This is a genomic window from Paractinoplanes lichenicola, assembly GCF_016785085.1.
Taxonomy (GTDB): Bacteria; Actinomycetota; Actinomycetes; order Mycobacteriales; family Micromonosporaceae; genus Actinoplanes; species Actinoplanes lichenicola.
Window position 1 is genome coordinate 54,169 of the sequence record NZ_JAENHO010000012.1, and the last position, 110,661, is coordinate 164,829.

The following is a 110,661-nucleotide window of genomic DNA, read 5'->3' on the forward strand; positions in this document are numbered from 1 at the left end:
GCCGGGTAAGGGCCGGATCCGGGCTCGATCAGTCCAGCACCGACCCGCAGCTGAGGTTGACCACCGTACGGGTCATCGCCCCGGCCCGGTCCGAGGCCACGAAGGCGGCGGTCTCCGCGACCTGGGCCAGGGTGGGCATCCGGCCCAAAGCCGTGCTCGCCTGCATCTGCGGGTCCGGTTCGGCGCCCGCGCCCCACGTCTCGGGCATCGCGTCGGGACGCAGACAGACCACCCGCACGCCGAGCGGGCCGACTTCCCCGGCCAGCGTCATCGTCATCGCCTCGATCGCGGCGCACGCCGTGCCGAAGCCACCCGTACGGTGCTGCCGCTGGTCGGGCGCGCTGAGCCGGGCCGCAGTGGTCGAGAACGTCAGGATCGTCCCGCTCCCGGCCACGGCCATCCGCCGCGCCGATGCCGTGGCCGTGACGAAGTGCGCCCGCAGCCCGTACGAGACCGGGGCCAAGAAGTCGGACACGTCCAGCTCGGTCAGCGGCGTGCCCATCACCGTGCCGTGCAGCGACACCGCGTTGACCGAGACGTCGACCGGCCCGACCGCGTCCAGGTGCGCCTCGACCTGGTCACGGTCGGTCGCATCCACGTACGCGGCGCCGGCCGCCCCGATCTCGGCCGCGTGCTTCTCGAGCTCGTCGAGCTTGCGCCCAGCCAGAAACACGCGGGCCCCCTCCCGCGCGAAGACCCTGGCCACCGCACCCCCGACGTGCCCCGACCCGCCGTACACGACAGCGGTCTTGTTCATCAGCATCATGCCCGTAGAACGTAGCCGCCGGCCGCATCCGGACAGCTGGACGCCAGAAATCCCGAAAACTGGCAAGCAACCAGAGAGCAACGCAGAGCTGTCAGGGACGGACCGTGGTCCGTCCCTGCGGATCAGGCCGCCTGGAAGGACCGTCGCGACAGGCCGACCGAGTAGCCCTCGAGCTTGGTGACGATCGGGGCGGTCGGGTCGGTGGCTGCGCCCAGGGTGACGAAGAGCGGCGTGAAGTGCTCGACGGTCGGGTGCGAGAACGGCATGCCGGGGGCCGCGCTGCGGAAGCGGGCCAGCTCGGCCACGTCGCCGCGGTCGAGGGCCTCGGCGGCCCACGCGTCGAAGTCGGCCGACCAGCCGGGCACCACGTTGCCGCTGAACATCTCGCGGGTCAGGAACGGCAGGCCGTGCGTCATGTGGCCGGAGCCGATGACCAGCACGCCCTGTTCGCGCAGCGGCCGCAGCCGGGCGCCGAGGGCGAGCAGCTGGTCGGGATCCTCGGTGGGCAGGCTGAGCTGCAGCACGGGGACGTCGGCCAGCGGATACATGATCTTCAGCGGGACCCAGGCGCCGTGGTCGAGGCCGCGGCTGTTGTGGCCGTGCACCTGCTCGCGGTCCGGCATCATCGCGGTGACCTGCTGGGTCAGCTCGCCGGCGTCCGGGGTGTCGTAGCGGAAGTTGTAGTAGATCGGGTTGAAGCCACCGAAGTCGTAGACCAGCTCGGACGGCCGGGCCGCGCTGACCGACAGCGGCGCCGACTCCCAGTGCGCGCTGACGACGAGGATCGCCTTGGGCTTGGGCAGCGAGCGGGCCCAGCGGCGCAGCGGGTTGAGCCACTCGGGGCTCTCGAACGGCATCGGCCCGCCGCCGTGGCTCACATAGAGGCTGGGCATCGCCCCGTCCTCGGGGGTCCACTCGCGGTGCGGGTCGGCCGCCTCGGCCGCGACCGCCCGTCGAACATGCGCCGCGAACGGGTGCGCGGCCGGAATCAGGGCGTCGGCCGCCGAGGTCGTGCTGGTCATCGTTACTCCCGGGCGATAGTTGAAGCCTAAAGCACCTACCAGGTTACGCCGGAAACTTGTTTCGTCAACTAAATCATGAACTGTGATCGCCCCCATATCCGTCTGGTATGACGTGCCCGTCGACGAACTCCGGGTGGGCCGCTTCGACGCCCCGTTCCGTTCATGCAGTGCGGTGTCCGCGAACGCTTACCGGTTGGACCCGGCAACGTTGGGGATCCTCGTTCACAGGGGTGAGCGAGCGACTCCCCGCTAAGCGCGGGGCGGGCCTCCGCCGGCCAAGGGACCCTGACGCAGCCGGCGGTCGGCGACGCGGGTCACGCCGCGCCGAGCTAACACCAGGGAGGTGCCGGCCGGCTCGACGGTGCGTGACCACCCCGGAACACAGTTGCGCTGGGGTGGTGGTGGCGCCGCCCGGGGTGCGCCGTCGTCGTGGGTAGCGAACCTCGGTGTGGCCGGCTTTGCGACGGGCGGCGGCGGAGAACCAGGCGTCGGAATAGCGTCGCAAAACCGACCGCGCCCCGACGGAGTTGAGTTCGCCGAAAGTTCCCGGCCCCGACGCCGACAACAACCCGCACAACTCCTGAAAACTGGCGACTGGCTTGTCCCCGCGGCGCCGATGCCAGGCGTTGATCTCCAAAACACAAGCCCACACGTCGCCAGCCGCGCGCAGCAATCCGAAACACCGTTGTTGCTGAGCGCGAGTCAGCCGCAGACCAACCCGGGCGGAGCGGTGAACGAACGACCCGATACCAACGTTACGACGTCTGGACATGAGGCCATCTTGTCACACGACCACTGAACGTGCGACGACCCTGAGTGCCAGTCTTGGTCGTTTTCGGACAAAGACGGTGAACAAAGGAGCCGACCGCCTCATCCTGACTAACTCAGACACTCCGCCGGCAGCAAGAACCAGCGCAGCTTCTCGAAATTCTCGGGAAGCTGCGCACCCCCGTCGACCGGGTCGGGACGCGACGCCATCAGCTCGCGGGCGTAGTCCAAATACCCAGCCAAGGCGTCTTCGCCGATCGGCGCCGGGCAGCCGGGCTGCGTGACCGTCCCGTCCCGCCCCAGCTGCAGGTCGGCCAGGGAGAGCTGGGCTTCCTTGGCCGCCAGATGCCGCCACTGCCCCGTCATCGGGTTGAACCGATAGTCCGTGAGCAGGCGCGCCCCGCCGGAGGCGATGAGGGACACCGCGGACGCCAGGTAGTCGGCGACCGCGTCGCTGAGGAAGTAGGCGAAGTTGAGCCGCGACCAGCCCGGCTTGATGCCCTCCCAGCCGGCCTCGATCTCGTTCTCGAACCGGCGCGAGAGCTCGGGCCCGATGCCGAGCAGGCGATGCCCGTACGGGCCGGCGCAGGAGCACCCGCCGCGCGCCTGGATGCCGAACAGGTCGTTGAGCAGCGCGACCACGTAGTTGTGATGCAGGTAGTGCTCGCCCGCGCGGATCTGGAACGACACGATCGGGAGGCGCGGCGCGGAAAGGTCGCCCAGGATCTCGATGCGCGGCTCGCCCGCCCAGCGGTCCCGGGCCCGCTGCCACAGCCGGTGCTCCTGGGCGGCGATCGTCTCGGCCCCGACCGTCTGTTTGACCTGGAACACCAGCCCGGCCCGGATCGATTCGACGATGGCCGGGGTGCCGCCCTCCTCGCGCGCGATCGGGTCGTCGAGGTAGCGGTGGCTGTCGGGATCGACGAAGGCCACCGTGCCGCCGCCGGGCACCGTCGGCACGCTGTTGGCCAGCAGGTGTTTGCCGACGACGAGCACGCCGGGGGTCTGCGGGCCGCCGGGGAACTTGTGCGGCGACAGGAAGATCGCGTCCTTGCCGGCCATGCTGATCGGCAGGTAGGGCCCGCCCGCCGCGTAGTCCCAGACGGACAGTGCGCCGTGTTCGCGCAGCAGGGCCGAGATCGCCTCGACGTCGGTGATCAGGCCGGTCACGTTGGAGGCCGCGCTGAAGCTCCCGATCAGCAAAGGCCTTTTCCCGTACGCCTCCAGGGCCCGCCGCAGGTCGGCGAGGTCGGGGTGGCCGCGCTCGTCGCTGCCGATCTCGACGACGTCGGCAATGGACTCGCGCCAGGGCAGCACGTTGGAGTGGTGCTCGTACGGGCCGACGAAGACGACCGGGCGCGCGCTCGCCGGGATGCGCTCGGTCAGCGCGTACCGCTCGTCGAGGTTCTCGGGGATGCGCAGGCCGAGCAGCGCGACCAGCTTGTTGACGGCCATGGTCGACCCGGAGCCGCAGAACAGCACCACGTCGTCGGGGCCGCCGCCGACCGCCCGGTGGATGATCTCGCGGGCCTGTTCGCGCAGCGCGCCGGTCTGGGCCCCGGTCGAGGACGCCTCGGTGTGCGTGTTGGCGTAACCGGTCAGGACCGTACGGCGGATGTAGTCCTCGACGAAGTCGAGCGCCTGCCCCGACGCGGTCTGATCAGCGTATGTCACCCGGCGCGGCCCGTACGGCCCGTCGAGCGGCGCGCCCGTGCCGATCGAGCCCTCGCGCAACCGCCGCAGCATCGGTGTGTCCATGTTTCCCTCGCAGCACTCGTGGCACCTCAGAAGGCCTTTTGGCACCCAGGTCACCTCCCGGCCGAACCCGGCGACCGGGGCGCCCCGGCGAGCCTAGCCTGGGCTCATGCCGTACGTCCCCGCCCGGGACGGCCGCCAGCAGCGCGGCCCCTCCGACCGGGCCCCCAGCGTCCCCGACAGCCTCGACGACCTGCACGGCCACAGTGTCGGCGTGCTCGAACTGCCACGTCACATGGCGGCCGGGCATCGCACGCGCCGCCTGCTCGACCTGGAGGATCCGGCCCAGCAGCGCCAGGCGTATCAGACCGTGCTCTGCCAGGCCGCCGACTGCTGCGAGATCAACGACCTGCTCAACCCTGGGGTGCTGCGCCGGATCTGGCGGCATCTGCACCTGCCGGCCAAGGTGCGCCAGGAGTGGGAGAAGCGGCATCCGGCGCTGGCCCGCCCGGCGCTCGGCGAGCAGCCGCCGAAGATCGACACGACCGAGCTGGCCGCGGCCCGGATGAAGTCCGACGGCTTCCGCCGAGCGCCCCGGCGCACGCCCGGCGGCAGCCTCACCGCCCGGCAGATGATCGTGGCCCGCACCGCCAGCGCCCGCTGATCCGGCTACCACAAGTCGGCGTAGTCGCTGCTCCCCAGGGGTGAGCCGGTCAGTGAGCCGTCGGGCAGGGGCACCTCGAGGGGCTGCCCGTCCCGGGTGAACCGCACCTCGGCCACATCCGGGCGGGCGGTCAGCGTGCAGACCATCTGCGCGAAGAGCAGGGACTCGTCGCTGCGGGCACCGCTCTCGCCGACGTCGGGAACCTCCACCGTGGCCACCGCGCCGGTGATGCCGCGCGCGGTCAGCACAAGCCCGGACAGCTTGGTGGTCAGCCCCGCGTTGCGCTCGGCGGGGGTGGGCCCGGAGACGAGGCTGCTCAGCTGGGTCTGCGGCGTCGGGTAGGTCTGCGTGCGGCGCACCTGCTGCACCAGCTTGTCGTCGCGGACGAGACAGATCACCTGGGCCACGTCGCCGACCGTTTCCGTCGTGCCCGGGCCGGGGCTGGTCAGTGCGTGCCGGGGCAGGCTGACCGGGTGCGGCTCGTCCTGGGCGCCGACCCCGCAGCCGCCCAGCACAAGAGCGGCGGCCGCCGTCGTGATCGTCCAGACCTTGCGCATAACCGAATGATGCCCCCGGGCCCGGCCCGCTCCGGCGTCCGTCACAGAACTGTCACATCGCCGGGGAGGTTCCGACAACTGCCGGGCGCAGTGTGGAGGGCGTTCCGGTCGAGCAACCCGTGTGAGGACGATCCGTATGACGGTCACCAGCCTGGTCACCGCCGTCGCCGTCGGCGCCGCCCTGGGCGTCGCGGGCTGGGCCGTCCGCCGCGCCGTGCCGTTCTGGCTGCCCCCGGCGGCCGGGGTGGGCGCGGCCGTGTTCGCCACGACGATCGCCCGGATCGCCGCCGACCTGCCCACCGGGTTCAGCCTCACCGAGCTCGGCCTGCAGGTCTTTTTCGCCGCGGCCGCGGTCACCGCAGTGGTGGCCACCGCCGACCGTCACTCCCCCGCGCACAAGGGAGGCCTGCGATGATTGCCGTCCGGAACGACGTCGCCGTCGTCACCCCGTCCCACGATCTCGACGCCGGCGCCGGCGACCTGCTTCGTGAGGTGCTGACCGAGGCGGTCCGCGAGCATTTGCACGTGATCGTCGACATGCACGCGGCGCCGACGATCGACTCGACCGGCCTGAGCCTGCTGGTGCGCGCCTACAACGAGGCCAAGGCCCGCGGCGGCACCCTGAGCCTGGCCGCCCCCTCTCGCTACGTGGTGACGGTGCTGCACACGATGAAGCTGCACCACGTCTTCACGCTCTATCCCGACGTCGACGCCGCGTTGAGGGCTGTTTCGTAACTGAGGCGGGGCTGCGGAGGGGCCCAGATCCCGCCTGGCGGCGTCCCGCGAAAGCCCGGTTCCAACCCCGGGAGCCGAGCTTCCGCGGGCCACCACCAGACGAAATCTGAACCACTCCTCGCACCCACCCCAGTTACGAAACAGCCCTCACTCGTCCGGCAGCTCGAGCCGGAACCGGGCGCCCCCGCCGGGACGGTCTAGCAGCACGATCCGGCCGTCGTGGGCGGCCGCGTGCTCGGCCACGATGGCCAGGCCGAGCCCGGTGCCGTCGCCGCCGCCGCGGGAGTTCGCGGCCGGTCCCCGCACGAAGCGGTCGAAGATCGTCGAGCGGGACTCGGCCGGCACTCCCGGCCCGGCGTCGTCGACTTCGAGAAACCCCGGGCCCACCCGTACGGCCACCGGCCCGCCCCCGTAGCGCACGGCGTTGTCGACCAGGTTGCCCAGCGCCTGCTCGACCCGGCGCCGGTCGACGTGCCAGTCGACCGGCGTGCCCGGCACGACCTCGAGCAGGTCGCCCGGCAGCCCCCGGTCGCGCAGGACCCGCCCGGCCAGCAGCCCGATGTCGGCCGGCTCGCGGTGCACCGGCTGGTCGCTTCGGGCCAGCTCGAGCAGGTCGTCGACGAGCGACTGGAAGCGGGCGACCTCGTCGGCGATCAGCCCGACGGCGGCCGCCGAGCGCTCGTCGAGGCTGTCGCGCCGCCGGTTGAGCACGCTGACCGCGGCGGCCAGGGTCTGCAGGGGCGAGCGCAGCTCGTGGCTGACGTCGGCGGCGAACCGGCGGTCGCGCTGCAGCCGGCGCGACAGCTCGTCGGCCATGTGGTTGAACGAGGCGGTGAGCCGGCCCAGCTCGGGTTCGGCGTCGGGGTCGAGCCGGGTGTCGAGGTCGCCGTCGGCGATGCCGCTGGCCGCCTCGGCCACCGCCGCCAGCGGGCGCAGGGCGTGCCGGGTGACGTACCAGCCGACCGCCGCGCCGCCGGCCGACACCATGATCGCCACGGCGGTGAGCACCAGCGCGAGCAGCTGCAGCGTGCGTTCCAGCTCGCCCAGCGAGACGATCTCGTAGAAGACCGCCTCGCCCTGCACCGGCACGGCCACGACCAGGGCGGCCTCCCCGTCGCGGCGGATCCGCTGCGCCCCGGCCTCGCCCGTCGCGGCCAGCTCCTGCAGCTTCCCGGGCACGGCGGACTCGGCGGGCGCTCCGGCGGTGCGCGAGAACCACTCGCCCCGCCAGGAGAGCAGCACGTAGCGGTCGGCGCCGATGTCGAGCGACTGCAGCAGGTCGCCCACCTTGGGCCGGCCGGTCAGGCCCGCGTTGATCACGGTGGCGTCGAAGTACGTGGCCCGTACGGCGGCCCGTTCGCGCTCCCGGAACAGCGTGTTGCTGATCAGCTCGTACGACACGAACGTCACGCACGCCGAGAGGGCCAGCGCGCCGATCGCGAACGCCGCGCTGACCCTGGTGCGCAGGCCGGCCCGTCTCACGGCTGCAGCTTGTAGCCCAGGCCGCGCACGGTCACCAGGTGCCGGGGCCGTCCGGTGTTGTCCTCGATCTTGTGCCGGAGCCGGCCCACGTGCACGTCGACCAGGCGCTCGTCGCCGATCTCGTACTCCCAGACCCGGCTCAGCAGCTGCTGGCGGGAGAGCACCTGGCCCGGGTGCTCGGCCAGCTCGCAGAGCAGCCGGAACTCCGTACGGGTGACCGCGACGGGCTCGCCGTGCAGCCGCACCTCCCCCGCCTCGGGCCGGATCTCCAGGTCGCCGAAGGTCAGCACGGTCATGGCCGGGGTGGCGGCCTGCGCGGCCCGGCCCCGGCGGCGCAGTGCCCGCAGCCGGGCCGCCAGCTCCTTCACGGCGACCGGCTTGACCACGTAGTCGTCGGCGCCGGCCTCGAGCCCGGCCACGATGTCGTGGGTGTCGTCGCGGGCGCTGACCACGATCACCGGCACGTCGTCGGTGCGGCGCAGCTGCCGGATGCACTCGAAGCCGTCCATGCCGGGCAGCATCAGGTCGACCAGCACGGCGTCCGCGGGCTGTTTACGCTGCAGCTCGAGGCCCTCCTCGGCGGTGGCCACGGCGTGGGTGACATAGCCCTCGTCCTCCAGGGCCATGGCCAGCGACAGCCGGATCCGGTCGTCATCCTCGATCAACAGCACGGCACTCATATCCGCATGATGCCGCGCCGAACCCCGCGCGACACGGTTGCGCGGGGAAACCAGGCTTTCGTCACGCAACCGTCACATCTCCGGAGGGCGATCGCCATCGGCCGCGACCAGCATGGATCGCGGGAACGAACCCTCCCCACAGGGTCCGCGCCCGGCCCGCCGGTTCGGCGGGCGGGGCGCGGGCTCCCCCGCACACCGGAGAGACCGTCGGCCGCCATCGAGGGCCTCTCCGGCCTGCGCTGCGTTCAGCGCAGCGCCCGCCAGAAGTCGCAGCGATGCTCTCTCTCGACGTCCACCGGCCCGATCGCCCCCGGCGCGAGGCCCATGGTCTGCCCGGCCGGCCACCCCGGGTCCCCGCTGCGAGCGAAGGCCGTCCAGTAGCCGATCATCTTGGCGGCCAGGTCACGCTGCGCGTCGGTGTAGTAGTCGGACGTGATCGGCTTGCGACCGGCCACCTCGAACAGCATCGGCAGCTCGGACCCGTGCGAGGCGCCCGCGTCGAAGTCCTTCGGCAGGTCGATCAGCGGCTGGGCGTCCGGGTCGGCGAACTCGTAGTCGAAGCCGGGCAGCGAGGTCCCCGTCTGGCACGCCATGCTGTCGGTGAACACGTCGCCCCAGGCCACCGCGCCGTCGCCGCCGTAACGCGCGGCCGGATACTCCCGCACGATCGCAGCTCCCGCCTCGGCCCCGAACGCCTTGGCGATCACCCCCGGATACTCCCGCGCCGACATGCGCCAGCCCGCCACCGCGAAGATGCCCGACGTCAGACGCTGCTCGTTGCGGGTCAGCCCGGCCAGCACCGGCACCTTGGCGTGGTCCGCGACGGCCGGGTCCTTCGGCAGCGAGGCCACGCCATAGGTGGCCGCGCCGTACTTCGCGTACTCCTTCTCGAACCTCGCCACCGGAAGCCCGCGCAGACAATCCAGGTCGGCACAGCCCAGCGCCGTCATCGTGCTCCGCACCAGGGCGTTCGTCTCGGCCACGGGCCGGAAGAAGTCGAACGGCGCGCTGCCCGTGGGCGTGAAGTCCTTCGGCAACCCGGCGTCACAATCGCCGCTCTGCAGAATCGCCCGATGGATCAGCCCGCGCGCACCCGGCGCCGTGAGCTGGGCGCACGCGCCGATCGCGCCACCCGACTGCCCCATCAGCGTCACATTGCCCGGGTCACCCCCGAACTCACCGATGTTGTCGCGCACCCAGCGGAGCGCGGCCTGCTGATCGAGGAAGCCGTAGTTGTCGCCCAGGAACCCGTACAGCCCGAGCCGGAACTCGACGGTCACCACCACCACGTCCCCCTGCGCGACCATCCTCTTCGGGTCGTAGTCGAAGCCCGCGCCCTCCGAGAAGCCACCGCCGTGCAGCCACACGATCACCGGCTTGCCCTCGGCATCCGCCGGCGCGGTCACGTCGAGATAGAGGCAGTCCTCGGCCGCGTCCTTGCGCTGCGGTCCCTGCGCACACGCCGGCCCAGACCCAGAGCTTTCCCGTACGCCGTTCCAGGCGGCCGGCTCCTGCGGCGCGCGCCAGCGCAGGTCGCCGACGGGCGGGGCCGCGTACGGGATGCCCCGGAAACGCGTGACCCCGTCGTCGCGCACCCCTTGGACGACGCCCGACCTGGTCTCGGCGGTCGGCTCCGCGGGCTCGCTCGCGCAGGCCGGCATGGTGAGCAGGGCCATGGTCAGTAACGATGCGATTCTCTTCATGGGTCCAGCCTCGGCTTGCGGCCGCGGGCGGGGCAGTAAGGCCCGGCGACGGGTAAGTAGCCGATCGGTTATTGACGGTCCACGAGCCGGCGTGAGGATTGAGGTCATGCAGACCTGGCCGCCACCCTTCGCGGGCCGCCCCGCGGCTGTCGTCGCCGCCACGATCCTCGCTGTCGTCGCGGCCGTCACCGTGTCGCCGTGGACGCTGCCCGCGGCCGGGTTGCTGCTGGTCGCGGCCTGGCGCTGGCCCCTGCGGGCAGCCGTCTACTACCCCGCACTGCTCGCGGCGACGGCCGTCGCGGTGTTCCTGGTGCCGTACGCGATGTTCGCCTCGTGGATCCTCGCCCTGCACGCGTTCGTGCTGTTCGGCCCGCGCGCGGCGTTCGCCTGGTCGGTCGCGGGCGCGCTGGTCATCACGTTCGCCCAGACCCGCGACCTCGAGGTGCCGGCCGTCATCAGCCTGCTGGCCCCGCTGATCGCCGCCGGCTGGTTCCTCAGCACGACGCTGCGGGAAAATCTGGCCCTGCGCGACCGCCTCGTCGAGCAGGCCAAACTGTCCGGCGTGCAGGAGGAACGCAACCGGATGGCCCGCGAGATCCACGACACGATCGCCCAGGACCTGAGCGCCGCCGTAGCCCTCTTGGAAGGCGCGATCCACGACGGCGTCCACGAACCGCGCGTCGGCCAGGCCCGCGACCTGGCCCGCAACGGCTTGGCCGAGGCCCGCCGGTCGGTGCTGGCGCTCGGCCCCCGGTCGCTCGACGGGAGCGGCCTGGCCGGTGCTCTGCGCAGACTGGTCGACGCCTGGGCCGCACGCACCGGCGTACGGGGGAACTTCGCCTCCGACCCCGACGCCCACGCACTGGACCCTGAAACCGAGGCCGCCCTGTTCCGCATCGGTCAGTCCGCGCTGGCCAACGTGGCATCCCACGCCTCGGCCACCCGCGTCGACGTCACGCTGTCCTACCTGGACCACGAGGTGGTGCTCGACATCCGCGACGACGGCGTCGGTTTCGTTTTTAAAAATGCGCGCGGCTTCGGGCTGGCCGGCATGCGACAACGCCTCGACGAACTGGACGGCAGCCTCGAAGTCGAATCGGAGCCCGGCGCCGGAACCGCCTTGCGAGCGGCGGTGCCCCTGCGATGATCCGCGTGCTGATAGTCGACGATCACCCGATGTTCCGCGACGGCCTGCGCCAGTTGCTCAACGACGACGATTTCGTGGTCGTGGGCGAGGCCGGCGACGGCGCCGAGGCCCTGGCCGTGCTCTCGTCGCACCCGGCCGACGTCGTCGTCATGGACCTGCACATGCCCCGCATGGACGGCATTACGGCCATCACCCGCATCCGCGCCGCCTTTCCCGCGACCCAGGTGCTGGTGCTGAGCACGTACGACACCGACGGCGACGTGATCCCCGCCATGTCCGCCGGCGCCATCGGCTACCTGCTCAAAGACGTCCCCCGCGACGACCTGCGCGACGCCGTCAGGGCTGCCGCCCGCGGCGAGACCACCCTTTCCCGTACGGCCGCGGGCCGCCTGGTCGATCACGTCCACTCGCCGGAGCTTCTCAAGCCCCGCGAGCACGAACTCCTCCGCCTGGTCGCCTCGGGCGCCACCAACAAGGAGGCCGCCGCCGCCCTCTTCGTCAGCGAGGCGACCGTCAAGGCCTACCTTCTACGCATTTACGACCGTCTTGGCGCGCGCGACCGGGCCTCGGCCGTTGCCGAGGGCTACAAGCGTGGCCTGCTTGGATAGGCGTCATGGATCTCTTCGCCCTGTCAGGTGTCGCCCGCATCGGCCTGGGTCTGGCCGCCGTGGGCCGTCCCGGCTACATCAACCTGGGCCGCGCCACCGACCTGCCCGCCGACCGCACCGTCGAAGCCATGCGCGCCCGCGCCCACACCCTGCTCTCCTCCGCGTGGGACGCCGGCGTCCGCTACTTCGACGTGGCCCGCTCCTACGGCCGCGCCGAGGAGTTCCTGGCCTCCTGGATTCCCGGCCATTCCGGCGCCTTGGTCGGCAGCAAATGGGGCTACACCTACACGGCCGACTGGACCGTCACCGCCGAGGTCCACGAGGTCAAAGACCACAGCGTCGCCACGTATGACCGCCAGATCCTGGAGACCCGAGCCCTGCTGGGCGACCACCTGAACCTCTACCAGATCCATTCGGTAACCCCCGACAGCCCCGCCCTCACCGACCGTGTGCTGCACCAACGCCTGGCGGCCCTCGACGTCCCGGTCGGCTTCTCCACCAGCGGCCCCCACCAGGCCGACACGATCCGAGCCGCATTGGCGATCGAAGTCGACGGCCGCCGCCTCTTCCAGAGCGTCCAATCCACGTGGAACCTGCTGGAACCCAGCGCCGGCCCCGCCCTCACCGAAGCCCACGCCGCGGGCTTGACCGTGATCGTCAAGGAGGCCCTGGCCAACGGCCGCCTCGCCGACCCGTCCCTCTCGGCCGAGCTGTCCCCCGCCCCCGACGTGGTGGCCCTGGCCGCCGCCCTCCAACAGCCGTTCTCCCCCATCGTCCTGTCCGGCGCCGCCACCTCGGCCCAGCTCACCTCCAACCTTCAAGCGGCCGACCTCCGCCTCGCGCCGGACCACCTAGCTCGGTTGACCGCCCTGGCCGAACCCGCCGACCAGTACTGGAAGACCCGCTCCGGCCTCGCCTGGTCCTGAGACCTACCGGCCCGGGCCATCCTCCGCTTCGAGCAGCGCTGTAGTTCGACACCGCGCCCGGACCCGGCGGCACCCGCGGTCTTGCGCTACAGCGGCGCCGGGAGCGGATGGCTGGCCGCTTCGACGTCTTGGTGCGCTTCATCCTCGCCGTAAAGCCGATCCCACAAGAGTTGCGAGATACCGGCGATCTCCATCGAAGTGAGGTTGTGTTGCAGGCAGAATTCCGTCACGGCGGTCGCCTCCGCCCCCAATTGGATAACCTGCCCGGTCAGGAGGTTGACGAGGCACGCTGGGGAATCGGGGTGCGGACGCACCAGGGAGAACATGCCCGACAGCGGCGTGTCGGCCGGCACACCGCCCGCACTGTCGCGAACCGCTTGGCCCGTCGTCAGAAGCTCATCGATTGTCATCTCGCTGAGCAGGCACAGGTGCAGTTCGCGAGGCACCCAGCCGACGGCGGTGTACTTGGGGACGTCGAGTGCGGCCTCGTTCAACCGCAAGCGCCACCGCTCCGCAGCCGCGCCATGCACCTCGTGGTCAGCGTCGAACTCGTAGTAGACATCGATGTCCCTGGCGGTTTGACCGCGGATGCGAATCCCGAAGTCCTCCACGTGATGGTAGATAGGGGCATTGTGCTCGAGCACGAATGTCGCCGACCCGAAGGAGCTGATGACGTCCGCGTTCTCGATGACGAAGTCGAAGGTTTCCTTCGCGTCGGACTCCGTCTCGCCCGGGAACCCGAAGAAGAGGAAGCAATGGAGCCAGATGTCGGCATCCTTGCAATACCTCAGATTGTTGAGCATCGTCTCCTTCGTATTGTTCTTCTTCATCAACGCCAGGACTCGTTCCGACGCGGATTCCAAGCCGACGTAGAGTGACCGGAAGCCGGCGGCCCGCAAGTTCTCGAAGTCCTCCCGTGTGTAGGACCGTTCAAATTTGATCAAGCCAGTGAACCGCCAGGACGACTCGGACGCAGCCGGGAAACGGTTCCCGATCTCGCGCAGGACGCGCGGCGGAATCGCTTCGTCATTGAAGGCGAAATGGCGGACCCCATACCGCTCGGCGAGCTCTCGCACCACCTCGAGCACACGGTCCGTCGAGTACGCCTGGAAACGTTCGCCATAAACCATCCCGTGATGGCAGAACTCGCACTTCCCCCAATAACACCCTCGCGAGGACAGCAGCGGGAGGGTGATTTCCGGCGAGAAGTAGCGCTCGAGGGGAAGATCCGTGAAGTCCGGCGTAGGAATTTCGGCCGTCTTGAGCGGGGCACACGGTGCGCTCGCCGTAATCTCACCGCCGGCCAGATGGACGATACCCGGCACACCGTCGACGAGCGGACGTCCGGTCACCTGATTCGATATTATGCGCTCGAGTGGCCGCTCACCCTCGTTGCGGACGATGATGTCGAAGTAGTCGCCGAACCAGCGAGCCGGCAGCACGCCGCGCTCATAGATGCGGGAAAATATGGTTCCGCCGACCACGACTGCGGCGCCCAGGTTAGCCTTGATCCATTTTCCGAGGAACAAGGTCCATACGAGCTGTTCCTGGCCGATGCATGAAAGGCCTATTGTCGGCGCCTTCTCAGCCGCGATGAGGGGACCGACGCGCTGCAGGTATCTGGCAAGCAAGGCAGGTGGGTCCCGCAGTACAGCATCGAGCTCCGCAGAGTCGAGGTTGTTCCGCTCGAGGCGGAACTCGTACGGCGATATCTTCAGATCACCGCACACTCGGCTGATCGCGGAGAGGTAGTTCTGGAAGCCACGTACGGCCATGTATTGCGAGGCGACAAGATCTTCCGGTTCGCCACCCTCTCCAGACTCTCCGTTCTTGGGAGTGAGCCGACTCCTGACGAAGTCACGATAGGCCGGGGCGCTGGCAAAGATGGCTTCGTAGCCCAGACGTTCTTGTTCGTCCAGGTCCGTCGAGGTCACCAGGTCACCCATGAAGCCTGCGCACTCGTTCGACAGAATCCAGTCATAGAAATCGATGTTGAGGTCGGCACACTCGACTGAATGTCCTGCTCGGCGCAGCCAGGCAGCGAGAGACGGCAGAGCCAACGCCGGCTGAAACGGACTCCATTGCGGAGGAAAAAGCAATAACGCGTCATTTTTCACGAGTCGCAACCCTTCCCGGCCCGATGGATGGGCGGCGCCTACTCGCGGATCGGGCGCGCCGCGCCCTGCTGCTGCTGTTGCTGTTGCTGCTGGTCGGCATCGGCGAGACGCAATAGCGGGTTACGGCCCGGCGCACGAATGAGAGTGAGGAACTGCTGATCATCAAGCTCTTTAACCATCTGGACGATCCGGAGATTGAACTCCTCGATGAACCGGACTTCGGGCGTGGGCTCGGACATGGTGCACCCCTGCAATCTTCGTGAACGCTGGATCCGCCAGACCTCCCGAAATGGAGGCGCCTCCGGTGGTGTCAGCATCCGGAGTGCCGGCGTCTTGGCGCGACGAGTAAGCCGAAATTGAGCATGCCTCTGCGATAAGACACGCACAAGCCTGCGGCCAGGAGCCCGCTCCGCTTAAGGTCTTACCATTACGCCAGATGGATCTCCGATCACTTAATTGCGATTACGCAAGACCCCACCCGACACCCATGGCCACCTCCTCGTTTGGCGACGGCAGGCGCCATTGCAGCCGCAATAGCGATCTTTCGCGGCGCCCGGAGCCGTTGCGGAACCTGCGGAATCGGTCGAACGTAGCACCCCACCAACAGGGCGGAATTCTCGGCCGCAAGCCGCATTAATCACTCGTTCACAGCTTTTCCATCGCTTCGTGGTGGAGTGGCTGGGAGCGCCCGCGACACAGCGGCACCTAGCAGAAAGCGTGATCGATCAGGTCTTTGATGAGGCCCTGGCGGGTTTCGGCCAGGTCGGGGTCGCCGGTGTTGGTGAAGATGGAGACGGTCAGGCGGCGGCCGTCGGGGGTGAAGGCCGATTCTGTCTGGTAGCCGAAGCCGGTGCCGCCGTGTTGCCAGATGCCGCCGCCGCAGGGCAGGGGGTACCAGAAGATGCCCAGGCCCGATCCGGAGCCGGGAGGGGCGTCGGGCATGGGGACCAGCGTGCGCATCTGGGTCTGCTGTGCGGGCTTCAGCAGGCGCACGGCGGCCAGGGCGGCCAGGAAGCGGTTGAGGTCGGATGCGGTGCTGACCATCGAACCGTCGGCGCCGCTGTCCAGGCCGCGGATGGCGATGGTCGTGTCGACGAGCGGGCCGCCGGGAGTGAATTGCATGTAGTTCGTGGCGTGCGGAGCGGGCAGGTCCCGTACGAAGTCGGTGCGGGTGTGCCGCAGGCCCAGCGGCCGGGTGATGCGGGCGTCGACCTCAGGCGCCCAGTCGCGGCCGGTGACCGCCTCGATCAGCATGCCGACGAGTACGTAGTTGGTGTTCGAGTACGACCAGGTGGTGTCGCCTTGCGGGTGGCTCATGGCGATCTTGACGAGCTGCTCGGGGGTGTACGGGCGGTCGCGCTCCCTCAGGTAGGACTCGGGGGTGGCGTAGTTCGGGATCAGGTCGGCCGAGTAGTCGTACAGGCCGCTGGTGTGCTGCAGGAGCTGCCGCACCGAGATCCGCCGGCCCCCGACCACGCCGGGCAGCCACTTCTCGACCGGGTCGTCGAGCGTCAACCGGCCTTCGCCGACGAGCTGGAGCACCACGACCGCGGTGAACGTCTTGGTGATGCTGCCGATCCGCAGGTACGGGCCGATCGGGACGTCCCGGCCGGAGCGAACCACCTGATCACCCGTCCGGACCAGAACGCCGGTGACACCGCTCGCGCGCAGTGCTTCGACATCGCGGCGGAGCTCACTCGGTGTTGCCGCGGCACTCGTGGCCATCAGGAGGGTCGTTGCTGCCGCTGTCGCCAGGATTCGCATAGGTCCACGATGTCCGCGAGCCGAGTGGCCGTCACTCCGGCGAGCCCCCGGGATGAGCCTCCGGCTAACCCCCCATTGCTCACCGACGGGTACGCACGGCCGGTACGATCATGGCCGTGCTGGGGGTTCACTTCGCGATCGCGCCGGAGCAGGAGCGGGCGTTGCTCGTTGCCGTGGATGAGGACGAGCTTGGCGACTTTCTCGAGGAGCTCGAGGAGTCGTGGGCGGACGACAGCCTCAAGGTCGACACCGACAAGGCGTGGGACGCGATTCACCGCTGCCTGACGGACGGCAGCCTCGATCCCGACGCCGGCGACTACCCACTGAACCACGCGGTGCTCGGCGGGCGGCACCTGTCCGAGGACTACTACGTCGTCTACCTCACCGCGGCGCAGACTCGGGACGTGTCGGAGGCCCTCCAGCCGATAGACCAGGGCTGGCTCCGGCGGAGGTTCGACGCCATCGACGACCCTGACTACATCGGCGCCGGCGACGACGAGGACTTCGACTACACGTGGACCAACTTCGTCGACGTCCGGCAGTTCTTCGAGCGAGCAGTGGCCGCCGAACGCGCGGTGCTGTTCACCGCGACGTGAGAGCAGGGGTCAGAACGGGCACGCGCCGCAGGTGCAGGGACAGATAGCCGCTGACGGCCACGAAGAGCGACGCCAGCAGCACCACGGCGGGCCACCCGCCCACAGACCAAGCAAATCCGGCCACGCTGCCCAGGATTGAAGAGCCCGCGTAATAAGCGAACAGGTAGAACGACGCGGCCTGAGCGGGAGCGACGTCACCGGCGTGGGCGCGCACCGGCACCCAGCCGCTGGCCACCCCGTGCACGCAGAAGAAGCCCGCGGTCATCACGGCCAGCCCCACGACCACAACCGGTAGCGAGCCAAAGAGCGTGAGCAGCAGGCCGAGACCGGTCAGCAAGCAGCCGAACGGCAGCACGGCCCGGCGTCCGTACCGGTCGGCCAGCCGCCCCGACAGGGCCGAGCTCACCGACCCGATCGGATACACCAGGAAGACCGCCCCGGCGGCGCCCACACCCAGGCCGAAGTCGCTGGTCAAGCGGAAGCCCATGGCGTTGTAGACGGCCATGAACGCACCCATCGAGCACGCCCCGATGGCGTACAGGCTCAGCAGTGCCGGGTCGGTGAGCGCCCGGCGCGAGACAAAAACCGGTGGGCGCGGGGAGAACCCTCGGGAGGCGGGCAGCAGCAGAGCGGCGAGCGCGGCGCAGAGCAGACCGAGCCCGGCGATCGAAGCCAGCGCAACCCGCCACCCGTACGCCTCCGAAAGCGCCCCGGTGATGAGGCGCCCCGACATGCCGCCGAGCGCGGTGCCGCCGATGTAGAGACCGGCGACGCGGGCCTGGACGGCCGGGTCGAGTTCCTCGCGCAGGTAGGCGGTGGCGACGGCGGGCAGGCCGGCCAGCGCGACACCTTGCAGGAAGCGCAGGACGAGCAGCGCGGGCCAGCCGGGGGCGACGGCGCAGGCCAGGCCGACCAGCGCCGACAGGGTCAGGGACAGGTGGATCAGACGCGTACGGCCGATCCGCTCGGACAACGGGCCGGTGATCAGCAGCGTGGCGCCGAGGCCGATCGTGGCCATGGACAGCGACCACGAGCTCTGCGCGGGAGTCACGTCGAAGGCGGTCGCCAGCTCGGGCAGCAGCGCCTGGGTGCTGTAGAGGGCGGCGAACGTGGCCACACCGGCCGCGAACAGGGCCAGGCAGACCCGGCGGTAGCCCGGCTCCCCGGCCCGATATCCGGTTTCCATGCGGCCCACTTTTCGCCGTCACCGGCCATGCGTCCAATGCATAGGATTCATCAATCCCATGTAAGAAACGTATGATCCGGGTCGTGCAGATCGAGGATCTCCGAGCCCTGCTCGCGCTGGGTGACTACGAACACGTCACCGAGGCGGCGGCCGCCCTCGGCACGACCCAGCCCACGCTCTCGCGGCTGCTGTCCCGGGTCGAGGGCGAGCTGGGCACGCGGTTGTTCGAGCGCGACGCCCGGGGCGCGCATCCCAACCCGTACGGGGAAATGGCTCTGGTCGCTGCCCGTGACATCGTGGAGCGGCACGATCGTCTGCGCCGGGATCTGGCGGGGCTGCTCGACCCCGATTCGGGCACTGTGCGGCTCGCGTTCCTCGATTCGATGGCGACGTCGCTGGTGCCCAAGATCCTTCAGGCCGTACGGCATCACGCCCCGCACCTGCGCATCGAGCTGCGCCAGGAGCCGGCCCACGAGATCATGCGCGACGTCGACTCCGGCACGGCCGAGCTGGCCCTGGTCTCCCCGCAGCCCGAGGGCCCGTACGGGTGGCTGCCCCTGCAACGGCAAGGCCTGTCACTCATCGTGCCCCCGGGACACCGCCTGACTACTCGGAGTCGCGCCAGGCTGGCCGACGTGGCCGGGGAGGACCTGGTCACCGTGCCGGCCGGGTTCGGGTTCCGGCGGCTGGTCGACGACCTGTTCGCGGCGGCCGGCGTGAGTGTGCGCATCGTGCTCGAGATCGGTGACCTGGCCACGGTCGAGGGCCTGGTCGGGGCGGGTCTGGGCGTGGCGGTGGTGCCCGATCAGTTCGTCGGGGCGACCGGTACGCACGGGTTGCCGCTCTCGGCTCCCGGCGCTGAGCGGGTGGTCGGGCTGGCCTGGCGCTCGGACCGCGCGCTGACCCCGGGGGCCGATCGGTTCCGTGCGCTCGTCGAGCAGTCCGGTCAGTTCTGACCCGGACGGTGTTCCAGGGTGCGCACGTCGCGGCTGGTCAGCATGCCCGCGACGGCCAGCAGGATCACCCCGGACGCGATCAGCAACGCCGTCCGGGCGCCCAGCGCGTGCACGGCCGGGCCCGCGGCGACCTGGCCGATCGGGATGGCGACGAGCGAGCCCAGCATGTCGTACGAGTAGACGCGGGCCAGCTTGTCGGCGGGGACGTACTCCTGCATCGTGGTCTCCCACGCGATGCCGAACTGGTCGAACGCCACCCCGCCGACGAACGCGCACACCATCAGCACCCAAAGCACAGGAGCCAGGCCCAGCCCGGCCGGCAGCAGGACCTGGCCGCCGACCGCGATCACGCCGAAGGCGAGCAGGCGGCGCACGTTGAGCCGGATGGCCAGCAACGCCCCGGCGATCATGCCCGCGGTCTGCGCGGCCAGCACGAAACCCCAGGCGCGGCGGCCGATGGTGTCGTCGGCGACCACCGGGCCGAGCACGCCCAGGCTGGCCGCCCAGGCCGCGTTGAGGAACATGAAGCCGAGCACGACCACCCACAGCCAGGTGCGCGAGGTGAACTCGCTCCAGCCGTCGCGCAGGCCGGCCAGCACGCTCGGCTTCCTGGCCGACACGGCGGGCACCTTGATCAGGGCGAAGCACACACCGCTGAGCGCGAACGAGACGGCGTCGGCGGCCAGCCCCCAGCCGGGGCCGACCGTGGCGACCAGGATGCCGCCGACCGGGGCGCCGAGGATCATCGCGGTGTTGCCGCCGATCCGGTTGATCGCGTTGGCCTGCTTGCGGATGGTCTCGGGCACGGTCTGGGGCAGCAGCGCGGAGACGGCGGGCCAGGCCAGCGCCGAGGCCAGCCCGTTGACCGCGGACAACACCATCAGCAGCGGCACGGTGGCGGTGCCGGTGAGGATCGCGGCGGCCACGGCGGCCTGGGTGACCGCGGCGACGGCGCTCGAGCCGACCATCACCAGGTGGCGCGGCAGCCGGTCGGCGATCACGCCGCCGAGCAGCAGGAACACCACGTTGGTGACCGAGCGCGCGCCGACCACCAGGCCGAGATCGCCGGCCGAGCCGGTCAGGTCGAGCACGGCGAAGGCCAGCGCGATCGGGGCGACGGCGTTGCCCAGCATCGAGATCATCCGGCCCGCGGCGAGCAGGCGGAACGGCCCGTAGCGCAGCGGGGCGAGCGAGCCGGACTCGGCGACGGGGCGTGCGAACATCAGAGGATGAAGGTACATGAACGCATTGATGGACGTCTGCGCACCTTCATCGAGGCGCAGCCGATGTTCTTCGTGGCCACCGCGCCCAACGGGCCGGACGGGCACGTCAACGTCTCCCCCAAGGGCATGACCGGCACGTTCCTGGTGCTCGACGAGCTGCGGGTGGCCTATCTCGACTATCACGGCAGCGGCGCCGAGACGATGGCCCACCTGCGCGAGAACGGGCGCATCACGGTGATGTTCTGCTCGTTCCAGGGCGCGCCCAACATCGTCCGCCTGCACGGCCGGGGCCGGTCGGTGCCGCTCACCGACCCGGAGTTCCCCGGCCTGCTCAGCCTGTTTCCCGCGCCGCCGGACACCCACGGCGTACGGTCGGTGATCGACATCGCGGTCGAGCGGGTGAGCGACTCGTGCGGCTATTCGGTGCCCCTCATGTCGTACGAGGGTGATCGTGACGTGCTGCTGCGGTGGACCGAGCGCCGTTCCGACGCCGATCTGGCCGATTATCGCCGCAAGAAGAACGAGACGAGCATCGACGGACTACCCGCGTTCAACTCAGCAACCTGATCACCGCCGACGGGCAGCGCGCGATCGCCTCCTCCACCGCCGTACGCTCGGATTCCGGCGGCGAGTCGTCGAGCAGCACCACGACAGCGTCGTCGGGGTCCTGGTCGAAGACGGCCGGTGCGGTCAGCGCGCAGTTCCCGGCGCCGATGCACCAGTCCCGCTCCAGGGCGACCTTCACGACCACACCACCGGCAGGTCAACCGGCCCCCGTACGACCGAGTCCTTCTTCCATTCGATCTGCTCGAACGGCACGGCCAGGCGCAGCGTCGGCACCCGCCGGGCCAGCGCCCCCAGCACGGTGGTCAGCTCCATCCGGGCGATCTGCTGGCCCACGCACGCGTGCGCGCCGTGCCCGAAACCGAGATGCGCGCCCGGTTTGCGACCCAGGTCGAAGGTGTCGCCGTCGGCGTGCAGATCAGGGTCGCGGTTGCCGGACTGCACAGCCACGACCACGTAGTCGCCGGCCCGGATCGGCTGCCCGTGGATCCGCGTGTCCTCGGTCGCCTGCCGCAGCAACCCGGTGCCGGCGGCCAGATAGCGCACGAGCTCCTCGGTCGCGGTGACGGCCAGCCCGGGGTCGGCGCACAGCCTTTCCCACTGCCCCGGGGTTTGCCAGAGACAGACCAGCCCGTACGTGATCATGGACGCGGTGGTGTCGAACCCGGCGATCAGCAGAGCGCCGTTCATGCCGGTCAGTTCGGCGTCGGTCAACGGCCGCTCACTGTCGGCGCTGTGCTCGATCATGCGGCTGAGCACGTCGTCGCCGGGCCGGGCCCGGCGGGTGGCGATCAGCTCGTACAGGTATCGCCACAACGGCTCGAGCGCGGTGCGCAGCTCCTCCGGCTTGGTCGACGTGGTGAACAGGGCCGTGGCCGCGTCGTGCAACAGGTGATGCCGGTCGCCCGGCACGCCGATCAGCTCGGCGATCACGGCGGTGGTGATCGCCGTCGAGAACTGGCTGTGCAGCAGGTAGGGCTGCGGCGAGGCGAGCATCCGGGTGATCGCGTCATCGGTGATCTGCTCGATCATCGGCCGCAGCTCGGCCAGCCGGCGCGCGTGCGACACCTGCGGCGCGAAGTTGCGGCGGATCCGGATGTGCTCCGGCCCGTCGGTCTGCGCGAAACTCTGCACCGGCGTCTCGGCGCTTCCTTCGACCGGCTTCTCCCCGGCCCCGAACGCCGACAGCACATGAGCGGCCTGCCCGGGCCGGGTCGAGAAACGACGGCCGTCGCCGAGCACCTCCCGCACGCCCTCGTAGTCCGAGACGAGCCAGGCGTCGATGCCGGTCGGGCAGGCCACCCGGACCACCCGCGGCCCCGCCCGCAACTCGGCGTATTCGGGCGGCGGCTCGAACGGCCGCACTTCTTCCTCAGGTATGGGCAACAACATCCCCGTCGACCTCCCACAATGAGTAGTCGGCCCCAAACCTTACGCGACTTCGACCAAGGTCGATATGTGTCGCTCGTGCCGCGTTGTTCCCGGATCCGCCAGCCCCCGGCGCTATGCTGATCCCGCAGCCACCCTCGGCCGGCTGCTCGGCGGTGGGGCCCGCCGGACCCGAACCGCAGCCGTCAAGCATCGACGGTCGCCAACGGTCCCTACCTGACCGCGACCACGCATCCCCGCGTGGTCCGAACCGACCAGGTAGGAGCTCAACCGCCGTGCCCGACCGCTCACAGGCCCAGATCATCGCCGCCGTGGCGCTGGGCGGCATCCTCGGCGCCTGCGCCCGCTACGGCGCCGCGTTGCTGTGGCCCACCGCTCCTGACGGCTTCCCATGGACCACGTTCTGGGTCAACGTCACCGGCTGCGCCGCGATGGGCGTCCTCATGGTCGTCATCACCGAGGTCCTGACCGCGCATCCACTCGTACGCCCGTTCCTAGGCACCGGCATTCTCGGCGGCTACACCACATTCTCGACCTACATCGTCGACGCTCAACACCTGCTCGACACCGGGCACGCCGCCACTGCGCTGACCTATCTGGCTACCACCCTGCTCGCCGCACTGTTCGCCGTGCAGGTCGCGGCCTCCCTCACCCGCAAGCTCGCTCCCACCCTGCGCCACCGTCGCGAAGGCGCCCGCCCATGACGCTGCTGCAGCCGACCCCACTTTCCGGCGCGGGCAAAGGCGTCCGCCGATGAACTGGCTCATGCTGATCCTCGGCGCGGGCATCGGCGCACCCCTGCGCTACCTGGTCGATCGCGCGATCCGGTCCCGCCACGAGACCGGCTTTCCCTGGGGCACACTCACCGTCAATCTCGTAGCCTGCACAATCCTCGGCCTACTAACGGGCGCAACCATCCCCACAAACCTGCAGCACCTGATCGGCCCAGGCCTGTGCGGGGCGCTGAGCACCTACTCAACCTTCTCGTACGAAACCCTGCAGCTCGCCCGCACGGGATCCCAGATCCTCGCCGTGGCCAACGCCGTCATCAGCGTCCTCGCCGGCCTGGGCGCCGCCCTCCTCGGCCAGGCGCTGGCCAACGCCTTCCTCAACTAACTCGCCCGTCCCCCTCATACCTCGCCCGTCCACACCCCAAAAGACACCATCAGGCTCGCGCCGCATCCGTCCCTCATACCGCGCCCGTCATGCCCCAGACGACACCATCGAGTGCGCGCTACGCCAGATGCGCGACGTTGCAGGACACCGCGCGAGATGCGCGGAGTTGCACGACACCGCGCGAAATGCGCGAGGTTGCACGACACCGCGCGAGATGCGCGAGGTTGCGCGAGGGTTGCACGACACTGCGCGCCGTCCGCAAGGGTTCCCGGGCTGTATGAGGTTGCACGAGACTGCGCAAAGGTGCATGAGGCTGTCCGACTGCGCATGAATCTTGACAGCCTGCGGGGCTGCAGCAGGGAACGCGGCAATCCATCACACTGCCCAAGACTGCGCGAAGGTGCACACGTTCCGCGGGACTTCAGGAAGCTGCGCCGGGCTGCACGAAGGTGTGCACATTGCGCGGGACTGCACGAAGGTGCGCAGCACGATACGCGGGGACTGCACGAAGGTGCGCACATTGCGCGGGACTGCACGAAAGTGCGCACATTGCGCGGGACTACAGGAAGATGCGTACGGTGCGCGGAGCTGCACGGAGGCGGTGCGAGGTTGCACGAGGGTGCGCGGGAGATGCGCGAAGGTGTGCGAGGCGGCGATCGGGGCGGTACTCGGGGCGGGGGCCGGGGTTGTCAGCCGCGAAGGCGGACGACCCCGGCGGAGTTGGTTAGGGCGCTGGCTTGGCGGTCAGGCGGCCAGTAGTTCCAGGGTGTCGATCACGCGGTTGGAGAAGCCCCACTCGTTGTCGTACCAGGCGACTACCTTTACGTGCCGGCCGTCGACTCGGGTCAGTGCTGAGTCGAAGATGGATGAGGCCGGGTTGCCGACGATGTCCGACGAGACGAGCGCGTCCTCGGAGTATTCCAGGATTCCCGCCAGCGGACCGGCCGCCGCCTCCTGGTAGGCCGCCAGCACCTCGTCGCGGGTGACGTCGCGCGCGACCACAGTGTTCAGCTCGACGATCGAGCCCACCGGCACGGGCACGCGGATCGAGTCGCCCGACAGCTTGCCCTCGAGCTGCGGGAGCACCAGGCCGATCGCCTTGGCCGCGCCCGTCGTGGTGGGCACGATGTTGACGGCCGCCGCCCGGGCCCGGCGGGGGTCGCGGTGGGGGCCATCCTGCAGGTTCTGCTCCTGCGTGTAGGCGTGGACCGTCGTCATGAAGCCGTGTTCGATGCCGGCCAGATCGTCCAGCACCTTGGCCAGGGGGGCCAGCGCGTTGGTCGTGCACGAGGCGTTCGAGACGATCGTGTGCGCGGCGGGGTCGTACGCGGAGGTGTTGACCCCGGGGGCCAGCGTCACGTCGGCACCGGCCGAGGGCGCGCCGACCAGCACCTTGCGGGCGCCGGCCTCGATGTGGGCCCGGGCCGCGGACGCCGCCGTGAATCGGCCGGTCGCCTCGAGCACGATGTCGACCTCCAGCGCGGCCCAAGGGAGGGCGGCCGGGTCGCGTTCGGCGAAGACGGCGATCGGCTGCCCGTCCACGACCAGGCCGTCGGCGGAAGCGGTGACCGGACGGCCCAGCCGCCCGGAGGTGGTGTCGAAGGCGAGCAGCCGGGCCAGCGCGGCCGGCTCGGCGAGATCGTTGATGGCCACCACCTCGAGCTTGCTGTCCCGCTCGAGCAGGGCGCGCAGCACGTTGCGTCCGATCCGGCCGAATCCGTTGATGGCGATACGAGTCATGCCTTCAGCCTGAAGAAAGACAAGCACCGGAAACAGTGGCCGCCACGCCACCCATCGCAAGGATCACGCCACGAACGTACGGCGGTACTGGCTCGGGGTGGTGCCGAGGATACGCTGGAAGTGCAGGCGCAGATTCGAGCCCGTGCCCAGCCCGACCCGGGCCGCGATCTGCTCGACCGGGAGTTGCGACAGTTCGAGCAGTTCGCGGGCCATGTCGATGCGCGCCCGCATGACCCACTGCATGGGCGTGTAGCCGGTGTCCTCGGCGAACCGGCGCGAGAACGTGCGCGGGGAGACGGCCGCGTGCCGGGCCAGGATCTCCAGCGTGAGCAGCTTCCCGAGCCGGTGCAGGGCCCATTCCCGGGTCGCCGCGAACCGTTCGCCGAGCGGCTCGGGCACGCTGCGCGGCACGTACTGGGCCTGGCCGCCGCTGCGGTAGGGGGCCGCGACGAGCCGCCGGGCCGCGTGGTTGGAGGCCGCCATGCCGAGGTCGCCGCGCAGGATGTGCAGGCACAGGTCGATGCCGGAGGCGGCGCCGGCCGAGGTCAGCACGTGGCCCTCGTCGACGAAGAGCACGTTCTCGTCGACGAGCACGGACGGGTGTTTCCGGGCCAGCTGCCGCGTGTAGTGCCAGTGCGTGGTGGCCCGGCGGCCGTCGAGCAGGCCCGTGGCGGCCAGGGCGAACGCGCCGGTCGAGATGGCCGCCAGGCGGGTGCCGCGGTCGTGCGCGGCGATCAGCGCGGACACGACGGCGGGCGGCGGGTCCTCGCGGTCGGGGTGGCGATAGCCGGGGATGAACACGATGTCGGCCCAGTCGAGCGCGTCCAGCCCGTCGGCCACGTGGTAGGACAGGCCGTCGCCACCGGTGACCAGCCCGGGCGCGGGGCCGCAGACCTTCACCTCGTACGGCATGCTCGCCCTGGTCGTGAACACCTGGGCCGGGATGCCCACGTCGAGCGGCTTGGCGCCCTCGAGCACCAGCACGGCGACGCGGTTGAGGCGGCTGGGCGGCACGCCACAAGGGTAGACTTTGGTCGGCGGGGCCACGACCACCGGCCGTTTCGCGCGTCCGGGTGGCGTCGCGACAGTCGAGGCCATGGCAGCAGTTCTCGCGCTGATGGCGCTCGCGCCCTGGACCGCCGAGTGCGTGTGGGGCGGCTTCGCGGTCGTCGACTGGCCCTTCGTCATACTCTTCCTGGCGCCCCAGTACGGTGGCGCCGCCGTGCTCATCCGCGAGGTGGCCCGGCGCACCGGTGGCGGGTGGCCCGCGATCGCGTTGCTGGCCGCCGCGTTCGGCTTCGTGCAGGCCGGGCTGGTCGACCAGTCGTTGTTCAACCCGGCCTTCCTCGACGGCACCGGGTTCGCCGCGGATGCCGCCTCGGCCCGCGCGACCTGGGTGCCGGGGCTCGATTTCAGCGGGCAACAAGCCTTCTCGTACGTGGGTGGGCACGTGGCGCTGAGCATCTGCGCCCCGATCGCGATCGTCGAGACGCTCGCGCGCCGGCCCGGTCCGTGGCTGGGCAAGCGGGGCCTGGCCGTGATCGCCGTCGGCTACGTGCTGGGCAGCCTGCTCATCTTCCGGGACGTGTACGCCGACGAACACTTCTTCGCCGCACCCGTCCAGGTCGCGTTCACCGTGGCCGTCGCGCTCCTGTTGATCATGGCCGCGCAGCGGAAACCGAAGCCTCGGACCGGAAGAGCGCCCCACCCGCTGGTCGTCGGGGCGGTGGCCGCTCTCCCCCACGTGGCCGGCGGGCTTGCGCCGGGCTGGGCGGGCGTGGCGATCCAGGCCGCGGTTCTGACACTGGCCGTCGCGCTGATCGTGCGGTGGTCGGGCGGGTTCGATCAGCGGCACGTGCTGGCCGGGTGGGGCGCCGGGCTCGTCGTGTCGGCCGCCATCGCCTGTCTGGTGCCGACCTACGCGCCTTCGACGCCGGCGATGGCGCTGCTCTCCGACGTGTGCACAAGTCTGGTCACCGCCACCCTGATAGGCGTGACCTGGTGGAGGCGCGAGCACCTAATTGCTTCGACAGAGCAATCAGACCCCCGTACGGTATGAAGCCGTTGATCTTTTCGACGAAGGAGGGGAGGACAGTGATGCGTCACCGCACCGCTCTCCTTCTCGTCTCTGGTGTGCCCAGCCTCGGCTGCGCCACCGGGGCTGGACGTGCCTGCTAAACGGCGCAGTCCACCGTTCAGAACTGTCGAGAAAGACAACCAAAAATGCGCAACATCGGCATCCTCGCGCACGTCGACGCAGGTAAGACCACCCTGACCGAACGCATTCTTTTCGCCACCGGCGCCACCTATAAACAGGGCGAGGTGCATCATGGCACGACGGTCACCGATTTCGATCCGCAGGAACGCGAGCGCGGCATCACCATCTTCTCGGCCGCGGTCAGCTGCGCATGGCGCGGCGAGCGGCTCAACCTGATCGACACCCCCGGGCACGTCGACTTCACCGACGAGGTCGAACGGTCGTTGCGGGTGCTCGACGGCGCGGTCGTGGTGTTCGACGGCGTGGCCGGGGTCGAGCCGCAGAGCGAGGCCGTGTGGCGGCAGGCCGACCGGTACGGCGTGCCGCGCATCGCGTTCATCAACAAGCTCGACCGGGCGGGGGCCGATTTCGAGGCTTCCGTACGGTCGTTGCGCGAGCGGCTGGGCGTTATCCCGCTGGTCGTGCAGCTGCCGGTCGAGGGTGGCGTGATCGACCTGGTCGGACCGCGCCCCGATCGTGAGGATGTGCGCGCGGCCCGGCGGCGGCTCGAGGAATCCGTGGCCGAGTTGCACCCGGCGGCGTTGGAGGAACTGGGCCATGTGACGGACGGCACGCTGCGGACGGCGTTGCGCGATCTCACGCTCAGCGGCGCCGCGGTGGTGGTGCTGGGCGGCGCGGCCTATCGCAACGTCGGCGTGGAGGCGCTGCTCGACGCGGTGGTCGACTACCTGCCGGCGCCGTCGGGCGATCCCGCCGCCCCGCTGTCGGCACTGGTCTTCAAGGTGCAGACGGCACGGCAAGGGCGCATGACCTTCGTACGGGTCTATGACGGCGCCCTCGCCAAGGGGGCCACGGTGTGGGACGCGGCCACGTCGCGAACCGAGCGGGCCGGGCGGATCCTGCGCGTGCAGGCCGACCGGGTGACCGACGTGGACCGGGCGGTCGCGGGCGACATCGTCGCGCTGGCCGGGCTCAAGCTGGCCAGGGCGGGGACGACGCTGTCCACCCGCGAGCATCCGGTGCTGCTGGAGGCCCCGCAGGCGGCCACTCCCCTGGTGTCGGTGGCGGTCGAGGCCCGTACGCGGGCCGACGCGCAACGGCTGCCCGGGGCGCTGGCCGCGCTGGCCGAGGAGCTCAACGTGCGGATCGGGAACGAGGACGGGCAGACCCTGCTCTCCGGGCAGGGCGAGTTGCAGCTGGAGGTGGCCGTGACCAGGCTGCGCGAGGCCGGGGTGGCCGTGAACGTGGGCCGGCCCCGGGTGGCGTACCGGGAGACCGTGGTGCGGGGCGTGACCGGTTTCGCCTATCGGCACGTCAAGCAGGACGGCGGGGCCGGGCAGTTCGCGCACGTGGTGCTGGACGTGGCGCCGCTCGACGGCATCGGCTTCGAGTTCGTCACGGCGGTGACCGGCGGGCGGGTGCCGGCCGAGTACGTGCGGGCGGTCGAGGCCGGCTGCCGGGACGCGCTCGCCGACGGGCCGCTCGACGGTCAGCCGGTGGTCGGGTTGCGGGTCACGCTGACCGACGGCGCGACGCACGTGAAGGACTCGTCCGAGTTGGCGTTCCGCACGGCCGGGCGGGCCGGGCTGCGGGCGGCGCTGGCCGCGTGCACGATGGCGCGGCTGGAGCCGGTGGCCGACGTGACGGTCAGCGCGCCCGCCGACACGCTGGGCGCGGTGCTGGGCGACCTCGCGGCCCGCCGGGGCCAGGTCACCGGTTCGACGTCGCAGTCGGTGACGGCGGTGGTGCCGCTGGCCGAGCTGTTCGGCTACGCGAGCGACCTGCGCAGCCGTACGCGGGGGCGGGCGACCTTCGCGACGCGGCCGGCCGGTTATCGCCTGGCCGCCTAGCGGTGTGCCGGGGCCCGTGGGGCGGGGGTTAACCTGACCTCGGTGGATAACCGGAAGAGATCGTCGGTTAGGCGCCCGGGCGGTGGTCCCGGGCGCCTGCCCACGCACCGCCTGGTGCTGGCCATGGCGCTGATCTCGACCGCTCCGCCGCTGGTCATCCATGAGGGCTGGCGCGGGGTGCTGGTGGCGGTGGCGGCCGTGTTCTATGCGACCTATCTGCTGCTCGGCAAGCGCTGGCCCCGGCTGCGCCGCCGCCGGCCGGTGTCCCCGACCCGGCCCGGCCGGCTGCCCTCGGCCCCAGCCCCGCCCCCGGCCTCGGCACCACCCGTCCCGCAACCGGTCGAGGCAGAGCCCGAAAACATTACGCCGCCGACTCACCCAGGTCCAGTACGCAAGCGATTGTAATCAGCGGGCATTTGTTCGTCCCTCGCACCCTTGCCACGAATAAGACAGCGATATTGGCTCGGCGGGTTCCGACCATTTCGTTTCGTGGAGGGAGCACCATGACCACGAGAGCGCCCTCGCTCGCCGACGCCGAATGGCTCGACTCCGCGCCGCCCGAGCTCGACGGTCACGTCGTGGCCTACGATTTCTGGACCCTGACCTGCGTCAACTGGCTGCGCACGGCGCCTTATCGGCGGGCCTGGTGGGAGGCGTACCGCGACGACGGCCTGATCGTGGTCGGCGTGCACACCCCCGAGTTCGCCTTCGAGCACGACCCCGACCTGATCCGCCGGGCCGTGGCCACGCGCGGCATCACCTATCCCGTCGTGATCGACAGCGACTACGAGGTGTGGAAATCGTTCGACAACCATTTCTGGCCGGCGCTCTATCTGGCCGACCGCGACGGAGTGATCCGCGACCACCATTTCGGCGAGGGCCGGTACGCCGAGTCCGAGCGCACGATCCAGCGCCTGCTCGGCGTGGCCAGGCCGCCGGTCCGGCCCGAGGCGCTGGGCGTGGAGGCCGAGGCCGACTGGGATCACCTGAAGACCCCCGAGACCTATCTGGGGTACGCCCGCGGTGAGCACTTCGCGTCGACCGGGGGCTCCCACGGGTACGCGTATCCGGCTTTCCTGCAGTCCGACCAGTGGGCGCTGGACGGCGACTGGACCCGCAGCGGCGAGTTCGCGGCCGTGCACCGGCAGGACGGCAGCGTCGCGTTCCGGTTCGAGGCCCGCGACGCCAACCTGGTGCTCGCCCCGGAGAGCGATCCCGTCTCCTTCCAGGTCTTCCTCGACGGCAAGGCCCCGGAGGACGCGCACGGCGCCGACATCAGCCCCGAGGGCTACGGCAAGCTGACCGAGGGCCGCATGTATCAGCTGATCCGCCAGCCCGGCCCGATCGCCGAGCGGCACCTCGAGGTCGTCTTCCACGCCCCGGGCGTCCGGGCGTACGTCTTCACATTCGGCTGACGCTTAATAGAGAGGCGTCATCCCGGACGTGGTGATAGAAAGCCGGGGTGGATTTTCCTGACCTGCTGCGCCTGATCGAGGAGCGGTCGGTGGCCTTCCAGGCCGCGATCGACTCCGCGCCGAGCCTCGACCTGCCGGTGCCGAGCTGTCCCGGGTGGACGCTGGCCGACCTGGAACGGCACCTGATCGACGGGCGCCGCAAGTGGGCGGCCATCGTCGCGGCCGGACCCGCCGACGCCCCTCCCCCGGCGGAGGTCTGGGCGGGCGACGGCCCGCTGGCCGTGGCCGCCCAGCTGCTGGTGGAGGCGCTGCGAGCCACCGGGCCGGACAAGGCCTGCTGGACGTGGTGGGGTGACTCGCAGTCGCCGCAGAACACGTACGCGGCCGCCCGGCACCAGCTGCAGGAGATCGCCGTCCACACGTATGACGCCCAGCTCGCCGCGGGCGCTCCGCAGCCGCTGCCCGAGGCCATCGCCCTCGACGGGGTCGACGAGTTCGTCACCACGTGCGTCGCGACGACGAGCCCGTGGCCGCACGAGCCCAACACCCTCGACTACCACGCCACCGAGGGCCGCTCCTGGCGTCTCACCTTCTCGGCCGAGGGCGCCCGCTCGGGGCCGCCCGGCGACGAGCCGGCCGACGTCACCGTCACCGCCCCGGCCGGCGACCTGGTGCTGCTCTGCTACGGCCGGATCGGGCCCGACGCGGTGAAGGTCGACGGCGACCGCCGGGTGATCGACCGGCTCATCGCGTGGGAGCCGGAGTAAGCAGCCCCGCCACCCGCATGAAGCCGTCCTCGCCGTGACCCCGGCCGATGACGCGCCGGGCCAGCCCCTCGGCGGCCCGCATGACGCCGCTGTCGATGCCGTGCGCCTCCGCGGCGTGCACGATGTGCGCCATCGAGGAGGCAGCCGAGGTGATCGGGTTGTCGGCGCCGGAGAACGTGCCGTCGTCGACCTCCCGGGCCCGGCTCGGGGTGTCGGCGGTCAGATTCACCACCGTACGGCCCTGGAGCGCGCTTTCCACGTCGCCGGTTCGCAAGATGAGGTCGGCCGCGTCGTAGTTGACGACACAGACCAGGATCAGCGAGCTCGCGGCGGCCGCTTCCCCCGGCGTACGGGCGCTGTTTGCTCCTTGCTCGACGAGCGCGCGGTCCTTGCCGGGCGACCGGTTCCAGACGGTGACCTGCTCGCCGGCCCGCAGCAGGGCGCCGGCCAGCGCGCGGCCCATCGGCCCGAGTCCGAGCACGGTGACAGACATACTTGCTCCAAGGTGTTGGGGGTACGTGATGACGCGCAGCCGGGCCCGCGATACGGACGTGTGCGGGGTGACCGCCGCGATCGCCGTGATCGACGGCAAGTGGAAGACGGCCCTGCTGTGGCTGCTGGAATCGGGCCCGATCCGGCCCGGCGAGCTGCGGCGGCGGGTGCCCGGCCTCACCGAGAAGGTGCTGACCCAGGCCCTGCGCGAGATGGAGGCGGACGGACTGGTCGACCGCGAGGTCCATCCGGTGAAGCCGTTGAAGACCGAGTATCGGCTGACGCCGTTCGGCCAGGAGCTGGCCGATGCCCTGGGTCCCCTCTCCGACTGGGGTCACCGGCGCCTGGAAAAGCTGTCCTGATCAGCCTGCTACGCCCGTCGCCCGCCGCCTGGTACCCACCTTTTTGTGGCTACGCCTCGAAGCCGGCCAGCTGCTCGTCGAGCCAGGGATAGAGCTCCTCGGCCGGCGTGTTGAGGCGCGTCTTGAGGTAGCGGGTCTGATCGTCGGCCAGCACCTCGATCGAGCCGTCGGCCACGGCGTCATAGGCCTGCGAGACCACGCTCTCGGGGCTGACCTTGGGGACCTCCCAGCGGGCCGACATCGCGGTGTCGATCATGCCCACCAGCAGGCCGATGACCTGGGTCTTCTGGGGGCGCAGCTGGAAGCGCAGGGCGTTGGTGGCCGACCACAGGGCCGCCTTGGAGGCGCCGTAGCCGGTCGGGACGGGCACCCAGGCGGCCGAGGACAGCACGTTGAGCAGCGTGCCGCCGCCGTTCGCGGCGAGCACCGGCGTGAAGGCGCGGGCGAGCCGGACCGTACCGAAGAAGTTGGTCTCGAAGATCTGCCGCAGCGCCTCCTCGGGGCCGGTGATCGAGTCGCCCACGGGCGCGATCGCGGCGTTGTTGATCAGCAGGTCGACGTCGGGGGCCTGCGCGGCCGCCCGGTCGGCGTCGCCGGGGCTGGTCAGGTCGAGGGTGAGCGGCTCGATCCGGGAGTCGTTCCACTGCTTTCCCGTACGGGCGGCGGCGTAGACCTTCGTCGCGCCGCGCTCGAGGGCCTGCCGCACGAAATGCTCGCCGAGCCCGCCGTTGGCCCCGGTCACGAGCACCGTACGACCGTCGAGTGCCTGGTTCATCTAGACTCCCTCGATAAGTGGGGAGCATCCCCGCTTGAACTATGTGGGGACACTCCCCAGATAGTCAAGAAGGAGTGGTCATGGCTACAGCCCGGCCGTTGCGCGCCGACGCCCAGCGCAACCGCGACGCGATCCTGGCCGCCGCGCGCGAGACGTTCGACGCCGAGGGCGTGCTGGCCTCGCTCGACGGGATCGCCCTGCGCGCGGGCGTCGGCAACGCCACGCTCTACCGCAACTTCCCGACCCGCGACGACCTGCTGGCCGCGGTGATGCAGACGAGCATCGCCGCCGCCCTGACCGAGGCCGACGAACTGGCCCGCACCCGCACGCCGCGCGACGCCCTGGCCGAGTGGCTCGTCCGGCTCACCTGGCAGCTCCGCATCTGGCACGACCTCCCGTACTGCCTGGCCTCCGCCCACTGCGCCGACGACTCCCCCATGAAGCCGGCCGCCGACCCCCTGCTGGTCAAGACGGGCGAGCTGCTCGCCGCGACGGAGTCGTCCTTCACCCCCGACGAGGTCTACGAGCTGGTGCTGGCGTTGTCGTGGGCGGTCGACCGCTTCTCCGACGACGAGGCCACCGCCCGCCGCCGGGTCGCCATGGCCACGGCGGGGATCCTGGGTTCCGCCTGAGATCGCGTTCTAGCAGACTGCTCCCCATGGCGGATGTGACAGTGCTCGGTGCGGGGGCCGCGGGGCTCGCGGTGGCGGCTCAGCTCAAGGGACGCGGCGTCGACAGCGTCGTGCTCGAGCGCGGGCCCGGGGTGGCCACGAGCTGGCGCGGCCGCTACGACCGGTTGCGGCTGCACACCGTGCGCGGGCTGTCCGGGCTGCCCGGCATGCCGATCCCCCGGGCGTACGGGCGCTGGGTCCGCCGCGACGACCTGGTGCGCTATCTGGAGGCGTACGCGGAACGCTTCGGTCTTGATGTGCGCACCGGCACGGCGATCGAACGCGTCAAGCCCGGCGACGGCCGCTGGTCGTTGCAGCTCGCGGACGGAACCGAACACACGACGGGCACGCTGATCGTCGCCACGGGTTATCTGCACACACCCGTGGTGCCGCAGTGGCCCGGCCTGCCGACGTGGACGGGCCAGCTGATCCATTCCGCCGAATACCGCAACGCGCAACCGTTCCAGGGCCGGAACGTGCTCGTGGTCGGCCCCGGAAACAGCGGCGCCGAGATCGCGACGGACCTGGCCGAGGGCGGCGCCTCCTCGGTCAGCCTGGCCATTCGCACCCCGCCCCACATCGTCCGGCGGTCGACCGCGGGCTGGCCGGCCCAGATGAACGGCCTCCTCCTGGGCAACGTCCTCCCCGAGCCGCTCTTCAACGCGATCGCGGCCACGATGGCCAAGGTCGAAGTGCCAAACCTTTCCCCGTACGGGCTGCAGCGCCCCACCGACGGTTTGAAGACCCGGTTGCGGACGCAGCGCTACGTGCCGCTGCAGGACGTAGGAATCGTCCGCGACGTCATGGCCGGCCGGGTGAAGCCGGTCGCTGCGGTGGAGAGCTTCACGCCGTCATCGGTGCAGCTGGCCGACGGCTCCAGTGTGGAACCCGATGTGGTGGTCGCGGCCACGGGTTACGGCACGGGCTTGCGCGAACTGTTCGACGACCCGTCCCTGTTCGACGAAACCGGGGTGCCCCTCGTCCACGGCGGCGCGGCAGCCCGGCCGGGTTTGTATTTCATGGGTTACGACGTGACGCTGGGCGGCATGCTGCGGCAGCTGGCCATCGAGTCACGGCGGGTGGCCAAGGCCGTTCATCGCCCCTGACCGTCACGGACGCAGGCGGGGGCCGAGGCGCCGCAGGGTCGACCTGATTCGCGCGTGCGCCATTCGCCTCGTCGCCGAGCGGACGCCCGATTTCTGGACATGGTCGAGAATGGCGGCGCCGTTCGCCGGGGTGGCCTCACTCAGAATCAGCACCAGCTCCTCGTCGTCCGCGCTCTCGAACCTCCGCACCAGGCACTCCGTCATGCCGTGGTTGTCGGGAAGCGCGTCATCGCGAACGATGCATCTCAGGATCGCCACCTGCCGAGCCGGATCGAAATTCAGGAACATGTGGTCGAACCAGCCGACTTGCGGATCGATCACCACCAGGACGTGGGCGATCTCCTGCACGGGCAGCACTTCGAGGTAAGCCCGGGCCTCCCGGGGAGTCACGCGGACGACCCACTCGGCGATCCGCAACTCCTCGTCCCGGTCGGGACGAGTTCCCGGGGGCGACGGCCGGCTCGGCCATTCAGCGGGCCGACCGGCGCGGCCCCGCATGGCGTCCGCCTCCGCATGCCGGCCGTCCGCATCGAGGATGTCGGCGCCGATCGCGCAGGCCGCCTGAACGATGCGGTCCCGGGCCTTCTGGAAGCGCGGAGCGTGCGCGCGCTTGATCGCCTCGGCCAAGGACCTCAGGGCGGGTTCGCTCTGCATCCCGGCATCGCGGCAGAGGCGAGCAAATTTGATCAAGGTCTGGATGAGATCGAGTTCGTGCCGCTCCGCGCTGGTCCGGGCCAGACGCCGGTGAATGGCGAGCGCTTCGGCCTGGGCGTCGAGCGCCTTTCGCCACTGGCTCTGAGCGGCCAGGACATCGGCGTGCGCCTGGTGCGCGTGGGCCAGGTCGGTGTCGTAGTAGACGTTCACCCCCGCCAGCCGCTGGAACACCGCTACCGCACTCGACGCCGCGAAAGCGGCCTCGGGAAGCAGCCCGAATGAATGCAGCGTCTTCGCCCTCCCGAGCAACACCGCGGCGAAGTCCACCTCGAGGCCCTCACCCGCGCTGTCGGCCATCGCCTGCAACAGCGCCAGAGCCTCGTCCACCGCGGCCAGCGCACCTTGAAGACGGTCGGCCCGGCGCAACTGCTCCGCCTGCTGCACCAGGACGCGAATCAGCGTCAGCCGGTGTCTGCCGTCGATCAGGACCAGCCGCCGCAGTTGCGCGATGGCTCGATGCCGGGTGGACAGCGAAGCCGTGTCACGGCCCTGCCGCCACAACGCGAGGCTGAGGTCGGCCAGGCAGGCCGCGACGTCCTCGGCGGGTGGCGTCATGCCGGTGCCGCTGTCGTTCCACAACCCGACGGCTTCGCCGAGGGTGTCGGTCGCCCGCACCCAATCCCCGGCGCGAATGCAAGCCCGGCCGAGGCTACGCAGGGCGACCTCCAACTGTGCCGCGTGGGCCGCACCGCTCTCCACGCCCAGCCTTCGCGCGATCGCGACCGCCTCAGCGAGCAGGTCGATCCCGTCCCGGATCCGGCCGGACTCGACCAACCGCCAGCCCAGCTTGAGCGCTAGGGCGCCCACCCGTACGGGATCGTTCGTGCTGCCGGCCAGCTCGCGGGCGAGGCGCTCGGTGACAGCGGCGATCCCCGCGTGCAGATCGGCCGGCGGCTCGGGCGGGAACGCCGACTCGATCGCGGCCAGCACGTCCAGCGGCATCGCCGGCGCGCCCGCGATCGCCGACAGCGCCGCCGACCCGGCCCGCACCGCCAGCTCGGGCCGTTCTCGTAGCACTGGCACTAGCTGGTTCGTGGCCAGGTGGGGCCAGCGGCGGGCGGCCTCGACCAGCATCGGCAGGGCGGTGGCCGCACTGCGCGCGTCGTGGGCCAGCAGCGCACCCAGCGCGCCCTTGGCCCACGGGTCGGCGCGGAAGCCCTCGACGTCGTGGCCCGGGGTCTGCAGCGCGACGAAGTCCTCGGCCAGCCGGTCGGGGTAGAGCGGCTCCAGCACCGTGTCGGGGTCGTGCGGTGGGTAGCACATCGCGTGGTCCTCGAGCACCCTTCCGGCGTCGCTGACCCCGTCGACTACGGCCACCGCCTTGAGCACGGGCAGGGCCGACGCGTAGTCGAGCGACCGGATCAGCGCGGCCACATACACGGCCCGGCCCAGCACCGGTGGTGGCGACTCGACCCGGCGGTCGTTGTCGTACATCGACTGCCAGTGGTTGCGTTCGCGCGACAGCAGGTAGGCCGACAGCTGGGCCGGGTCGGTGGGCGGCTCCTCGCCGTGCCGGACGGCCAGCACGTGGGCCAGCGCCGCCATGTGCACGGTCAGGAACGAGCCCTCGACCTGCGGCGCCGGGTGGGCGGGCACCGGGATGCCGAGCACGCGGGCGAAACACCGGCGCGCGACCTCGAACACCTCGGGCGAGCCGGTCTGGGCCGGGGCCAGCTCGGTGCTGTCCGCGTGCACGCCCAGCGTCTCGGACAGGCGGTGGGTCAGCGCGTCCCACCACGTGCCGAGGGGCCGGGCCAGCAGCAGCACCCGCAGCGCGCGGCCCGTGTGCAGGCGCCGGTCGAGCAGCAGGGCCAGCAGGTCGGACAGGGGCCAGCGCTCGGCGTAGTCGACCAGCACGAGCAGCGGCTTCTGCGCGACCAGGGCGGTTCCGGCCGCGACCTCGACCGGCTGCACCACGGCGTCACGGCTGTGCCGGGCCCGTACGGTGATCCAGCCGCCGGCGTGCGCGAGCTCGGCGAACCGGTGCGCCAGCCGGGTCTTGCCCTGCCCCGCGCCGCCGTGCACCAGCCGGACGGCCATGGCCGCTTCGCCGTCGCGCCAGGCGCTCAGGTCGGCCAGCTCCTGGCGGCGGCCGGTGAAGTCGACGACCCGGTTGCCCGCGTTGAGCAGGCGGCTCGGCAGCTCGTTGGCCGCCACCGCGACGGCCCCGTACGACAGCTCGTCGATGAAGTGGGTGCCGATCCGCTGGTGCACGTGCAGGTCGCCGTTCTGCACGGCGAGCAGCGTGGCGGCGTCACCCGCGGTGTTGATCTGCTGAGGCGCGACCTCACGCCTCATCCGAACCGCCGAAACCCGAACCACCGAGACCCGAACCGCCGAGGCCCGAACGGCCGGAACCCGAACCGCCGCGATCCGAGCGGCCGATCTCCGAGCCGTCGATATCCGGGCCGCCGGGATCCGGGTCGCCGATCTTCAGGTCGCCGCCCTGCACGGTGTACATCGTGGCGTTGCCGGACGCGGTGTTGATCTGCACCGGGCCCGGGCCGCCGCCGCCCGCCCGCAGCGAGATCAACACTCCCACCACGCCCAGCACGACGGCCACGAGAACGCCGGCCACGCTGGACAGTTTGTCGGCGCGGTCGAGCCCGTTGCGCGTCAGGAAGACGATCCACCCGGTCAGCAGCAACCCACAGCCGACCATCGTCATCGATGCCCACAGCCACCGCCGCGTCATCGCCCCAGTATGGCCGACCGGCGACAGTGCGGGCGGCGCGACACTATCGGTTCGGCCGGTGGTGCTCGGCCATGTGCAGGGCCTCGGTGACCAGGCGCCGCACGTGAGTGTCGGCCAAGGAGTAGACGGCCCGGCGGCCGTCGCGGCGCATCACCAGCAGGCCGGCCAGGCGGAGCTTCGCCAGGTGCTGGGAGACCGCCGGGCGGGCCGCGCCCACGGCGCCGGTCAGCGTGCTGACGTCCTGCTCGCCGTCGAGCAGGGCCGCCGCCAGGCGGAGGCGGGTGGGGTCGCCGAGCAACGACAGGACCTGGGCCGCTGCCTCGATCACGTTGTCGCGTGGGAGGCGTTTCTGCAGCTCATTGGCATCTGCAACGTTGTCGCGTGCGTACATGAGCACATAATATGGGCCCATGAGACCGCACCACCACGACAGCGCCGACAAGGTCGACTCCGCGCTCGAGTCGTCCCGCGAGGGTCTGCGCGCGCTCTGGATCTCGCTGGCCGGGCTCGGGGTCACCGCCTTGCTGCAGGCGCTGATCGTGGTGCTGTCCGGCTCGGTCGCGCTGCTCGGCGACACGCTGCACAACGTGGCCGACGCGCTCACCGCCGTGCCGCTGGCCATCGCGTTCCTGATCGGCCGCCGCGCCGCGACCCGGGCCTACACGTACGGCTTCGGCCGCGCCGAGGATCTCGCGGGCGTCGTCATCGTGCTCGTCATCGCCGGATCGGCGGTCGCGGCCGGTTGGCTGGCCGTCGACCGCCTGCTCGACCCACGGACCATGACCCACATCCCCTGGGTGCTCGCGGCCGGGGTCGTCGGCTTCCTCGGCAACGAGATCGTCGCCCGCTACCGCATCGCGGTCGGCCGCCGGATCGGCTCGGCGGCCCTGGTCGCCGACGGCCTGCACGCCCGCACCGACGGTTACACGTCGCTGGCGGTCGTGCCGGCCGCGGCCGGCGCCTGGCTGGGCTGGGGCTGGGCCGACCCGATCGTCGGGCTGGCCATCACCGTCGCCATCGCGTTCGTGCTCAAGGACGCCGCGCGCGAGGTCTATCACCGGCTGATGGACCGGGTCGACCCCGCGCTCGTCGACCGGGCCGAGACCGCGCTGCTGGCCGTGCCGGGCGTGCACGCCGTGCCGGGCCTGCGGCTGCGCTGGATCGGCCACCGCCTGCACGCCGAGGCCACCCTCGTCGTCGACGCCCGGCTGAGCCTGCTGGCCGCGCACGAGATCGCGGCCGACGCCGAGCACCGGCTGACCCATCGGGTGCCCCGGCTGACCGGCGCCACCGTGCACGTCGACCCGGCCAGCCACCCCGGCGACGACCACCACCGCGAGCTGGCCCATCACCGGGCGAGTCAGTTGTAGCCGATGACCTTGTCGATCAGCCCGCCGCCGGGGAAATCGAGCAACAGCATCCCCGTACGGGAAACCGGGGTGTGCACTTCCGGGCCCTCGTTGAGGTAGGTCAGCAGGAACGGGTTGACGCCCTGGACGCCCAACGCGCCACCTGCGACCTGGTAGGGCTGGGCGAAGACGCTCGAACCGCTGCCGAAGTTGACGTACATCTTGCCCGGGTCACCGGCGCTGGTGGCGTCGAGGAAGCGGCGCACCTGGTCGCGCTTGGTGGCGATCGCGCCCACGTTCGGCACGTTGTAGTTGTCCTGCACCCATTCCGACGAGCCGTCCTGCCAGCCGGAGAACTGGGCCAGCCCGTAGCGGTCGACCACCCCGCCGCGCGGGCCGTTGAGCACCGCCAGCACCACCTTGCCGCGGATCTGGCCCAGCGTCGGGGTGGGCGCGGCGGCCGACCGGGTCACCGAGGGCGTCCAGAACAGGCCGGGGCGCTTGGCCACGTACGAGTCGAAGATGTCGGTGAACGGGCGCTGACCCGACACGTCGGTGCACGAGCCCAGCCCGCCGTGGCACTCCTGCTTGAGCCGCAGCACGACCGTCTCGCCCGGATGCGCGCCCAGGAACTCGGCCAGCCGGGCCAGCACGTCGTCGAAGTTCGCGTTCTGATAGGTGGCGCCGTGGTGGATGGTGAAGGTGTTGCCCGTGTTGACCCGCGCCCGCACGTCGATCATGCGGATGCCCGCCCGCAGCTGCGCGGTCAGCGTGTTCGCGCTGTTGCCGTAGTTCTCCTGCGTCTGGGTGAGCGAGCCGCCGGTGATCGACAGCGACTGGTGCGTGCCGGGGATGGAGAGGGCGGCCAGGCTCTTGCCGTCGGGCTGCGAGCGCATCCAGTCGGGGTTGTCGGCCGAGGCCAGGGTGCGATAGGAGCTGTCGGCCGCGAACGCCGGAGCGGGCGCGACGAGGACGATGGCGGCCGCGAGGACCACGGCGAGGGCACGCTTCATGGCCGCAATATAGCGAGCGTTATCGATGAACAGATGGATCTTCCGTTAACGGCGGGCCATCGCCTCGGCCGCGAACTCCATCAGCTGCTCGATCGGGTCAGCCGCCACCGGGGGCAGCGACGACGACACGAGGCAGCGCTCCAGCAGCAGCTCGACCAGCGCGGCCCGGTTGACGATCTCGTCGGTGTCGATCGACCCGGGCAGAATGCGGATCTCGACGGTGTCGCGGATCGGGTGCTCGGCGAACAGCTGCGTCAGGTTGATGTCAAAGAACTTGGTGAGCCCGCCCTTGTCGGCAGCGTTGCTCAAGTCGTCCCACCCGGGCGCGCCGGTGGTGGCGGCCACCAGCGGCTCGGGCAGCGGGGCGAGGCGGCGGCAGGCCGGGTTGGTCTGCAGCAGCGCCCGCAACGGCTCACGCCAGAGCGCGAACAGCCGCACCACGTTGGCCAGGGCCTGCGCGCGGCGGAACGGAGCACCGTCGAGGTGCAGGTGGACGGCGGCCTCGACCGGCACGGTGAAGCCGAGCTCGCGGGCGGGCGCGAGCAGCTCCTCCAAGGCCTCGTCGTGACCGGCGGCCAGCGGCGGGGTGATCACTTCGCAGGGCCGATCGCGCTCGCCGCCGGCCGGGGCGGCGAGCGCGATCGTGCTGCCGGCGGCGTCGTCGAGCCGGACGACGTCGCCGATCTGCTCGGGCTTGACCCGCCACAGCGCGGCGGCGGCGTCGAGCACCGTCTCGAGCGGGGCGGCCGGGTCGCACTGCTCGGCCAGCAGGCCCAGCAGGCGGGAGTCGTCGCTGAGCACGCGATACCAGCCCGGTGGGGCGGGGGTGCGCGGGTCGAGGCCGTCGATCAGGGTGATGTCGTCGACCAGGGTGCACAGCGGGCTGCCGTCCGGCCGGTCGACCGCGAAGCCCAGCGTGAGATTGAGGAAGCGGCCCAGGCCGGGCACCAGCGACGGCTCACTGTCGCGGTGCCAGACCGGGCGGACCCGGCCGCCGGAGCGGGCGGCCAGGTCGTCGGCGAGGCTGCGCCGGCTGACGCCCGGGGGCGCCATCAGCTCGATCTCGAAGCCGATGCGCCGGCGCAACCGGTCGCTCACGGCTTGATCGGCAGTTCCTGGCCGGCCAGCAGGCGCTTGCCCGCCTCGACCTTGGCCGACCAGTTGTCCTTGAGGTTCCAGAGCTTGGCCAGCTTCGCGGCGTCTTCCATCTCGTAGCCGGCCTCCCAGAACGCGCTGGCCCGCTTGTTCTCGAGGGCGGCGGCGACGTTCTCCTTGGTCGGCTTGACCGGCAGCTCCTGACCCGCGAGCAGGCGCTTGCCCGCCTCGAGCTTGGCGTCGGCCGGGTCCTTGAGCTTCCAGATCTTGGCCAGCTTCTCGGCCTCGGTCCAGGTGTAGCCCGCGTTGAAGAACGCCTGGAACTGCTTGTCCTGCTCGGGGGAGATCGTCTCCTCCTCGACCGGGGCATCGGGCGAGGGCTTGATCGGCAGGGTCTCGCCGAGCAGCAGGCGGCGGCCGGCCTCGGCCTTGACCGCCAGGCGGTCGTCGCCGTTCATCCTCCACAGCCGGGCCAGCACACCGGCGTTGTCGTAGCCGTAGCCGGCCTCGGTGTAGGCCTCGAGGTTGCGGTCGTAGTCGCTGGCACCGGTCGACGGCGCCGCCGACGGCGTGGCCGGCGCGCCGGCCGGGACCCCGGCGGCGGTGTTGGTCACCGGCTGGTTGGCCGGCAGGAACGCGGGCAGGTTGATCGCCCCGGCGATGAGGCCGGCGCTCAGGACGCCACCGGCAGCGATCTGGGCGCCCCGCCGGCGCCGCTTGTATTTGGTGGAAAGCTCCTGGACGCGGGCGTAGACCGCGGCCGGGTCGATGTTGTTGTTCTCGTGGGACTCGAAAGCCTCGCGCAGCTGATCGTGGTGCGGCTGCTCAGTCACGACTTCTCCTCGGCGGGAATGCGTTCCATGAGCTCCGGTGAGAGCCGGAGCGTTTTCAGCGCCCTCGAGGCGTGGCTGCGGACCGTCGCCGGGGAGCACCCCAGCAGGTCGGCGATCTGCTCGTCCTCGAGCTGCTCGTAATACCGCAGCACCAGGACCGCCCGCTGTTTGCGCCCGAGAGTGGACAGGCGCTTCCAGAGGACGTCGGCCATGACGACACCGTCGGCGTGGTCGCGCACACCACCCCGGGCGTCGTCGAGGTCGACGAGCCTTTCCCCGACCGCGTGCACGTGACGGACCGCCCAGCTGCGCCGCCACGACAGGTACTCGTTGAGCACCATGCGCCGCACGTACGCCTCGGGGACATCCGCCTCGCTGATCCGCCGCCATCGAACCTGCGCCCGGGCCAGAACCTCCTGGACTATGTCCTGTGCGAGATCACGGTCGCCGGTGAGGACGACCGCATACCGCAGGAGGCTCGGGAGCCGGGCCATCGCGAACTGCTCGAAGGTCACAACCACTACGACGCACCCCGTGCCGGTTCTGTGCAATCCCGTCCGAAACAATTTTGACCGCGGGATCAGGCGTCCACGGCAGGCAGCGTAACGGTGAACGTCGTGCCCCCGCCGTGGGCCGGCCGGGCCGCGAGAGTGCCCTGGTGGGCCTCGATGATCGCCTTGGTCACGGCCAGCCCGAGCCCGGTGCCCTTGATGCCCTCGCGGCTGGCGTTACTGGCCCGGAAGAACCGGCTGAACAGCTGCGGATACTGCTCGGCGGGGATCCCGATGCCGGTGTCGCTGATCTCGATCGTCACCCCGTCGCCGCCGGTCTCGGCCGTGACGGTGATCCGGCCGCCCTCGGGCGTGTACTTGATCGCGTTCGACAGCAGGTTGTCCAGCGCCTGCCGCAGCCGCTGCCCGTCGGCGTGCACGGGCAGGTGCGGCTCGAGCCGGGCCTGCACGGTCAGCCGCTTGCCGTCCGCGTTCGGGCGGTGGTTCTCGATCACGTCGCGCAGCAGCCGGCCCGCCGACATCGGGCGCGGGTCGATGCTCAGGTGCCCGGCGTCCAGGCGGGCCAGGTCGAGCAGGTCGTCGACGAGCCGCTGCAGGTGCTCGGCGTTGCGGTCGACGACCCCGGCGTAGCGGCGGTCGGTCTCGGCCAGCTCGGCGCTCTCCAGCAGCGTCTCCATGTAGCCGCGGATCACCCCGATCGGGTTGCGCAGCTCGTGGATGACCAGCGCGGTCAGCTCGTCCTTCATCCGGTCCAGCTCCTGCTGGGCGGAGGCCAGCGCGAGCTGCAGGTCCTCGGCCCGGCGGCGCTCGACGAAACGGCCCAGGTGCGCGCCGATCGTGTCGAGGACGTCGGCGATGTCCGGATCGAAGCGCAGGTCGGTGTCGAGGAAGAACGCGAGCACGCCGAGCACCCGGCGCCCGGCCCGCACGGGCAGGCCCACCACCGTACGGATCCCGGCCTGACGGGCGGCCTCGGCGCGCCCCGACGACATCGACTCGGGGCCGCCCCAGATGTCGGCCCCGGTGCGCCAGACCAGACCGGCCAGGCCCTCGCCGCGGCCGAACTCGAGCGGCTCGTCGCCGGTGAACCCGGGCAGCTCGCGGCCGGCGGCGGTGTGCGAGCTGAGCCGGACGATGTGCCGGCGGTCCTCGGCGACCTGCCAGTACTCCCCGCACATCCAGCCCAGCGAGTCGGCCACCGCCACGACCGCGCGGATCGCGGCCTGCTCGGCGTTGGTGGCCTCGGAGAGCACCTGGTCGACGGCGTGCCGGGTGCGGCGCAGCACCTCGGCGTGGTGGGCCTCGGTGACCTCGTGCATGGCGGCGACGGCCCCGAGCCGGCGGCCGTCCGGCGTGTCGATCGGGCGGGCGTTGGTCAGGAACCGGCGGGGCGTGCCGTCCGGGGCGGGGACGACGAGCGTCTGACCCTCGACCACCTCGCCGGTGAACGCGCGGGCCAGCGGCACCTCGTCCGCCGGCACCAGGGTGTGGCCGTCCTCTGCGTACAGGCCGTACTGCTGCGACCACGTCTCCCCCGGCCGGCCCGGCCCGGCGTCGCTGCCGTGCACCTGGCGCAGGGCCCGGTTGAAGAAGGCCAGCTCGCCCCGGCTGTCACAGGCCGCGACGCCGGTGTCGAGGCTGTCCAGCAGGGCCTGCAGGAACGTCCGGTCGTCCTCGATCTCCTGGCGGCGGCGCTCGAGCTCCTTGGTCGCGATCATCCGGTCGGTGATGTCGTGCAGGAACGCGTGCGAGACGAGCTCGCCCTGCTCGACGGCGACCTGGATGGTCATCTCGATCGGGAACTCGCGGCCGGTGCGGTCGACCGCGGCGAGCTGCAGGCGTTGCCCGGTGAGCAGCGACTGGCCGCTCTCGCGGACCCGGGCCAGGCCCGCCCGGTGCATCTCACGGAACCGCTCGGGCACGATCAGCTCGGCCACCGGCCGGCCCAGGGCCTCGGCGGCGGCGTAGCCGAACAGGCGCTCGGCGGCCGCGTTCCAGGCCACCACGTCGCCGCCGGCGTCGAGCGAGACGTACGCGTCGTAGGCGCTGTCGAGCACCGACTGCATCCGGGCCGAGGCCAGCAGCTGCTCGCCGTGCAGGAGCCGCAGCGCGATCTCCGACTCGGCCGCCGCGGCCAGATCCCGTACGGTGGCCAGGTCCTCCTCCGACCAGGTGCGGGGCTTGTCGTCGGTGACGCAGAACGAGCCCAGGACCATGCCGTTCGGGGCGCGCAGGGGAAAGCCCGCGTACGCGATGATCTGGTAGTCGGTGATCGACAGGTTGCCGTGCAGGCGGTCGTCGATCCGGGCGTCCTCGATGATCAGCGGCGCCTCGTCGATCACCACGTACTGGCAGAACGAGTGGCTCAGCGGGGTCTGCATCTCGCGTTCGAGCCGGGGCGGCAGACCGCAGCCGCTGGCGAAGCGCTGCCGGTCGGCGTCGACGAGCGAGACCAGGGCCAGGCGGGCGCCGGTGAGCCGGGCCGCCATCCGGGTCAGGCGGTCGAGCGAGGGCACCGGCCCGGCGTCGAGCAGACCGGTCGCGGTGAGGATCCGCAGCCGGTCGGTGTCCGCCAGGGGGTTGCCGAGCGCCGTTCGCATATAAATCCGGATCGGCCGCCCGGGGCGGAAGTTGAGGGCCTAGCGGTCGGGCGCGTCGGCCGGGGCCATCACCCGCAACGCGTTGGCGGCCAGGCCGATGCGCAGCGGGGTGCGGCCGGCGGGCTCACCGTCGACCTCGACCCGGGCCGGGCGGTCGGTCTCCAGCCACAGCTCCCCCATGGCCAGGAACGGCTCCTCCCGCAGCGTGCGCGAGGGGCCCTTGGCGGCGTTGCGCGCGGTCTCGACCAGCAGCTCCCGGCGTTTCGGACCCCCCACCGCGTACGTCACCAGCAGCCGGTCGTCGGCGTCGGCGTCACCGGCGATGGGCCGACCGGCGTGGTGCCCGCCGTTGGCCACGTAAACCTGGTGGGACCGGAACTCGTGGCTGCGGCCCTCGGTGCGCACGGTGATGCGCAGCGGCCGGTGCCTGGTCAGCAGCCCGAGCGCGGTCAGCGGATAGGCGAACCGGCCCAGCGCGCGCTTGAGCGGCCGCGGCGCCTTGAGCATGACCTCGGCCGACAGCCCGACCCCGACGTGGTTGGTGAACGGCTCGTCGCCCGCCAGCCCCAGGTCGAGGTCGATCACCTTGCCCTTGACCAGCACCTCGACGGCCTCGCCGAGGTCGAGCGGGGTGTGCGCGGTGCGGGCGAAGTTGTTGGTGGTGCCCAGCGGGAGCAGGCCCAGCGCGACGTCGCGGTGGGCCAGCAGCCGCGCCGCCGTGCTGATCGTGCCGTCGCCGCCGCCCGCGATGAGCAGGTCGGGCCCCTTGGCCAGGCCCTCGGCGAGGATGCGGGGCAGCTCGCGCGGGCGGTCGACGGCCTTGGCCCCGAGCAGCGTGAAGCCGGCCTGCTTGAGCCGCTCGAAGGCGCTGTCGTAGAGCAGCCGGCCCCGGCGCGAGTGAGCGTTGACCACCAGCACCGCGCGCTTGTTGTCACGGATGTCCTCGGTCAACTGCTCCTTCGTGCGCATCCGGCCGAGCTTATCGGGTCAGCACGCTGGTCCCCGACTCGACGGCCCACGACGCGCTCGTGGTGACCGGCGTCTCGCGCACGTCGATGGTGGCGACCGTACGGACGTCGGTGTGCCAGGCCGACTTGGTGACCGAGCAGCGCAGATAGCCCCGCTTGGACCCGTCGAAGTAACGCACGTGCGGGTTGAGCACCGGGTTGACCTGCTTGAGCGGGGCGTCGAAGGCGATCGGGAAGTCCGAGCTGACCGAGGTGGCGGTGAACTCGACGGCGACCGGCGCGAGCTCGGGCTTGTCGAAGTCGGTGCGCAGCTCGGAGAACCAGGTCGAGTGGATGTCCCCGGCCAGGATCACCGGGTTCTTGACGCGCCGGTCGGCCAGGTAGTTGAGGAAGCGGGTGCGCTGCGGGGCGTAGCCGTCCCACTGGTCGAGGTTGGCCACGATCGGCGGGACCGGGGCGCCGGTCGGGTTGGGGAACTTGATCCGGCTCATCATCACCTGCTGGGCCACGACGTTCCAGCGGGCCGGCGAATGGTCGAGGCCCCGCTTGAGCCAGCTCTCCTGGGCCTCGCCGGTGAGCGTGCCCGTCGCGTTGGCCAGCCCGGCCTCGGCCAGGCCGAAGTCGCCGGGGAAGCCGCCGGGCTGATCGGTGCGGTACTGCCGGGTGTCGAGCACGTTGAGCCGCAGCAGCCGGCCGAAGTCGAAGCGGCGGAAGATGCGCAGGTCGGCGCGGCCCGGGCGCAGGTCGGCGCGGATCGGCATGTGCTCGTAGTAGGCCTGATAGGCGGCGGCCCGCTGCCGGGCGAACTGGGCCGGCGTCTGCAGCTTGGCGCCGGTGTCGTCGACCTCGTCGATCAGGTCGGCGTAGTTGTTCTCGGTCTCGTGGTCGTCCCAGGTGACGATCCACGGGAAGGCGGCGTGCGCGGCCTGCAGCGCCGGGTCGGTCTTGTACTGCGCGTGGCGGGCCCGGTAGTCGTCGAGCGTGACGAGCTGGTCGAGCCCGGGGGTGGCCGGGGTGGTGTGGTTGCGGTCGGCGAAGCGGCTGCTCGGGTCGTACTCGTAGATGTAGTCGCCCAGGTGCACGACCACGTCGAGGTCCTCGGCGGCCAGCCCCCAGTAGGCGGGCCAGTAGCCGTTCTGGAAGTCCTGGCAGTTCACGATGCCGAAGCGCAGCCGGTTGGCGCTGTGATGAGGCGAAACGGCGGTCCTCGTACGGCCGGTGGGGCTGATCTGCCCGAGGGCGCGGAAACGGTAGAAGTACTCGTGGCCGTCGTCGAGCCCGCGCGCGTCCACGTGCACGGAGTGGGCCAGCTCGGCGCGGGCGGTCGTGCGGCCCTGACGCACCACGCGGCGGAAGCGCTCGTCCCGGGCGACCTGCCACTCCACCTCGACCGGGCGGCGCAGCCCCTCACGGATCAGCCGGGTCCACAGGATGACGGCTCCGGGCAGCGGGTCGCCGCTGGCCACGCCGAGCGCAAACAGTCCCGCTGAACTGCTCGCATGTGCGGCGCCGGCCGGAAGCGCGGCGGCGCCGGCGGCCACGGCGGCCCCGGCGAGGATGTGGCGGCGAGTGGGCATCATTGCCTCCTGAGTGGACGTCCTGCCGACGCTTCACCCTTCCGGCGGCTCATGGCAAGCGAGTGACGTGATGATGACCGCCTATCGAACGCCTGCCCGCACTTCGCGGTCGGCCAGGCGCCGGATGCCCACGGCCAGGCCGGTGATCACGAAGGCGCCGCTCCACGCCACGAGCAGGCCGAGCAGCGGACGGGACTCGAAGAACGCCCCGCCGATGTAGCCCAGCAGGGCGCCCTGCACCGACCAGAGCAGCACGCCGCCGGCGGTGTACCAGCCGAACCGGCGCGCCGGATAGCCGACCAGGCCCGCGGCCAGCGCGGTGGTCGAGCGGCCGCCGGGCACGTAGCGGGCGAACACGATGACCAGGCCGCCGCGGCTGTGCAGCAGGCGGTGCACCCAGGCGTGCACGGCCACGGCCCGGCGGTGGCTCAGCCGGGCGGTGACGGCGGCGGTGCTGCGGCGGCCGAGCCGGTACGACAGGACGTCACCCAGCCACGCCCCGGCCGCGGCGACCACGATGAGCAGGCCCAGGTGCGGCCGGCCGGTGTTGGCGGCGGCGACCCCGCAGGCCAGCACGGTCGACTCGCTGGGCATGAACGGCAGCAGGGCGTCCAGCCCGGCGACGACGAAGACGACCGCGAGGATCCAGGGGCTGGCGGCCACCGCGTCGAGGGTGTGCGGCATGCGCACACGATCGAGCACCAACGTGTACAGCGGGCGACGCGGGCGGTCATCTTCGGCGTCGTCGCGGGGACCTGACGATGCAGCGGGTCCGGAGGCGGCGGCGCAGCCTACGCATTGGCGGCGCGGCGGGCCGTGTATTCCGGGGAGCGGCGCGACGGATACTGGATGAGGTTGTCGGGCGCCTCGTCGAGCCCGCCGCTCCAGCTGCGGCCGCGCTCGATCGGCTGCTCCTCCTCGTACGACCGGACGCGGAACTGGCGGCCGTAATCCATCATGCCGTCGATCAGCCGGTCGACGTCGCGCGCCGGGCGCACCACCAGGCGCATGAACTGGCTGGTCATGCCGAGCTTGTTGCCGCACTCGCGGGTGTAGACGCCGTGGTTGGCCACCAGGTAGTCGCGCAGCGCCACGCCGGACCACTCGGTGGGCAGCTTGACCAGGATGAAGTTGCCCTGCGAGGGGAAGACGGTCAGCCCCGGGATGCGGCCCAGCTCGCCGGCCATGGCCCGGCGGTCACGGCTGAGCAGGCGCAGGCTGTCCTCGTACTCCTCCTCGTGATCCTGGATCATGAAGACGACCTTCTCGGCCAGCGAGTTGAGGTTCCACTTGGGCAGCGCCTTGCCGATCTTGCCGGCGATCGACGGGTTGGCCATCAGGTAGCCGAACCGGATGCCGTGCAGGCCGAAGTTCTTGCCCAGGCTCTTGAGCACCACCGTGTTGGGCCGGATGACCGCGTCGGGGCCGACCGACGGGTATTGCTCCATGTCGCTGAAATCGATGAACGACTCGTCGATGACGACCAGGTCGAGGTCGCCCAGCATGTCCATGAAGCGGATGACGTCGCGGCGCGGCAGGTAGCAGCCGTCGGGGTTGTTGACGTTGCAGACCACGGCCACGCGCGAACCTCGGTCGCGGATGAAGCGCACGTAGTCGTCGAGGTTGAGCCGGAACCCGTCGCGCTCCTGCAGCGGGAACATGTCGACCCGCTTGCCCGTCTCGAGCGGCTGGTCGGTCCAGCGGCCGAACGTCGGGATCGGGATCGCGACGCTCTCCTTGATCAGCAGGTGGTCGATCCACGTGATCAGCTCGGTCGAGCCGTTGGCCATGGCCACCGTCTGCGGGTGCAGGCCGAGCACGCTGCAGAGCTTCTTGGTGATGCTGCTGGAGTCACTCGGGTAGTACTTCAGGATGTTCTTGAGGTCGCGGCTGAGCTCCTCGAACATGTCGGGGGTCGGGAAGTAGGGGTTGCACGGGATGCAGAAGTCCACGATCTCCACACCCTCGCCCGCGCTGCGCGAGAGGTCGAAGTAGGAGGCGCTGTGGGCCCCCTTGTGCAGGATCGAGGTGTCGATTCCGGTCCCCGCCATCGCGACTCCCTAACTCGTCCGCCGTCACGCCACTCCGCCGTGGCGTGCCGCCCTCCAGTACGGGTTGTATCCAGGAAGAGTTCAGGATTCTCGAATCAGTAACCGAGAAATTCGCGTTAACGCAGGTCAATGCGGCCTCGGTAAGCCGAGCTCGGCTTAAGTGCCCCTTAACGCCGCGGCTCCCGATCGAGTGACCCAGATCACTGCGCGGCGTTGTCCCTGCAAGCCGGCCGTACACAGAGGACGCGTCGGGCGCTGTCCGGGAAATTGTCGTACCCCGGTTCTAGGTTCGAGGGCATGACCAAAAGCGTACGGTTGCTGACGGACGGTGAAGCCACCGCGGCCGTCCTTCGCACCCAGAGCGAGGTGGAGGCGCGCATCCGTGCCATCTGCTTCAAGACCGGCCCACCCGCGCTCGTCGGGGCGGAGCTGGAATGGACCCTGCATCACACCGCGGCGCCGTCGGCGCCGCTCACGGCCGAAAAACTGCGGCAGGCGCTCGGCCCGCACACACCGGTGACCATCAAGCCACCAGGTGACCTCAGTCCCCCGCGACCCCTCCCCGCCGGCGGCACGATCACGGTCGAGCCCGGCGGACAGGTGGAGATCTCCTCCGCCCCGGCCGCGACGCTCGCCGCCCTGCACGCGGCGGTCAGCGCCGACACGGCCCACCTCACCGCCCTCCTCGGTTCGGCCGGCCTCACGCTGGGCCGCCAGGGCATCGACGCGCATCGCGAGCCCCGGCGCCTGGTGCACACCCCGCGCTACACGGCGATGGAGCAGTCCTTCGACGCCCGCGGCCCCGACGGCCGGGTCATGATGTGCAGCACCGCCGGCCTGCAGGCCTGCCTCGACGCGGGCACGGAGGCCGAGCTGGCGGTCCGCTGGGCCGCGGTCTCGGCCCTGGGGCCGCCGCTGCTGGCCGCGTTCGCCAATTCGCGGCGCCACGCCGGCCGCGACACCGGCTTCGCCTCGGCCCGCATGGCCGCCTGGTGGGCCATGGACCCGCGGCTCACCCACCCCGTCGGCGTCTCGCCCGACCCGGCCGCCGACTGGGTGCGATACGCGCTGGCCGCCCCGCTCACCTGCGTGCGGCGCGACGGCGGCTGCTGGGCGGCGCCGCCCGGCACCACGCTCGGCGACTGGGCCCGGGGCGCGCTGCCCCAGCCGCTCACCGCCGACGACGTCGACTATCACCTCACCACCCTGTTCCCGCCCGTCCGCCCGCACGGCTACCTCGAGGTGCGCTACCTCGACGCGCAGCCCGCCGACGACTGGTTCGCGCCGGTCGCCGTGCTCGCCACCCTGCTGGCCGACCCGGCCACCACCGACGCCGCGCTCGACCTGGCCCTCCCGGTCGCCGGTCACTGGGAGGCGGCCTATCGCTACGGGCTCGACGACGCGGCCCTGCGCCGCGCCGCCACCGCCGTGCTCGACCTGGCCGCCCGTCGCCTCGAGCCCGGCCCGCACCGGCCCGAGGTGCTCGACTCGATCGAACGGAAGCTGCGATGACCATCGAGACCGACCGGCTGCGCGACCGCGTCGCCGCCGAACTCCTGCGCACCCGTGACCGCACCGCCCTGCTCACCGAGGCCGTCGACGACGCCGACCTCGTCCGTCAGCACTCGCCGCTGATGTCGCCGCTGGTGTGGGATCTGGCCCACGTCGGCAGCCAGGAGGAGCTGTGGCTGGTGCGCGACGTCGGCGGCCGTGACCCGCTGCGCCCCGACATCGACGAGCTGTACGACGCGTTCAAGCACGCCCGGCGCGACCGGGTGGCGCTGCCGCTGCTCACCCCGGCCGAGGCCCGCCGCTATGTGGCCGAGGTGCGCGACAAGGCCCTCGACGTGCTCGACCGGGCCCGCATCGACGACGGCCGCCGGCTGGTGACCGACGGGTTCGCCTTCGGCATGATCATTCAGCACGAGCAGCAGCATGCCGAGACGATGCTGGCCACCCACCAGCTGCGGGCCGGTCCACCGGTCCTGCCTTGTGAAGAGGCGCCGGTTGTCGCCCGGCCGGTCGGCGGCGAAGTCCTCGTTCCCGGCGGGCCCTTCACCATGGGCACCGACACCGAGGCGTGGGCGCTCGACAACGAACGGCCGGCCCATCAGGTGCAGGTGCCGGCCTTCTACATCGACCGGGCCGCCGTCACCAACGGGGAGTACGCCGCCTTCATCGACGCGGGCGGCTATGACGACCCACAGTGGTGGAGCCCGGCCGGGTGGGCGCACCGGCAGGCCGCCGGGCTGACCGGGCCGGCGCACTGGCAGCGCGACGGTGACGGCTGGTCGGCCACGACGTTCGGGCGCACGGCCCCGGTCGTACGGGAGGAACCGGTTGTCCATGTGTGCTTCTGGGAGGCGGAGGCGTACGCGAAATGGGCCGGCAAGAGGCTGCCGACCGAGGCCGAGTGGGAGAAGGCGGCCCGCTGGGATCCGGCGACCGGACGCTCGCGCCGGTTCCCGTGGGGTGACGAGACACCCGAGCCGCGTCATGCGAACCTGGGCCAGCGGCAGCTGCGGCCCGCCCCGGCCGGCGCCTATCCCGCGGGTGCGTCCCCGCTCGGCGTGCAGCAGCTGATCGGCGACGTCTGGGAGTGGACGTCCACCGACTTCCACGGCTATCCGGGCTTCGCCGCGTTCCCCTATCGCGAATACTCCGAGGTCTTCTTCGGCCCCGACTACAAGGTGCTGCGCGGCGGCTCGTTCGGCACCGACCACAACGCCGCCCGGGGCACGTTCCGCAACTGGGACTATCCGATCCGGCGGCAGATCTTCAGCGGCTTCCGGCTGGCCCGAGCCGCCTGATGTGCCGTCACCTGGCCTATCTGGGCCCGCCGATCACGTTGGCGAGCCTGCTGTTCGAGCCCGCGCATTCGCTGGCCCACCAGTCGTGGGCCCCGGCCGACATGCGCGGCGGCGGCACGATCAACGCGGACGGGTTCGGGGTCGGCTGGTTCGCCGCGGGTGGTCCGGTGCGTTATCGCCGGGCCACCCCGCTCTGGAGCGACACCACGTTGCCCGGTCTCGCCGCCGTCACCGCTTCGGGGGCGATCCTGGCCGCCGTGCGCAGCGCCACCGTCGGCATGCCGGTCACCGAGCAGGCGGCGGCCCCCTTCGCCGAGGGCCCCTGGCTGTTCAGCCACAACGGCAAGGTCACCGGCTGGCCCGGCTCGGTCGCCAAGCCGGCCGGCGCGCTCCCGCCGGTCGACCTGCTCACGCTCGACGCGCCAACCGACGCGGCGCTGCTGTGGGCCCTCGTCCGCGACCGGCTGCGCCACGGGGCCGGCCCGCGCGAGGCCGTGGCCGGCACGATCGCCGAGGTGGCCGCGGCCGCCCCCGGCTCCCGGCTCAACCTGCTGCTCACCGACGGCGAGACCGTGGTGGCCAGCACGTACGGCCATTCCCTGTCCGTCCGCAAGCGGGCCGGCTCGGTGATCGTCAGCTCCGAGCCGCTCGACGACGACCCGTCCTGGCAGCCCGTCGGCGACCGCACCCTCGTGGTCGCCACGGCTGCCGAACTGCACCAGATCCCGTTGGGGGAAGTGTGAAGGTCCTTCTCGACGCCGACGTCCAGGAGAACGCACTGCGCGCCGATGTGGTGGCCGGCCTGACCGCCGAGCGCAAATGGCTGCCGCCCAAGTGGTTCTACGACGCCCGCGGCAGCGAGCTGTTCGAGCAGATCACCGAGCTCCCGGAGTATTACCCGACCCGCACCGAGCGCGCGATCCTCACCGAGCGCGCACCCGAGGTGGCCCGGCTGACCGGCGCGCCCACGCTGATCGAGCTGGGCTCGGGCTATTCGACCAAGACCCGGCTGCTGCTCGAGGCGCTGCCGCTCACCTCGTTCGTCCCGTTCGACGTCTCCCCCTCGGCCCTGGCCGCGGCGGCCGACCAGATCGCGGCCGACTTCCCCGGCCTGCCGGTGCACCCGATCGTCGGCGACTTCACCCGCCATCTCGACGACCTGCCCGGCACTCCCGGCCGGCTGGTGGCGTTCCTCGGCGGCACGATCGGCAACTTCGAGCCCGCCGCCCGCACCCGCTTCTTCACCGACCTGCGGGCCGTGCTGCGCCCCGGCGAGCATCTGCTGCTCGGCACCGACCTGGTGAAGAGCCCGCGCGTGCTGGTCCCCGCCTACGACGACGCGGCCGGGGTGACCGCCGAGTTCAACAAGAACGTGCTGCGCGTGCTCAATCACCACCTCGACGCCGACTTCGACGTCGACGGGTTCGCCCACGTCGCCCTCTGGAACGCCGACGAGGAGTGGATCGAGATGCGGCTGCGGGCCCGCTGGCCCATGCGCGTCACGATCCCCGCCGTCGACCTGGTCGTCGAGTTCGCCTCGGGCGAGGAGATCCGCACCGAGATCTCGGCCAAGTTCCGCCGCGAGGGCGTCGAGAAGGAACTGGCCGAGGCCGGCTTCACCCTCGACCAGTGGTGGACCGACCCGGCGGGCCGGTTCGCCCTCTCCCTGGCGGTCGCCTCCTGACCGTCAGGCCATCCACGCCGCCAGCTCGGCCGCGATCTCGGCGGGGCGGTCCTCGGGCAGGAAGTGCAGGCCCTCCCCCACGTCGCGGATACGCAGGCGGGGTGCGGCCCGGCGCACTTCCTCGACCCGGGGCGGGCTCAGGATCGCGCCCGGGGTGGCGGTGAGAAGCAACAGCGGCACGTCGGTGGTGGTCAGCCAGTCCCAGTTGGCGGCGAGCACACGGTCGGTCTCGGGTGGCTCGCCGCCGATCGGAATCTGGGTGACCCACCTCCAGATCGGGTGCCTTGACTGCGCCGTCGGGTAGGGATCGGCGTACGCGTGCCGCTCTTCGGGGGTCAGCTCGCGCAACGTGCCGCCGGGCAGCACCGTGGACAGGAAGAAGTCGTCCTCCTCGATCATGCGGCGGCCCTCGACGGGATCGCGGAGCCGGCGGAACAGGTCGCGGCCGCCCTCGTCGAAGTCGTCCCACGACGCCAGCGGGCGCAGATGGCCCTCGGTGACGGCGACGCCACGGACGCGGCCGGGGTGGGTGCGGGCGTATTCGATCGTCAGGCCCGCACCCCAGTCGTGCCCGACCAGCCACAGCGGCCCGTCGAGGCCGTCGAGCACCGGGGTCAGGTGGCGGCGGTGGTCGGCCCAGTCGTACGCGATCGGCGGTTTCGGTGACCGCCCCATGCCGATCAGGTCGACCGCCACGCAGCGGAACCGGCCGGCCAGCGGCGGGATGACGTTGCGCCACAGGTACGACGACGTCGGATTGCCGTGCACGAAGACGACGGTGGGTCCGTCACCCCCGGAATCTCTGACGTGCAACATGCTTCCGGACCGTACACAACCCAGATGTCAGCCGGCGGTGTGCAGTTCGGTGCCGTTGCCGTCGTACGCGGTGAGGTCGGTCAAGGTGGCCGGGGGCTGCCCCTGGGTGAAGTCGAACCAGAAGATCTGCGCCTTGTCGGAGGGGCCGAAGCCGGTCCAGGGGGCCCGTTTCGCCTCGACGATCTCACCGGTCGTGCCGTCGCGGGCGGTGATCCTGGCAGCGTCGCCGACGTAATAGCCGAAGGTCGGGGTGGTGCGGCCGTCGATTTTCCGGCCGGCCTGAATCGCGTGGAAACCGGGATCCATCCGGCCGGCTCCGGGGTCGCTGCTCGCGATGTCGATGGTGAAGTCGTCGAAGGTGCCGGTCGTGGTGCGCCCGAGGATCAGGGTGAACGTCCTGTCCAGGTCGTCCGGGTCGACGGTCTCGACGTAGAGGATCCAGCGGCGGCCCTCGGCCTGCCGACCGGTCTCGACGACAGTGCCGAGCAGGCCGGGCGCGGAGGAACTGCCGGCCGACGGCAGCGGGGCCGAGGGGCCGGCCACCGGGGTCGAGCCGGCCGGGCCGCCCAGTTGGCTCACGCCGATCAGCAGGGCCGCCACCGTCAGCGCCGACGCCCCGCCGACGGCGAGCCTGCGGCGCCGGCGCATCCGGCCCCCGGCCGCCATCACCTGCTGCAAGTCCACGGGCGCGAGGTGGAAGTCGGGCGGTGAGTGCATGGCGTCCTTCAGGTCTTCCAGCTGCGTCATAGTCCTGCCCCTGCTTCCGTCTCGGTTCGTAGTGGCGGCACGAGCCCGGTCGTGACGCGCAGTTTCGCCAGCGCCCGCGAGTTGAGGCTTTTCACCGTGCCCGGTGACAGGTCGAGCTCGCGGGCCACCTCGGCCTCGCTCGCGTCGAAGAAGTGCCGCAGCACGACCACCGCCCGTTCGCGCGGTGACAACGACTGCAGGACGCCGATCAGCCAGCGCCGCTTCGACACCACGTCGGCGACGTCCTGGGCGGCCGGCCGCTCCGGCATGGCCTCGGTCGCGTACTCCCGCATCGGGCGGCGCCACTGGTCGGTGATCAGGTTGGCGAGCACCGTGCGGGCGTACGCGTACGGGTCCTTGCGGCTGATCCGGCCCCACGCGGCGTACACCCGGACGAGGGTGGCCTGCGCCGCCTCCTCGGCCTGATGCTGGTCGCCGGTGAGCAGGTACGCCGCACGTTGCAGGCGCGCGGAACTCGCCTGGGCGAACGCGATGAAATCATCGTCACCGCGGGCCTTTCCTCGTTTCATGAGCACCAAGACGAGCGAGGGCCGGGTTTGGTTGCGTGATCTAATCGAGCGACGCAGTGGGAGGGCTTATGCCGGGTCGGTTCGTGTACTGGATGAACGTCTCGCTGGATCTCAAGATCGAGCACGCGCCGGGCGAGCAGGGCGGCGGCGAGTGGATGCGGATCGGCGAGGCCCTGCATCAGGAGTTCAACACGAGGGCGCGGGCGTTCACGGCCATGGTTCAGGGCCGGACGATCTACGAGACGATGGAGTCGTTCTGGCCGGCCGCGCGCACCGACGAGTCGCTGCCCGGCTACCTGCGGGAGTACGGGGAGATCTGGACCTCGGCGCCGAAGGTTCTGGTGTCGCGCACGCGCACCACGGCCGAGCACAACACGCGGGTGGCCGGCGACGACGTGATCGGGGCGCTGACCCGGCTGCGGGCCGAGACCGACGGCGACATCGGGGTGGGCGGGGCCACGACGGCCACCCTGCTGCTGCGGGCCGGGTTGCTCGACGAGTTGCTGCTTTTCACTCATCCGGTCGTGCTCGGCGGCGGGCGGCCGCTGTTCGACGACCTCGAGTCGCCGGTCGAGCTCGACCTGATCGAGCAGCAGTCGTTCGAGGAGGGCGTCACGATGCACCGGTACGCCGTCAGGCACTCGGACGCGCCGTGACGGTGACCGTCGGCAGGGGGCAGTCGGGGCAGGTGCAGTCGGTCAGGCTGTCGCATCGGGCGTCGACGACCTGAACGAGCGTGGCCCTGATGGCGGTCAGGTCGGCGATCTTCCGATCGATCTCGGCGATCTTGCCGGTGGCCCGGGCGAGCAGGTCGGGGCCGGGGTGCGGGCGGCGGCCGGTGGCCAGCAGGCCGGCCACCTCGTCGAGGGTGAACCCGAGGCCCTGGGCGGCCTTGATGACGGTGAGCAGGGCGACCGTGCCGGGCGGGTAGAGGCGGTGGCCGCCGTTCGAGCGGACCGGCTCGGCCAGCAGACCCCGGCGCTCGTAGTAGCGCAGCGTCTGGATGTTGACGCCGGCCCGGGCGGCCACCTCACCGGTGCGCAGCGGGGCCGGTGCGTCGATAGTCATGTCCCGACGGTAAACCCGTACCCGGGTATCGGTTGCAACCCGGTCAGGCCAGCTTGAGGAGCAGGGTGGCCAGCTCGCCGGGGACGGTGATCATGCAGTCGTGGCCGCTGCGCAGCTGGAAGACCTGGGCCCTGCGGTCGTCGACCGGGCGGCGGGTGATGCCCTCGGGCTCGGAGCCGACGCAGTGGATGTGCGTGCGCGCGATGGCCGCCGCGGCCGGGTTGTCCAGGCGTACGGGCTCGGCGTAGGCGCGGATCGGCTCGTCGACCAGCGTCGAGCGCAGCCAGGCGATGTCGCCGGGGTCGGTGACGCCGAACAGGCCGTACGGCGCGGGCAGCTCGGGCAGCGGCGGGACCCGATCCGGCGCGTCCGACCGGGCGGCCGCGTCGACCAGCGTACGGGTGATCGGCATGACGTCGAGGGCGGTCTCGCCGTGCACCGGGACCATCGCGTCGAGGAAGACCAGGTGCCCGATCCGCTCCGGCGCGTCGTTGGCCACCGAGCTGATGACCAGGCCGGCGTAGCTGTGGCCGACCAGCACGACGTCGGTCAGCTCCTCCTCGGTCAGCAGCCGCACGACGTCGGCCACGTACGCCTCCAGGCCCGCCTCCGGCTCGAACCGGTCGCCGTGGCCGGGCAGGGTCGGGGCCAGGACGCGGTGGCCGGCCGCGGTGAGCAGCGGAACCAGCCGCTCCCAGGCCCGGCCGTTGTGCCAGGCGCCGTGCACGAGCACGTAGGTCGTCATCGGATATCCTCCTCAAACGGGACGGTGTCCCGGTTGACGATACGGGACAGTGTCCCGTTTAGCTGTCGTGAGGTGATGTGGTGACCGACACTCGGCCCAAGCGGGCCGACGCCCGGCGCAATCAGGAGGCGCTGCTCGGCGCGGCCGCGACGATCTTCGTACGTTCCGGGGTGGAGGCGCCGATCCGCGACATCGCGGCCGAGGCGGGGGTCGGCACGGCCACGATCTACCGGCACTTCCCGACCCGGGCCGACCTGATCGTGGCCGTCTACCGCCATCAGGTCGAGGCGCTCGCCACGGCCGGCCCTTCGCTGCTCGAAAACAGCCCGACCCCGTACGAGGCCCTGCGGCAGTGGATCGATCTGCTCGTCAACTTCGTGGTCACCAAGCTCGGCCTGGCCCGGGTGCTGCAGTCCGACGACCCCTGCTACGACCCGCTGCACTCGTACTTCCTGGAACGGCTCGAACCCGTCTGCGCGAGCCTGCTCGAGGCCGCGGCCGCCGCCGGGCAGATCCGGGCCGGGCAGGACGCGGCCGAGCTGATGTACGGCGTCGGCGGGCTGTGCGCGGGCAGCAATCCGCGCTACGACGCCCGGCGCCTGGTTCAGCTGCTGGTGGCCGGGCTGGCGAACCCGCGCAGCACGTCGAGCCCCGGGGCGTAGCCGTCCGTGGTCTCGACGTCGAGAGTGGGCACGTCGAGGCGTACGGGGTCGAAGGTGTGGTCTCGCGGCGGCCGCCCCCGCTGCGCGATGCGGCGATCGAGCGCGGCCGTCGAAGCCCGGCAGCGCAGAATCCGCACGTCACCGTGGCGCAGCAGCGGCTCCAGGCCCCGCGCCCAGGCCGGATGCTGGAAGGCCGCCTCCGCCACGTGAGACACGTCGTTGGTCAGATAGAGGCGGATCGCGGCGAAGAACACGTCGTACGTGCGGAGCATGTCGGGCGGGTCCATGCCGGCGTGGATCTCGTCGCGATGCAGCGCCGGCCGCCCGAGGTCGAGCGCCAGCCGCCGCGCGAGGGTGGACTTGCCCGCCCCGGGCGGCCCGGTCACGACAAGCAGGACGGGCGTCATGTGAGCTGCTCGGTCAGGCGGTCGAGACCGTCCCTGATCAGCCGGCCGTAGTCGTCGTCGCCGAGGGCGCCGATGCCCGCCCGCGCCTGCTCCAGGTGGTCGCGGGCCCGGACGAGGTCGCCGAGCTTGCGATAACAGCCGGCCAGGTTGAGATGCAGCGACGGATAGAGCGCGGCCACCGACAGCGGGACGCCGGCCTCGGCCACCCGATCGTCGGTCAGCCGCCCGATCGCCCGCAGCGCGCGCAGCTCCCACTCCAGCTCCTGCGCGGGCTCGTCCTGCACGTCGCTCATCGAATGGGCCAGCACGCACACATGTAAGGGGTCGCCCTGCTCACCGCCGATCTCGTCCCAGATCTCGGCGAACATCCCGTACGCGGCCTCCCGCTGCCCGCGGCCGTGGTGCAGCTCGACAGCCTGCCCGATCCGGGCCAGCGTGGCATCGGCGTTCACGCCTCCCCCAACCGGTCGAGCAGCTGCCAGCCGCGCTCCAGCCACGGCTCCCGCCTTTCGCGCAGCGTCGCGGCGCACTTCTCCGCCGTGGCGCGGGCCAAGCCGGCGTCGCCCGCGGTCATCCAGCCGCGCAGCAAGGACTCCTCGTACTCGTCCCAGTCCTCGATCTCGACCCGCCCTTCATCCACGTGCAGCACCGGATCGAGCTCAAGGTCGACATAGCGCCACCCGTCCTCGACGACCTCGGGCGGCAGGCACACGTCGATCTCCAGCCGCCGATCCCCGGGCTCACCGACCCACCACGCCGCCCACGGCCGCCCCTCGGCCAGCCACACGACAACCGGCACGGCCGACGCCCCCTCATCGTGCGGCGCCGCCCACGGCGTCCCGACCGGCGCCCACAACCACGCCCCCTCGGCCTCCTCAGCCACAGTCCGGAAGTCGAACCGATAAATCCCGCCGGGCCGCTTGATCTTCCACAGTCGACTGATGCCCACAAGGCACCTTAGCCAGCCGCCAGTGACACGACGGTGACAAGCAGCCGGCGGGGACAGCGAGAATCAGCCCGGGTCAACGACCTTCACACCCGGCCAGCGATGTTGGGGGCGTGCTTGGTCAACCGGGCGCGGCGCCAAAATGCCGTTGAGCAGGTCGGCCCTCCCTCGTGGATCGGTCGTTCGGAATGGGGTCGGTAAAGAGGTGTCGGGGGTTCAGCTCTTTCGGTGACGGGGGTCGGCCGAAGTGCCGACGCGCGGATGGCGGCGGGCGGCCAGACTGGCTCGGTGACGTATCCCACACCGCAGCGGGCCGGGTTCTGGCGGCGGCTCACCGTCTTGCAGCGCGTTGCCCTGATCACGGTCGCGCTGATTTTGCCCTGTCTTGGGGGTGTGACGGTGGCCGGCGTGTTCGCGAGCGGCGGCGACGACGCTCCGAAGACCGACCGGCTCGCCGCCGACGTGCAGGCGGTCGAGACCACGGCGGCGGCGCCCACGACCGCCGCCACCGCGCCCGCCACTGCCGAGGAGACGGCCGCGGCCACGGTGACGGAGGCGGCGGACGCCCCGACGACTCAGGCCCCGGCGCCAACCACTGCGGCCCCGGCTGTGGTCACCAAGACCAGGACCGTGGAGGGGCCGATCCCGTTCGGGACGCGCAAGGTCTCCGACGATTCGCTGGCCGAGGGCAAGACCCGCGTACGGACCAAGGGTGTGCCGGGCGTGAAGACGATCACCTGGCAGATCACCTACACCAACGGGAAGCCGACCGAGCGGCGCATGGTCAAGACCGTCGTCAAGCGCAAGCCGGTCACCCAGGTGATCGCCGTCGGGGCCAAGGCGGCAAGCGAGTGCGACCCGAATTACAGCGGGTGCGTGCCGATCGCCAGCGACGTCGACTGCGCGGGTGGCAGCGGCAACGGGCCCGCGTACGTGAAAGGCCCGGTCAATGTGATCGGCGATGACATCTACGACCTGGACCGCGACGGCGACGGCGTGGCCTGCGACAGCTAGAGCGCGGCTTGGATCCGCTTGAGATCGTCGTCGAGGCGTGCGGCGGGCACGTCGTTGTCGACGCGGGCGAAGTCGAAGTCGGCCATCTCGTACGCGGGGAAGACGTGCACGTGGGCGTGCGGGACCTCGAAGCCGGCCACCACCAGGCCGACCCGCGGGGACCCGTACGCCCGCTTGAGCGCGGCCCCGATCGTGTGGCTGACCGCCATCACGTGGCCGAGCAGGTCGGCGGGCAGCTGGGTCCAGTCGTCGATCTCCTCGCGCGGCACGACCAGCGTGTGCCCGGCGGTGAGCGGCGCGATCGTCAGGAACGCGGCCACCCGGTCGTCGGACCAGACGATCCGCCCGGGCAGGTCGCCGTTGATGATCTTTGTGAAGATGCTGGCCATGACCGTCCTCAGCTAGTTTTGTCGGGCCCGGATGGCAGAGTATCGCTGTGGACATTGATACCGGCGCCGGACTGCTGCACCGCCTCACGTCCTACTCGGGGGCTCGCGAGTGGGACGTCCCGATCGACGACCCCCGCGTGCGTCACGACCTGACGCCCAACGATCCCGAGACCTCCCCGCCGCAGGTCAAGGCCTATCCCGGCGATCTGCCCGTCACTCCCCTGCCGCGTGACCTGCCCGATCCGGGCGGGCCGGCCGCCGACGTGCTCTCGGGCCGGGCCGGGCCCGCGCGGCCGCTCGACGCCGCGCAGCTCGGCCGGGTGCTGTTCCTCGGCGCCGGCGTGGTGCGCACGATGGTCCGCGACGGGCGCCCGATGCTGTTCCGCGCGGCCGGCTCGGCCGGGGCAAGATTCCCCCTGGAGGTCTACCCGGTGACCCGCGGCGTCGAGGGCGTCGACGACGGCGTCCACTGGTACGACCCGGTGGCGCACGCCCTCGTGCGGATCGGCCCGCCCGCCGCGGGCGACACCACGACCCTGGTCGTCACCGGCGTCCCGTGGCGCACCGGCTGGCGCTACGCCGAGCGCGGCTTCCGCCACCTCTACTGGGATGCGGGCACCCTGCTCGCGCAGCTCGAGGCGGCCGCGGCCGCGTTCGGCCCCCGCCTGCGCACGGTCTTCCCCGACGCCGGGGTCACGTCGCTGGTCGGCGCCGACGGCGTGCACGAGTTCCCGCTCGCGCTGCTCACCCTTGGCGACGGCGAGCCCGCCGTGACCCCGACCGGCCCGGCCACCCCGGGCGGTGACCTGCCGCCGGTGGAGTTCCCGCTGGTCACCCAGGCCCAGCGCGCGGGCGACGGCGACGGCCTGGGCAGCCCGTGGCCGATCGGCGCCGCCGTCGAGCCCAGCCCGAAGAGCGAGACCCTCGACGCCGTGATCCGCCGCCGCGGCTCGCAGCGCCGGATGGACCGCACAAAGACGGTGCCCCTCGAATCGCTGACCTGGCCGATGGCCGCCGCGCTGCGGGGCATCGAGATCCCGCACTGGGTGGCGGTGCACGGCGTCGACGGGGTCGAGCCCGGCATCTATCGCTGGCCCGACCTCGAGCACCCGATCGTGACCGGCGACCTGCGCTCCGAGCTGGAACGCGTCTCGCTCGGCCAGTCACTCTCGGCCGATGCGGCGTATGTGGTGATCGCGGCCGTCCCCGGCGACGACCTGGACGACCGCTCGTATCGCACCGCGCAGCTGGCCGCCGGCGTGGTGGAGGGCCGCCTGCACCTGGCGGCGTATGCGGTCGGGGCCAGCGCCTCCGGCATGACGTTCCTGGATTCCGAGGTGCCGGCGCTGCTGCACGAGCCCGGCAGCTTGGTGACGCTGCTGTTCACGTGCGTCGGCGTCCCCGAATACCAGTCCAAGGCAGGCGGCGGCCCGGGCGATCCCGTCGCCGTGCGCCGAGTCGTGCCCCGGCTGGTCGACTGAGGAGGCGAGATCGTGCTCGAACAGGTTGCCGACGGAGTGCTCGTTCACGAGAGCGAGTTCCTTCAGAGCCATGCGGTGGTGGTGCAGGGCCCGACCGGGGTGCTGCTCGTCGACCCCGGCGTGCGCGACGCCGAGCTGGCCTGCCTCGCGGACGACCTGGCGGGGCAGACCGTGGTCGCGGGCTTCTCGACGCATTCGCACTGGGATCACATCCTCTGGCACGCCCGGCTCGGCGATCCGCCGCGCTACGGCACGGCCCGCTGCGCGGCCGACGTCCGGGAGCAGCTGTCCGCGCCGGAGGCGAAGGCCGAGATCACCGAGCATCTGGAGCCGACCGGCCTGGCCGACCAGGTCTCGCTCGACCTGCTCGGCCTGGTCACCGGGCTGCCGGCGGGGGCGGGCGAGATCCCGTGGGACGGCCCGGTGGTCCGCATCCTCGAGCACGACGCCCATGCGCCGGGCCACGCGGCGTTGCTGATCGAGGAGAGCGGGGTGCTGATCGCGGGCGACATGCTGTCCGACATCCTGGTGCCGATGCTCAACTGGGCTCCGGCGGCCGACCCGATCGAGGACTATCTGGCGGCGCTGCGGCTGCTGGAGGGTGTGGCCGGCGAGGCGCGGGTCGTGGTCGCGGGGCACGGGTCGGTCGGCGGGGCCGAGGAGCTCCGCGGCCGGATCGAGCGGGACAGGGCGTACGTGCTGGCCTTGCGGGAGGGCCGCGAGCCGAGCGACGATCCGCGAATCGGGCCGGCGGTGCGGCCCGGCTGGGAATGGGTCAACGACGTGCACGAGGGGCAGGTGCAGAGGCTGGCCACGCGGGGTTAGTCAAGCGAAGGGCCAGCTCTTCAGCGGGCCGCGAGCGGGGCGGCGGGGCGGCGGCGCGGCGGCGGGGGCGGGGCTGCTCTCAATGGGCCGCGAGAGGTTAGGCGGCCGCGCGGCCGTCCTGCTCGAAGGACTCCTGCCAGACGGCCCAGCGGGTTTGCGGCCCCAGCCGCTTGGCGCGATACATGGCCAGGTCGGCCCGGTGCACGATCACGTCGTGGGTCAGTTCGCCCGGCGCCGACACGGCGATGCCGATGCTCGCGGCGAGCGGCGTCAGCCGGCCGTCGACGATCACCGGGGCCAGGGCCGAGGCGAGCGCGCCCGCCACGTCGTACGCCTGCTCGGGGAAGTCGAGATCGGGCAGCACCACGGCGAATTCGTCACCGCCGAGCCGGCACGCCAGCCCCCACGGCGGCACGCTCGCGCGCAGCGCCTTGGCGAACTCGACCAGCACGAGGTCGCCCGACTTGTGCCCAAGGGTGTCGTTGACCTCCTTGAAGCCGTTGAGGTCGATCACCAGCACGGCGCTGAGCCGCCCGGTGCGCTCGCCCCGGGCCAGCGCGCGGTGCGAGGTCTCACGGAAGCGGGCCCGGTTGGCCAGCCCGGTCAGCCCGTCGGTGACCGCGCGCTCGTCGCTCTCGCGCTGCACGATCGACTGCCGGGTGAGCACGATCGCGCTGATCGTGGCGCCGCCCAGGGCCAGGCCGCCCCACGGGAAGAGGTCGCCCTGCCGGATCGCGGCCGCCAGCATGAGCCCGTGGGCGACGGCCACGGCCGCGTACGGCAAATAACGCGCGGACACCAGCGGACGCCGGGCGGCCGGCTCGACGGCTGCCGCCACGAGCAGGGCATCGGCCGTGAGCCAGACGAGGAACTGCCACGGCGAGAGCTGCGCGGTGGTGCCGTAGACGACGTCCCCGGCGAACAGCACCAGTGCGCCGGCCGCGAGCGTACGGGAAGGTCCTTCGGCCCGGCGCAGCAGCGCGCGGGAGACGCTGAAGAGCAGGGCCAGGTCGGCGACGGGAAGCAGGATCGCCTGGCTGGTCCAGCCGTGCCGGTCCACGTACGGGCCGATGGCGAGGAACCACAGCAGCATAAAACCGCCGACCAGCACGACGGCCGCGTCCAGCCCGGTCTTCCAGCGCTCGCGGCGGCTCGCGGGGGCCAGCGGGAACAGGTGCAGCGCGATCACCAGGGCGCCGACGAACGCGATGTGGCTGATGTCGTCGAGCACCGGCGTCGTCGTGAACAACGCGATCACCGGTGTCACCGCGAGCACCGCGAAGCTCACGGCGACCGCGCGCCACGCCTGTCGCGCCCGCGGCGGCAGTCCGGGGCCGCGGGCGGCGAGCAGGGAGGCGGTCAGCCCGGTCAGGCCGAACAGGGTGCGACCGATCTCGACCACCGCGTCGAACGCGCCGCCGCCGACACTCAGCGCGATACCCGCGGCGACCAGCACGGCGCCGTAGAGCAACGCCAGGGCCGGTCGGCGAGGAAGTGTCTGCACGACCGCAGACGATCGGTCGCGCCGGAGGTTACTTGAGAATCAGGGCGTCACCCACGGGCCGCTGCACCCCGCCGCTGGGCTGGTTGATCAGCTGTCCGGCGGCGACCATGGTGGTCGATCCGCCGCCGTCGAGGTTGATCGCGTCCCGCAGCCCGAGCGCGTGGGCCACGGCGGCGGTCTCGTCCATCGTCGTGCCGACGCTGCTGGTCATCCGCCCGTCGATGGTGGCGAAGACCAGTTTCCCCGTACGGGTCGTGCCCGCGATCGTCCGCGGGTTGCGCTCGAAGAAGCTGCCCGTCCCGGCCGGCACGACGATCCGCCCGTCCTCGGTCAGCCGATAGCGGCCGTTGACCCCGTACGTGCCCGGTCGCAGCACCACCCGCTCGCCGTCGGCGCCGGTCACGGTCTGCTCGAGGCGCAGGCAGCCCACGGCCAGCGCGACCAGGGCCGCCGCCCGCTCCCCGGTGGCCTGCACCGCCGTCTGCCCCGCGACCAGGGCCGTGCCCCGCGTCGCCGCCGTCCGCACCACACAACCCCGCCGGTCGAGCACCACTTCGGCCCCGTCCCCCGCGGGCGTCGAGGCGCCGAACTCGGGCGTGAAGACCGCGACGGCACCCGGGTCGTTGATCGTCTCCACGGCCAGAGCGACCCCCGTACGCGGGTTGCGCACCGACGACGACCAGGACAACTTGCCGACGACCATGCGGTTGCGGGCCGAGTCGACGACCAGATCGGCCTCGGCCGGGTCGGTGGTGGGCTCGCTGAGCAGCTTGCCACGGTGGATGCCGAGCCCGACCGGCGTGCCGGGGTAGAGCTGGCTCGCGGTGAACGTGAAGAACGACGCGTTGACCCCGGCCAGCGCCCGTTCCGCGGCCACGAGATCGCTCACCGTCTCGGTGCGGCTCAGATCCGGCCCGTACGTGGCCTTGAGGTGTTGCTTGGCCGTGCGGGGGTCGACGGTGAGCACGTTGATGCGCCAGGGCCCGCGCGTGGTCGTGCCGATCTCGCCGCTGGGCGCGGGCTCGGTGCCGCGCACGATGCGGGTCAGCGTCACGCCGCGCGCAAGCGTCTGGACAGTACGGGTCTCGGCCAGGTCGGGATCGCCGAGCGGCAGGGCGGCGGGCGGGGCGGCCGGCGCGAGGGCGGACGCCGCCAGCACGGCGGCCGCGACAAAGGAGTGAATCATGTCGATATCCAAGCGATCCCGGCCGAACGGAAACCCAACGGCGGGCATCTAGAGTGTCGCGGTGACCGAGCCCGTACGTGATGCGTATTCCTCCAAATCCGAGCAGTACATCGAGCTCTTCGGCGGCGACTGGCAGCCCGGCGCCGAGGCCGCCCTGATCCGGGGCCACCTGACCGGCCTCGACGGCCCGGTGCTCGACCTCGGGTGCGGCCCCGGTTTCTGGACCGCCGACCTGCAGCGGCTGGGCGCCGACGTGACCGGCGTCGACCTGGTGCCCGAGTTCATCGAGCACGCGCGGGCCACATTCCCCCGTACGCGGTTCCGGCTCGGCTCGATGACCGAGCTGGACGTGCCCGGCCACTCGGTGGCCGGCATCCTCTCCTGGTATTCGACGATCCACCTGCCGCCGGCCGAGCTGGACGGGGTGCTGGCCGAGTTCCGCCGCCTGCTGGTTCCGGGCGGGCGGCTGGTGATCGGCTTCTTCGACAGCGACGACGGGGTGGCCGCGTTCGATCACAAGGTGATCACCGCGTACCGCTGGCCGGTCGACGAGTTCGCCGCGCGCCTGGCGAAGGCCGGCTTCACCGAGGTCGACCGTCACCAGGAGCAGTTCCCGGAGCGCCCGGACCGCAAGTACGCATCCCTGGCGGCAACCGTGTCTTCGTAATGTGAAGAAACTGTTGACAAACTTAACTGTATTGACGTTCGCTGATGGGACGATGCTCCGCGTATCCCCCGAAGGGAGCGACATGACCCTCAAACGAAGACTGGCCCTGCTTGCCGCGGCCGTCCTCACCGCACCGCTTATCGCCATCATCGTCCCCGCGAGCCCGGCCAGCGCCCACGGCTGGATCACCAGTCCCCCGAGCCGTCAGGACCAGTGCGCCACCGGCGCGGTCGCCAACTGCGGTTCCATCCAGTACGAGCCCCAGAGCGTCGAGGCGCCCAAGGGGTCGATGAGCTGCAGCGGCGGCAGCTCGTACACGGTGCTCAACGACGACAACAAGGGCTGGCGGGTCACCTCGATCGGCAGCTCGACGGCGTTCACCTGGCGCAACACGGCCATGCACCGTACGCAGAACTGGCAGTACTACGTGGACGGCCGGCTGCACCAGACGTTCACCAACGGCAACGCCCAGCCGCCGCAGGTGCTCAGCCACCAGCTGACCGGCCTGCCGAGCGGACGGCACAAGATCCTCGCCGTCTGGAACATCTTCGACACCGCGATGGCCTTCTACTCCTGCGTCGACGTCAACGTGAGCGGGGGCGGCACCACCAACCCGCCGACCACGCCGCCGACGAACCCACCCACCAGCTGCGGGGCGGCCTGGAGCGCGTCGGCCGTCTACACGGGCGGCATGAACGTCTCGCACAAGGGCCGGGCGTACACCGCGCGCTACTGGACCCAGGGCGAGGAGCCCGGCACCACCGGCGAGTGGGGTGCCTGGCAGGACAAGGGCGCCTGCTGACCCGTACGCACGTCGCCGCCCGGCCCGATTCCCCGTGGGCCGGGCGGCATCCTCTTCCGAGCGGAGCCCGATGAGATCTCGCCGCCTCACCCTCGCCGCCCTCGCCGTCACGCTCGGCCTGTCGGCGTGCTCCGGCCCGGTCGCCGCCCCCACCCCCACTGTTCCTGCTTCCGCCTCCCCGGCACATCACCATCAGCACAGCGCCGGCCCCCCGCCCTCGGGCGCGCCCCAAGGCACGGTCATCGTCCACGCCGCCGATCCCCTGCGCGACACGCTGACCAAGCTGATTCCGAAGTTCGAGGAGGCGTTCCCCGGCGCCGAGGTGACCGTCGACTACGGCGCCGGCCTCGAACACGCCCAGCACATCCTGCACGGCATGCCCATCGACGTGTTCCTCTCCGCCGACGAGGCCGCCACCGGCATGGTCACCGCCGCCCACGACCGCGGCACGCCGGCGGTCATCGCCCGCAACCCGATCGTCATCGCCCTGCCCCCGGCCGGCGACCGGATCCGCGCCATCGGCGACCTGCGCGACGCCCGCGTGGCCCTGTGCGCCGACTCCACCCCCTGCGGCCGGGGCAGCCGCGCCGCACTCGAGGCGGCCGCCGTCGAGGTACGCCGCCCCACCGTCGAACCCGACGCCCCCACGGCACTGGCCCAGGTCACCTCGGGCGCCGTCGACGCCGCCCTGACCTACCGCACAGACGTGATCACCGCGGGGGGCAACCTGCGAGCGGTCGACTTCGAACAAGCCACCGGCCTGGCCGACGTCTACACCGCCGTCCGCCCCACCACCGGCGCCAATCCGGTAGCCGCCGACGCCTTCGTCACATTCCTCAACTCATCCCTGGCCCGCCACATCTTCGCCGACGCCGGCCTCTCCCCCGCCTAGGAAGCCCGCCCCTCGCTTTCGCCGCCCCCACGCAGGCTTCTTCTCAGGGCTTCCAGCCCAGTTGGGCTGAGACTCGGGCGGCGCTGGCGAGCAGGTGTTCGGCTGTGGTGGGGTCGGAGTCGGGGGTGAATCGTTGGGCGGGGCCGGCCACGCTTATCACTGCGGCGACCCGGCCGTCGTGGTCGAAGATGGGGGCGGCTATCGAGGCGGCGGCCGGCTGGCGTTCGCCGTGGGAGGTGGCGTAGCCGCGTTCGCGGATGGTGGTCAGTTCGCGGCGCAGGCGGGCCGGGTCGACGATCGTGTGCTCGGTCAGGGGCTCCAGGCGGCTGCGGTCGAGGTAGCCGTCGGGGTCGAACGCCAGGAACGTCTTGGACGAGGCGCCGGCGTGCAGCGGGAACGGGACGCCGACGGTCACCTCCAGGCGCAGCTCCTGGTCGGGCACGACCTGGTCGACGTACAGGCGGGTGTCGCCGCGCCGCAGTGAGAGCGTGGCCGTCTCGCCGGTGCGGCCGCTCAGATACTTCAGCTCCGGAGCAGCCATTTCCCGTACGTCGGTCCGCGTCAGATAGGCCCGGCCGAGCGCGACGGCGGCGTGGCCCAGCGCGTACCGGCGGCTCTGCGGGTCCAGGGTGATCAGCTCGCGGTTGCGCAGCGCGGTCAGGATGCGGTGCACGGCGGCCTTGGTCAGCCCGAGCGCGCCCGCGATCTCGGTGACGCCCAGGTCGGCCCGCTCGGTGCGGCCGAACAGCAGCAGCACGTCCATCGCTCGTTCCACCGCGGCCACGGATCTCGACCGGCTCTCCTCCATAGAGATGATCGTAAATGTATTGGGCGGGCTGTCGGCGCCCGGGCGGCCTCGCGTTGAATACTCGGTCATGAACGCTTTCCGAGAGCTGCTGTCGGCCGGGCGCGTGACCCACGTGCCGGGCGTGTTCGACCCGTTGAGCGCGACGCTCGCCGTGCACGCCGGCCACCGCGCGGCGTACCTCGCGAAGGCCGCCGTGGCCGCGGTGATGATGGGCCGCCCGGACGTCGACTTCGTGCCGGCCACGCAGCTCGCCGATCGCGCCGCCACCCTCGGCCCGGTGCTGGGCGGGGTGCCGCTGCTGGCCGACGCGGGCGCCGGTTTCGAGACCGAGCAGGGCGCGGTGTGGACGGCGCTGTCCTATCAGCGGGCCGGCATCTCGGGCGTCGTCGTCACCGACATGTTCGCCGAGCTGCGGGCGCAGGTGCCCGACGTCGCCATCGTGGCCAGGACCAACGCGTACGCGGTGGGCGGGCTGGACGCCGTGGTCGAGGACTGCCGCACGTTCGCCGAGCTCGGCGCCGACGCGGTACTGCCGGCCGGGGTGGGCAGCCACGGCGACCTGTCGCTGCTGCAGGCCACGCTGCCCGGCGTGCCGCTGGTGCTGACCCGCTCCGAGGCGGCCGCGGCCCCGCCCCTGCTGCCGGACGCCCAGCTCGCCGCCCTCGGCGTGCGCCTGGTGCTGCACCCGCTGGCCGCCCTGCTGGCCGCGGCCCGCTCGGCGTCGCAGGCCTACCGCGCGATCCTCGAGGAAGGCACGGCCGACACGATCGACCGCATGCCGTGGGCCGCGTTCACGGCGCTGACCCCGCCGCCGCCCGCCCCCGCGACGGCTCCCCGCTCGGCCGCCGGCTCGGACGGCGCCACGTTCTCGATCCCCGTCCCCACCAACCTCGACACGTGACCGTCCGCTCCACGTGACCGCCGGGGTGCGGTAGGCGACCTCAACATGAGCGGCATCAACATGAGCGCGTCAACACGAGCAAAGTCAATACGAACAGCGTCAACATGAACGGAATCAACACGAACGCAATCAACACGAACAGCGTCAACATGAACGGAATCAACACGAACGCAATCAACACGAACAGCGTCAACATGAGCGGCATCAACACGAACGCCGTCAACACGAACGCCGTCAACACGAGCGGCGTCAACATCAGCACGTCAACACGAGCAGCTTCAGCGGCCCGGCCAGGCGCAACCGTGGGCGCTGCGCGAGCGCATGAGCGGCATCAATACGGATGCCGTCAACATGAGCAATGTTGACATGAGCGGTGTCAACATGAGTGACGTCGGCACGGGCGGCGTCAATGAGTGGCGTGCGGCGACGGGTGATTACGCGGGTGGCCTGCTGAGCGCGTACAGGGCGTACGGCTCGTTCTCGATGAGCAGGGGCTTGGCGTACGTGAAACCCAGGCGGCGCATGACGGCGCGCGACCGGCTGTTGCGGGTCTCGGTAAACGAGACGACCTCGTCGGCGCCCAGCGGGCCGAAAGCCAGGTCCAGCCCCGCCCGCCCGATCTCGGTGGCGTAGCCCTGGCCCCAGAACCGGCCGTGCAGCACCCAGCCGAGTTCGAGCCGCGGACGACCGTCGACCACGGCGCGGGACAAGCCGCCCCGCCCCACGCACTGGCCGGTCACGAGGTGGTAGGCCATCCACTTGTGGACACCGTCGTTGCGCCAGCCGAAAGCCATGCGGCGGGTCTCGCTCTCGATCTGCGGCCACGTCCACCGGCCGTACCATTCGGCGACCGGCGGATCGCGATAGAGGGCCAGCAGGTCGGGGGCGTGACGAGGGGCGACGGGCTCCAATCGGAGACGCGCGGTCACTAGGTTGGGCATATGACCATGCTGCAGGTGACGCCGAACGGTCCGTGGGGCAAGGACGTCCATCCGACGATGCCGGTCACGCTGGACGAGGTGGTCGCCGACCTGACCGAGTGCTTCGCGGCCGGGGCGGACGGGGTGCATCTGCACGTCCGTGACGAGTCCGGCGCCGAGACGCTCGACCCGGCCGTCGTCAACGAGACGTGCCGGCGGGCGCGCGAGGTGGCGTACGGGGAACTCGAAGTTGGTCTGACCACGGGGGCGTGGATTGTGCCCGACCTGGCCGACCGGATCGCGATGATCCGCGAGTGGGAGGGCGTCGACGTCGCCACGGTGAACCTCTCGGAGGACGGGTTCGAGCAGGTCATGCGGGCGATGCTCGACGTCGGCATCGGCATCGACGTGGGCCTGTGGGCGCCGCAGGAGGTGCCGGCGCTGCTCGCCTCGGGGCTGCTGCCGCACGCGGCCCGGATCAGCATCGAGCTCGACCCGGGCGAGCCCTACTTCCTGCCCGGCCCGCCCGAGGCGACCGCCGACGAGGTGAACCGCCTGCTCGACGAGGCCGGCGCGACCTGCCCGCGCCTGACCCACGGCATGAACGACTGGACCTGGCCCCTCGTTCGCGACGCGTTCCGCCGCGGTCACGCCACCCGCGTCGGCTTCGAGGACTCGATCCTGCTTCCCGACGGCACCCCGGCCACGAGCAACGCCGACCTCGTACGGGCGGCGGTCGCCCTGCGCTGAGCATGGAACGCGCGTGTACCACTCGATGACCATCCGCGCTTACGGTGATCGGTGTGATCCAGCGAGTGCTGCCGCCTCCCGGGCTGCCGCGGCAACTGGTGGCGCAGTCGGCGCTGGTTGCGGTCGGGTGGGGCATCTATCTGACGGGCAGCGTCGTCTTTTTCAGCCTGTACGTGGGTCTGACGCCGGTGCAGATCGGTCTCGGCTTCTCGATCTCCGGGTTGCTCGGGCTGGTGCTGGCGATGCCGCTCGGGCACCTGGCCGACCGGTTCGGCGGGCAGCGGGCCTGGGTGGCCGGGTCGATCGTCGGAGTGGTCGCGTTCCTGCTCTATCCGCTGGTCGGCGCGTTCTGGTCGTTCGTCGTCGTGCTCGGGATGCAGGCGGTGTCGCAGGCGCTCACCGACGCCGGGCGTTCGGTCTACACCGCGGCGGCCGTGCCGGCGGAGATCCGCGTGCGGACGATGGCGTTCGTCCGGGCGTACCTGAACATGGGTTTCACCGTCGGGGCCGGGCTGGGCGCCGTCGCGATCGCGCTCGACTCGCGGCCCGGGTTGCTGATCCTGGTGCTGGCCAACGCGGGCGGGATTCTCGTCAGCGCCTGCTTCGTGGCCCGCATGCCCGCCGTGCACACCGAGGCCGGCCCCGATCGCCGGCCGCCGTGGGGTGTGCTGCGCGATCATCCGTTCACGGCGCTGACCGGGGTGTTCGCCATTCTCTCCTGCAGCGAGGTGCTCTTCAGCACGGTCGTGCCGCTGTGGGCCATCACCAGCACCGACGCGCCCCGGCCGGTGCTGGGCGCGCTGTTCGCCCTCAACACTGTGCTCGCCGTCCTGCTGCAGGTGCCCGCGACCCGGCACGCCGTCAGCCTGACCGGATCGGCGAACCTGACCCGCTGGGCGGCCCTGTCCACGGTGGCCGCCTGCGTGGTGTTCCTGGTCGGCGGGCGTACGCAGGGCTGGCTGACCATCGCCGTGCTGGCGCTCGGCGTCGTGCTGCTGACCGGCACCGAGCTGTGGTCGTCGGCCGCCGAGTGGTATTTCGTGACCGAGGTGCCGCCGCCCGACCGGCGCGGCGTCTATCTCGGCGCGGCCCGCACCGGCAGTGGCGTCGCGCGGATGATCGGGCCGGTCGCGCTGACGTTCCTGGCCGTGCACACCGGCGGCTGGGGCTGGTGGGTGATCGCCGCGCTGTTCGCCGTGGCCGCGCTGCTCATCCACCCGGTCGTCGCCTGGGTCGGCCGCACCCCGCGCGCCCTCGCCTCGGCGAGCACCACCGGCCCGGCCGAACCCCGCGCACCCTCAGCCCACTGAGCACCAGGGCCCCCGTCGCCCCCGGCACCGTCAGCCCACTGAGCACCGTGGCCCCGTCGCCCCGGCACCGTCAGCCCACTGAGCACCGTGGGCCGGTCGAACCCCGCGCACCCTCAGCCCATTGAGCGCCCCGGCTCGGCCGCACCCCAGGCGCGCTCACTCCGTTGAGAACCACCGGCCCGGTTGCGCCCCACCCATTCAAGCCCCGTGAGCACCGCCCGCCGAGCAAGCCGGATGTGCTGAGATGGCCGGATGATGACGCGTGTGGTGAGTGCCGGGCGGGACATCGCCGCGCCGGCCGCTGAGATCTTCGAGCTGATCGCGGATCCGGCGCAGCAGCCCCGATGGGACGGCAACGACAACCTGGCCGAGGCGATCGCGGGTGGGCGGGTGCGGGCCGTCGGCGACGTCTTCGCAATGAAGCTCACGACGGGAGCCGTACGGGAGAATCATGTCGTCGAATTCAGCGAGGGGCGCCTGATCGCGTGGCGGCCCAGCGAGCCTGGTGGCACCCCGCCCGGTCACCTGTGGCGATGGAAGATCGAGGAGGTCGAGCCCGGCCGGTCCTATGTGACGCACACGTACGACTGGACGGACCTGACCGATGAGAAGCGCGTCCCGCGGGCCGAGGCGACGACGACCGACAAGCTCCGGGCATCGGTCGACCGACTGGCGGGGCTCGTCGAGGGCCCCGGGAGCCGGCCTGTCGAAGGCTGACAGTCCGGGATCGTCCGGAGTCGGCGGGCGGGCCGTCCCGGTGTGAACACAATGGCGCCATCGCGGACCGACTGGGGGAAGGAAACGCGGTGGATATTGATGAGATGCACGCCAGGCTCGTGGCCGAGTTGCGGGCGCTCCGCACCGAGGCCGGGCTCACGCTGCGGGAACTCAGTTTGAAGGTGCACGTCAGCGACTCGTCGTTGTCCCGTTACTTCGCCGGGCAGGCGCTGCCGCCGTGGGAGGTGGTGGCGACGCTGACCGATCTGGGTGGCGGGAACCACGCCGAGATGCGGCGGCTGTGGGACGAGGCGCAGCGGGAGCGGCGGCAGTCGCGCTGGCCGGCCGCCGGCTCCCCGGCCGAGGTCGTCGCGGCCGAGCGCCGGTTGGGGCCGGTCGTCGGGATCTGCGCGTTGATCGCGGCGTCCGGGGCGGTCGGCTGGGCGCTCGGGCGGCGCTGACGTCCCGGGAAGCTCCCAGCAAGTGTTGCCGCTGGTCGCAGCGTTGCGGCCGGCGGCACGCTGGGGTCACGCCCCGCTTCCAGGGGGCGCAACCGACGACAACGGGGGCTTCAATCATGAACCGAATCACGCGCCGCGGCCTGATCATCCTGGGCACCGGAACCGCCGTCGCGGGAGCCGTGCTGCTGGGCGCCGGAGTGGGCGGATCCGCAGTGGCCGGCAAGGGTGCGACAGTCGTGGCCGGCACCAACTGGGACAGCGCGGACGGCTGGGTGGGCACCCCGTTCGCCGTGGACGCCGGCTGGGCGGGACCGACCTGGGCCGGACCCACGGCGAACGGCGACATCGAATGGACCTGATCTCGCCCGTGGCCTGAGCGAACACCGAAGGAAAGCCGCCACAGATCACGTTTCCATTGCCGCCTGTAGATGTCTCACCCATCGAGAAGACCTGTGCCCTACGGTGATCCGATGGCGACGGACGAGTGGACGCGGTGGCTGTTGACGCGTCGCGACGGCGGGAATGCCGAACTACGCGCGCAACACGCCACCGACCTTCAGGTTTTCCGCGAGGAAGTGCTCGATCGAGCCGCCCTCTCGCCCACCGACACGCTGCTCGACGTGGGCTCCGGAACGGGTCTCATCGCTTTCGGAGCCCTCGAGCGGCTCGGCCCCGACGGCCGCGTCATCTTCAGTGACGTCTCGGAGGCCGGTCTCGAGGAATGCCGCAGCCGCGCCGGCGGCGACCCCCGGTGCAGTTTCGTGCACGCGGCGGCCGAGGATCTGTCGGCCGTTCCGGACGCGTCGGTCGACGTCGTCACCACGCGTTCCGTTCTCATCTATTGCGATTACAAGCCGGCCGCTTTCCGCGAGTTCTTCCGCGTGCTCAAACCGGGCGGCCGCCTTTCCATTTTCGAGCCGGTCAACCGTTTCCTGCTGGAGCACCGGCCCGACAGCCTTTTCGGGCTGCGCGATCCCGAGGTCGCCGATCTGCTGGCCAAAGTGGTCGCCGTCTATCGTGACGGCGCCCGGCGCGGCGAGAATCCGATGACCGATTTCGATGAGCGGGATCTGCTGCGCTGGGCGGCCGAGGCCGGGTTCGACGGCATCGAGGTCGACTACCGGGCGCAGCTGGATGTGCCGGCCGAGCCGATCGGCGACTGGGAGGCCCGGAAGAAGGTGGCCCCCAATCCGCTCGCCCCGACCTACGGCGAGGCGATGGCCGCGGCCCTGACCGACGAGGAACATGAGCGTCTCGACACGCGGATGACGCAACTTGCACAGTCAGGTACGCCTACGCGGCGTACGCTCGCGACTGCTTATCTCCGCGCATTGCACCCCTGACATCCAGGGAAAATCTACTCTGCGCAGTCATGCGATCACGGTACGTGCGTGCGTTATGCCCGAAGGCCTAGCCTGCGAGTACTACGCACGTGCGCACTTGAAGGTCGCGGGAATCCAAGCAGAATCACCTGCATGACGTACGGCAAGAAGGATCTGCCCTACCCCTACTGCGCTGACTTCTCGGGCATCGTCACCCGGGTCAAGGGAGTGCGCGAGTCGACTCGTGCCGCCCTGGTCAACTCGCTGAAGGTGGCGTCGTACCTGAAGGCCGGCGCCAACCTGATCGAGCGCAACCTCGGTGCCCAGCGACCCGCGACGGCGACCGGTGACGGGCGCAAGCAGTACTGGTCGGGCCTGAGCTTCCTGACCGAGCGCGCGCTGTCGGCCGAGGTCGAGGAGCTCGAGCTGCCCTTCCTGCGGCAGAAGGGCGCCGGGCCGTACAGGTCGACCTGGGCCAGCCACGACGACTACCTCAACGACCTGCTCGCGTTCATGCTGCACGCCATCAACTACGACCCGCAGTACGGGGCCGATGTGGAGACGCGCGGTGACTGGCTGGCCACCGACGACAGCCTGGTCGACGCCGTGGACCGGTCCAGTTACCACGAGTTGATGGCCCTTTGCCGGATGCCTCTGTTCAAGTTGCAGCTCATCATGGTGGCAACCGCCCACCGCAACGACGGCATCCGTGGCGCCATCGCGAACAACTACGCCGGCGCGCTCGAACCGTGGATGAAGATCTACGAAGAGACGATCGCCGCGCGGGGCTACCAGCTTCGCCCCGGCATCACGATCCAGGAGTTCACCAACCTCCTGGCCGCCGTCACGGAGGGTCTCGCGGTGCGGCATCTGGGCGACCCGAGCGCGGACATCGTCGACCAGGGCCCGGTCGAGAATCTCGTGGGCAAGGGGGTCCTCGGGATCATGGCGGCCTATCTGGAGCCCATCAAGAACCCGACAGGTTTGACATTGCGCGAAATGTTCGAACGCTCGGCCGATAACGGGGGACCCTCATGACAAGTACGACGGACCGCCCTGCCGACCACCGGGAACCGTCCTGGTGGGACAAGCAGGGCGATCTGATCATGCGACGGCCGTTCAACGAGTGGACCTTCACCCACATGAACTGGCTGATGCCGACCGAACGCGTCGCCCGCGGCGCCACCCACCTTCCCCTCCCGGTCGACAACCAGCCGCTGAACGTGACCTACCGCTTCGAGAACCGCGACTTCACCCTCGCCGAACTGCACCGCCGCACGTTCACCACCGCGTTCGTCGTGCTGCACCGGGGCACGATCGTGCACGAGACCTACCCGGGGGCGTTCGCCGGCCCACGCTCGCGCATGCAGCTGTTCTCGCTCTCCAAGTCGGTGACGTCGATCCTGGTCGGCATCGCGCTCGACGAGGGGCTGATCGGCAGCGAGAAGGATCAGATCACCGACTACCGGCCCGACTTCCTCGGCACGGCGTACGAGGGGAACACAATCGCCGAGCTGCTCGACATGACCACCGGCGTCGGCGACCTCGAGACCTGGGAGGTGCCCAACAGCGGCATCAAGCAGTTCGAGCAGACGATCCTCGGTGGCGGAGACATCGCCGACGTGGTCCGCGCGGCAACGCGGACCGCGCCGGCGGGTGAGAAGTTCAACTACTCCACCTTCGACACCCAGATGCTGGGGTGGGTCCTCGAGGCAGCGACGGGACAGACCCTGGCCACGTACGCCTCCGAGCGGCTCTGGCAGAAGCTGGGCTCCGACCGCGACGCGTACTACTGGCTCACCCGCGGGCGTCCGCGCACCGCGATCGGGGGCGGCTCGCTCAACGCGACCGCTCGCGACGTGGCCCGGGTCGGCCTGCTGATGGCCGGCGACGGGGTGGTCGACGGCGAGCAGATCGTGCCGCGGGACTGGGTGCGCCGCAGTCGCGGCAACGACAAACCGCAGCTCGCGGTGGGTGCGCTCGGACCCAGCGGCTACGACCACTACGGCTACTCCAACCAGTGGTGGACCCTCGGCAGCGACCACTTCGACGCCTTCACCGGCCTCGGGGTGCACGGCCAATACCTCTACGTCGACCCGGACGCCGAGGTCGTCATCGTCAAGTGCAGCGCCTGGCCCACCCAGGACGACCCCCGCCGCGACGCCGAGACCGTCGCCGCCCTGCGTCGCGTGGCCGACCACTTCGTCTGCACCCGATAGCACTCCCCTCTCCCCCGCGGTAAAAGTTCCCCTTTTCCACCGGCAGCATCCCCTTGCCCGGACCTGGCCCGCCCATGGCCAGGTCCGGCGCTTTTCCCTCTCGCGTGTCCTCGCCGCGCGTCACACCAGTTCCGAAAGGTTTCATCGATGAACCCTGCCCTCAAAAGGCACCCTGTCGTGGCATTTCTCGCGGCGGCCACGGCCATTGTTCTTGCCATTTCCGCAGCACTTTTGCCAGGTTCGCCGGCCCGCGCGGCTCAGCTTTCCGGCACCGTTCTCTCCACTTCCGTGGCCACCCTTCCGGCGGAATTGGCACCCCTGGCCAACGGCAAGCGCGTCTCGTATCTGACGACCACGCTGCTGTCGAGCCCGACGAATTCCATTCCGATCACCGCGACCGGCCTGATCCTCACTCCGAAGACCGGGAAGAACAACAAGATCGTGGTGTGGGGGCACGGCACGACCGGCCTGGCCGACCAGTGCGCCCCCTCGGTGAGCCAGTCGGTGTTCTGGCCCGAGGCGCGGGCCGCGATCGCCGAGTTGCTGCGGCGCGGCTGGACGGTCGCCGCGCCCGACTACCCGGGCCTGGGCACGGCGTTGTCCCACCCGTACCTGGTCGGCGCGAGCGCGGCCCGCTCGATGATCGACAGTGCCAAGGCGGCCAAGAACCTCGACGCCACGCTGGGCACGCAGTATGTGATCGACGGCCACTCGCAGGGCGGGCAGGGCGCCCTGTTCGCCGACGAGCTCGCTCCCTCGTACGACGGGAACTTGACCTTGAAGGGGGTCGCGGCGATCGCGCCGGTCAGCAACGCCGACCTGTTCGCGCCGCTCATTCCGGGCACCCCGGCCCAGGGTTACCTGGTCATGGCTCTGTACGGCCTGCAGTCGGTGGACCCGACGTTCGTGCCCTCCACGATTCTGGCGCCGCCCGCGCGGGCCAAGACCGGCGTGCTGCAGAGCGGCTGCCTCAACGAGATCCTCGCCGCCTACGCCGACCTGACCGCCTCCGAGCTGCTGGTCGGGGGTGCGCTGCCGCAGTCGGTGATCACCAAGCTGTCGAAGTACGTCAACCCCGCCCAGAAGGCGCCGACCGCCCCGATCCTGCTGGTGCAGGGCACGGCCGACGAGGCGGTCCCGTACGTGATCACCGCCGGCCCGCTGCTGACCCAGCTCAGCGCCTACAGCCAGCCCGTGCAGTTCGTCCAGATCGACGGCGCCACCCATGACGGCGCCGTTTTCGAGAGCACCGCCCTGGTAGCCAACTGGATCGCGGCCCGCTTCTCGTGAGAACGGACGGCCTTCCCCGTGTCACGACCCCGCACGGGGGAGGCCGTCACCGCCCGCCCATCCACAGCCCCCGCCCGGCGGGCTTTCACCGGCCGCCCGTCCACAGCGCCTGCTCGGTCGGGGTGCTGATCGGCACGCAGGCGACCGCGTCGAAGAACTCGGCGACCGGTCCCTCGGTGTAGAGGTCCAGGTTTCTGATCTTGTCGGCCGTGGACGTGCGGGTGTCGTGCAGGCCGGGGCCCAGCCGCTCGACGCTGCCCTCGGCCGGGGGCTCCAGATCGACCAGCACGGTCTCGGCCATCGCCGGCGCGTCGGGGGCGAGTCGTCGCGTGGCGACCTGGCCGGCCTCGGCGGTCACCCCGATTGCGCGATACTGCTCGCCGAGCAGCGCGGACAGGTGGCTGCCGAGCACCTCGAACATCGGATGCCGGCGCTGGATGTGCGAATTGGCGGCCAGCACGATCACCCGGCCGGGCGTGCGATCAAGGATCCACTCCACGGTGCGCGCCATCGCGGCGTCCCGGATGTTGAGGCCGGCGTGCGCCGTGGACCCCTCGACCGCGGCGACCTGGGCGCGCAGCATCTGGTCGAGCAGCGTCACCATGCGCAGTTCGTGACGCGCGATGGTGTTCGTTTCGTCGCGCGGGCGCGGGGTCGCGTCGAACCGGGCGTTCGCCTCGGCCAGGGCGAGCGTCAGCGCGTCACGATCGATCAAAGCCATTTCCCGGTACGCCGTGAAGGCGGGAATCGTGTACGCCGAGGCGAAGCGGCCCACGAGGCGGCGTACGGGGGAAAGGGTTTGCCGCAGCTCGGGCGCGTGCAGGTCGAGATGATCGAGCGCGGGACCGGCGTTGGCCAGGCCGCCCGGCAGGTCCAGACCCCAGAAATCGAGCTGTTGGTCCTTGAGCGAAACGAGCAGATCGCGCATCTCCGCGCATTCGCCGAACCGGTATGTCAGACCGTCCGCGGGCGGATCACCGGCGCCGGCGTGGATCCAGTCGCGCACCGCCAGGCCCTCGCTGAACCCCGACTCCAGGGCCACCGTGGTGAAGCCCAGCTGCTCGCTCAGGAAACGCACCATCTGCTCGCGCAGCACGTGATACTCGCGCACGAAGTGAGCGGATTCGCCGATCGCGATCACCCGCGCGTCGCCGACTGTTGCGCGAAGTTGTTCGACGTCGTCCGGGCTCAGCTCCACGGGCGACGACCTTACCGGGTTGCCGGGCGGTGAACTGTCCACGTCAGAGGCGCCTGTCGCATGGCCGTACGTGGATGGGTCCGGTAGACACGAGGGTCATGAGGCGTCTTCTTCTTGCCGCGGGGCTCGTGCTGGGCCTTCTGGCGCTGCCCGCTCCCGCGCTTGCCCACGGCTCTTCCGCCGTCCGATTTGCCACTTATAACCTGTCGCTGAACCGGCCGGCCGAGGGGCTGCTGCGCGAGCACCTGGCCAACCCGGGCGTCGACGACGTCTACCGGCGGCAGGCACGCAACGTCGCCGAGGTCATCCAGCGGGCCCACCCCGACGTGGTGCTGCTCAACGAGTTCGACTACGACCCGGAGGCGGCGCGCCTGTTCGCGCAGAACTTCCTGGCCGTGTCGCAGAACGGGGCGCCGGCGCAGAAATACCCGTACCGGTATGTGGCGCCGTCGAACACCGGCATCTCGTCCGGGCTCGACCTGAACAACAACGGGGTCGCCGACACGACGCCGGGCGACCAGGCGTACGGCGACGACTCGTACGGCTTCGGTCTGTTCCCCGGGCAGTACGGCATGGTCGTCTACTCGAAGTACCCGATCTCGTACTCCGCGATCCGCACGTTCCAGCTGTTCAAGTGGAAGGACATGCCGGGCAACCTGCTGCCGGCCGACTTCTACTCGCCGGCCGCCCGCCAGGTGCTGCGCCTGTCGTCGAAGAGCCACTGGGACGTCCCGATCCGCATCGGCGGCAAGACCGTGCACTTCCTGGTCTCGCACCCGACGCCGCCCACCTTCGACGGCCCCGAGGACCGCAACGGCCGCCGCAACCACGACGAGATCCGCTTCTGGGCCGACTACGTGAAGTCGGCCCGCTACATCTACGACGACCGGGGTCACAAGGGCGGCCTCAAGCCCGGCTCACCGTTCGTCATCGCCGGCGACCAGAATGCCGACCCGCTCGACGGCGACTCGTACGACGGCGCGATCAACCAGCTCCTCGACCACCGCCTGATCAACTCCCGCATCGCCCCGTCCTCCGCGGGCGCCGCCGAGGCCGCAACCCTGCAGGGCGGCGCGAACACGTCCCACGTCGGCAACCCCCGCTACGACACGGCCGACTTCGCCGACACCGCCCCCGGCAACCTGCGCGCCGACTACGTTCTGCCCAGGGCCGGCCTTCCCGTACGGGGCTCCGGCGTCTTCTGGCCCGTCCAGTCCGACCCGCTGTCCCGCCTGAGCGGCGTCTACGACCCGGTATGGGCCCCGGTCAACGGCTTCCCCACATCCGACCACCGCCTGGTCTGGCTGGACCTGTCCCTCCGCCACTGACCCACCCCCACACAGAAGGCCGCCAAGCCCACCTTGGCGGCCTTCGCCGTTCCAACCTTCGCCCGCGCTTTCTGTTGCCTGTCCCACCATGCCCTGCACACCTTGCTCGGCCCGCCTTGACTGCCCTACCTCGCCCCTCGCTGCGACGGCACCCACCCGTCCCTGTTAGTGAGTCCTCACTTACCAAAACGCGCCTTCTAGGCAACTACTCAAGGCTCGACCCGCGATCAGCCCCGTCGCTGCACCCGCACCCCGCGTCGCCGCACCTCGCGTCGCGTCGCCACGCCCGCACCCCGCAGCCCCACACCCGCGCACCCTCCAGCTTGTGAGTGAGTCCTTACTTACGACAGCGCGGACGACGTCAGCTGGTTGGCTGCTTGGGCAAGCGGTCGATGTCAGCTCGCTCGGGCGACGGCTGCCTGGTCGGGGAAGCGGTCGATGTTGGCGACCACCCACTGGCGCAGGGCGGCCAGCGGGGCGCAGGCGTCCGCGCCGAGCGGGGTCAGCGAATACTCGACGTGCAGCGGGACGCTCGGGAAGACCGTACGGTCGATCAGCCCTTGATCTTCGAGCTTGCGCAGTGTGGCGGTGAGCACCTTGGGGCTGACGCCGTCGAGGCGGTCGCGCAGGGCGCCGAAGCGTCGCGGGCCGTCTTCGAGGGCGCCCAGGGCGAGCGCGCTCCACTTGTTGGCCAGCAGATCGAGCACCTGGCGGCAGGGGCAGGAGGCGTCGTAGACGTCGTGCTGGCGGTCGCAGCTGGTCGTCGGCATGCCGCCACCGTAGTACCTTTCGGAAACTAATAAGCCTTGCGGGTAACTAGGGTCACCGGAATACCGTCCCGCCCATGACCGAAATGATGCGCGCGGTGGGTTACCGCACGAGCCTGCCGATCTCCGACCCGTCCTCCCTGCTCGACCTCGAACTGCCGGTGCCCACGCCCGGCGAGCACGACCTGCAGGTGCGGGTGCGGGCCGTCTCGGTCAACCCGGTCGACGTGAAGGTGCGCGCCGGCGGCGACCCCGATCCCGCGCCGCGGATCCTCGGCTTCGACGCGGCCGGTGTGGTGGAACGGGTCGGTTCGGCGGTCACGCTGTTCCGCCCCGGGGCCGAGGTCTGGTACGCCGGCTCGATCGCCCGCCCCGGCACGAACTCCGAACTGCACCTGGTCGACGAGCGCATCGTGGGCCGCAAGCCGCGCTCACTCGACTTCGCCGCCGCGGCCGCCCTGCCGTTGACCGCATTGACGGCATGGGAATCGCTGTTCGACCGCCTTCAGGTGGAACCGTCCAGCCCGATCCGCGTCAACACGCCCGAGTGGTCCACGGCGCCGGGCGAGTCGTCCCCGATGCCGGGCGAGTCGTCCCGGGTGCCGGGCGAGTCGTCCCCGGCGCCGGGCGCGTCGGCCTCGGGACGGGGTCACGACTCGGCGGCTGCTGGGGGCGCCGGCTCGAAGCGGCTGCTGGTGCTCGGTGCGGCCGGTGGCGTCGGCGCGGTCCTCGTGCAGCTGGCCCGGCAGCTCACCGACCTCGAAGTGATCGGCACCGCGTCACGCCCCAAGTCGCGAGACTATGTGCTGGCTCGCGGCGCCCACTCGGTGGTCGACCACCACGGCGACCTCGACGCCCAGCTCCCCGGCGGGGTCGACTACGTCTTCAGCCCCCACTCGGCCGGCATGATCGACACCTTTGCCCAGATCATTCGCCCGTACGGGTCGGTGGTCGCGATCGACGAGCCGCCGAACCTCGACCTGCGCGCCCTCAAGTCGAAGAGCATCACGTGGCACTGGGAACTCATGTTCACCCGCCCGCTGTTCGACCCGACGAGCGTGGCCCAGCACGAGATCCTCAACCAAGTGGCCGACCTTGTGGACAAGGGCATCGTGCAATCAACATTGACGACTCGTATTGACGGCATCAATGCAGTCAACATGCGCAAGGCGCACAAGGCCCAGGAGTCCGGCTCAGCAATCGGCAAAACCGTCCTGGCCGGCTTCTAGCCTTCGCCGGCGGGCCGCCGCCTTCGCCGGACCCACCACCGCCGCTCCGCCGGCGGCCCGCACCCACCCTGGCCGCTCACCGGCGGCCCGGACAGCCCTGCCGCCCTCCCAAACGGCCCGAACCCGCCCAGCCGCTCCCCCGCACGGCCCGAACCCGCCCAGGCGGGTCGGCGGGCTAGCGACTCCCGGATGCCGGGCCGTCCAGCCCCGGCGGCAGGGTGCCGAAGGACGACTGCGCCATCAACTTGTGCAAATCAGAAGCGTCGCACCCGGGTCGGCTGGGATACGGGTCGCTGGGCGGCAGATCGTGCGACGCCCAGCGGCGAAGAACGGCTGGGTACGCCCGCACGCAGGAGTCGATGCACATGGTGGCCATGGAGGCCTCGCCGACCGGCGACCAGCCGCCCTCGAGCAACGCCGCCCGGTGGAAGAGCGCCGCTCCACAGACCGCGGTGCCGATAGCCAGGTCCTGCACATCTAGTTCTGGCGGGAGGGCATCCACCGGCCGGTCCCGCTCGGCGCATTCGCGTTGCATGGTTCCGTTCCGTATCCACGCCACGCAGACGCGTTGCCCGTAGACGACCGTCCGGGCGTAGAACACCTCGTACTCCGGCCCGGCGAAACCCTGCATGGCCAGCCGCTCGAAGAGGCGCCGGTCGGCCGTCCCGCATTGATTGGCCGAGCGGTCGAGCAACACCGTGCTGCCGATCCCGAGCGCCTCAGCAGCGGAAGCGTCGCGCCCGTCATCGATCCGATGCCGCATCCGGACGTTGGCCCGTTTCACGCCTCGATCGGACTTCAGCGCATTACCCGGCCGGCGGCCCGCACCACCCGCGTGACTTCCCATAGGTCGCGACTCCTTTCACATTCCGGCCCGCCCCGAGTCTCCTCGCCCCCACTGCCGCACCCCACACTCCGTCGCACTCGCCGGTAGTCCACAGCACCCATCCCCAGGTCGTCGCCCACCCCGGCACCCCACAATCACCCGTACGGAGTACGACTCCGCCGGCGGTGCACCTGAGACAACGCTGAGGAGCGTGTAAAGAAACTTTGACTCGGTGTCCGGCTTTCTTTACCTTGGGGGCATGACAACTCAGGAGCGGCGGGCGTGGAGCCTCGCCGTCACCGCCCTCATCGGTTACGCCGTCTATCTCGTGCTCGTGGCTGTGGACATCTCGTACGTGCCGTCTCTCCTGTGGACAGTCGGCGGCGCGATAGTCGTCAACATCGCTGTGGACATCCTGTTCGGCGGCAACCAGAAGGCCGACCAGCGCGACCGGGAGATCGGCCGCTTCGGCGATCACGTCGGCCAGTCGCTGGTGGTCGCGGGCGCCGTCGCCGCGATGGTGATGGCCCTGTTCGAGGCCCGCTACTTCTGGATCGCCAACGTCATCTACCTGGCCTTCGTGCTCTCCGCGGTCCTCGGCTCGACCGCCAAGATCTTCGCCTACCGCAAGGGCTTCCACCCGTGGTGAAGCCGACCCGCATCACCAATCAGATCCGCTCGCTGCGCTTCACCACCGGCGAGATGACCCAGGCCGAGCTGGCCGACCGCATCGGCGTGACCCGCCAGACGGTCATCGCCATCGAGCAGGGCCGCTACTCCCCCTCGCTCGAGGTGGCCTTCCGCATCGCGCAGGCCTTCGGCGTCGGCCTCGACGACGTCTTCCAATACCCGCCGGAGGAACCCGCATGACTATCCACACCCGAGGGGAGCGACTCGCATGAAGGCCGTTGTCCACAACATGTACGGCGATGCCGACGTCCTGCATCTTGATGACGTCCCCAAGCCCACCATCAAGCCCGACCAGGTCCTCGTACGAGTGCATGCCGCCGGGGTGGACCGGGGCGCCTGGCATGCGATGACCGGCCTGCCGCTGATCTCCCGCCTCGGCTTCGGCCTGCGGGGACCGCGCAACCGCACCCCCGGACTCGACCTGGCGGGCGTCGTCGCGGAGGTCGGCGATCAGGTCACCGACTTCAAGGCCGGCGACGAGGTCTTCGGCGAGGGTTCGAGCAGCTGGGCCGAGTACGCCAGGGTCAAGCCGTCGCGGCTCCTCCACAAGCCCGCGCACCTGTCGTTCGAGCAGGCCGCCGCCATCCCCACCTCGGGTGCGACCGCTCTCCACATGTTGACGCCGAAATCCACAGCCGCGCCGCGCCAGGTGCTGGTGATCGGCGCGGGCGGCGGCGTCGGCTCCTTCACGGTGCTGCTGGCCAAGTCCCAGGGCGACCAGGTCACCGCCGTCTGCAGCACTGCCAAGACCGATGCCGTACGCCGTTTCGGGGCCGACCACGTCATCGACTACACCCGCGAGCCGCTCACCGGCTCGTACGACCTGATCGTCGACATCGCCGGTAACCGCCCCCTGTCCACACTGCGCGCGCTGCTCAAACCCACCGGCACCCTGTCCATAGCCGGCGGCGAGAACGGCGGCCGCTTCTTCGGCGGCCTCGAACGCAACCTGCACGCGTTCGCCATCACCCCGTTCACCAAGCAGAAGCTCAGGGCCCCGATCGTGATAGCCGACCGGGACGATCTGACCGCCCTGACCGACATCCCCTCGCCTGTGGAAAGCACCTATCCCCTGGCCGACGCCGCCACTGCCATGCACCGTTTGGCCACCGGTCAGGTAGCCGGCAAAACAGTCCTGACAGTCACCCACTGACCAACGTCGAGCGGCCACACCCGATGCTCGGCAACGAGTTGGCGAACCTGTGGAAGATCTGCACAGTTTCGTCACCAACGGCTCGGCGGGGCGTGGTGGGGTTGAGCCGTGACCGATCAGATCGCGTACATGGATGACGCTGCCGCCACTGCCGTCGGGCGGGACTACAAGCGGCGCCTCCTGCAGCTGCTCGACGTTCGAGCCGGGCACTCGGTGGTGGATCTGGGGTGTGGACCGGGAACCGACCTCGGGGCGCTCGTGACGGCGTCCGGCGCCGACGGGAATGTCATCGGGGTCGATCGGGACCTGGGGATGCTGGCCGAGGCCGGACGACGGCACCCGGGCGTCCGCCTGCAAGAGGGGAATCTGACGGCGCTGCCGCTGGCGGACGGCAGCGTTGATCGGGCAAGGGTTGATCGGGTGCTGCAACATGTTGATTCACCCGATCAAGCTGTCAATGAGGCCGCGCGGATCCTCAAGACGGGAGGGCTGCTGGCCGCGGCCGAGCCCGACTGGGACACCCTTGCCGTCGCCGATGAGGATCTCGAGACCAGCCGGGGTTTCGCGCGCTACTCGGCCGGACGGGTGCGAAATCCGGCCCTGGGACGCGACCTGGTTCGGCTGTGCACAACGGCGGGGCTGACGGTCCGCAGTGTCGAAGCGATCGCGGTGCTGTTCCGGGACTTCGGCACGGCGGACCGCATCCTGGGGCTGACCCGCAACAGCGAGCGCGCGATCGCGGACGGCGAGCTTTCACCGACGTACGGGAAAGCTTGGTTGCGACGACTCGAGGCGGGACCGGTCGTCGCCGGTTTCACGCTCTATCTGGTCGTAGCGGCGAAACCCGCTCGTGGCGGCGAAACCTGATCGTGGCGGCAAACTCTCGTCGTAGCGGCAAAGTGCCGTAGCGGCGAAGTCCCGTAGCGGCGAAAGCGAAGCCGGCGATCACGCGGGCGCAGGAGCGGGCCCGGCGGCGAAGATGCGGGCGCAGATCTGGTCGATGACGTCACACTTGGCCAGGTTGTAGTCGCCGGGCGCCGCGGCCGGCCGGCGCTTCGTGGTGGCGGAGAGGTCGCGGTCGTCCGGGTAGGTGCGGAGCCAGTCGCGGAAGAAAGCGCCGGGGACGCGCTCGCCCCCATTTGAGATGATCAATGCATGCTGACGCCGACGCCCCTGATGGGCCTCGTAACCGGGTTCTGGAGTTTCAAGACGCTCGCGGCCGCGGTCGAGCTCGACCTGTTCACCAAGCTCCACAATGGCCTTACGCTCACCGTCGCGCAGGCCAAGCAGGAGCTCGGCTTGCCCGAGCGGCCCGCCGACCTGCTGCTCGCGGCGTGCGCATCGCTGGGTCTGCTGGAGAAGGACGGCGACGGCTACCGCAACAGCCCGCTGGCCGAGGAGTTCCTCGTGCGCGGCAAGCCCTACTACTTCGGCGGGCAGGTTTCCTACTGCGATCAGCGTACGTATCTGCCGTGGCACCGGATCGGCGAGGCGCTGCGCACCGACCGGCCGTTGACGTGGGATCCGTCCACGCAGGACTCGATGTTCGACACGGCCGACCCCGAGATGCTGGAGAGCTTCTGGGGCGCCATGTACTCGACGTCGATCTTCACCGCGCAGGCCCTCGGGCGCGCGATCGACCTGTCGGGCCGGCGCCGGCTGCTCGACGTCGGCGGCGGTTCGGGTGCGTACCCGATCGAGTTGTGCCGTTTGCTGCCTGAATTGAGCGCGACCGTGCTCGACCTGCCGCATGTGTGCGAGATCGCACAAGTGAACATCGAACGCGCGGACCTGAGCGGCCGGATCGGGACCCGGCCGGGCAACTTCCTCACCGACGCGCAGCTGCCGGACGGCCACGACGTCGTGCTGTTCAGCATGATCCTGCACGACTGGGACGAGCCGACGAACCAGGAGCTGCTGACCAAGGCGTACGCGGCCCTGCCGCCCGGCGGCCTGGTCGTCATCTCGGAGCTGCTGCTCAACGCCGACCGCACCGGTCCGGCCCCCGCCGCCCTGATGGGCCTGAACATGCTGGTCGAGACCGAGGGCGGCCGAAACTACTCGGACGCCGAATACGCGCAGTGGCTGACCCGGGCCGGCTTCACCGATGTGCGAACCGTGCACTTCGACGCCCCGGGCGCGAACGGCGCGGTAATCGCCACCAAGCCCTGATTTTGACCGTGCGGTTGCGCCATCCCGCACAAATGTGAACGGCTCGTGACCCAGCCCACTGTCAGCAACCTCCCAGCTCAGCCGAAGGCGAACCGGGTGTGTGGACCCAGTACCGTGGTCGCGGTGAACTGGACCCGGAAGACGACGATCTCGGTCGTGGCGGCCCTCGTGGTCCTGGTTGTGGCGGTGGTCGTGTTCGTGCAGCGGGACTCCAACGGCAACGAGAACAACGAGGCGACCCCGACCGGCGCGAGCAGCGCGACGCCGAGCGGCGAGGCAAGCCCGGCGGAGACGCCCTGGACAGGCAGCTGGGCGGTGGCCGTGCAGAACGGCGGGCGCGCCTTCGACAAGCAGACCGTCCGGCAGATCATCCGCACGAGCATCGGCGGCGACACCGTACGCGTGAAGCTCTCGAACGAGTTCGGCAGTGACCCGCTGACCGTCAGCGCCGTCTATCTCGCTCAGCATCTGCAGGCGAACACGGTCGACGCGACCACGAACGCGCATGTGACGTTCAACGGCGGCGACTCGGTGACGATCGAGGCCGGGCAGACCACGGTGAGCGATGCTGTGCAGTTCGCCATGCCGGCGGGCGGCGACGTCTCGGTCAGCGCTTACGTGCCCGAGCGGATCGGCTCGGTGACCCAGCACGCGTTCGCAAATCGGCACAACTACGTCGCCGCGGGCAATCAGGCGACTCAGGCCACGCTGACGGGTGCGCAAACCTTCGACAACTACGCGTTCCTGGCCGGCGTGGATGTGCAGAACGCGGAGTCCGAGGGCGCGGTCGTCACGCTCGGCGCGTCGATCACCGACGGCTACGACTCGACGTTCGGCGAGAACAGGCGCTGGCCCGACCAGCTGGCGCGGCGGCTGATCACGGCCAACCGCAACGTCGGAGTGCTCAACGCGGGCATCAGCGGCAACATGCTGCTGAAGGACGGCGCCGGGCAGAGCGCCGTCAACCGGTTCGATCGGGACGTGCTGGCGCAGACCGGGGTGAAATGGGTCGTCTTCTCGGACGCCGCGATCAACGACCTCGGCGACAGCAACCCGCCCGGCGGCGAGCAGCTCATCCAGGGCCTGCAGCAGCTCATCCAGCGCAGCCACGACGCCGGCATCAAGATCTTCTGCGCGACCCTGACACCGTACAAGGGGACGGACTACTGGTCGGAGCAGGGCGAGGCGGGCCGGGCGGCGGTCAACGACTTCATCAAGGGTGACGGCAGCGGCTGCGACGCGGTGATCGACCTCGACACGGCGATCCACGACCCGAACGACCCGCAGCGGTACAACAGCCGCTACAACACGGGCGACAGCCTGCACCCCAACGACGCCGGCATGGAGGCCATCGCGGCGGCCGTGGACCTCAACCTTTTCCGGTAGGGCTCAGAGCCGCACGACGATGTCGGAATCGGCCACGGGCGGCGGCGCGGTGTCGGCCACGATGATCTGCGCGCCCCGCCCCGGGCCGGTGAGCCAGCGGGCCAGGTGGCGATAGACGCGGACGACCACGCCGCCCTGGCCCAGGTTTTTCTGCGGGCTGTCGAGCATCAGGAAGCCCGGGTGCGACGAGCCGGTCTCCCAGGCCACCTCGAACAGGGCGAGCTGCCAGGCCAGGGCGATCAGCGTGCGCTCACCCGACGAGGCCGCCGAGTATGGCTTGTTGCGCGAGAACGGCGTGAGGTCGTCGGCCACCCGCGCCTCGCCGGCCCACGGGAAACGCCATTCGCGCAGGATCTCGCGGTAGCGCTGGCTGACCCGGCGGATCATCGTGGCCCGCTCACCACCCGGGCCACCGGCCGCCGACTCCTCGCGCAAAGCGTCCAGTTGTGTGCGTAAACCGTCGACCGCGGCTGCGCGACCGTGCAGCACCGCGACCAGTCGCAGGCCGTCGACCGCACGCTGCAGGGTGACGGCGGCCTCCTCGCGGCGGCTGGCCAGGCTGTCGCGTTCCGCCAGGTACGGCGTCACCGCGGCGGCCGTGGCCGCGTCCACCTCGGCGGCCGCCCGCGCCTCGACCTGCTGGGCGTGCTCGGCCTCGGCCCGCAGCCTTGGGAGCTGCCGCTCCAGGTCGTCGAGGTATTCGGTCAGCTCGGCCAGCCGGGCCCGGGCCGAGCGCAGTTCGGCGCCGACGTCGGGCGGCCCGTGCCGCTCGAGGCCGGACAGGTCGGCCCGGCACGACACGCAGCGCCGCTCCCCCGGGGTCACCGGCGTCAGGCAGGACGGGCAGACGTCGAGGCGCATGGGCGGGAACAGCCGGCCGGCCTCGGCCAGCATGACGAACTTGCTCACATCCTCGGCGTACGTCGCGCGCAGCGACGTCATTCGCTCGACCTGGGTCTCGCGGTCGCGCAGCAACGCCGCGGCCTGCACGGCGGCGCCGGCCGCGGTCCGATGCCGTTCCCGCAGGTCGGCAGCGAAGGTCGTACCGGCCCGGGCCCGGGCGTCCAGGGCGGCGGTGGCCAGGGCACACTCGGCCAGCTCGGCCTTGGCCTCGCGTTCCAGCCGTTCCAGGTCGGCGGCGACCCCCGGCTCGGCCTCGGTGACGACCGACTCGGCCACCGCGTACGCGTCGCGGGCCGCTCCGAGCCGGGCCTCGAGCACCCGGATGCGCCGGCCGAGCTCCGTCGCCCGGTCGTCGTGCACGTCGAACACGAGGTCGACGACCTGACGCAGCTTCAGGTGCTTCATCGGGACGTTCTCGAACAGCAGGTTGCGGTCGTCGAGGCGCTCGCTGGGCAGATAACACAGCGCCATCAGGTCGCGGAAGCTGAGCGCGTCGGTGTCGCGCAAACGCACACCTTCGAGCTTGCAATGCGACAGCAGCAGGCTGGACAGGCTGGCCGGGCCACCGGCGGGACGCAGCGGGCGACGCTCCGGCGAGGAGGCGTCACCGTCGTCCAGCCGGCCCCGGCACACGTACGCATAAGTGGACGGCTCGCCGACCGCGCGCTCGATCAGATGCGGCGTGCCGGACAGGTCGGCCTCGAGCGTCACGGCGCGCACCCGGGGCAGGAAGTCGGGCGCCTGCGGGTGGTCGGAGGCCCCGAGGCAGTAGTCGACGAACTCGAGGATCGTGGTCTTGCCGGTGCCGAACCCGCCTGCGATGACCGACAGTGGACGGGTCAGCGCACCGTCACGGAAGTCCACATCGAACGTCTGGCCGTCGGCGTGCAAACGCAGACGCCGCAGCCGAATGCCGGCAACGTCAGGTCTCATGGCGCGTCCTTCGATCGCGGAACCGGGTCGAGACATCGGCGGACGGTCTCCCTCAGTCTACGTCCGCTCAGCCGCCGCAGCCTGCGCAGCACGACCGCCGCCGCCGTCGTGTAGGAACGGGCATAAGCCGCGGAAATGCCCACCACCGCCTCCCGGCCGTCGCCGGTCAGCCGATACCGGATCCGGCCGTCGGCCACCGTCTCGGCCAGCCCCGCGCTGACCAGGGCGCTCAGGTCGCGGCCGAGCTGCTGCTGGCGGGTCGCGAGCAGCGGGCCGGCCCCGCCATAGCCGATCGCCCGGTCGTCGAACCCGGCCAGCCGCAGCGCCGTACGGTCCGGGTCGCCGGCGTCACGGGCCAGCAGCAGCGGATAGCCGGCCAGGAAGTCGAAGATGCCCAGCCGCTCGGCGTCGAGACCCTCGGGCAGGTCGTGCTCGGCCAGCCCGAGCAGCAGCAGAAGCCGGGCACAGCGGAAGACCGCCAGGTCGTCGGGGGTCACGCCGCTTCCTCCGCGGCGATCCGCCGCCAGTGCCGCACCCACCCGGCCCGCCGGTCCTGCACGATCCGGTGCATCAGCCCGCACCGGTGCACCGCGCCCGCGTTGAGCGCCGCGGGGAACGCGACCGACTCGCGGATGTCGCCCATCACCGCCGCGTGCAGGCCGGGCAGCAGCGGGTTCGCCGGGTGGGCCTGGCCGGCGGCGTTGAAAAGAGCCTCCCAGATCCCGTACGCCACCCCGTCCGCCTCGATCAGCGCGTCCACCTCGGCGGCGGCCCCATGGGCGTGCACCTCGCGCGCGAGCAGGTCGGCGTTGAAGTACTCACGCTTGGCCGACTCCACCTCGCTGTGCCCGGCCGCGCGCAACTGCCGTACGAAAAGGGTCTGGTCGAGCTCGGCGGCGACCGGTCCGACCTCGCGCAGCGGCCGGTTCGGCCCGGGCCCGTACGGGTCGTAATAGTGCCGCCGCACGTGAGCCGCGTCGGGCCGGGCCAGCATCTCGCGCAGCACCGTCTCGTGCCACAGCTCGATCAGCACGCCCGTCTCCCGCTGGCGCCGCGCGCGCCACCTGTCCCACCAGCTCGCGGTGGGCGGGTCCAGGCTCGACGGCACGCACAGCACCCATTGGCTGACCTGATAGCCGTGCCGGTCGGCGGCGGCCAGGGCCGAATCGAACGACTCCCGGATCTGGGCCTGCGACGAGCGGGTCACCGCGGGCCAGAAGTATTTCGACTGCCAGATGACGACGAGCCCGGACAGGTCGCCGAGCAGCACGTCGATGCCCCAGTCGCCGGGGTTGGCGGCGATCGCGCGGGCGCCCGGATGGATAGCGCTGATCAGCATGGCCAGCATCTGCTCGAAGTCGTCGCGGGCCCCGGCCAGGTTTCCGGCCCGGAACTGGTGGGCGGCGAAGTTGATCGGAGGCTCACCGGCGGCGAGTCTCCTGGCGGTGATCGGTGCCGGCATGTCCCCCTCCCCCCGCACGACCTCCCCTCGATGTAATGATCAGTCTCACGCGCCCGAGTGACCGGCGGCAAACGCGCCGTCACCTTCAGCTATATGTTCGTCCAGCTGTCACCCGCCGTTGCGTTTCGGAGGTTCGATGCGGATCGCGTCCTACAACGTCGAGAACCTGTTCAACCGCGCGCGAGCGCTCGACCAGCGGACGTGGGCGGCCGGGCGACCCGTGCTCGAGGCCTACCAGGCGGCGTCGACCCTGCTCGAGGAGCCGGTCTACACGGACGAGATCAAGCACGACATCCTGCGCGAACTCGGCCGTCTCGGGCTGCGCAAGGGTGACACGGCCAAGTTCGCGCGTCTTCGGCAGAACCGCGGACGGTTGTTGCGCCGCTCGCGCGACGGCAAGGTGCACGTGATCGCGGGCGGCCGGGCCGACTGGATCGGCTGGGTCGAGCTGACCACCGACCGCGTACAGGAACTGGCCCTGGTGAACACCGCGCGGGTGTTGGACGACGTACGGGCGGACATCGTCGGCGTGGTCGAGGCCGAGAACCGGTTCGCGCTCAAACGGTTCGCCGATGCCGGGATCGTGGGGCCGGACGGGCGGCCCCGATACGCGCACGTGATGGTCGTCGACGGCAACGACGAGCGCGGCATCGACGTCGGCGTGCTGTCGTGCCCCGACTACCCCCTCATCGCCCAGTTCAGCCACGTCGACGACACCGACGAGCGGGGGCGCGTCTTCAGCCGCGACTGCGCGGAATACCACTTCGGCACGCCGGCCGGGCATCGGGTGGCGGTGCTGGTCAACCACTTCAAGAGCAAGGGCTACGGCGGCAAGGTCGCCTCCGACGCGATCAGGACGCGCCAGGCCACGCGGGTCGCCGAGATCTACCGCTCGCTGGTCTCATCGGGCGTCGACCTGGTGGCCGTGGTGGGCGACCTCAACGACACCCCGGAAAGCGAGCCGCTGGCGCCCCTGCTGACCCGAACCGACCTGCGCGACATCTCCGAACACCCATCCTTCGAGGACGGCGGCCGGCCAGGCACGTACGGGTATTGCACCGCCCGCAACAAGCTCGACTACGTCCTCCTGTCACCAGCCTTGTTCGCCCGCGCCACCGGCGGCGGCATCCAGCGACGAGGCGTATGGGGCGGCAAGAACGGCCGGCTATGGCCCATCTACGACACGATGGCGGCGGCCGTGCATGCGGGCTCGGACCACGCCGCCATCTACGCGGACATCGACCTGGGTTAGAGGCCGTCGCGCCGGATCCGCTGGGCGAGATCGGCCTGACCCGTACGGGCCAGGAGGCCGAGCCAGGGCTCGGCCGCGCTGGGGTTGCCTGCGATCACCTCGGCTCGCAACCCGTCCAGGTCACCGCGGGCCGCCAGCAGGTCGACGAGGCGACTGGCCGCATGCCAGTCGCCGGACACGGCGCGCCGGCGTAGGGCCGCGGCGTCACCCCGGCGCCCGAGGATCTCGACGTGCCGGAACGCCGCCCTCTCGTCACCGGCCGCGGCTCGGATCGCCAGCTGATCGAACTCCCCGCGGTCGACGAGCACCTCGGCCAGCCGAGCGGCCGCGGAGTCGTCGCCGGCGTCGGCGCGAGCGGTCAGAGCTTCGATGTCGCCCCGCCGCACCAGCAGATCTGCGAGCCGGTCCTCGGCATAGCTGTCTCCGCCGGCGGCACGATCGGCCAGCAGGCTGAGATCTCCGCGGGCGGCCAGCGCGTCGGCCAGGTCTGAGGCCGCCCCGCCGTCCCCCGCATCGGCTCGCCGCCGTAGGAACTCCAGATCTCCGCGGCGGACCAAGGCCTCGGCCAGGCGGTTCCTCGCGAAGTCGTCGCCGGCGTCGGCCCGCTTCACCAGCTCGGCGTCGTCGTTCCCATGGATCAGCAGGTCCGCCAGGCGAATGGCGGCCCCATGGTCACCCCGGTCGGCGCGACTCCGCAGCTGATCCAGGTCGCCGCGCCGCGCCAGCGCGGTGGTGAACCGGCTCTCCGCCTCGCTGTTGCCCGCGTCGGCTCGGCGCCGGAGCGCCTCCCAATCGCCGCGGTCTGCCAGCAGGTCGCACAGACGGAGGCTGGCCCAAAGGTCGCCCGAGTCGGCTCGGACCGACAGCTGCCGGACATCGCCTCGGCGAACATCGAGATCGGCCAGCCGATTCACGGCCGTGTCGTTGCCGGTTCGCGCCCACTGCCGAAGCTGTTCGGGATCTCGGGCGACAAGGACGTCGCACAGGGTAGTCGCGGCGTTGTGGTCACCGTCGTCCGCCCGGGCCCGAAGGCCCTCGAGATCCCCTCGCCGGGCCAGCAGGTCGGCCAGCTTCTCCGACGCCCACCAACTGTCGGCGGCGCGGGCGGCAAGCCGATCGACGTCCCCGCGATCGGCGAGCACTTTGCACAACACCCACTCGGCCACATGGTCGCCGGCGTCGGCGCGGGCATCCAGCTCCTCGATCGCACCCCGATGAGCGAGCAGAGTCGCGAGCCGGCCGAGGTCGTTCGAGTCGTCGGCGTCGGCTCCGGCGCGGAGCCGGTTGATCTCGGCCGCATCGACCGACCGGTCGGCCAGGGCGGCCGCCGCGAGCCCGTCTCCCTCCGACACCAGGGCTTCGAGCCCCGCGATGTCCTCCCTGCGCACCAACAGATCCCGCAAACGGTCGGCCGCGGATTCGTCGCCTCCCCGAGCCCGGGCGCGGAGCTCCTCCATCATGCCTCGGAGAGCCAGCACATCTGCCAGGGCGTCCGGCGCCTTGTCAAAGCCTTCCGCGGCGAGAGTCGCGAGTTCCTCCAGGTCACCCCGGTACACCGCGGACTCGACCAGAGCGGTCGCAGCGTCGTCGTCGCCGGCAGCAGCACGTGACCGGAGCTCGACCAGGTCGCCCCGGTCGACGAGCACCCGATTCAACTCCTGCCGAGCTCTGTCGTCACCCGCGGACGCGCGCGCCGAGAGCTCGGCCAGCTCGCCGCGGTGGACCAGCAATGCGGCCAGCCGAGAGGCGAACTCCTTCTGCCCCGTCCCGGCGCCGTCGCGCAGCCGATCGATATCACCACGATCGGCCAGGATGTCGGCCAGCTCCGCCGCGGGCAGCAGATCGGCCTGCACCTGGTCGTGGCCCATCAGAAAGAAGTTGACCAGCCGGTCGGCGGCGGCTTTGCTGTCCGCGTCGGCGAGCGCTCGGAGCCGGGGCAGGTCCCGCCGATCGCCCAGCACGTCCGTCCATTCCGAACCGCCTCGGCCGGCCCCGGTCGCGACCCAATCAGCGAGCTGGTCCCAGTCTCCGCGCCGCACGAGGATCTCAAGGAGCCGGGATTGGGCGTAATAGTCGTCGTCGGCCGCACGTGCCCGCAGGGACTGCACGTCGCCCCGCGCCGCCAGCGCATAGGCCCATTCGCTCCGGGCGTCCTCGTGAAGATCGGCCAGGGCAGCCAGTCCCTCGTGCTGCCCGCATCGCAATAGCCACCGGGCGAGGCGACGAACGGCATCGGAGTCGCCCGCAAAGGCTCGCGTGCGAAGCTCGTCCACGCGGCCGAGTTCCACGAGCAGGTCGGCCAGCTCGGAGGCGGCCGAGGCGTCGCCGGCGTCGGCCCTGTCCCGCAGCGATCCAAGATCACCACGGTTGCCGAGAAGGCCTGCGAGCCGGTGCTGAGCTCGCCAGTCACCCGCCGTGGCCCGTTGCCCCAAGGCTGCCACGTCACCGCGGCCGGCCAGCAACTCGGCCAGCTCGTACCCGGTCCAGTCGTCGTCCCCGTCGGCGTAGACGCTCAATCGGTCGACATCGCCGAGCCGCAGCCAGACCCGCGCAAGACGGTCGCGGGCCCCCTCGTCACCCGCCTCGGCCCGCGCCTGGAGCTCCGCCAGGTGGGCCGGCTCGGCGAGAAAGTCCGCTAGCCGCGCCACCGCATCCGGCTCGCCGGTGGCGGCCTGACGCCGAAAGATCGCTGTCGCCCGTGCGTAAAGCAGCCGGTCGACGGCGTTGCCGGCCAGCCCGTCAAGGTCGTCCGCCGGCGCGTGCTCGATCAAGGCCGCCCATACGATGTCCGGCAACGGCTGACCTCGCCGCCCCGGGTTGAGCCGTTGCAGCAGATAGTCGGTGACTGTGTAGCCGGCCACGGAGCGATGGTCCGCGCTATATCTCTTCAAGAGCAGGGCGGTCGCCTTGTCCTGCGGGCGATCGTCGTGGGCCAGCTCGGTCAGTTCCGGCAGGAACCAGCCGTCGTCGGCGCGGACACCGGTCAGATAGCCCCTGGCGGCTGCACGGAGCAGATCGCCGGTGAGCGGTGACGTGACCCCGACCCGGCGGGCGTCGATCGCCGCATGCAGGATCGCGCGCTGATCGTCCGTCGCGCGCTCATAGCGTTCGACGATCTCGCGGGCCCCGGCCAGCGCCTCGGTCACGTTGTAATCCTTGTCCGCGACCGCCGCCCGCAATTGTGGATCCGTCGCCGCGAGCCGGCTCGCTTCGCGCTTTTCCGCCGGCGAGAACGTGTCCAGCCGAAGCTGCCGCACCGACGGTCCGCGCAGGACGGCCTTGGCCGCGGGAAACCGGTCCCGGTGTTCGCTGCTCTTGCCGTCCTCCGATTCGATACGCACAGTGGACTGCAGCTTGGATGCGTACTCGGGCCAGAGGGTGCCCACGACGACCACCGGCTTCGCGGCCTCCATCAGGCGGCGAACCGCGGCGGCGGTGATCGGGGTGGAGCCCTGGGTCTGATAGTCGCCCTGCAGAAAATGCTGCAACTCGTCCAGCCAAATGATCAGTTTGGCCGGCCGGGACCGGTCAGTGGTGATCGTGTTGACCTCGTCGCCGTCGCCGAGGTCGGGGGCGAGCAGCATGAAGTCGCCCAGTTCGCTCCGCGCGGTCTCGAACAGCAGCCGGGTCTTCCCCACACACGAGTTGCCGATCAGGATCAGGAATCCGCCGCTCTCCCGGGCCGAGCGCATCCATTCCCTTACGGTCTCCTCCTGATCGCGCCGTACAAACGTCGGCAGGTCGGAGCCGGCACCCGGATGCGCTACCGATGCGTGCACGCGCAAGGCCAGCGGCGACACCTCGGACATTCGGGCAAACCGTCTACGCCGGTCGGCCTGCGGAGCCTCGCCGACGGCGCCCGGCGCGGCGCGGCGGGACTCCCGATGTTGAAGCACCCCGAACAGCACCGTGGCCGCCAGCGAGACCAGGGCCACGATCATGCTGATCACGCTGGCCAGGCTGTCCATCTCCGCGAGCTTGCGCCCGGCGAAGTTCGTCACCAGCGGCACGAGCAACCAGCCGGCGAGCCCGACCGCGCAGACGACCGCGAAGATAATGGTGAGGATTCTCCATGAGGGACGCCGGCGCCACATGTCCACACCCTGCCCGGGCCAGGCCCGTGAGAGCAACCGTCAGCAAGGCGCGGCGAACGGCACGTCCGGGAAGGACGACCGCCAGACCTCCTCGGTCAGCACGCCGCGGGTGACGCGGCAGATGCGGGCGATCGCGTGCGACTCGTCCAGCGGCCACACCCGGCTGTAGCCATCGGCCACGCTGACCAGGGCGGACCCGTCCGGAGTGAACAACACCGCCGTCAACGGACCGGTGTGCCCGGTCAACGGCTCGCCCACGGGCGTCGGTTCCGGGGCGACTGTCCACAGCCGTACGGTCTTGTCGGCGCCGCCTGTGGCCAGCAGCCGGCCGTCCGGGGAGAAGGCCAGCGCCGTCACGCCCGAGTTGTGGCCGGTGAGCAGTCCCAAGGCCGACGGGTGGGCCGGGTCGCTCACGTCCCACAGCCGTACGGTCTTGTCGAAGCTCGCCGTCGCCAGCTGGCGGCCGTCGGGGCTGAACGCCACCCGCAGGTAGCCCGACGCCTGCCCGGTCAGCGGCGGCCCGGCGTGCACGGGCCGGGCCGGGTCGGTGACGTCCCACAGCACCACCGAGGTCTCGTCGCCCGCCGCGAGCAGCGTGCCCGACGGGCTGAACGCCACGTTCGTCAGCGTGGCCGGCAGCGTGGCACGCATCCGCGGCTCGGGCTGCGCCAGGTCCCACAGCTGAATCGGACCCTCGAGGGACGCCACGGCGAGCAGTTTCCCGTCGGGTCGCAGCCCCAAGGAGTGCACCGGCCGCCGCACCGGTGCCAGCCGGCGACGCGAACGCGCATCAAAAATGCTCACTTGACCGTTCGTGTCGCCGGAAACGAACACTTTCCCGGCCGCCGCCGACGCCCACACCTCGGCGGTGAGCCCGGTGTCGAGCGACCCGGCCCGGCGGGGCGCCGCAGGATCCCGAAGGTCCCACCCCCGTACGGTGGTGCCCGACGTGACGTGCAGCAGCGAGCCCATCGTGGCCGAGGAACCCCCGTCGATCATCGTCGGCGGGAGGCGCCACAGGTAGATCCGGCTGTCGTCGCCCGCGGTCACGAAGCTGCGCCCGTCCGGGCTGACCGCCGCCGTCCACGCCCCGCTGCGGCCGCCGAGCGGCTGCGTGGTGAGCGGCCGCGGCGTGGCCGGGTCGGCCGTGCTCCACAACCGAACAGTTCCGTCCAGGTCGCCCGCCACCAGCACCTGCCCGCCGCGGCCGAACGACACCGACCCGAAGCCGGTTTCCGACCCCTCGACCGGCGGGCCGAGGCTGCGCCGGGTGCGCACGTCCCACAGCCGCAGGGTGCCGTCGAACGCCGTCGTCGCCAGCACCCGTCCGCCCGGGTGGAACGACATGGCGCTGATCTCGGCGGTGTGTCCCCGGGGCAGGTCACCGGCCGGGACGCCGCGCGTGGTGTCCCACAGCCGGATCCGGCCGTCGCGATCGCCCGCCGCGAGGGCCTTGCCGTCGGGCCGGAAGGCGACCACTTCGACCGCGCTGCCGCCGTTGACCAGGGGCGGGCCCAGCGCCTTGCCGGTCACTGACCAGAGCCGGACCCGGCCGTCCACTCCCCCGGTGGCGACCGCCCGGCCGTCCGGACGGAACGCCACACTCCAGGCCGCGCCGCGATGCGCCGTCCACTTCACCGCCGTACGGGAAGCAAGATCCCACACGCGCACCGAGCCGTCGATGCCCGAGGCCGCGAGCAGCTTGCCGGACGGGGAAAAGGCCACCGACCGCACCTCGTCGTCGTGCCGCAGCGGCTCGCCCATCGCGACCGGCCGGTCGGGGTCGCGGGTGTCCCACAGCCGTACGGTCCCGTCCGCGCTCGCCGTGGCCAGCATGCCGCCGTCCGGTCGCCAAGCGGACGACCACACTGTTCGAGTGTGTCCGTTCAACGGCTGCGCGAGCACCACATTCTGATCGTTGAGCAGTTTCGAGCGCGCGGAAACCGTCGGCCGCCGCCGGTACGATACGACATCGAGCTGGGCCGCCAGCGCCGCGTCAGTGCCGCGCAACCGGTCGGCCTGCGCGACGATCTCGTTGGAGACGGCGTTGTCGCGCTGGCGCAGCGCCTCGGCTCGCTGCGTCCCGGCGGTCACCGCCGCGCCCGTGGCGAGCAAAGTGAGCACGGCGAGCACAGCCACACCCGCTCGTTTGCGCATTGTTGCGCGCCGGGCGAGCCGCTTCGACGCATCCAGGAACTGGCGGGCCGGCTCGTCCACCTGTTCGTCGTGCGCGTTTGCCCACGCCACCGACTGTTCGAGCCGGCTGCCCCGCAGCAACAGCGCCGGATCGTCCGGGGCCTGCTGCCATGCGGTCACCGCCGTCGCGAGCTCCTGCCGCCTGCGGGCGGCGTCGCGGTCCTCGTGCAGCCAGCCCGCGAGCCGGTCCCACGAGCCGATCAGCGCCTCGTGGGCGATCCGCACCTCGTCGCCGTCGGCGTTGACCAGGCGCGCCTGCACCAGCGCGGCGAGCGCCGGGGCATAACCGGCCGGCAGCGAGGCGCGGTCGACGATCGCCCGGGTGTCCGCGCGGGCGTCGGCTCCCACGCTGATGAGCTGCAGCAACAGCCGCCGGGCGGCGCGCTGGTCGGCCTCGGGGAGCAGCCCGTAGGCACGCTCGGCCGCCTGCTCGACGGCACCGGCGACACCGCCCACGGCCGCGTACGAGGAAGCCTTGAGCACCCTGTTCTCGCGCAGTTGCCAGGTGCGCAAAAGCGCGTACGACAGATACGGCAGCGCGCCCGAGCCCGCGTCGCGCAGCAGCAGCTCGATCAGCCCGTCCTCGAGGACGAGCCCCTTGACCTTGGCCGGCTCGACGACGGCCGCGCGCAGCTCGTCGCGGCTCATCGGGCTGACCACGACCGGGCCGTCGGCCAGCGCGGCCGCCAGCGCGGGCAGGGCCGTGCAGTGCCCGTGGAAGTCCGACCGCAGGCCGAGCACGACGATCGCGGCCGGCCCGTAGCGCGTCCCGGTCGCCGCCGCCGCGAGCAGGTCGACGAACGCGCGCCGATCGTCCTCGTCGCCGACGAGCGTGAACAGCTCCTCGAACTGATCGATGATGAGCACCGGACGCGCACCCCGCGGCGGAATACGCGCAAGAAACCGGGCCGGATCCTCCACGAGCTTCTCCCGTACGCCCGGCAGCGCGAGCCCGGTCAGCTCGGCCAGCCGCACGGCGAGCGTCCCGAACGGGTCGTGACCCGGGGTCATCGAGACCGACGGCCACTGGTCGCTGCCCGGCAGCTTGCCGGCGCGCAACTGGGCCAGCAGGCCCGCGTGCAGCACTGACGACTTCCCGCTGCCGGACGGCCCGATCACCACGCAGAGCCCGCCCGACCAGTTCGCCCGGCGTACGCGCTCGACCAGCCGGTGCGTCACCGTGGCGCGACCGTGGAAGACGCTCGCGTCCTCCTCCAGGTAGGCGTCCAGCCCGCGATAGGGCGAGCGGCCGTCGTCCGGGACGGTCTCCTCGACGGGCGGCGGCTCGGCCACCGGTTCCGCGTACGCCCGGTTGGTCGTGACGACGACCTCGCCGATCTGGTTGGTCATCTGGAACTGCGGCACCGGCCGATCCTGCGCCCGCATCCGCCGGGCGAGCAGGTCGTGCACATAATGCAAAGTGAGCGATTGTGGCCCCTGCTCGTCACCTTCGCGCAAAACGCGCAGAAACGCGCCGGTGAAAGCGGTCAGTTCGGTGCCCGGTTCGGCCAGCGCGAACGCGTCCCACTCGGCCGAGGCGAGCACCGCGCTGCGCCGGGTGGGCGGCTTCGCGCGTCCGGAGAAGCAGCAGTCGAGCACCACGATCGAGGTGCCGATGCCCGTCTCGGCCAGGGCCGGCGCGAGCTGCTTGTAGCTGAGCGCGGTGAACGGCAGCAGCGGGTCGTCGGCGGCCACCGTGGTCTGCGTGGCCAGGTGCAGGTCGCCGTCCGGGTTGAGCACGCCGTGCCCCGAGAACCAGAGCACGAACGTCTGCCCGGCCTCGCTCGCGGCGGCCACCGCGGCCTTGAGCAGCTGCATCGGGCCGGCCGGGTCGATCAGCACCTCGACGTTCTGCTCGGTCACCCCGCAATAGCCGACCAGCGCGTCCGCCACCGCGCGGGCCGAGCGGGCCGCCGCCGGCACGTCGAGCAGCGGCGAGCCACCCCGATAAGTCGCCGATCCGACCACGAGCACGCGCACCCCGGCGCCGGTCAGGTCACCCATCAGGCGACGTCCCTCAACGTCCGGGTGACCTCCGCCGTGAACTCGGCGAGCAGCGCGGGCGGCATCTCGCGCACTCGTTGCGCATTCAGCGTCACTTGCGCACCGTCCGCGCGCGTCACGGTCACCTCGATGCGCCCCTTACGCGTGCGCAGATACGCCACGAGCATCGACACGAGCGCCCCCGACGACGACCCGAGCAGCACACTCAACGCGTCCAGCGCGGGCCCGAGCCGCCCCGGCACGACGGGCGCCTCCACCAGATCGACCCGCCCGCGAAAGTCCTTCTCGGCGACCAGCCATCGCCGCACGGCCCGCAACTCCTCACCGGGCGACTCCCCGCCGCGAACGGTCAGCACAATTCGCACGTCGACAGTCATACCTGCGCCACACCCCGGACCGGCACGGCATTCAGGCCGTTTTTGCCCACCGACCCGCTTACCCCGATCGAGTGTCAACCCCGTTTCCCGTACGCCACGTCGCCGCCCTTCAACCGCATCGGGACCGAACCCGGAGCTCCTCGCGACCCGGGCGGAACACCGGGCCGTAGCGCGGGCTCCGGCCGTGGCGGTGGGCCGGGCCGCGCGGCCACTGTGCTTGGGCCGAGCCGGCCGGGCGGCCACTGTGCTTGGGCCGGGCCGGGCCGGGCCACGCGGCCGCGGCGACGGATCGGCGGCCTGCCCGCGGCGACGGATCGGCGGCCCGCCCGCCGCAAGGATTCCGCAAGCGCGCCGTGCCAGCCTCCCTGTCAGCGGCCGCCGAACGGCCGCGATCCACCGACGGGGAGGACTTTCATGATCTCGTTCCGCAAGTTCCGCGTGCTCGGCCTGGCCGCGGTGGCGACCGTCATCGCCACGGCCGCCCTCCAGGCCCCGGCTCAGGCCGCCTTTCCCACCAAGAGCTACAAAGTCCCGTACGGCAACACCTACACGCAGGGTGTCCTGACGTTCAGCAACCGCAACGTGACAGCAGTCGGAACGCTGCGCGTCACCGCCGGCAACTGCCGGGCGACCAGCCTGATCTCGTACGCCCGCAACGGTTCCGTGCTCGGCCGCACCGGAGTCACCAGCAACTACTGCGTGAACGTAGGCGCCGGGACCCGCGAGTCGGACGACGTCAAGACGGTAGCGGCCGATGTCGCCGGCGGCGCCTACAAGGTGGACGTCTGCCTGAACGGCAAGACGTGGAGCGGCAGCACGTGGTCGGTGCTCGACTGCATCACGTACTACCGCCCGTAAGCGAGGATCCGCGGGATCCCGGTTGTCCGGCCGGGGTCCCGCGGCTCAGTGCAGCAGGCCGGCCGCGTAGAGCAATTCGCCCAGGTCGGCCACGCACTCACCGGTCCAGATCACCGAGCCGGCCGCCAGCGCCACCGGGAACGCGACCAGGGCCAGCAGGCCGGCGGCGTAGCGCGGCGCCAGCAGGGACGCGACCCGCCGGGGCACGACCCCCGCCGAGCGCAGGTCGTGGCTGGCCGGTGCCATCGGCAGGCCGACCCGGGTGTGGGCCGCCCGCAGGGCCGCCGCGCCGATCGCCTTGGCCACCACCCGGCGGTCGCCGACCTGCTCGGCCGCGCGTTCGTCGGCCGCCCGCTCGACCAGGAACTCGATGCGCCGGGTGAGCCACCGGAACACCGGGTGCGCGGCCGCGGCCAGCCGGGCCAGCAGCACCAGGCGGTGATGCTTCGAGTCGAGGTGGGCCCGCTCGTGGGCGAGCAACGCGTCGTACTGCCGGTCGTCCAGCGCCGAGCGCATGCCCGTCGTGACCACCACGCGACCGGGTCTGCCGGGCACCGCGAACGCTTCGGCCCGGGTGTCGTCGATCATCGCGACCCGGTCGGCGTCGACCGGCAGGCCGCGGAACTCGGCCGCGATCGCGTTCTCCCGGCGGTGCCGCCACCAGACCCGGGCCATGCCGGCCAGCGCGGCCAGCAGCAGCACGACGGACAATCCGGGCACCCACGGCTCCCGCGACGTGTCGGCCCGCACCACCGCGTCGGAGAAGCCGAGCCGGACCGCGACCGGATGCAGCTCGGCCACGGCCTTGAGCGCGAACGCGGACAGGCTGACGAGGCACGCCGCGGCGGCGGTGACGATCGAGACGACCAGCACCGTGACGGCCGCCTCGGGCCGCAGCCGGTCGGCCAGCCAGCGCACCGCCAGCGCCAGCAACACGGGACAAACCAGCACCGAGACCACAAAATGGTCGAACATGCAGCCTCCTTCACCTGGCCACACAGTCATACACCCACCTGAAGGCCGGGTGCGGAACCGGCTCCCACGACGTCTTAAGAACCGGTTCACCAGGCATCCATCAGCAATCACTAGCTTCGATGAATGCCGATCGGAATGTCGCGCCGCAGCCTGCTCGCCGCGGGCGCGCTGATCCTGACTGGACCCGAGACGACCGTGGACGGCCAGCCCGTCGACGCCGAGGTCGCCGACGACGCGCTCGCCGCCGACGCGTACGCGTCCTTCCGCATTGTCCGTGCCGAACCCGGCGCCCCCGAGACCCCCGAGATCACCCTGCCGGCCGGCTATACCTTCGTGCCCGGCGCCCAGTACAGGACGGCCAGCCGCGCCGAGTTCCTGCAGTTCGTCCAGGGCTCGCTGAACAACGCCGGCGTCCCCGTGGCCGTCCGCTGGCCGGGCCGCGAGGTCACCACGGTGATCGCGGGCGAGCGCCGCCTGCCCCTGCGCCGCGACGGCAACCGTTTCGAGTTCACCCTGCCCGTCCATCGGGCCACCCCCGCCGCCGACTCCCCCACCGTGCAGGTCTGGAGCCACCTGAGCACGCCCGCGACCGGCCTCTATTGGCATGTCGAGCACAACGCCCCCGACCGGGCCGCCGGCTACTGGTCGACCGCCGCCTGGCCCGCCGGCGAGGCCCAGGCCGTGATCACCTACATGACCGCCTGCCAGGCCGTCCTCGATGACTCGGGCCTGATCGCCGAGGCCCGCCGCCGCCGGCACTTCTACGCGCTGATGGGCTTCGAGACGAACAACCCGATCCACCAGGACAACCCGCCGCACTGGCACCTGTCCTACTACCCCGGCCCGACGATGGGCGCCGCGAAGGCCACCGTCCCGCACTTCTGGGTCGACAAACAGGGCCGCACGTTCTACAACGGCCAGGACGTCCAAGGCGCCGGCCGTACGCCCTATCGCGCCGGCCAGCCCGCCCCCATCCGCGACGCCGAAGGCACCACAGTCCTGACCACCACGATCCGCTACGACGGCGGCCTCGACCTCGCCCCACCGACCGGCCCGCTCTACTCAATCGTCTCCACAACGGGCGACTTCACCGGCCCCCACCTGATCCTGCGCAACGACGACCCCTGGCGCGTCGTCACCACGACCGACGACGTGGTCGCAGGCCTGCTCACCACCGAGGTCCGCGCCCTCACCGGCAAGCCCCGCACCCGCCGCGCCCTCCGCTACGACCCGCTCACCGGAGTTCTGATCCCTTGAAGTCCGCGTAGGATCCGCTCATGCAATTGAGCCGGGTGCTGGAACAGCACATTGCAGTGTTCGGCGAGAGTGGAAGCGGAAAGACCGTATTGCTCTCCTCGTTCTACGGAGCCACGATATCTGCAGAAGAGCCTTTTCCATGTCGTGGCGGACGATATCGGCCAGGGCGCCCGCTTGCATCGAAACTATCTCGGTATGCGCGATTCGGCCCGGCTGCCCCCGACCAAACGTTTCGCGGCCACCTCCTACTCGTTCTCGGTCAAGCTGAAGGACAATTCGGAGGCCGCCACGAAGGCCCGGCCGTTCGACGCGCTGCGCCTCGTCTGGCACGACTACCCCGGTGAATGGTTCGAGCAGGACGTGTCGGGGCCGGAGGAGGCCACGCGCCGAGTCGATACCTTCCGCTCCTTGCTGAGCTCCGACGTCGCCCTCCTGCTGGTCGACGGCCAGCGGTTGCTCGACAACTCCGGGGAGGAGGAGCGCTACCTCAAATCGCTCCTGACCAACTTGCGCAACGGGCTCCTGTCGCTCAAGGACGAATTACTGACCGACGGCAAGCCGCTCGTCCAGTTTCCGCGAATCTGGATGTTCGCCCTGTCGAAGGCCGACCTCCTGCCCGGCCTGGACGTCTTCAAATTCCGGGATCTGCTGGTCGACAAGGCGTGCGACGAGATCGACGAGTTCCGCAAGGTGCTGGCGAGCCTGGTCGAAGCGAGCGATGCCCTGTCGGTCGGCGAGGATTTTGTGCTGCTCTCGTCGGCGAAATTCGAGGCGGGCGCCATCGAGGTGACCGAGCGGGTCGGGCTGGAGCTGATCCTGCCGATGGCCGCCATGCTTCCTTTCGAGCGGCACGTGCGCTGGGCCCAGGCCAAGGCGCTGCCCGGGAAGGTGGCCGAGAGCCTGCTCGGCGGGGCCGGGAATCTGGCCGCCGGCCTGATCAAGCGGAAGGTCAAACTGCCCGGTCCGCTGGGGCTGCTGGCTGGTCTCGTCAGCCCCGACGTGATCGACGAAGCGGCGCAACTCGTCGGCGACAAGCTCCGGGAGTTCAACCGGGAGGCGCTGGCCAAGCACGAGAATCTCGCGGCCACGCTGAGCGGCTTCCGGCTCGATCTGGACAAGGGCGAGGCCGAGCAGATCCTCCTCCGGAGCCGCAGGTGAGCGTCGTCTGGGCCACCCGCGGCAAGACGTGGGGCTTCCGTTTTCTGCTCACCGGAGGGTTCGCCGACCCGCTCGCGGAATACGAGAGCGCCTTCGCCGGAGCCGGTGAGGAGCCGGAAGTCTGTCGCCGCACAGGCGAGCGGGTCGCGCTCCGGTTCCCCGATCCGCTGGGGCGTACGGACCGGGCGGGCCGGGTGATCCCGCACGAGTTCGTCCTCTCGGGTCCCTCGGCCGAGGGGGTCGACTCGGTCGAGGACGGTCGCCGGCTGGTCTGGTCGCGGCCCGAGGCGGCCGACGAGTTCGAACGGATCTGGGAGCAACCGAACCCTCAGTAGCGAGCGTCGAGCACCGCGTCCGGGATTCCGTGGTCGCGGCACACGGACCGGGCTCGCTCGAAGAAGGAAGAGGCGGCCTCCGCGTCGCCGAGGTCGCGGGTGGCGTGGCCGAGGCCGGCCAGGGCTCGGGCCTCCTGTCCCGGGTTGCCGATGCCGGCCGCGATGGTCAGGGCCGCTCGGTGGTGCGTGAGGGCGGCGCCGGGCCGGCCCGCTGCTCGGGCCGCCTCGCCCAGGCCGTTGAGGGCCCACAGTTCGCCGTCCTGGTCCTCGTCCTCGCGATAGATGACCAGGGCCCGCTCGTAGTAGCCGGTGGCCTCCGCGAACCGGCCGAGGCGGGTGTGCAGCTGGCCCAGGCTGTCGAGCCCGTCGGCCACGCCGGTGCGGTTGCCCAGCCGCAGGTTGAGCTCGACGGCCTGGTTCAGATGCTCGGCGGCCGTCTCGTACTGGCCCGAGTTGAGCTGCGCCTCGCCCATGCTGGTAAGCACGTTGGCCACCCCGTACAGGTCGCCGTTGCTTTCGTAGAGGGGCAGGGCCTGGCCGGCGTAGTCGATGGCGGTCGCCCAGTCGTTGGTGCGTTGGGCGATCACACCCAGGCTGACCAGCGAGCGGGCCACCGCGATGGGGTCGCCGGTGGCCCGGTGCAGCTCGAGCGCCTCACGGCCGTAGCCGGCGGCCTGGGCGTATCGGCCGGCCCGTTCGGCCACGAAGCCGAGGTTGGACAGCACCCGGCCCTCGCCGGCCCGGTCGCCGGCCTGGCGGAACAGGGCCCGCGCGCGCAGCAGCAGCTCGTCGGCCCGGTCGTGGCGGCTCAGCTGCAGGTGGGTGACGCCGAGGTCGGTCAGCGCGTGGCCCTGCCCGGCCAGGTCGCCGCCCACCAGCGCGGCCTCGTGGGCGTGGCCGTGCACGGTCTCGGCGTCGGTGTGGTGGCCGCCGGCCAGGTAGCGGAACAGGGTGCGGGCCAGCCGCGTGGTGTGCTCGGGCCAGCCCTGGGCCGCGGTGTGCACGGCGACGGCGACCAGGTTGTGCCGTTCGGTGTCGAGCCATTCCCGGGCCCGGTCGGGGTCGGCCAGACCGGGGGCGGGGGTGGCGGCCGGGGCGTACGCGGGGCGCTGGTGGCTCTCGGCCGGGTAGAGCGCGTCCATGGCCGCCCCGGCGGTCGTCAGGTAGTGGTCGAAGAGGCGGGTCAGGGCGGTCCGGCGTACGGCTGGGCGGTCTTCGTCGTGGGCCTGGTCGGCGGCGTAACCGTGGACGAGGTCGTGGAACGTGTAGCGGCCGGGCGCCGGCTCTTGCAGCAGGTGGTCGGCGCGCAGGTCACGCAGCAGCGTACGGGCTTCGGCGAGCCCGGCGTCGGCGAGCGCGGCCGCCGCGTACGGGTCGAAATCCTGCCCCGGATGCAGCGCGCACAGCCGCAGCAGGCGCCGGTGGCCAGCGGGCAGGTGCCGGAAGGACAGGTCGAGGGCGAGCCCGATGCCCGTGTCGAGCTGACGGTCGCGATGGCTCTCGTCGAGCCGGTCGGCGTGGTCGGTCAGCGTCCAGCCGACGGTGTTGCGGATGTGCCCGGTGACCAGGCTGAGCGCCAGCGGCAGATAACCGCAGCGCCGCGCTATCCGGTCGCCCGCCTCGGGACTGGCGCCCACCTCGACCTGCGGCAGCTCCTCGGCCAGGAAGGCCACCGCCTCGTCCGGGGTGAAGACGTCGACGGCCAGGTGGGCCGCCGCGGGCAGCCCGGCCAGGCGGCGCCGGCTGGTGACCAGGGCCAGGCAGCCGG

111 protein-coding genes (1 of these 111 only partly in view) are annotated in these 110,661 nt (G+C 71.1%); 55 read left to right on the top strand and 56 right to left on the bottom strand.

The genetic code is table 11. The features are described 5' to 3' along the window. Positions 1 to 28 precede the first annotated feature (28 nt). From JKJ07_RS35995 to JKJ07_RS36005, 3 genes are all read right to left on the bottom strand, one after another. Entirely contained in the window at positions 29 to 766 is a 738-nt protein-coding gene (locus JKJ07_RS35995) for an SDR family NAD(P)-dependent oxidoreductase (protein ID WP_202996443.1), read from the bottom strand. A 122-nt stretch (positions 767 to 888) separates the two neighbouring features. Continuing rightward, a complete protein-coding gene (locus JKJ07_RS36000) occupies positions 889 to 1,788 on the bottom strand; it encodes a DODA-type extradiol aromatic ring-opening family dioxygenase (protein ID WP_202996444.1) in 900 nt (299 codons plus the stop codon). A gap of 879 nt (positions 1,789 to 2,667) precedes the next feature. Further along, a complete protein-coding gene (locus JKJ07_RS36005; protein WP_202996445.1) occupies positions 2,668 to 4,314 on the bottom strand; it encodes an aminotransferase class V-fold PLP-dependent enzyme in 1,647 nt (548 codons plus the stop codon). A 106-nt stretch (positions 4,315 to 4,420) separates the two neighbouring features. Between JKJ07_RS36005 and JKJ07_RS36010 the strand changes: the two genes are divergently transcribed. Next, on the top strand, positions 4,421 to 4,915 hold the full coding sequence (locus JKJ07_RS36010) for a hypothetical protein (RefSeq protein ID WP_202996446.1): 495 nt from the start codon (positions 4,421 to 4,423) through the stop codon (positions 4,913 to 4,915). A gap of 5 nt (positions 4,916 to 4,920) precedes the next feature. Here JKJ07_RS36010 and JKJ07_RS36015 read toward each other — a convergent pair whose 3' ends face one another. After that, entirely contained in the window at positions 4,921 to 5,472 is a 552-nt protein-coding gene (locus JKJ07_RS36015; RefSeq protein WP_202996447.1) for a GerMN domain-containing protein, read from the bottom strand. Positions 5,473 to 5,608: 136 nt separating this feature from the next. On the opposite strand from JKJ07_RS36015, the gene JKJ07_RS36020 reads away from it, so the two are divergent. Together JKJ07_RS36020 and JKJ07_RS36025 are read left to right on the top strand one after the other, a co-directional pair. Then, positions 5,609 to 5,887 (top strand): hypothetical protein, encoded by a 279-nt coding sequence (locus JKJ07_RS36020; RefSeq protein ID WP_202996448.1) that lies wholly within the window; start codon positions 5,609 to 5,611, stop codon positions 5,885 to 5,887. After that, positions 5,884 to 6,207 (top strand): STAS domain-containing protein, encoded by a 324-nt coding sequence (locus JKJ07_RS36025; RefSeq protein ID WP_202996449.1) that lies wholly within the window; start codon positions 5,884 to 5,886, stop codon positions 6,205 to 6,207. The genes JKJ07_RS36020 and JKJ07_RS36025 overlap by 4 nt, the downstream gene beginning before the upstream one ends. Before the next feature lie 147 nt (positions 6,208 to 6,354). On the opposite strand, the gene JKJ07_RS36030 is transcribed toward JKJ07_RS36025, so the two are convergent. From JKJ07_RS36030 to JKJ07_RS36040, 3 genes are all read right to left on the bottom strand, one after another. Beyond that, positions 6,355 to 7,689, bottom strand: coding sequence for a sensor histidine kinase (locus tag JKJ07_RS36030; RefSeq protein WP_202996450.1), 1,335 nt, complete (start codon positions 7,687 to 7,689; stop codon positions 6,355 to 6,357). Next, the gene (locus JKJ07_RS36035; RefSeq protein ID WP_202996451.1) at positions 7,686 to 8,369 is read right to left on the bottom strand and encodes a response regulator transcription factor; all 684 of its coding nucleotides are present in this window, start codon (positions 8,367 to 8,369) and stop codon (positions 7,686 to 7,688) included. The genes JKJ07_RS36030 and JKJ07_RS36035 overlap by 4 nt, the downstream gene beginning before the upstream one ends. A gap of 245 nt (positions 8,370 to 8,614) precedes the next feature. Next, entirely contained in the window at positions 8,615 to 10,072 is a 1,458-nt protein-coding gene (locus JKJ07_RS36040; protein WP_202996452.1) for a carboxylesterase/lipase family protein, read from the bottom strand. Between the two features lie 91 nt (positions 10,073 to 10,163). Between JKJ07_RS36040 and JKJ07_RS51975 the strand changes: the two genes are divergently transcribed. The 3 genes from JKJ07_RS51975 to JKJ07_RS36055 are packed head-to-tail and all read left to right on the top strand — an operon-like array spanning position 10,164 to position 12,753. Then, complete coding sequence (locus JKJ07_RS51975; protein WP_202996453.1) at positions 10,164 to 11,219, top strand: sensor histidine kinase; 1,056 nt, start codon at positions 10,164 to 10,166, stop codon at positions 11,217 to 11,219. After that, entirely contained in the window at positions 11,216 to 11,827 is a 612-nt protein-coding gene (locus JKJ07_RS36050; RefSeq protein ID WP_202996454.1) for a response regulator transcription factor, read from the top strand. Before JKJ07_RS51975 ends, JKJ07_RS36050 begins: the two co-directional genes overlap by 4 nt. Positions 11,828 to 11,832: 5 nt before the next feature. Further along, positions 11,833 to 12,753: an aldo/keto reductase gene (locus tag JKJ07_RS36055; protein ID WP_202996455.1), complete on the top strand. Its 921-nt coding sequence runs from the start codon at positions 11,833 to 11,835 to the stop codon at positions 12,751 to 12,753. An 86-nt stretch (positions 12,754 to 12,839) separates the two neighbouring features. On the opposite strand, the gene JKJ07_RS51330 is transcribed toward JKJ07_RS36055, so the two are convergent. The 3 genes from JKJ07_RS51330 to JKJ07_RS36070 form a co-directional block, all read right to left on the bottom strand. Beyond that, on the bottom strand, positions 12,840 to 14,870 hold the full coding sequence (locus tag JKJ07_RS51330) for a B12-binding domain-containing radical SAM protein (RefSeq protein ID WP_202996456.1): 2,031 nt from the start codon (positions 14,868 to 14,870) through the stop codon (positions 12,840 to 12,842). A gap of 38 nt (positions 14,871 to 14,908) precedes the next feature. Continuing rightward, complete coding sequence (locus JKJ07_RS36065; protein WP_202996457.1) at positions 14,909 to 15,109, bottom strand: hypothetical protein; 201 nt, start codon at positions 15,107 to 15,109, stop codon at positions 14,909 to 14,911. A gap of 466 nt (positions 15,110 to 15,575) precedes the next feature. After that, positions 15,576 to 16,595, bottom strand: coding sequence for a serine hydrolase domain-containing protein (locus JKJ07_RS36070; protein WP_202996458.1), 1,020 nt, complete (start codon positions 16,593 to 16,595; stop codon positions 15,576 to 15,578). Positions 16,596 to 16,750: 155 nt separating this feature from the next. On the opposite strand from JKJ07_RS36070, the gene JKJ07_RS36075 reads away from it, so the two are divergent. Further along, positions 16,751 to 17,230 (top strand): YfbM family protein, encoded by a 480-nt coding sequence (locus JKJ07_RS36075; RefSeq protein ID WP_202996459.1) that lies wholly within the window; start codon positions 16,751 to 16,753, stop codon positions 17,228 to 17,230. Here the strand turns inward: JKJ07_RS36075 and JKJ07_RS36080 are convergent. Further along, on the bottom strand, positions 17,217 to 18,416 hold the full coding sequence (locus tag JKJ07_RS36080) for an MFS transporter (protein WP_202996460.1): 1,200 nt from the start codon (positions 18,414 to 18,416) through the stop codon (positions 17,217 to 17,219). The genes JKJ07_RS36075 and JKJ07_RS36080 overlap by 14 nt on opposite strands. Positions 18,417 to 18,499: 83 nt before the next feature. On the opposite strand from JKJ07_RS36080, the gene JKJ07_RS36085 reads away from it, so the two are divergent. Then, positions 18,500 to 19,372 carry a LysR family transcriptional regulator gene (locus JKJ07_RS36085; RefSeq protein WP_202996461.1) on the top strand — a complete coding sequence of 291 codons (873 nt, stop codon included), beginning with the start codon at positions 18,500 to 18,502 and terminating at the stop codon, positions 19,370 to 19,372. Here JKJ07_RS36085 and JKJ07_RS36090 read toward each other — a convergent pair. Next, a complete protein-coding gene (locus JKJ07_RS36090; RefSeq protein ID WP_202996462.1) occupies positions 19,363 to 20,595 on the bottom strand; it encodes an MFS transporter in 1,233 nt (410 codons plus the stop codon). The genes JKJ07_RS36085 and JKJ07_RS36090 overlap by 10 nt on opposite strands. Positions 20,596 to 20,601: 6 nt before the next feature. On the opposite strand from JKJ07_RS36090, the gene JKJ07_RS36095 reads away from it, so the two are divergent. After that, complete coding sequence (locus tag JKJ07_RS36095) at positions 20,602 to 21,162, top strand: pyridoxamine 5'-phosphate oxidase family protein (protein ID WP_202996463.1); 561 nt, start codon at positions 20,602 to 20,604, stop codon at positions 21,160 to 21,162. On the opposite strand, the gene JKJ07_RS36100 is transcribed toward JKJ07_RS36095, so the two are convergent. Beyond that, positions 21,146 to 21,340, bottom strand: coding sequence for a ferredoxin (locus JKJ07_RS36100; RefSeq protein ID WP_202996464.1), 195 nt, complete (start codon positions 21,338 to 21,340; stop codon positions 21,146 to 21,148). The two genes, JKJ07_RS36095 and JKJ07_RS36100, sit on opposite strands and share 17 nt — an antisense overlap. Beyond that, complete coding sequence (locus JKJ07_RS36105; RefSeq protein WP_202996465.1) at positions 21,337 to 22,551, bottom strand: cytochrome P450; 1,215 nt, start codon at positions 22,549 to 22,551, stop codon at positions 21,337 to 21,339. Before JKJ07_RS36105 ends, JKJ07_RS36100 begins: the two co-directional genes overlap by 4 nt. A 272-nt stretch (positions 22,552 to 22,823) precedes the next feature. Here JKJ07_RS36105 and JKJ07_RS36110 point away from each other — a divergent pair, with 272 nt between their 5' ends. Next, entirely contained in the window at positions 22,824 to 23,252 is a 429-nt protein-coding gene (locus JKJ07_RS36110; protein WP_307834583.1) for a fluoride efflux transporter FluC, read from the top strand. Between the two features lie 49 nt (positions 23,253 to 23,301). Further along, complete coding sequence (gene crcB, locus JKJ07_RS36115) at positions 23,302 to 23,664, top strand: fluoride efflux transporter CrcB (RefSeq protein ID WP_202996467.1); 363 nt, start codon at positions 23,302 to 23,304, stop codon at positions 23,662 to 23,664. Positions 23,665 to 24,408: 744 nt separating this feature from the next. Here the strand turns inward: crcB and gap are convergent. Both gap and JKJ07_RS36125 read right to left on the bottom strand, forming a co-directional pair. Further along, complete coding sequence (gene gap, locus JKJ07_RS36120; protein ID WP_202996468.1) at positions 24,409 to 25,404, bottom strand: type I glyceraldehyde-3-phosphate dehydrogenase; 996 nt, start codon at positions 25,402 to 25,404, stop codon at positions 24,409 to 24,411. A gap of 63 nt (positions 25,405 to 25,467) precedes the next feature. Continuing rightward, positions 25,468 to 26,418: a GlxA family transcriptional regulator gene (locus JKJ07_RS36125; protein ID WP_202996469.1), complete on the bottom strand. Its 951-nt coding sequence runs from the start codon at positions 26,416 to 26,418 to the stop codon at positions 25,468 to 25,470. Between the two features lie 82 nt (positions 26,419 to 26,500). Here JKJ07_RS36125 and JKJ07_RS36130 point away from each other — a divergent pair, with 82 nt between their 5' ends. The 5 genes from JKJ07_RS36130 to JKJ07_RS36150 all read left to right on the top strand — a co-directional run bounded on the left by JKJ07_RS36130 (position 26,501) and on the right by JKJ07_RS36150 (position 31,654). Continuing rightward, positions 26,501 to 27,463 (top strand): hypothetical protein, encoded by a 963-nt coding sequence (locus tag JKJ07_RS36130; protein WP_202996470.1) that lies wholly within the window; start codon positions 26,501 to 26,503, stop codon positions 27,461 to 27,463. Positions 27,464 to 27,627: 164 nt separating this feature from the next. Next, positions 27,628 to 29,472 carry an elongation factor G gene (locus JKJ07_RS36135; protein ID WP_202996471.1) on the top strand — a complete coding sequence of 615 codons (1,845 nt, stop codon included), beginning with the start codon at positions 27,628 to 27,630 and terminating at the stop codon, positions 29,470 to 29,472. A gap of 42 nt (positions 29,473 to 29,514) precedes the next feature. Beyond that, positions 29,515 to 29,877 carry a hypothetical protein gene (locus tag JKJ07_RS36140; RefSeq protein ID WP_202996472.1) on the top strand — a complete coding sequence of 121 codons (363 nt, stop codon included), beginning with the start codon at positions 29,515 to 29,517 and terminating at the stop codon, positions 29,875 to 29,877. Between the two features lie 98 nt (positions 29,878 to 29,975). Beyond that, positions 29,976 to 30,887 (top strand): thioredoxin family protein, encoded by a 912-nt coding sequence (locus tag JKJ07_RS36145; RefSeq protein ID WP_202996473.1) that lies wholly within the window; start codon positions 29,976 to 29,978, stop codon positions 30,885 to 30,887. A 47-nt stretch (positions 30,888 to 30,934) separates the two neighbouring features. Continuing rightward, on the top strand, positions 30,935 to 31,654 hold the full coding sequence (locus JKJ07_RS36150) for a maleylpyruvate isomerase family mycothiol-dependent enzyme (protein ID WP_202996474.1): 720 nt from the start codon (positions 30,935 to 30,937) through the stop codon (positions 31,652 to 31,654). Here JKJ07_RS36150 and JKJ07_RS36155 read toward each other — a convergent pair. After that, a complete protein-coding gene (locus tag JKJ07_RS36155) occupies positions 31,632 to 32,147 on the bottom strand; it encodes an imine reductase family protein (RefSeq protein ID WP_202996475.1) in 516 nt (171 codons plus the stop codon). The genes JKJ07_RS36150 and JKJ07_RS36155 overlap by 23 nt on opposite strands. A gap of 28 nt (positions 32,148 to 32,175) precedes the next feature. On the opposite strand from JKJ07_RS36155, the gene JKJ07_RS36160 reads away from it, so the two are divergent. After that, positions 32,176 to 32,508: a winged helix-turn-helix transcriptional regulator gene (locus tag JKJ07_RS36160; protein WP_202996751.1), complete on the top strand. Its 333-nt coding sequence runs from the start codon at positions 32,176 to 32,178 to the stop codon at positions 32,506 to 32,508. A gap of 49 nt (positions 32,509 to 32,557) precedes the next feature. On the opposite strand, the gene JKJ07_RS36165 is transcribed toward JKJ07_RS36160, so the two are convergent. After that, entirely contained in the window at positions 32,558 to 33,283 is a 726-nt protein-coding gene (locus JKJ07_RS36165; RefSeq protein ID WP_202996476.1) for an SDR family oxidoreductase, read from the bottom strand. A gap of 80 nt (positions 33,284 to 33,363) precedes the next feature. Between JKJ07_RS36165 and JKJ07_RS36170 the strand changes: the two genes are divergently transcribed. Both JKJ07_RS36170 and JKJ07_RS36175 read left to right on the top strand, forming a co-directional pair. Next, complete coding sequence (locus JKJ07_RS36170) at positions 33,364 to 33,915, top strand: TetR/AcrR family transcriptional regulator (RefSeq protein WP_202996477.1); 552 nt, start codon at positions 33,364 to 33,366, stop codon at positions 33,913 to 33,915. 26 nt (positions 33,916 to 33,941) lie between these two features. Continuing rightward, positions 33,942 to 35,060 carry a flavin-containing monooxygenase gene (locus tag JKJ07_RS36175; protein WP_236030496.1) on the top strand — a complete coding sequence of 373 codons (1,119 nt, stop codon included), beginning with the start codon at positions 33,942 to 33,944 and terminating at the stop codon, positions 35,058 to 35,060. 3 nt (positions 35,061 to 35,063) lie between these two features. On the opposite strand, the gene JKJ07_RS36180 is transcribed toward JKJ07_RS36175, so the two are convergent. From JKJ07_RS36180 to JKJ07_RS36190, 3 genes are read right to left on the bottom strand one after another with little or no spacing between them, the layout of a single operon-like run. Continuing rightward, the gene (locus tag JKJ07_RS36180) at positions 35,064 to 38,072 is read right to left on the bottom strand and encodes a hypothetical protein (protein ID WP_202996478.1); all 3,009 of its coding nucleotides are present in this window, start codon (positions 38,070 to 38,072) and stop codon (positions 35,064 to 35,066) included. After that, on the bottom strand, positions 38,062 to 38,469 hold the full coding sequence (locus tag JKJ07_RS36185) for a hypothetical protein (protein WP_202996479.1): 408 nt from the start codon (positions 38,467 to 38,469) through the stop codon (positions 38,062 to 38,064). Before JKJ07_RS36185 ends, JKJ07_RS36180 begins: the two co-directional genes overlap by 11 nt. A gap of 43 nt (positions 38,470 to 38,512) precedes the next feature. Next, complete coding sequence (locus JKJ07_RS36190) at positions 38,513 to 38,860, bottom strand: ArsR/SmtB family transcription factor (protein WP_202996480.1); 348 nt, start codon at positions 38,858 to 38,860, stop codon at positions 38,513 to 38,515. A gap of 19 nt (positions 38,861 to 38,879) precedes the next feature. Between JKJ07_RS36190 and JKJ07_RS36195 the strand changes: the two genes are divergently transcribed. After that, a complete protein-coding gene (locus JKJ07_RS36195; RefSeq protein WP_202996481.1) occupies positions 38,880 to 39,839 on the top strand; it encodes a cation diffusion facilitator family transporter in 960 nt (319 codons plus the stop codon). On the opposite strand, the gene JKJ07_RS36200 is transcribed toward JKJ07_RS36195, so the two are convergent. The 9 genes from JKJ07_RS36200 to JKJ07_RS36240 all read right to left on the bottom strand — a co-directional run bounded on the left by JKJ07_RS36200 (position 39,830) and on the right by JKJ07_RS36240 (position 50,467). Further along, positions 39,830 to 40,831, bottom strand: coding sequence for a phosphatidylinositol-specific phospholipase C (locus JKJ07_RS36200; RefSeq protein ID WP_202996482.1), 1,002 nt, complete (start codon positions 40,829 to 40,831; stop codon positions 39,830 to 39,832). The genes JKJ07_RS36195 and JKJ07_RS36200 overlap by 10 nt on opposite strands. Positions 40,832 to 40,876: 45 nt before the next feature. Next, on the bottom strand, positions 40,877 to 41,929 hold the full coding sequence (locus JKJ07_RS36205) for an amidoligase family protein (protein WP_202996483.1): 1,053 nt from the start codon (positions 41,927 to 41,929) through the stop codon (positions 40,877 to 40,879). After that, positions 41,926 to 42,759 (bottom strand): hypothetical protein, encoded by an 834-nt coding sequence (locus JKJ07_RS36210; RefSeq protein WP_202996484.1) that lies wholly within the window; start codon positions 42,757 to 42,759, stop codon positions 41,926 to 41,928. The genes JKJ07_RS36205 and JKJ07_RS36210 overlap by 4 nt, the downstream gene beginning before the upstream one ends. Next, complete coding sequence (locus JKJ07_RS36215) at positions 42,756 to 43,274, bottom strand: SigE family RNA polymerase sigma factor (RefSeq protein WP_307834610.1); 519 nt, start codon at positions 43,272 to 43,274, stop codon at positions 42,756 to 42,758. The genes JKJ07_RS36210 and JKJ07_RS36215 overlap by 4 nt, the downstream gene beginning before the upstream one ends. Positions 43,275 to 43,339: 65 nt before the next feature. Next, on the bottom strand, positions 43,340 to 45,871 hold the full coding sequence (locus tag JKJ07_RS36220; protein ID WP_202996485.1) for an ATP-binding protein: 2,532 nt from the start codon (positions 45,869 to 45,871) through the stop codon (positions 43,340 to 43,342). 39 nt (positions 45,872 to 45,910) lie between these two features. Continuing rightward, on the bottom strand, positions 45,911 to 46,840 hold the full coding sequence (locus JKJ07_RS36225) for a diacylglycerol/lipid kinase family protein (protein ID WP_202996486.1): 930 nt from the start codon (positions 46,838 to 46,840) through the stop codon (positions 45,911 to 45,913). 10 nt (positions 46,841 to 46,850) lie between these two features. Then, on the bottom strand, positions 46,851 to 48,416 hold the full coding sequence (locus JKJ07_RS36230; protein WP_236030497.1) for an alkaline phosphatase D family protein: 1,566 nt from the start codon (positions 48,414 to 48,416) through the stop codon (positions 46,851 to 46,853). Positions 48,417 to 48,497: 81 nt separating this feature from the next. Further along, on the bottom strand, positions 48,498 to 49,100 hold the full coding sequence (locus tag JKJ07_RS36235) for a DedA family protein (RefSeq protein ID WP_202996487.1): 603 nt from the start codon (positions 49,098 to 49,100) through the stop codon (positions 48,498 to 48,500). Between the two features lie 107 nt (positions 49,101 to 49,207). Beyond that, the gene (locus tag JKJ07_RS36240) at positions 49,208 to 50,467 is read right to left on the bottom strand and encodes a pyridoxal phosphate-dependent aminotransferase (protein ID WP_202996488.1); all 1,260 of its coding nucleotides are present in this window, start codon (positions 50,465 to 50,467) and stop codon (positions 49,208 to 49,210) included. A gap of 297 nt (positions 50,468 to 50,764) precedes the next feature. On the opposite strand from JKJ07_RS36240, the gene egtA reads away from it, so the two are divergent. From egtA to egtD, 4 genes are read left to right on the top strand one after another with little or no spacing between them, the layout of a single operon-like run. After that, a complete protein-coding gene (gene egtA, locus JKJ07_RS36245; protein WP_202996489.1) occupies positions 50,765 to 51,979 on the top strand; it encodes an ergothioneine biosynthesis glutamate--cysteine ligase EgtA in 1,215 nt (404 codons plus the stop codon). Further along, on the top strand, positions 51,976 to 53,277 hold the full coding sequence (gene egtB / locus JKJ07_RS36250; protein WP_202996490.1) for an ergothioneine biosynthesis protein EgtB: 1,302 nt from the start codon (positions 51,976 to 51,978) through the stop codon (positions 53,275 to 53,277). The genes egtA and egtB overlap by 4 nt, the downstream gene beginning before the upstream one ends. Then, the gene (gene egtC, locus JKJ07_RS36255) at positions 53,277 to 54,020 is read left to right on the top strand and encodes an ergothioneine biosynthesis protein EgtC (protein ID WP_202996491.1); all 744 of its coding nucleotides are present in this window, start codon (positions 53,277 to 53,279) and stop codon (positions 54,018 to 54,020) included. The genes egtB and egtC overlap by 1 nt, the downstream gene beginning before the upstream one ends. After that, the gene (gene egtD, locus JKJ07_RS36260; protein WP_202996492.1) at positions 54,017 to 54,961 is read left to right on the top strand and encodes an L-histidine N(alpha)-methyltransferase; all 945 of its coding nucleotides are present in this window, start codon (positions 54,017 to 54,019) and stop codon (positions 54,959 to 54,961) included. Before egtC ends, egtD begins: the two co-directional genes overlap by 4 nt. Before the next feature lie 3 nt (positions 54,962 to 54,964). On the opposite strand, the gene JKJ07_RS36265 is transcribed toward egtD, so the two are convergent. The 3 genes from JKJ07_RS36265 to JKJ07_RS36275 are packed head-to-tail and all read right to left on the bottom strand — an operon-like array spanning position 54,965 to position 57,054. Beyond that, a complete protein-coding gene (locus JKJ07_RS36265) occupies positions 54,965 to 55,777 on the bottom strand; it encodes a haloalkane dehalogenase (protein ID WP_202996493.1) in 813 nt (270 codons plus the stop codon). 27 nt (positions 55,778 to 55,804) lie between these two features. Continuing rightward, positions 55,805 to 56,524: a hypothetical protein gene (locus JKJ07_RS36270; RefSeq protein WP_202996494.1), complete on the bottom strand. Its 720-nt coding sequence runs from the start codon at positions 56,522 to 56,524 to the stop codon at positions 55,805 to 55,807. Next, entirely contained in the window at positions 56,521 to 57,054 is a 534-nt protein-coding gene (locus JKJ07_RS36275; RefSeq protein ID WP_202996495.1) for a SigE family RNA polymerase sigma factor, read from the bottom strand. Before JKJ07_RS36275 ends, JKJ07_RS36270 begins: the two co-directional genes overlap by 4 nt. A gap of 68 nt (positions 57,055 to 57,122) precedes the next feature. On the opposite strand from JKJ07_RS36275, the gene JKJ07_RS36280 reads away from it, so the two are divergent. Then, positions 57,123 to 57,710 carry a dihydrofolate reductase family protein gene (locus JKJ07_RS36280; protein ID WP_202996496.1) on the top strand — a complete coding sequence of 196 codons (588 nt, stop codon included), beginning with the start codon at positions 57,123 to 57,125 and terminating at the stop codon, positions 57,708 to 57,710. Here the strand turns inward: JKJ07_RS36280 and JKJ07_RS36285 are convergent. Together JKJ07_RS36285 and JKJ07_RS36290 are read right to left on the bottom strand one after the other, a co-directional pair. Further along, complete coding sequence (locus tag JKJ07_RS36285) at positions 57,688 to 58,122, bottom strand: MerR family transcriptional regulator (RefSeq protein ID WP_202996497.1); 435 nt, start codon at positions 58,120 to 58,122, stop codon at positions 57,688 to 57,690. The two genes, JKJ07_RS36280 and JKJ07_RS36285, sit on opposite strands and share 23 nt — an antisense overlap. 43 nt (positions 58,123 to 58,165) lie before the next feature. After that, a complete protein-coding gene (locus JKJ07_RS36290; RefSeq protein ID WP_202996498.1) occupies positions 58,166 to 58,867 on the bottom strand; it encodes an alpha/beta fold hydrolase in 702 nt (233 codons plus the stop codon). 80 nt (positions 58,868 to 58,947) lie between these two features. Between JKJ07_RS36290 and JKJ07_RS36295 the strand changes: the two genes are divergently transcribed. Next, on the top strand, positions 58,948 to 59,529 hold the full coding sequence (locus tag JKJ07_RS36295; protein ID WP_307834584.1) for a TetR/AcrR family transcriptional regulator: 582 nt from the start codon (positions 58,948 to 58,950) through the stop codon (positions 59,527 to 59,529). Here the strand turns inward: JKJ07_RS36295 and JKJ07_RS36300 are convergent. From JKJ07_RS36300 to JKJ07_RS36310, 3 genes are read right to left on the bottom strand one after another with little or no spacing between them, the layout of a single operon-like run. Continuing rightward, positions 59,472 to 59,936, bottom strand: coding sequence for an AAA family ATPase (locus JKJ07_RS36300; RefSeq protein ID WP_202996500.1), 465 nt, complete (start codon positions 59,934 to 59,936; stop codon positions 59,472 to 59,474). The two genes, JKJ07_RS36295 and JKJ07_RS36300, sit on opposite strands and share 58 nt — an antisense overlap. Then, entirely contained in the window at positions 59,933 to 60,388 is a 456-nt protein-coding gene (locus JKJ07_RS36305; RefSeq protein WP_202996501.1) for a hypothetical protein, read from the bottom strand. Before JKJ07_RS36305 ends, JKJ07_RS36300 begins: the two co-directional genes overlap by 4 nt. Continuing rightward, complete coding sequence (locus JKJ07_RS36310; RefSeq protein WP_202996502.1) at positions 60,385 to 60,885, bottom strand: ribonuclease FAU-1 family protein; 501 nt, start codon at positions 60,883 to 60,885, stop codon at positions 60,385 to 60,387. Before JKJ07_RS36310 ends, JKJ07_RS36305 begins: the two co-directional genes overlap by 4 nt. A 285-nt stretch (positions 60,886 to 61,170) precedes the next feature. Here JKJ07_RS36310 and JKJ07_RS36315 point away from each other — a divergent pair, with 285 nt between their 5' ends. After that, the gene (locus JKJ07_RS36315; RefSeq protein ID WP_307834585.1) at positions 61,171 to 61,896 is read left to right on the top strand and encodes a G5 domain-containing protein; all 726 of its coding nucleotides are present in this window, start codon (positions 61,171 to 61,173) and stop codon (positions 61,894 to 61,896) included. Here JKJ07_RS36315 and JKJ07_RS36320 read toward each other — a convergent pair. After that, on the bottom strand, positions 61,893 to 62,285 hold the full coding sequence (locus JKJ07_RS36320; protein ID WP_202996503.1) for an HIT family protein: 393 nt from the start codon (positions 62,283 to 62,285) through the stop codon (positions 61,893 to 61,895). The two genes, JKJ07_RS36315 and JKJ07_RS36320, sit on opposite strands and share 4 nt — an antisense overlap. Before the next feature lie 47 nt (positions 62,286 to 62,332). On the opposite strand from JKJ07_RS36320, the gene JKJ07_RS36325 reads away from it, so the two are divergent. Next, positions 62,333 to 63,766: a nitroreductase family protein gene (locus tag JKJ07_RS36325; protein ID WP_307834586.1), complete on the top strand. Its 1,434-nt coding sequence runs from the start codon at positions 62,333 to 62,335 to the stop codon at positions 63,764 to 63,766. Between the two features lie 12 nt (positions 63,767 to 63,778). Further along, positions 63,779 to 64,591 carry an MBL fold metallo-hydrolase gene (locus JKJ07_RS36330; RefSeq protein WP_202996504.1) on the top strand — a complete coding sequence of 271 codons (813 nt, stop codon included), beginning with the start codon at positions 63,779 to 63,781 and terminating at the stop codon, positions 64,589 to 64,591. Between the two features lie 97 nt (positions 64,592 to 64,688). On the opposite strand, the gene JKJ07_RS36335 is transcribed toward JKJ07_RS36330, so the two are convergent. Then, positions 64,689 to 66,095, bottom strand: a complete 1,407-nt coding sequence (locus JKJ07_RS36335; protein ID WP_202996505.1) for a GGDEF domain-containing protein — start codon at positions 66,093 to 66,095, stop codon at positions 64,689 to 64,691. Between the two features lie 28 nt (positions 66,096 to 66,123). After that, entirely contained in the window at positions 66,124 to 67,281 is a 1,158-nt protein-coding gene (locus JKJ07_RS36340; protein WP_202996506.1) for a phosphodiester glycosidase family protein, read from the bottom strand. A 61-nt stretch (positions 67,282 to 67,342) separates the two neighbouring features. On the opposite strand from JKJ07_RS36340, the gene JKJ07_RS36345 reads away from it, so the two are divergent. From JKJ07_RS36345 to JKJ07_RS36355, 3 genes are all read left to right on the top strand, one after another. After that, entirely contained in the window at positions 67,343 to 67,948 is a 606-nt protein-coding gene (locus JKJ07_RS36345; protein ID WP_202996507.1) for a class I SAM-dependent methyltransferase, read from the top strand. 82 nt (positions 67,949 to 68,030) lie between these two features. Further along, positions 68,031 to 68,750, top strand: coding sequence for a lytic polysaccharide monooxygenase (locus JKJ07_RS36350; protein ID WP_202996508.1), 720 nt, complete (start codon positions 68,031 to 68,033; stop codon positions 68,748 to 68,750). A 70-nt stretch (positions 68,751 to 68,820) separates the two neighbouring features. Then, positions 68,821 to 69,642, top strand: a complete 822-nt coding sequence (locus JKJ07_RS36355; protein WP_202996509.1) for a molybdate ABC transporter substrate-binding protein — start codon at positions 68,821 to 68,823, stop codon at positions 69,640 to 69,642. A 43-nt stretch (positions 69,643 to 69,685) separates the two neighbouring features. Here JKJ07_RS36355 and JKJ07_RS36360 read toward each other — a convergent pair whose 3' ends face one another. Further along, positions 69,686 to 70,450: an IclR family transcriptional regulator gene (locus JKJ07_RS36360; protein ID WP_202996510.1), complete on the bottom strand. Its 765-nt coding sequence runs from the start codon at positions 70,448 to 70,450 to the stop codon at positions 69,686 to 69,688. A gap of 67 nt (positions 70,451 to 70,517) precedes the next feature. Between JKJ07_RS36360 and JKJ07_RS36365 the strand changes: the two genes are divergently transcribed. After that, on the top strand, positions 70,518 to 71,351 hold the full coding sequence (locus JKJ07_RS36365; RefSeq protein ID WP_202996511.1) for an isocitrate lyase/phosphoenolpyruvate mutase family protein: 834 nt from the start codon (positions 70,518 to 70,520) through the stop codon (positions 71,349 to 71,351). Positions 71,352 to 71,406: 55 nt separating this feature from the next. On the opposite strand, the gene JKJ07_RS36370 is transcribed toward JKJ07_RS36365, so the two are convergent. Further along, positions 71,407 to 71,613 carry a hypothetical protein gene (locus tag JKJ07_RS36370; RefSeq protein WP_202996512.1) on the bottom strand — a complete coding sequence of 69 codons (207 nt, stop codon included), beginning with the start codon at positions 71,611 to 71,613 and terminating at the stop codon, positions 71,407 to 71,409. 172 nt (positions 71,614 to 71,785) lie between these two features. Beyond that, positions 71,786 to 72,292, bottom strand: coding sequence for a GNAT family N-acetyltransferase (locus tag JKJ07_RS36375; protein WP_202996513.1), 507 nt, complete (start codon positions 72,290 to 72,292; stop codon positions 71,786 to 71,788). Here JKJ07_RS36375 and JKJ07_RS36380 point away from each other — a divergent pair, their 5' ends adjacent. From JKJ07_RS36380 to JKJ07_RS36420, 9 genes are all read left to right on the top strand, one after another. Further along, complete coding sequence (locus JKJ07_RS36380) at positions 72,293 to 73,021, top strand: 3-keto-5-aminohexanoate cleavage protein (protein WP_236030498.1); 729 nt, start codon at positions 72,293 to 72,295, stop codon at positions 73,019 to 73,021. It abuts the gene before it with no gap. 53 nt (positions 73,022 to 73,074) lie between these two features. After that, positions 73,075 to 74,331 (top strand): MFS transporter, encoded by a 1,257-nt coding sequence (locus JKJ07_RS36385; protein ID WP_202996514.1) that lies wholly within the window; start codon positions 73,075 to 73,077, stop codon positions 74,329 to 74,331. 252 nt (positions 74,332 to 74,583) lie between these two features. Continuing rightward, complete coding sequence (locus JKJ07_RS36390; RefSeq protein WP_202996515.1) at positions 74,584 to 75,048, top strand: SRPBCC family protein; 465 nt, start codon at positions 74,584 to 74,586, stop codon at positions 75,046 to 75,048. Between the two features lie 89 nt (positions 75,049 to 75,137). Next, positions 75,138 to 75,509 carry a helix-turn-helix domain-containing protein gene (locus JKJ07_RS36395; protein ID WP_202996516.1) on the top strand — a complete coding sequence of 124 codons (372 nt, stop codon included), beginning with the start codon at positions 75,138 to 75,140 and terminating at the stop codon, positions 75,507 to 75,509. A gap of 116 nt (positions 75,510 to 75,625) precedes the next feature. After that, entirely contained in the window at positions 75,626 to 75,868 is a 243-nt protein-coding gene (locus JKJ07_RS36400; RefSeq protein ID WP_202996517.1) for a hypothetical protein, read from the top strand. A gap of 111 nt (positions 75,869 to 75,979) precedes the next feature. Beyond that, positions 75,980 to 76,852, top strand: coding sequence for a class I SAM-dependent methyltransferase (locus JKJ07_RS36405; protein ID WP_202996518.1), 873 nt, complete (start codon positions 75,980 to 75,982; stop codon positions 76,850 to 76,852). A 132-nt stretch (positions 76,853 to 76,984) separates the two neighbouring features. After that, the gene (locus tag JKJ07_RS36410) at positions 76,985 to 77,869 is read left to right on the top strand and encodes a hypothetical protein (RefSeq protein WP_202996519.1); all 885 of its coding nucleotides are present in this window, start codon (positions 76,985 to 76,987) and stop codon (positions 77,867 to 77,869) included. Then, on the top strand, positions 77,866 to 79,050 hold the full coding sequence (locus tag JKJ07_RS36415) for a serine hydrolase domain-containing protein (RefSeq protein ID WP_202996520.1): 1,185 nt from the start codon (positions 77,866 to 77,868) through the stop codon (positions 79,048 to 79,050). Before JKJ07_RS36410 ends, JKJ07_RS36415 begins: the two co-directional genes overlap by 4 nt. A gap of 288 nt (positions 79,051 to 79,338) precedes the next feature. After that, positions 79,339 to 80,340 (top strand): alpha/beta fold hydrolase, encoded by a 1,002-nt coding sequence (locus JKJ07_RS36420; RefSeq protein ID WP_307834587.1) that lies wholly within the window; start codon positions 79,339 to 79,341, stop codon positions 80,338 to 80,340. A gap of 85 nt (positions 80,341 to 80,425) precedes the next feature. On the opposite strand, the gene JKJ07_RS36425 is transcribed toward JKJ07_RS36420, so the two are convergent. Next, positions 80,426 to 81,538, bottom strand: coding sequence for an erythromycin esterase family protein (locus JKJ07_RS36425; RefSeq protein WP_202996522.1), 1,113 nt, complete (start codon positions 81,536 to 81,538; stop codon positions 80,426 to 80,428). A gap of 98 nt (positions 81,539 to 81,636) precedes the next feature. Between JKJ07_RS36425 and JKJ07_RS36430 the strand changes: the two genes are divergently transcribed. Then, on the top strand, positions 81,637 to 82,866 hold the full coding sequence (locus tag JKJ07_RS36430) for an endonuclease/exonuclease/phosphatase family protein (RefSeq protein ID WP_202996523.1): 1,230 nt from the start codon (positions 81,637 to 81,639) through the stop codon (positions 82,864 to 82,866). Positions 82,867 to 83,261: 395 nt separating this feature from the next. Here the strand turns inward: JKJ07_RS36430 and JKJ07_RS36435 are convergent, their stop codons facing one another. Continuing rightward, positions 83,262 to 83,636 (bottom strand): winged helix-turn-helix transcriptional regulator, encoded by a 375-nt coding sequence (locus JKJ07_RS36435; RefSeq protein WP_202996524.1) that lies wholly within the window; start codon positions 83,634 to 83,636, stop codon positions 83,262 to 83,264. Positions 83,637 to 83,710: 74 nt separating this feature from the next. Between JKJ07_RS36435 and JKJ07_RS50475 the strand changes: the two genes are divergently transcribed. Further along, positions 83,711 to 84,862 (top strand): zinc-binding alcohol dehydrogenase family protein, encoded by a 1,152-nt coding sequence (locus JKJ07_RS50475; RefSeq protein WP_236030499.1) that lies wholly within the window; start codon positions 83,711 to 83,713, stop codon positions 84,860 to 84,862. Between the two features lie 175 nt (positions 84,863 to 85,037). Here the strand turns inward: JKJ07_RS50475 and JKJ07_RS36450 are convergent, their stop codons facing one another. Further along, complete coding sequence (locus JKJ07_RS36450) at positions 85,038 to 85,646, bottom strand: hypothetical protein (protein ID WP_202996525.1); 609 nt, start codon at positions 85,644 to 85,646, stop codon at positions 85,038 to 85,040. A gap of 301 nt (positions 85,647 to 85,947) precedes the next feature. On the opposite strand from JKJ07_RS36450, the gene JKJ07_RS36455 reads away from it, so the two are divergent. The 4 genes from JKJ07_RS36455 to JKJ07_RS36470 all read left to right on the top strand — a co-directional run bounded on the left by JKJ07_RS36455 (position 85,948) and on the right by JKJ07_RS36470 (position 88,398). After that, positions 85,948 to 86,337, top strand: coding sequence for a hypothetical protein (locus JKJ07_RS36455; RefSeq protein WP_202996526.1), 390 nt, complete (start codon positions 85,948 to 85,950; stop codon positions 86,335 to 86,337). Then, entirely contained in the window at positions 86,331 to 86,558 is a 228-nt protein-coding gene (locus JKJ07_RS36460) for a helix-turn-helix transcriptional regulator (RefSeq protein WP_202996527.1), read from the top strand. Before JKJ07_RS36455 ends, JKJ07_RS36460 begins: the two co-directional genes overlap by 7 nt. A 28-nt stretch (positions 86,559 to 86,586) precedes the next feature. After that, positions 86,587 to 87,531, top strand: coding sequence for an NAD(P)-dependent alcohol dehydrogenase (locus JKJ07_RS36465; RefSeq protein ID WP_202996528.1), 945 nt, complete (start codon positions 86,587 to 86,589; stop codon positions 87,529 to 87,531). A gap of 108 nt (positions 87,532 to 87,639) precedes the next feature. Further along, positions 87,640 to 88,398, top strand: coding sequence for a methyltransferase domain-containing protein (locus JKJ07_RS36470; RefSeq protein WP_307834588.1), 759 nt, complete (start codon positions 87,640 to 87,642; stop codon positions 88,396 to 88,398). Between the two features lie 78 nt (positions 88,399 to 88,476). Here the strand turns inward: JKJ07_RS36470 and JKJ07_RS36475 are convergent, their stop codons facing one another. Next, the gene (locus JKJ07_RS36475) at positions 88,477 to 88,683 is read right to left on the bottom strand and encodes a GrpB family protein (protein WP_202996529.1); all 207 of its coding nucleotides are present in this window, start codon (positions 88,681 to 88,683) and stop codon (positions 88,477 to 88,479) included. A 3-nt stretch (positions 88,684 to 88,686) separates the two neighbouring features. On the opposite strand from JKJ07_RS36475, the gene JKJ07_RS36480 reads away from it, so the two are divergent. Both JKJ07_RS36480 and JKJ07_RS51980 read left to right on the top strand, forming a co-directional pair. Beyond that, positions 88,687 to 89,703: a methyltransferase gene (locus tag JKJ07_RS36480; protein WP_202996530.1), complete on the top strand. Its 1,017-nt coding sequence runs from the start codon at positions 88,687 to 88,689 to the stop codon at positions 89,701 to 89,703. Positions 89,704 to 89,826: 123 nt separating this feature from the next. Next, a complete protein-coding gene (locus JKJ07_RS51980) occupies positions 89,827 to 91,089 on the top strand; it encodes an SGNH/GDSL hydrolase family protein (protein WP_202996531.1) in 1,263 nt (420 codons plus the stop codon). A gap of 3 nt (positions 91,090 to 91,092) precedes the next feature. Here JKJ07_RS51980 and JKJ07_RS36490 read toward each other — a convergent pair whose 3' ends face one another. From JKJ07_RS36490 to JKJ07_RS36500, 3 genes are read right to left on the bottom strand one after another with little or no spacing between them, the layout of a single operon-like run. Further along, positions 91,093 to 92,925: an AAA family ATPase gene (locus tag JKJ07_RS36490; protein WP_202996532.1), complete on the bottom strand. Its 1,833-nt coding sequence runs from the start codon at positions 92,923 to 92,925 to the stop codon at positions 91,093 to 91,095. Continuing rightward, the gene (locus tag JKJ07_RS36495) at positions 92,922 to 93,422 is read right to left on the bottom strand and encodes a hypothetical protein (protein ID WP_202996533.1); all 501 of its coding nucleotides are present in this window, start codon (positions 93,420 to 93,422) and stop codon (positions 92,922 to 92,924) included. Before JKJ07_RS36495 ends, JKJ07_RS36490 begins: the two co-directional genes overlap by 4 nt. Continuing rightward, positions 93,419 to 94,387 (bottom strand): hypothetical protein, encoded by a 969-nt coding sequence (locus JKJ07_RS36500; RefSeq protein WP_202996534.1) that lies wholly within the window; start codon positions 94,385 to 94,387, stop codon positions 93,419 to 93,421. Before JKJ07_RS36500 ends, JKJ07_RS36495 begins: the two co-directional genes overlap by 4 nt. A 136-nt stretch (positions 94,388 to 94,523) precedes the next feature. On the opposite strand from JKJ07_RS36500, the gene JKJ07_RS36505 reads away from it, so the two are divergent. After that, complete coding sequence (locus JKJ07_RS36505) at positions 94,524 to 95,639, top strand: endonuclease/exonuclease/phosphatase family protein (protein ID WP_202996535.1); 1,116 nt, start codon at positions 94,524 to 94,526, stop codon at positions 95,637 to 95,639. On the opposite strand, the gene JKJ07_RS36510 is transcribed toward JKJ07_RS36505, so the two are convergent. Genes JKJ07_RS36510 through JKJ07_RS36520 form a run of 3 tightly spaced genes read right to left on the bottom strand, consistent with a single transcriptional unit; the run spans position 95,636 to position 104,310 of the window. Beyond that, positions 95,636 to 99,733 carry a hypothetical protein gene (locus tag JKJ07_RS36510; RefSeq protein ID WP_202996536.1) on the bottom strand — a complete coding sequence of 1,366 codons (4,098 nt, stop codon included), beginning with the start codon at positions 99,731 to 99,733 and terminating at the stop codon, positions 95,636 to 95,638. The two genes, JKJ07_RS36505 and JKJ07_RS36510, sit on opposite strands and share 4 nt — an antisense overlap. Before the next feature lie 39 nt (positions 99,734 to 99,772). Next, complete coding sequence (locus tag JKJ07_RS36515; protein WP_202996537.1) at positions 99,773 to 103,933, bottom strand: caspase, EACC1-associated type; 4,161 nt, start codon at positions 103,931 to 103,933, stop codon at positions 99,773 to 99,775. Next, entirely contained in the window at positions 103,933 to 104,310 is a 378-nt protein-coding gene (locus JKJ07_RS36520; RefSeq protein WP_202996538.1) for an effector-associated constant component EACC1, read from the bottom strand. The genes JKJ07_RS36515 and JKJ07_RS36520 overlap by 1 nt, the downstream gene beginning before the upstream one ends. A gap of 414 nt (positions 104,311 to 104,724) precedes the next feature. Here JKJ07_RS36520 and JKJ07_RS36525 point away from each other — a divergent pair, with 414 nt between their 5' ends. Next, on the top strand, positions 104,725 to 105,168 hold the full coding sequence (locus JKJ07_RS36525) for a hypothetical protein (protein ID WP_202996539.1): 444 nt from the start codon (positions 104,725 to 104,727) through the stop codon (positions 105,166 to 105,168). Positions 105,169 to 105,213: 45 nt separating this feature from the next. On the opposite strand, the gene JKJ07_RS36530 is transcribed toward JKJ07_RS36525, so the two are convergent. Continuing rightward, positions 105,214 to 106,143, bottom strand: coding sequence for a M56 family metallopeptidase (locus tag JKJ07_RS36530; RefSeq protein WP_202996540.1), 930 nt, complete (start codon positions 106,141 to 106,143; stop codon positions 105,214 to 105,216). A gap of 123 nt (positions 106,144 to 106,266) precedes the next feature. Between JKJ07_RS36530 and JKJ07_RS36535 the strand changes: the two genes are divergently transcribed. The 3 genes from JKJ07_RS36535 to JKJ07_RS36545 all read left to right on the top strand — a co-directional run bounded on the left by JKJ07_RS36535 (position 106,267) and on the right by JKJ07_RS36545 (position 108,893). After that, positions 106,267 to 107,400 carry a hypothetical protein gene (locus JKJ07_RS36535; protein ID WP_202996541.1) on the top strand — a complete coding sequence of 378 codons (1,134 nt, stop codon included), beginning with the start codon at positions 106,267 to 106,269 and terminating at the stop codon, positions 107,398 to 107,400. Positions 107,401 to 107,595: 195 nt separating this feature from the next. Beyond that, positions 107,596 to 108,558: a hypothetical protein gene (locus tag JKJ07_RS36540; protein WP_202996542.1), complete on the top strand. Its 963-nt coding sequence runs from the start codon at positions 107,596 to 107,598 to the stop codon at positions 108,556 to 108,558. After that, entirely contained in the window at positions 108,555 to 108,893 is a 339-nt protein-coding gene (locus JKJ07_RS36545) for a hypothetical protein (RefSeq protein ID WP_202996543.1), read from the top strand. Before JKJ07_RS36540 ends, JKJ07_RS36545 begins: the two co-directional genes overlap by 4 nt. Here JKJ07_RS36545 and JKJ07_RS36550 read toward each other — a convergent pair. Further along, positions 108,887 to 110,661 carry the 3' portion of a tetratricopeptide repeat protein gene (locus JKJ07_RS36550; RefSeq protein ID WP_202996544.1) on the bottom strand. It continues 760 nt past the right edge of the window, so only the last 1,775 of its 2,535 coding nucleotides appear in the window; its start codon lies off the right edge, out of view; it ends in the stop codon at positions 108,887 to 108,889. The genes JKJ07_RS36545 and JKJ07_RS36550 overlap by 7 nt on opposite strands.

Excerpts from the sequence above, each read along its gene's own strand:
- JKJ07_RS36095 (WP_202996463.1), top strand. The coding sequence starts at position 20,602 with ATGAAGGTACATGAACGCATTGATGGACGTCTGCGCACCTTCATCGAG.
- JKJ07_RS36165 (WP_202996476.1), bottom strand. The coding sequence starts at position 33,283 with ATGAACCAGGCACTCGACGGTCGTACGGTGCTCGTGACCGGGGCCAAC.
- JKJ07_RS36400 (WP_202996517.1), top strand. The coding sequence starts at position 75,626 with ATGAACCGAATCACGCGCCGCGGCCTGATCATCCTGGGCACCGGAACC.
- JKJ07_RS36135 (WP_202996471.1), top strand. The coding sequence starts at position 27,628 with ATGCGCAACATCGGCATCCTCGCGCACGTCGACGCAGGTAAGACCACC.
- egtA (WP_202996489.1), top strand. The coding sequence starts at position 50,765 with ATGACCAAAAGCGTACGGTTGCTGACGGACGGTGAAGCCACCGCGGCC.
- JKJ07_RS36195 (WP_202996481.1), top strand. The coding sequence starts at position 38,880 with ATGAGACCGCACCACCACGACAGCGCCGACAAGGTCGACTCCGCGCTC.
- JKJ07_RS36240 (WP_202996488.1), bottom strand. The coding sequence starts at position 50,467 with ATGGCGGGGACCGGAATCGACACCTCGATCCTGCACAAGGGGGCCCAC.
- JKJ07_RS36390 (WP_202996515.1), top strand. The coding sequence starts at position 74,584 with ATGATGACGCGTGTGGTGAGTGCCGGGCGGGACATCGCCGCGCCGGCC.
- JKJ07_RS36285 (WP_202996497.1), bottom strand. The coding sequence starts at position 58,122 with ATGACTATCGACGCACCGGCCCCGCTGCGCACCGGTGAGGTGGCCGCC.
- JKJ07_RS36265 (WP_202996493.1), bottom strand. The coding sequence starts at position 55,777 with ATGTTGCACGTCAGAGATTCCGGGGGTGACGGACCCACCGTCGTCTTC.
- JKJ07_RS36380 (WP_236030498.1), top strand. The coding sequence starts at position 72,293 with ATGACCATGCTGCAGGTGACGCCGAACGGTCCGTGGGGCAAGGACGTC.
- JKJ07_RS36235 (WP_202996487.1), bottom strand. The coding sequence starts at position 49,100 with ATGCCGCACACCCTCGACGCGGTGGCCGCCAGCCCCTGGATCCTCGCG.
- crcB (WP_202996467.1), top strand. The coding sequence starts at position 23,302 with ATGAACTGGCTCATGCTGATCCTCGGCGCGGGCATCGGCGCACCCCTG.
- JKJ07_RS36415 (WP_202996520.1), top strand. The coding sequence starts at position 77,866 with ATGACAAGTACGACGGACCGCCCTGCCGACCACCGGGAACCGTCCTGG.
- JKJ07_RS36500 (WP_202996534.1), bottom strand. The coding sequence starts at position 94,387 with ATGCCGGCACCGATCACCGCCAGGAGACTCGCCGCCGGTGAGCCTCCG.
- JKJ07_RS36040 (WP_202996452.1), bottom strand. The coding sequence starts at position 10,072 with ATGAAGAGAATCGCATCGTTACTGACCATGGCCCTGCTCACCATGCCG.
- JKJ07_RS36185 (WP_202996479.1), bottom strand. The coding sequence starts at position 38,469 with ATGACGCGGCGGTGGCTGTGGGCATCGATGACGATGGTCGGCTGTGGG.
- JKJ07_RS36065 (WP_202996457.1), bottom strand. The coding sequence starts at position 15,109 with ATGTCCGAGCCCACGCCCGAAGTCCGGTTCATCGAGGAGTTCAATCTC.
- JKJ07_RS36480 (WP_202996530.1), top strand. The coding sequence starts at position 88,687 with ATGCTGACGCCGACGCCCCTGATGGGCCTCGTAACCGGGTTCTGGAGT.
- egtC (WP_202996491.1), top strand. The coding sequence starts at position 53,277 with ATGTGCCGTCACCTGGCCTATCTGGGCCCGCCGATCACGTTGGCGAGC.
- JKJ07_RS36020 (WP_202996448.1), top strand. The coding sequence starts at position 5,609 with ATGACGGTCACCAGCCTGGTCACCGCCGTCGCCGTCGGCGCCGCCCTG.
- JKJ07_RS36000 (WP_202996444.1), bottom strand. The coding sequence starts at position 1,788 with ATGACCAGCACGACCTCGGCGGCCGACGCCCTGATTCCGGCCGCGCAC.
- JKJ07_RS36465 (WP_202996528.1), top strand. The coding sequence starts at position 86,587 with ATGAAGGCCGTTGTCCACAACATGTACGGCGATGCCGACGTCCTGCAT.
- JKJ07_RS36275 (WP_202996495.1), bottom strand. The coding sequence starts at position 57,054 with ATGAAACGAGGAAAGGCCCGCGGTGACGATGATTTCATCGCGTTCGCC.
- JKJ07_RS36410 (WP_202996519.1), top strand. The coding sequence starts at position 76,985 with ATGACGTACGGCAAGAAGGATCTGCCCTACCCCTACTGCGCTGACTTC.
- JKJ07_RS36170 (WP_202996477.1), top strand. The coding sequence starts at position 33,364 with ATGGCTACAGCCCGGCCGTTGCGCGCCGACGCCCAGCGCAACCGCGAC.
- JKJ07_RS36220 (WP_202996485.1), bottom strand. The coding sequence starts at position 45,871 with ATGCGAACGGCGCTCGGCAACCCCCTGGCGGACACCGACCGGCTGCGG.
- JKJ07_RS36290 (WP_202996498.1), bottom strand. The coding sequence starts at position 58,867 with ATGACGACCTACGTGCTCGTGCACGGCGCCTGGCACAACGGCCGGGCC.
- JKJ07_RS36535 (WP_202996541.1), top strand. The coding sequence starts at position 106,267 with ATGCCGATCGGAATGTCGCGCCGCAGCCTGCTCGCCGCGGGCGCGCTG.
- JKJ07_RS36070 (WP_202996458.1), bottom strand. The coding sequence starts at position 16,595 with ATGGCCACGAGTGCCGCGGCAACACCGAGTGAGCTCCGCCGCGATGTC.
- JKJ07_RS36270 (WP_202996494.1), bottom strand. The coding sequence starts at position 56,524 with ATGACGCAGCTGGAAGACCTGAAGGACGCCATGCACTCACCGCCCGAC.
- JKJ07_RS36530 (WP_202996540.1), bottom strand. The coding sequence starts at position 106,143 with ATGTTCGACCATTTTGTGGTCTCGGTGCTGGTTTGTCCCGTGTTGCTG.
- JKJ07_RS36050 (WP_202996454.1), top strand. The coding sequence starts at position 11,216 with ATGATCCGCGTGCTGATAGTCGACGATCACCCGATGTTCCGCGACGGC.
- JKJ07_RS36180 (WP_202996478.1), bottom strand. The coding sequence starts at position 38,072 with ATGAGGCGTGAGGTCGCGCCTCAGCAGATCAACACCGCGGGTGACGCC.
- JKJ07_RS36510 (WP_202996536.1), bottom strand. The coding sequence starts at position 99,733 with ATGTGGCGCCGGCGTCCCTCATGGAGAATCCTCACCATTATCTTCGCG.
- JKJ07_RS36435 (WP_202996524.1), bottom strand. The coding sequence starts at position 83,636 with ATGCCGACGACCAGCTGCGACCGCCAGCACGACGTCTACGACGCCTCC.
- JKJ07_RS36430 (WP_202996523.1), top strand. The coding sequence starts at position 81,637 with ATGAGGCGTCTTCTTCTTGCCGCGGGGCTCGTGCTGGGCCTTCTGGCG.
- JKJ07_RS36360 (WP_202996510.1), bottom strand. The coding sequence starts at position 70,450 with ATGGAGGAGAGCCGGTCGAGATCCGTGGCCGCGGTGGAACGAGCGATG.
- JKJ07_RS36405 (WP_202996518.1), top strand. The coding sequence starts at position 75,980 with ATGGCGACGGACGAGTGGACGCGGTGGCTGTTGACGCGTCGCGACGGC.
- JKJ07_RS36505 (WP_202996535.1), top strand. The coding sequence starts at position 94,524 with ATGCGGATCGCGTCCTACAACGTCGAGAACCTGTTCAACCGCGCGCGA.
- JKJ07_RS36035 (WP_202996451.1), bottom strand. The coding sequence starts at position 8,369 with ATGAGTGCCGTGCTGTTGATCGAGGATGACGACCGGATCCGGCTGTCG.
- JKJ07_RS36365 (WP_202996511.1), top strand. The coding sequence starts at position 70,518 with ATGAACGCTTTCCGAGAGCTGCTGTCGGCCGGGCGCGTGACCCACGTG.
- JKJ07_RS36160 (WP_202996751.1), top strand. The coding sequence starts at position 32,176 with ATGACGCGCAGCCGGGCCCGCGATACGGACGTGTGCGGGGTGACCGCC.
- JKJ07_RS35995 (WP_202996443.1), bottom strand. The coding sequence starts at position 766 with ATGATGCTGATGAACAAGACCGCTGTCGTGTACGGCGGGTCGGGGCAC.
- JKJ07_RS36280 (WP_202996496.1), top strand. The coding sequence starts at position 57,123 with ATGCCGGGTCGGTTCGTGTACTGGATGAACGTCTCGCTGGATCTCAAG.
- JKJ07_RS36105 (WP_202996465.1), bottom strand. The coding sequence starts at position 22,551 with ATGTTGTTGCCCATACCTGAGGAAGAAGTGCGGCCGTTCGAGCCGCCG.
- JKJ07_RS36230 (WP_236030497.1), bottom strand. The coding sequence starts at position 48,416 with ATGCCCACTCGCCGCCACATCCTCGCCGGGGCCGCCGTGGCCGCCGGC.
- gap (WP_202996468.1), bottom strand. The coding sequence starts at position 25,404 with ATGACTCGTATCGCCATCAACGGATTCGGCCGGATCGGACGCAACGTG.
- JKJ07_RS36540 (WP_202996542.1), top strand. The coding sequence starts at position 107,596 with ATGCGCGATTCGGCCCGGCTGCCCCCGACCAAACGTTTCGCGGCCACC.
- JKJ07_RS36190 (WP_202996480.1), bottom strand. The coding sequence starts at position 38,860 with ATGTACGCACGCGACAACGTTGCAGATGCCAATGAGCTGCAGAAACGC.
- JKJ07_RS36300 (WP_202996500.1), bottom strand. The coding sequence starts at position 59,936 with ATGACGCCCGTCCTGCTTGTCGTGACCGGGCCGCCCGGGGCGGGCAAG.
- JKJ07_RS36340 (WP_202996506.1), bottom strand. The coding sequence starts at position 67,281 with ATGATTCACTCCTTTGTCGCGGCCGCCGTGCTGGCGGCGTCCGCCCTC.
- JKJ07_RS50475 (WP_236030499.1), top strand. The coding sequence starts at position 83,711 with ATGACCGAAATGATGCGCGCGGTGGGTTACCGCACGAGCCTGCCGATC.
- JKJ07_RS36175 (WP_236030496.1), top strand. The coding sequence starts at position 33,942 with ATGGCGGATGTGACAGTGCTCGGTGCGGGGGCCGCGGGGCTCGCGGTG.
- egtB (WP_202996490.1), top strand. The coding sequence starts at position 51,976 with ATGACCATCGAGACCGACCGGCTGCGCGACCGCGTCGCCGCCGAACTC.
- JKJ07_RS36515 (WP_202996537.1), bottom strand. The coding sequence starts at position 103,933 with ATGGGTGACCTGACCGGCGCCGGGGTGCGCGTGCTCGTGGTCGGATCG.
- JKJ07_RS36355 (WP_202996509.1), top strand. The coding sequence starts at position 68,821 with ATGAGATCTCGCCGCCTCACCCTCGCCGCCCTCGCCGTCACGCTCGGC.
- JKJ07_RS36055 (WP_202996455.1), top strand. The coding sequence starts at position 11,833 with ATGGATCTCTTCGCCCTGTCAGGTGTCGCCCGCATCGGCCTGGGTCTG.
- JKJ07_RS36145 (WP_202996473.1), top strand. The coding sequence starts at position 29,976 with ATGACCACGAGAGCGCCCTCGCTCGCCGACGCCGAATGGCTCGACTCC.
- JKJ07_RS36155 (WP_202996475.1), bottom strand. The coding sequence starts at position 32,147 with ATGTCTGTCACCGTGCTCGGACTCGGGCCGATGGGCCGCGCGCTGGCC.
- JKJ07_RS36490 (WP_202996532.1), bottom strand. The coding sequence starts at position 92,925 with ATGAGACCTGACGTTGCCGGCATTCGGCTGCGGCGTCTGCGTTTGCAC.
- JKJ07_RS36025 (WP_202996449.1), top strand. The coding sequence starts at position 5,884 with ATGATTGCCGTCCGGAACGACGTCGCCGTCGTCACCCCGTCCCACGAT.
- JKJ07_RS36080 (WP_202996460.1), bottom strand. The coding sequence starts at position 18,416 with ATGGAAACCGGATATCGGGCCGGGGAGCCGGGCTACCGCCGGGTCTGC.
- JKJ07_RS36350 (WP_202996508.1), top strand. The coding sequence starts at position 68,031 with ATGACCCTCAAACGAAGACTGGCCCTGCTTGCCGCGGCCGTCCTCACC.
- JKJ07_RS36130 (WP_202996470.1), top strand. The coding sequence starts at position 26,501 with ATGGCAGCAGTTCTCGCGCTGATGGCGCTCGCGCCCTGGACCGCCGAG.
- JKJ07_RS36005 (WP_202996445.1), bottom strand. The coding sequence starts at position 4,314 with ATGGACACACCGATGCTGCGGCGGTTGCGCGAGGGCTCGATCGGCACG.
- JKJ07_RS36015 (WP_202996447.1), bottom strand. The coding sequence starts at position 5,472 with ATGCGCAAGGTCTGGACGATCACGACGGCGGCCGCCGCTCTTGTGCTG.
- JKJ07_RS36010 (WP_202996446.1), top strand. The coding sequence starts at position 4,421 with ATGCCGTACGTCCCCGCCCGGGACGGCCGCCAGCAGCGCGGCCCCTCC.
- JKJ07_RS36375 (WP_202996513.1), bottom strand. The coding sequence starts at position 72,292 with ATGCCCAACCTAGTGACCGCGCGTCTCCGATTGGAGCCCGTCGCCCCT.
- JKJ07_RS36525 (WP_202996539.1), top strand. The coding sequence starts at position 104,725 with ATGATCTCGTTCCGCAAGTTCCGCGTGCTCGGCCTGGCCGCGGTGGCG.
- JKJ07_RS36200 (WP_202996482.1), bottom strand. The coding sequence starts at position 40,831 with ATGAAGCGTGCCCTCGCCGTGGTCCTCGCGGCCGCCATCGTCCTCGTC.
- JKJ07_RS36455 (WP_202996526.1), top strand. The coding sequence starts at position 85,948 with ATGACAACTCAGGAGCGGCGGGCGTGGAGCCTCGCCGTCACCGCCCTC.
- JKJ07_RS36090 (WP_202996462.1), bottom strand. The coding sequence starts at position 20,595 with ATGTTCGCACGCCCCGTCGCCGAGTCCGGCTCGCTCGCCCCGCTGCGC.
- JKJ07_RS36320 (WP_202996503.1), bottom strand. The coding sequence starts at position 62,285 with ATGGCCAGCATCTTCACAAAGATCATCAACGGCGACCTGCCCGGGCGG.
- JKJ07_RS36225 (WP_202996486.1), bottom strand. The coding sequence starts at position 46,840 with ATGCGCACGAAGGAGCAGTTGACCGAGGACATCCGTGACAACAAGCGC.
- JKJ07_RS36520 (WP_202996538.1), bottom strand. The coding sequence starts at position 104,310 with ATGACTGTCGACGTGCGAATTGTGCTGACCGTTCGCGGCGGGGAGTCG.